Source organism: Streptomyces kryoterrae, from assembly GCF_054072135.1.
The window spans coordinates 4,126,641-4,241,983 of record NZ_CM133358.1 but is presented as its reverse complement, the minus strand read 5'-3'; the positions used below and the strand labels follow the sequence as shown (position 1 = coordinate 4,241,983).

Genomic DNA, 115,343 nt, shown 5'->3' with positions numbered 1-115,343 from the left:
GACGCGGTCGGACGGCCCGGCGCTGTGTCACCGGAGTCGCCGGAGCTGCCCGAGGTCCGGATACGGCGTCGGCTCCATGGCTGACGGTTCCCGCGGACCGCGGTTCGCGGTTTGTTCGGCTTATTCGCTTTGTTCGGCTTCGGCCTCTCCCGGAGCACCGTGCTGTCAGCCATATTCGTCGACCGGGTAGTGGCCGCACGTCCCATGGGGAAGAGTGCAACGGGGTGCGGTGCGCCGGAGCCGTGGGCTGATGATGGGGGGCAGTGGGCTTGATCAAGCTTTTCGACCCGGCCGAGGAGACCTACCGGTCCGCGAGGACCGGCCGTACGCCGGCGCGCGGCACGGCCCGCCTCGACGACCAGGTCTATCTCTTCGACGACCGGACCGTCCTCGCCGTCAACGTCGCTCTGGCGTCCGGCCGTCCACTGCTCGTGCTCGGCCCGCCCGGCTCGGGGAAGTCGGCGCTCGCGCCGAACGTGGCCCGGCTGATGCGCTTCCGCTACTACGCCGAGGTGGTCACCGCCCGCACCGAACCGCACGACCTGCTGTGGCGCGAGGAGGCGTTCCGCCAGCTCAACGACGCCACCCAGGGCACGCTCCAGGACCCCGGTTCGCGGGCCTACTTCCGGCCCGGCCCCCTGTGGCAGGCGCTCGATCCGGCCGTGGACGAGGAGGGCCCGCCCGCGTTGCGCGACCGTCCCGCGGTGGTCCTCATCGACGAGATGGACAAGGCCGACCCCGATGTCCCGGACGCCCTTCTCGATCCGCTCAACAACCTCCGTTTCGTCGGCCCCGACCGCCGCACGGTGACGGCGGCCGAGGGCACGGGCGCACCCCTGGTGGTGATCACGAGCAACGAGGAACGGGAACTGTCCGCCGCCTTCCTGCGGCGCTGCATCCTGCTGAGGCTGGAGTCGCCGGACCGCGAACACCTGCTGAAGGTCGCCCGGTTGCACATGGGGGACGACTACGACGAGGCGCTCACCCTGGAGTTGGCCGACATGTTCGAGAACGAGTCGGTGGCGACCCGGCCGGCAGCGAGCACCGCCGAGTTCCTGGACACCCTGCGGGCCTGCCGTCAGATGGGCCTGACGGCCGCGTCGCCGGAGTGGCGGGCGGTCGCCGGCCTGGCCATGACGAAGGGCTCCGCCGACCCCTTCTCCTACACGTGAACCGAGGCCCGGCCCGGCTGGCGGATCTACTGCGGACCGCCCGTGCCCTGGGGGTGTCCGACCCGGACGGCCTGGCCACGCTGGCCGCGGCCCTGGGACTGGCGCTGCCCTCCGACGGTCACACCCCGTCCGCACGCGCCGACGCCCCGTCCGACGGCCCCGCCCGCCGTGGTGCGGACCCGGTGCGGCCGTCCCGGGGCGAGGGTACGGCGGCCCGCCCGAGCCGCTCGCGGACCGGCGCCGGATCCCCCGACCGGGTCCACGGCGGGAGCGCACCGCCCGGACCCGCCGAGAGGGACGCCGCCGCCTCGGCCCCGCTCGTGAGCCCGCCCGAGCAGGTCCCCGGCCCGGACACCCGGTCGGCCACCGGCGGTTCGCTGCTGCTGGTCCGCGCCGCGCGCCCGGCACCGGGCCGGGAGGCGGAACGGTGGTGGCGCGAGACCGATCCGCCCGGTCCCCCGGACGACGGCACCGAGGAACTCCTCGGCCACACCGAGGCGTTCGACGTGCCCTGGCCGACGGCTCTGCCACGGCCGGCCCCGCCGTGGAACCCGCGGACCGAACGGGCCGTCTTCCTCGCGCTGGCCGGCACGCTGACGACCGGCCGGGCGGTCGATCTCCCCCGGCTGGTGGACCTGTTCGTGCGCGGTCTCGCCGGCGGCAGGCTCGTCCGACCGCGGGTCCCCTACCGGCAGCGGACCACCACCCGGGCCGGAGCGCTGCTGTTGATCGACCGAGGCGAGTCGATGCGGCCGTTCCGGCACGACCAGGAGTGGATCACCCGGCTCGCTGCCCGCATCCTGCCGCCGGGCGGCCTGCGGGTGCTTGACCTGCGTATCGCCCAGGGCGTCAGCCGCGACCGGGGGCGCACCTGGGAGCCCCACCCGGTGCCGTCGTACGGACAACCGGTGCTCCTGCTCACCGACCTCGGGCATCTGCAACCGCCGTCTCCGGGCCGCCATCACTCCTCGCCGGCGAGCTGGCTGCCGTATCTGCGGCGGCTGCGGGAGTCGGGCAGCCCCGTCGTCTGTCTCACGCCCTATCCCGCCGAGGAGTATCCGGAGGCCGTGCGGCAGGCGGTCGTGCTGGTTCCGCTGGACCGCCGGGTGTCCGTACGGCTGGCGCAGACCGCGGCCCGCCAGGACCCGCGCCGGGCGGGACGGCGGCGGTGACGGCGGCACCCGAGCGCGGCAGTGCGTTCCGGCTGATCGCGGACGAGCGACGGCACCGGCCCGCCGTCGTACGGCTGGCGCGGTCGCTGTGCCTGGCCGCGCAGGCGGAGCCGTACTTCCTCAGAAGCGCCCGGCTCCGCTTCGCCCCTGACAGCAGCGCCGGGCTGGAGGCCAGACTGCACTTCTCACCGCTGGTGGAGGCCGCCGACAGCCGCGCTCTGGTGCTGTACCCGGAGGTCAGCGCGGAGCTTCGGCGGGAGCTGTACGACCACGACCCGGACCTGCTCGGCTCGGTCCGCGACTTCACCCTCACCGCCCACCGCTGCGCACCGCCCCTGGTCCGCGGTTTCGAGGAACTGCTGTGGTCGGCGACCATCGGGCCGCCGCCCGCCGAGGCCGAGGTCGAACGGGCCCTGACCCCGCTCTTCCGGCAGGTGCTCGCCGAGGGCGCCTCGGCGGCCGAGGCCAGCCGCTGGGTCCTGCGCTTCCTTCCCCGCCTGCCGGAGGCCGTACGGGAGTCGCTGCCGGCCTGGCGGCTCCAGGTGATGGCGGCGGAGCGGCTGGGCATGGAGCCGCCGCGCGGTCTGCTGATCCGGGCCGACGCCGACGAGGTACGGACGGTGCGGGCGTTGGTCCACACCGAGGTGGACATCGGCGTCCGGGCCTCGGCGGACGGCCTGGTCCTGAGCCGGCCCCCGGAGCGCGGCGCCCTGGTCTGCGGGGCGAGCGGGGCGGGCCGCGTCCAGCTGCGGCTGCGCGCCGCGCTGCCCGGCGCCCAGTGGCACGAACTGGACCTGTACGACGGCGAGCACACCGCCCTGAGCCTCGGCGTGGCCGCCGAAGCCGGCGTGGACGGCACGCTCCTGGCCGCGCAGGCGGAGCTGGGCGGCACGCTGCTGTGCGCACGGGCGGGCCACCGGGCGGCGGCCGCGACGACCGCGGACGGCCGGACCGTACTGCGCGTCGACGACGGCGAGTCCGTGCTCTCGGTCGAGCTGCCCGAGCAGCCGAGGCTGCTCGCGGTCGCCGACGCCGGGCCCGCCGCCACGGCGGTGGTGAGCGGCGGGCAACTGCACGTGGTGACGACGGCCGTGGACGGCACGGCCGACGCCGTGGCGCACTCGCTGCCGGTGCGGCCGACGGCCGTGGGCTGGTCCCGGACACGAGAACGCGGCGTGCTGTGCCTGGCCACCGCGAACGACGTCCTCCTCGTCGACGACGCAGACCCCGGCCGGACGCTGGGCGTCCTGTCGCATCCCGCGCCGGTGGTGCGCCTGTGGTCCTCGGTCCGGGCCGCTCTCGTGGCCGTGGCGGACGCGGACGGCGGCGTGACGGTGCACGACCTGGCCGGGGGCCCGGCCGCCGGCCTCGCACGGTGGCGGCGGGGTCCGGGGAGCGGGGTCACGGCTCTGGGCGGGGACCCATGGTCGGGAGCGGTGGTCTGGGGCTCGACGGAGGGCCGGGTGTACGGGGTGAGGGTGCCAAGGGGGTCGGCCGGGGCGGCCGGGGGAGCGGCGGATTCCTCTTCCTCGCTCGGCGGATTCGGCGAGTCAGGCGAGTCAGGCGAGTCAGGCGAGTCAGGCGGGTCGGGCAGGCCGGGCGAGTCGGGCAGGCCGGGCGAGTCGGGCAGGCCGGGTGGGTCAGGCGGGTCGGACGGGCTGGGTGGGTCAGGCGAGTCGGGTGGGTCGGACGAGTCAGATGGATTCGATGGGTCCGCCGGATCAGGCGGACCCGGCGAGGCGGCCGGGGTCGCGGCTGGTGCCTCCGGTGGGGCGGCCGGGGCCGCGTCCGGTGTCTCCGCCGGGGTGGGGGATCCCACGGCAGCTGTGCAGAGCGGGGTGGCGGAAGCCGCGGTGGGTGACTCCGGGGGCGTCGGTGGAGCGGACGGTGTTGTCGCCCTGCTGGGTGCGTTGCCGGCGCCCGCTTCCTCACTCGCGGTGCTCTCCGATGCCGGGCTGGTCGTGGCCGCGGACGGTGGGGACCGGTTGTTGCGGCTGTCCTGGCCGGAGGGCGGGCCGGTCACGGCGGTGCCGATGCCCTTCCGGGTACGGGAGGTCCATCCGGCGACGGACGGGCTGCTGCTGGTGTCGGGGCACGGCGGCGAGGTGGAGATCCGGGCGGAGGACGGCCGGACCCATCTGCTCACCCCGGGTCCCGTGCCCTCCCCGCCCGACGAGGCGGGACCGGGCTGGCTCCGGGACAGTGTCGGGGTGGTGCTGCCGGCGCGCGACGCCGTGCTGCCGGCCGGCATCCGGCGCTGGGGCATCGGGCACGTCTGTCTGCCCGCCGCCCTGGCACCCGACTCGGAGGAGTTCGCCGCGCTGCTGGCAGGGGCCCGCGATCAGGGACTGCGCGTACTGGCGGAACTGGCGCCCCCGGGCGCGGACTCCCCCCAGGGCGAACCGCTCAGGCGGGCCCACGAGCTCCTGGAGGAAACGGTCGACGGACTCCGGCTCAGCGACGCGGCCCGGTGGCCGGCGTCCCTGCTCACCCGACTGCGTCATCTGCTGGACGCCTACCCGCAGGCGGCGGTCGTCACCACAGGCACCCCCCTCACCGCACTCGGCACCGGCCACCTCGTCCTGAACGCGGCCCCCGATCCCGCGACCACCCTGGGCCCGCCTCACGAACCCGCGGGCGCCGACGACGAGGACACCGACGGGAACACCGGAGCCGCGGCCCGGATCCCCGGCCCTGCCACCTTCCTGCCGTACGGCACGTGGTTTCTCCCGGAGGGGCTCCCCCACCCGCGGGCCTGCCTGCTCCTGGCCCTGCCGGGCTGCCACGAGGTCCCCGTCTCGGCCCTGGCTCCGGCAGGGCACGCATCCTCGGAGCTACGCCCCTTGCTCGCGGCGCGCGCCGCACAGCTGGCCCTGCGCCATGGCGGGGTGGAGCGACTGCCCACCGGCCGCGCACGGCTGACCGCCGTCCGTCGGGACCACGCCGGACAGACCGTCCTGTGCCTGACCAGCACGGACGACGTACCGGCCACCGCCCGGGTGCACCTGCGGGAGGCGACCGCCGGGACCGAGCTGATCGAGATCGCCCACGACGCCCCGGAGTACCCGCCCGACGCACCGCCGCGGATCCTGCGGCCGGCTCCCGACGGCCTGGTCACGGTCGAGCTCGACGCCGGCCGCACCCGCTGGTTCCGGATCCGCACGGACGCACACCCGCCCCCGGACGGGGCCATGGACCCCTTCGCCCCGCCCGCCCGCTGACACACCACGGTCCAGTACCCGGTTCAGTACGAGGAGTCCCATGCCCGGTCCGCACGTCTTCCTCAGCCGCAGCGAACCCCTGGGCTGCACCTGTAACTGCTGGCCGGCCCGCCGCGCCATGGAGGAACTGCTGCACCAGGAGGGCTGCGAGCCGGTCGTCGTGGACCGGGAGTCCCTGGTGCCGGGACAGGACTGGATGGAGGCCATCTCCGACGGCATGGGCAGCGCCCACGGCATGCTCCTGATCGTGTCGAGCCATGCGCTGAGGTCCGAGCATGTGCAGAACGAGCTGGCCATGGCGGAACTGCGCAACCGGCACGACGGTTTCCCGGTGATCCTGCTGATGCTGCCGGAAGTGACCCTGGACGCCGTGGAGAGGAGCGGGCTCGGGTCGCTCAGCCCGAGCAGACGGCAGACCGTGGTGTGGTCGGGAAAGGACGACATCGAAGCCGTACGGCGCGGCATAAGCCCCCAACTTGATCTGATGCACGCCGAGTTGAGCGGAGCCAAGGTGCACCACCGGGTGGTTCACCATCTGCGGGAGGTGGATGCGCAGAGCCTGAGCCGGGCCGGCGCGACGCTGGGGGTACCGGTCGAGACACTGTCCCCGCTGATGCGCCACCGGCTCGCCTCGGGGCTCCTGGCCGAACGGCCGAGCGAGCTCGAGACCGACCCGCTGCGCGCGGCCCTCACCGAACTGCTGCCCCTGTCCGGCCCGGACGCCTCGCGGGAACTCATCCAGCTGAGCGTGACCCATGCCCGGGTGCCCGCGGCCGAGGCGGACCGGATGCGCGGGGTGCTCGACACCGGTTTCCCCAGGGTCGCGGTGCTGCCCGCGCTCTCCACGGACACGGCACGCCGGTACATCCACCGGGCGAGTGAACAGCCGCTGCCCTGGGACCACTTCGTCGTCACGCTCACCGCGGGCGCCGGCGTCCTGGGCGATCTGGTGCGGCGCATCGGAGAAGAGCTGCTGGAGGAGTTCGACATCCACGACGAGGAGACGCTGCGCGAGCACGAGCACGACTTCGGCCCGGTGGTCGTGATCGTTCCGCACCCCCCGGACGCCGACCTGGTCAGGGCGCTCGACACGGCGTACCCGGTCGGGCTGCTGTTCCTGTTCGTGGTCGACGGGGAACTGCTCGGCGCCACCGGGGCGCACACCCGCCTGGAGGGCCTGCCGGCCTGGCGGGAGGAGGAGATGAACCGCACGGTGCGCCGGTTCGTACGCAGATACGGGACGACTCTGAGCAACTGACCCGGTGCGCCGTGACCGCCCCGGCACCGGCCTCGGGCGGTCACGCGCACGGCCGGCTCAGGTCGGAGGCATCTCCAGGTCGAAGTCGATCCGCTTCCGGTCGCTCATCGCCCCGACCGTGGGATGGTCCGGCCCGAACTCCCGCTCGGCGGCCAGCACCGCCCGGCTGACGCCCTGGAGGGTGTTGTCGTCACCCAGGAGGCTGCGGTCCAGGGCGACGTTGTACTCCGCGCAGAGCACCCGTGGGTGATGGTTGCGGTAGAGGTCGCGATAGGCCTCGCAGGCCGCCTCGTCCTCGGCCAGCGCCTCGTCGTACCGGCCCAGCGCGGCCAGCACGCCGGCCCGGTTGGAGCGGCAGCCGAGGGTGGCGGGGTGGGAGTCGCCCAGTCGGTCGGCGAGGAGCGGGAGCGTCTCGTCGGCGAGCTCCATCGCGCGCTCGGTCTCGCCGCGGCTCCTGAGGATGGCCACCAGGTTGGTCGCGGCCGCCAGGGTGAACGGGTGGTCGGCGTCGAGGCGCTCGCGGTAGCGCTCGAAGTTCTGCTCTCCGAGGTCCACCGCCTCCGCTCCGCGGACCGGATCCACCAGCGACAGGGCGAGCAGGTCGCAGGCGAGATTGGCCGTGCACGACATGGTGTCGGGGTGCCCCTCGCCGTAGCGCTCCCGGTACACGTTCAGGGTGGAGCGCGTCAGGGCCTCCGCCTCGGCGTAGTGGCCGAGACGGCGCTGGGTCACCGCGAGGGACGTGTCCGTGCGCAGGACGTCGTTGGACTTCTCGTCCTGGAGGTTGACGAACCGCTTGCGGATCTCGATGAGCAGATCGAGGGAACCCTGGTAGTCGCCCGTCTCACGACGGTCCAGCGCGACACTTCCGGCGAAGGCCCAGGTGAGCACGTGCCGAAGTCCCAGTGACTGCCGGGACCTCTGATAGGTCTCGGTCGCACGTTCCAGGGCCTCCGAGGCCCGGCCGGCCATAAGGAGCGAAACACCGAGGTTGTTCGCGGCCCGGAGGGTGTCCTCGTGGTCGGGGCCGAAGTGCGGGCTGCTCATGTAGAGCTCGTAAGTCTGGCGGTCCTCGTCGTGCGCTTCCCGATAACGGCCCAGGCCACGCAGATCGGCACCGTAGTTGCGGGCGGTGACCAGGCTGTAGCCGTCGTCGAGGCCGAGCTGCGAGCGCTGACGCTGCAGCGTGTCCGCATCCAGCGCATGGGCATCCCGGTAACGTCCCAGGGACCGCAGCGGGTTGGCCACCTGGGCGGCCAGCCGCAGCCGGAGGTGGTGGTCCGCGCCGAGAGACTCAGTCCAGATGGCGAGTGCCTTCTGCCCCAGCGCGGCGGCGGCCCGGTGGTCGTCGATCCGCCACTGGTTGCGGACCTGGCGGATGACCCACTCGCACACCCGCGCATCGGTGTTGGCCAGTGCGTCGGAGGGTTCCAGATGGGGCAGCAGCTCCGCGAACCGCTGCCGGGTCGGCGCGCTGTCCTCCGGGAAGGCGGCCGAGGGCAGAGCGCCGGCCAGTACGAGTTGAGCCTGGTGCCGCGTGCGTTCCTCGCGCTCGGGGTCCTCACCCAGCCATTCGCGCACCGCGGCCTGCACCAGTCGATGGACCTGGATGGAGCCGCTCTGCTGGTCCACCGTGGCCAGCGCGTACCGCCCGAGGTCACGGATCAGATATCCCATCACCATGGGGTCGAGCACGGATTCGTCGTTGGTCTCCTTCGCGAGCCGGTTGCGCATGGCGTCGCTGTAGAGGAGGGAGTGCGCGATCGGCTCGGGGGAGAGGAAGGCGCAGAGTTCGAGGAGCCGGACCGCCGCGGGCCGCTCGTTGCCGAGCCGGTCGACGGTCAGCCGCCAGACCGCCAGGAGGGACTCCTGCTGGCTGTCCCCGCTGTCGTTGGTCCCGCTCAGAAGCGCGCTGACCCGGCTCTTGACCTGTTGGAGGTAGGTGTCCAGGGGCATGGCCGTCTGCCGCAGCCAGGCTGCCGCGAGTTCCATGGCCATCGGGAAGTCGCCGAGCGTCTCGGCGATCCGGTCGGCGTCGTGGACGGAGAGTCCGTCGACCCTGCGGCGCAGCAGGGCGATGCTCTCGGACCTGTTGAAGGCGTCGACCTCCACGGCGATCCGGTTCTCCTCGTGAGGTGAACGCCGGGCGGTGAGGATGACGTGCCCTGGGCCCTCGGCGGGAAGATACCGCTCCACCGTCGTGTCTCCCTCGTCCCTGTTCCGGTTCTCGTCGTTCGTGCCCTGGCTTTCGGTGATGTTGTCGAAAACCAGCAGCCAGCGACCATGATCGCCGTTTTCCAGCGCCGTGATGGTCGCCTGGGCACGTTCGTCTACCGTGTCGCCCGGAATTCCCAGCTCCGTCCCGAGTTCCGCGAGGAGCTGCGGAATCCGGTTGGGCTGTTCGGCGGGGATCCAGTGCACGAGGTCGTACTGGGAACCGTACCGGTGGACGTACTCCTGCGCGATCTGGGTCTTGCCGATCCCGCCGAGGCCGTACAGGAAGACCCTGCCCGCCGAGGTGTCCGAACGCAGCGATTCGGAGCTCAGTTCGGACCGCAGCCGGTCCAGTTGTACGTCGCGGCCCGTGAAGGCGCTGTTGCGGCGCGGCGCGTTGAAGACCTGGGGGGCCAGGCCCGGATAGGTGACCTCGCTGACGGCGGAGGCCGGTGCGTCGAGTTCGAGCAGGCCGAAGACCTTGCTGAGCACCTGCGCGGCGGACACGTCCACCAGGGTGAATCCCGGCAGCCCGCGCAGCGCCGGCTCCGGCTGGTGCTCCCGCGTGCGCAGCCCGATGATCCTGGGCCCTTCGGGGGCGGCCACCAGGGCGCGCACCTCGTCGGCGACCGGTGTGGTGGCGAAGTCGGGCGAGAGGAGCGCGACGACCACGTCGGCTCCGTCCGCCGGGCGGCTGGACAGCGGTACGGAGGGGCTGCTTCCGCGCAGCGCCACGGCGATCCCCGAGGCCTGCAGCTGGGCCGCGATCCACTCCGCCCAGGCACCGTCGCGCAGCGCGTAGTCGACCCGCACCCTGGGCACGAGGCGACCGCCGGGTACCGGTACCCGCTGGAAACGGGCGAGCAGTTGCCTGCGCACCGGCTCCTCGACCGGCCGCAGGGCCGTCACCTGACCGTCCGTGATCACCGAGGTGAGGCGTTCGTAGGCGCCGAGCAGGGAGGCGGGCTGGCGAGGCGTGTCCGCGACGGTGGCCAGCACCTCCTCGTAGGCGAAGAACGGCTTGTAGGGGATCTCCACCGAGCCCCAGTAGCCATCGGGGTCGGCGGCCCGCGGGGTGTCCTTCAGGAACTCCTGGAAGCGCTGGCGGGCATGGCCCCGGCTGACCGCGAGCTTCTCCTGCTCGGCGTCCTCCACCCGCATGGGCACGGGGAGGATCCTGACGTGCGGGACGCTGCGCCGTACGTCCGCGGCCACGCTGGCACTGCCGTCCACCGACTGGGTGTTCAGCGTGAAGCAGTCGACCAGCACGTCCGGCATGGCGATCGTGGTGATGCCGGAGGTGTCGCTCCAGCCGGTCCGGCTGTCGATCAGGGCGTAGTCGTAGTTGCGCCGCATGTCCTCGCGCAGGGCCTGCAGGAAGGCGGCGCCGTCCCGGCGGTCGTAGAAACCCTTCCAGTCGTAGGTGTTGATCGTCTCCGAGTATTCGGGGGTCTTGCGTCCCGGGGACACGAAGTCGATGTAGCCGCCGCCGTCGAAGTTCAGCGCCAGGGTGGAGGCGAAGCGCTCCACTCGGGCGTACTGGCTGTAGTCGCCGTCGGCCGGCCTCGGCCTCGCCAGGTCGAACCCGCGGACGAGTTCGATGACACCGGGAGTGGAGTCGAGCTCCGGGTCGCCGAGGAAGGGGGCGAAGTAGCGGTGCAGACCCGGCGCCTCCAGGTCCCAGTCCATGGCCAGTACACGTTTTCCGTTGCTGGCCAGGATCCAGGCCACGTTCGCCAGGGCCATGGTGCGACCGGTGCCGCCCTTGAACGAGTAGAACGTGACGATCGTGCCGGACTCGCGGGTGCCGGCGTCACCCGAGTCGAACGTCATGAGGAATACCTTCCGAGCAGGGGAAACGTATGGAGGCCTTCGGCCGGGGTTGCCGGGGACCGAACGGCTTCCACCGACTTGAGCGCCTCGTTCTGGAGGCGGATGAGGACCTTGCGCAGGGAAGAGGTGAAACTCTCCGCGTCCGGCAGCCCCCAGCGCTCGTCCTCGCTGTGCTGACCGCGCATCAGAGGGAGCGTGTGGTCCAGGAGTTCGTCGAGGGTGACCGTCTGCGCGACCGACTCGGTGTCGTCGCGGGCCCTGGGTTCGAGCGCCGTGGTCGCCTCGGGACTCCGCTCGTCCACAGCCGCCAGAAGCCGGCGTTCCTCCCGCCGCATGGCCACCCAGGCGTCCACCAGGAGCACGACGAGCTGCTCAGGGTCCTGTTCCTGGGTGATCCGGTCGACGGTCTCCTCGTTCAACGGCAGCACGGTGGCGGTGAAATCGAGGGCGGTGGCGGTGTTCTTCACCAGTGAGACCAGGGCCTCGTGTTCCCCCGGAGCGTAGGGAGACCAGTGCAGGGCCGTCTTTCCGTAGTACTGGCTGGAGTGCCGTTCCTCGGGCAGGTCGTCCTGGGCGGTGGACGCCACGACGAAACTGACCGTCTGGCCGCCGACGGGAGTGGGCGCGCCGAGGGGGGAATGGCTGCCGGCCGCGTCGAATCCGTGCACCTCGGGAAGCCGTTCCGCGGCTACGACGATGCGGTCGGCGGTGGCCCTCAGCACCTCCTCGTACTCGGACCGGTAGCGGGCCTTCAGCCGCAGCAGGTGCAGCAGCCCGTCGCGCCGGTAGGCCGCCGACCGCACGCTCAGGGGCGTGGCCGGGGCGACGGCGTCCAGCGTGTGCGCGGGGTCGGGCTCCCACATGACGGGGACCACCGCGTCGGCGCTGCGGCCGGTCCTGGACCACTGCATGTTGAGCCGCCGCTGGAAGTAGGACAACTCGGCCCGGCAGTACGACTGGCTGAAATAGCGTGGTGAGTGCAGCACCACCAGGACGGTCGACCGGCCCAGCAGATCCACCGACACGTCCGGCGAGTGAGGCTTCCCGCGGACACCCACAACCTCCGGGGAGCGCCCGGTGCGCTCGCCGACGACCTGGCAGAGGTCATGAAAGAACGACGCGACCCACTCCTCGTCGACGGTGCGAACGTGACTCAGATAGAAGTGGCTCAAGGTGACTCCATTGGCGCGACGCGGTCCCGGCCCGAGCCGGACTGGTCGATGGACCGGGCACTCGCGCAGCACACTTCGCGCGACTCCTCACCACCGGCACCACCACGTCGATGTTTGTTGCGGACATGATAAAAATCTGGTGGTGTGCCCCTGGCGCGCGATCTCGTCGTTCCCCGCGCGCTCGCGACCTTCCGCCGCGCCGTCGCGTCTCCGCCGTGCCACCGCATCCTCATACTGAGCCCGCCCCCGGGGTCGTCTCGTCGGACGTTTTCCCACCGCAGCCGCCAGCGCCAAGAGCCAGCCCTGCCACAGCCTGCACATATGAGGAGGCTCCGCGCCTTCGCGTCAGGTTCGGCGCCTCGCGCGATGCCACTCGAACGTGTGAAGGGCTGTTGCGGCGAGCGGAGGGCGGCGGGCGCATGGGAAAGCCGCAGCGTGCCGCCTCCTTGGCCATGGCTGCGACAAAGTGCGCCCCCAAGGGCGTGAGCGCGGGATGGACCTGCAGGATCCGCAGGGCGTCCACGACCTGCCGGCCGTAGTGGTGCAACCGTGCCCGCGCGGCACCGGCCTGCCTGCCGCCCAGTTCCCGATGGCGGCGGCGCCAGAACTCCAGGAGCGCCAGATGGGCATATGTTCCCGTGAGCACGGACCCGACGGGGCGGGCGTCCTCCCGCCAGCCGACCTGTTGCAGTGTGCGGTCCTCGGGATCCGAGAGATCGGTCAGATCGGCGAGGGCTCCGAAAGCGATGTGCGCGGTCTCGTGCACCACCGTCTCGGCCAGCCGTACCGGATCCGTGGTGAAGGAGGTCGCGATCGCCGTGTACGCCTCCCGCGCCGAGGAACTCACGCCCTGCCCGGTCCACGGTGGCCGCAGCGGCACCAGTGCCGTCCACAGCGCGGCGCAGGCGGCGGCACGTTCCGGGAGCAGGCGGGTCACCACGTCCCAGGCCGATGCCACCGACGCCTGCCAGGCGTCCAGTTCCGCGGCCGTCTGGCGGGGCAGCACCGGATGGCCGTGCGCGTCCCGGTAGGGGTCGGTGTCCTCCAGCACCACCGACAGGGCCGGTGCGTCTCCCGGAGGCCTGGCGGTCATCCGCCGCGGCGCGCAGCGGATCGTGCCGTGGACGGCCGGTTCGTGCCGCTCGCCCAGGGCCAGCGACCGCCCGCCCAGATCCAGGACGTCACCCCGCAGGCGGGCTTCCCGCACGCCCCCGGTCAACCGGACGCCCCCCAGCGTGGGCAGCCAGACCAGGGCGCCGGGTGCCGGAAGGATGAGGTGGGGGCGGAGTCCGGCGCGTAACGCGGCGGCGGCGGCCAGACCGGCCAGCCGGGCGCACTCGGCGTCCGCGCGGACGGCGGGGCGCGGGTCGTTCAGGTCCCGCAGGCAACGGCCGAGCCACACACCGACATGGGGATGGAGCAGCACGTCCTCGAAGGCCCGGACGTCCGCTCCACGGGCCTGGACGCACAACTCCCAGGCTGCCGCTCCCCAGGACTCCCAGAACTCGGGCGTACTGCGACGGGCCGTGTCGGCCACGCTCATCAGCATCAGCAGGCGCCGGGAGACCTGGCCGTCCCGCAGAACCCGCAGGGCGGCCGGGGACGGGCGACAGCCCGCCAGGCTCGCGAAGTCCTCGGCGGTCATCCGCAGGGTCGCCGGGGCCGTCACGACGCGCTCCCCAGCAGTACGGCGGCATCGGCCACGACGCGGTCCCGGATCCGGGTGGTGAGCACGCGCAGGTCCGCGCAGTACACGCTCGCGTTGGCGAAGCCGGTGCTCGGGTGGAAGCGGTGGGCGCGCAGCCCGCCACCGCACAGGCGTACGACCTCACAGCCGCGGCAGACGTCCGCGAGCGCCGCCAGGCCCCCGCGGCGGGCATCGGCCACGACCGGGTGCCGTGCCGCGGTGTCGAAGTCGTGAGCGAAGATGTCGAGCCCGGTGGCCGCCCCGCCGTCCGCGGTGGCCTTCAACGAGTCGGACAACTCGATCGTCCCGTCGCTCTCTATCACCAGGAAGTCCGTGTCGGCCAGTCCCGTGCTCTCCGATCGCACGTCACCGCCGAGCGCGAGGTCCATGAGGTCCTCGAACAGGCGGATGCCGGTCTCCTGGCGCGGTGCCGTGTACCACCTTTCGAACACCGCCAAGAGCCAGTGCGCGTAGGGCGTGCGATGCGGGTCGTGGCCGGGCGGTGGGTGTTCCCAGGTGGCGTGCGGCAGCAGGAAGTTGATGGCCGGCGGCTCGTGCGCGAGCAGGGATTCGAACACCTGGAGGGGCGGATTTTCGAGGTTGACCGTGCACAGCAGGCCCGCGAACAGCGCCTTGTTCTCGGGCCTTCTCAAGAGTTCCAATCCCCTCTGGACGGAGGCATGACTGCCTCGCCCGTTCCTGGCACGCCTGTGGCGGTCGTTGGCCTCGCGATCGCCATCAAGACTGACGCCTACCGACACGTCGTGTCGGCGGAACAGCTCCATCCATAAGGCATTGAGAAGTGTCGCATTGCTCTGAACGGAAATCTCGCACTCGGCCGTTCCGCGCAACTCCCGCTTCAGGGCCTCGAAAAGATGTTCGATTCTGGCCGGGCCGGCGAGTAGAGGTTCACCCCCGTGCAGAGTCACCCGGACCCGGGGCAGGGAGTGACGCCTGGCGTGCTCGGCGATGCGACGGGCCAGCCGCTCCGCGGTCACGGCCGCCATGACGGGTGGTTTCTGCCGCCACGTGCGATCGCGCAGCTCGTACACATAGCAGTAGTCACAGGCCAGATTGCATGGCTGGGCGACCTTGACCACCCACTCGACGAAGGGGTTCGCATCACGCACGTGCCACCTCCTGCTATGCGGTCCCCTGCTGCCTGCGCACCCGTCAGAGCGCCGACTGGAACATGGACACGTCCACCGCGCGAAGCTCCAGAGTGTCCCGTCGAACCCTTCGTATGGACCGGCCCAGAGCGTCTTCGGGCAGCTCGTCCAGATCTACGTTCGCTGAACCGCTGAGGTTCACCACGTCAAAGTCGAACTCCACGTCAGTCGCTGACGTTTCCATGAACCCCCCGTGCTCCTCGCCCCGCGGACCCCGGCCGTTGTCTCGAACCCCGCGGATGTCAACCTGCGTCGGGCCGCAACCGGGCCCACGGGGCGCTGAGTTGCGGAAGAGGTGGCGCTGTTCAGTTCTCGTTTCAGGGAAGCACACCGATCAACCGAGGGCCAGCACGCAGGGGTCCGTCGGCTCGGGTGCGGCTTGATCTCGTCGGCACTGGGCTCAAGTCCTCTCGGGTGACGCGGTGTTGGCACTGGTTCGACTCCAGGTCACCATGAGTCCTTCCCCCTTCACGGCAAGGTGACCCCTGAGCGGAGGCGGCAGTCGAAGCGTGACGACGGCGAAGCGGGCACCGAGCCGGGCCGCACGGCTTCGGTATGGCCGGGACTGTCATTCCCGGTTTCCCGCCAGGTCCACCGGCCTCCGGCGGACGGGACGCGTCGCCGGGTGCCGGCGGTGCTCACATTGCTGCGGGCGTGAGCAACCGAATCACCGTCGGGATACCGGGGCCTTACAGGCTCTTGGCGAAGCAGAGGCTCGCCTCGTGGTGGCGGTAGTAGCCGAACTTCGCGGAGGGTTCGTAGCCGCTGGAGGTGTACAGGGCGATGGCCTCCGGCTGTCTGTCGCCCGTCTCCAGGACCATGCGGGTGCGGCCGGCGGTGCGGGCGTCCTCCTCCAGGGCGGCGAGTATGCGGCGGGCCAGGCCCAGTCCGCGCGCCTCCTCGACGACGTACATCCGCTTCAGCTCGGCGTCGCCGGGCAGATACCCTTCGGCGTTCGCGTTGTCGTCGTCGCGGCCGCGCCAGCCGCCGGTGGCGACGGGGCGGTCCTGCTCGTCGTACGCGATCAGGTAGAGGCCGGACGGCGGGTCGAACATCGCAGGGTCGAGGTGGGTGGCGTCACCCTCGTCGTCGTAGCGGACGGCGTACTCGGCCTGGACCTGGTCGTTGAGCTTCACGGCGTCGGGGTGGTCGAAGGCGACCCGGCGGATATTCATTCCATACACGGTACATGTATGCATGTCGCTGTCGCCAGGTGATTTCGCGCTCCGGGTATCGTGCCCGCGTGCTGACTGTGACCTCTGTGAATGTGAACGGACTCCGCGCCGCCACCAAGAAGGGCTTCGTGGAGTGGCTCGCCGGAACCTCCGCCGACGTGCTGTGCCTCCAGGAGGTGCGCGCCGAACCGCAGCAGCTGCCGGAGGAGGTCGGCGCGCCCGAGGGCTGGTACGTCACGCACGCGCCCGCCGCCGCCAAGGGCCGCGCCGGTGTCTCCCTCTACTCCCGCCGCGAGCCGGACCGCGTCCAGGTCGGCTTCGGCTCCGCCGAGTTCGACGGCAGCGGCCGGTACGTCGAGGCCGACCTGCCCGGCGTCACCGTCGCCAGCCTGTATCTGCCGTCCGGCGAGGTCGGCACCGCACGCCAGGACGAGAAGATCCGCTTCATGGACGAGTTCCTGGCCTATCTCAAGGGCCTGCGCGAACGGGCCGCCGCCGACGGGCGCGAGGTCGTCGTCTGCGGTGACTGGAACATCGCCCACCAGCCCGCCGACCTCAAGAACTGGCGCGCCAACCAGAAGAGTTCAGGGTTCCTGCCGGAGGAGCGGGAGTGGCTCGGGCGGGTGCTCAACACGGCGGACGGCGGGTTCGTGGACGTGGTGCGGGCGCTGCATCCGGAGGTCGAGGGGCCGTACTCGTGGTGGTCGTACCGGGGGCGGGCGTTCGACAACGATTCAGGTTGGAGGATCGACTACGAGATCTCGACGCCGGGGCTCGCCGCCAAGGCGGTCAAGGGCTACGTCGAGCGCGCGGCGACGCATGAGGAGCGCTGGTCGGACCACGCGCCCGTCACGGTCGTCTACGACCTCTGAGCCGCACCGCGTCAGGAGCCTTCGGGGTCCTGGCGCATCCGGCGGTCCAGCGCCAGCGACAGTTCCGCCTCCACCACCCGTTGCGCCAGTGGGCGCAGGCGTGCCGGGTCCGATTGTGGGGCGTGGGTGAGGATCACGTTCGTGAAGATCTCGGCCAGGGCGTCCGCGTGGTCGCGTACCCGTTTGCCCGCCGCCAGGACGGCTGAGAGCGGGATGCCCTCCTGGACCAGTGCCGACGACGCGTCCAGGAGGCTGCGGCTGATGTGGACGATTTGTTCGCCGTCGGTGCCCAGGTAGCCGAGGTCCATCGAGGCCGCGAGGTTCTCGGGGGTGGCGTCCGGGCCGAAGCGGTCGGCGAGATCCTCGGGGGTGAGACGGACCGGGGTCTCCTCGGTGGGGGCGCCGAGGCCGAGCAGGTCGGCGACGTCGCGGCCGTGGTCGAAGGCCTCGGCCAGTTCCGCGATGCCGTTGAGGGTGTGCCCGCGTTCCAGCAGCGCCGAGATCGTGCGCAGGCGGGCCAGGTGGTGGTCGTCGTACCAGGCGATGCGGCCCTCGCGGCGGGGTGGTGGGATCAGTTTGCGTTCGCGATAGAAGCGCAGGGTGCGGACGGTGATGCCGGCCAGCCCGGCCAGTTCCTCCATCCGGTACTCGCGCTGTTCGGCGTTCTCTGCTTCTGCCACGTCGGAACCCTACGGCGTACCAGCGGTACCCGCGGCGGAGCCGCTGATGTAAACGTCCTTCTTCCGGCCCCTACCCATCAGTACGGGCGTCCTCTACTGTCCCCATTGCGCCAGTGTTCACTGGCGGAGTCGTGGGTGAGGGTCGGAGGCATCGGCATGGCCGGACAGGAAGCCGAACACGAGCATGTGCGGGTGGCGGTGATCGGGTCCGGGTTCGGGGGGCTCGGGGCAGCCGTGCGGCTGCGCCGCGAAGGTGTCACCGACTTCGTCGTGCTGGAGCGGGCGGGCAGCGTCGGCGGTACCTGGCGCGACAACAGCTATCCGGGATGCGCCTGTGACGTGCCGTCCCACCTCTACTCGTTCTCCTTCGCGCCGAATCCCGACTGGCCGCGTGCCTTCTCCGGGCAGGAGCACATCCGCGCCTATCTGGAGCACGTCACCGACGTCTTCGGGCTGCGGCCCCACCTCCGCCTCGACTCCGAGGTGAAGAAGATGACCTGGGACGGTGGCCGGCTGGCGTGGGTCATCGAGACCAGCAGCGGGACCCTGCTCGCCGATCTCGTCGTCTCCGCCACCGGACCCCTCTCCGATCCCAGGGTGCCGGACGTCCCGGGGCTCGACACCTTCCCCGGCAAGGTCTTCCACTCCGCCCGCTGGGACCACGACTACGACCTGCGCGGCAAGCGGGTCGCGATGGTCGGGACCGGGGCCTCCGCCATCCAGATCGTGCCCGCGATCCAGCCCGACGTCTCCCGCCTCACCCTCTTCCAGCGCACCCCGCCGTGGGTGATGCCCCGCGTCGACCGGGCCATCGGCGACGCCGAGCGCGCCGTGCACCGCGCGCTGCCCTTCACCATCCGGCTGCGGCGCGGACTCTCGTGGGGCGTACGGGAGTTGCAGGTGCAGGCGTTCACCAGGCATCCGGGCGAGCTCGGGGCCGTGGAGGCGCTGGCCAAGCGCAATATGCGTCGCGCCGTCAGGGATCCCGCCCTGCGCGCCAGACTCACCCCCGACTACCGCATCGGCTGCAAGCGCATCCTGCTGTCGAGTACGTACTATCCGGCGCTCGTCCGGCCCAACGTGGACGTCGTGGCGAGCGGGCTGAGCGAGGTGCGGGGCTCGACCGTCGTCGGCGCCGACGGGAGTACGGCCGAGGTCGACGCCATCGTCTTCGGTACGGGGTTCCACGTCACCGACATGCCCATCGCCGACCGGGTCGTCGGGGCCGACGGGCGTACGCTCGCCGAGGCCTGGGCGGGCAGTGGGATGCGGGCGCTGCGCGGTGCCTCCGCCGCCGGGTTCCCCAACTGGATGACGATCATCGGACCCAACACCGGCCTCGGGAACTCCTCCATGATCCTGATGATCGAGTCCCAGCTGAACTATATGGCCGACTACGTACGGCAGTTGGGCGTGCTCGGGGGTCGGGTGGCGCTCGACGCCCGGCCCGCCGCCGTCGACGCCTGGAACGACCGGGTCCAGCAGCGGATGCGGCGCACGGTGTGGAGCACGGGCGGGTGCAGCAGCTGGTACCTCGACGCGAACGGGCGCAACACCACCGTCTGGCCCGGTACGACGTCCGAGTTCCGGCGGGCGACCCGGCGCGTGGATCTCGCCGAGTACGAGGTCCTGCGGGCGACCGGCGGTAACAGCAACACCACCACCGGCACGACCACTGGCACCGGTACCAGCACCGGTGACATCAACTCGCCCGTAGAGGTGGACGCGTGAGCCGGCTGACGTCCGTGGCGGACGGTTCGTGCACTCCGCCCGTCCCCGCCCGTGAACTCACCGCCGTTTCGGCCGACGGGGCCCGGCTGCATGTCGAGGTGCACGGTGCGGCCGACGGGCCCGTGGTCGTCCTGGTGCACGGCTGGACCTGTTCCACCGCCTTCTGGGCCGCCCAGATCCGCGAACTCGCCCCCGATCACCGGGTCGTCGCCTACGACCTGCGCGGCCACGGACGCAGTCAGGCGGGCCCCGTCTGCAGTACCGACGTACTCGCCGACGATCTGGAGGCCGTGCTCGCGGCCACCCTCGCGCCCGGTGAGAAAGCCGTGGTCGTGGGGCACTCCATGGGCGGGATGACGGTGCTTGCCGCGTCCGCGCGGCCCGGGTTCCGGGAGCACGCGGCGGCCGTACTGCTGTGCAGTACCGGCAGTTCGCGGCTTGTCGCCGAATCGCTGGTCCTCCCGATGCGTGCCGGGCGGCTGCGCACCTGGCTCACCCGGCGGATCCTCAGCTCACGCGCCCCGATGGGGCCGGTCACGCCGGTCTCCCGGCGCATCCTCAAGTACGCGACGATGGGCGCCCGTTCGTCGCCCGCGATGGTCGAGGCGTGCGCCCGGATCGTGCACGCGTGCCCGCGCAAGGTGCGGTACGCGTGGGCGCGGGTACTGGACGGGGTACAACTCGACGCTCAGGCGCGGGAGTTGACGGTTCCGGCCGTTGTCGTCGTCGGTACGGCCGATCGGCTCACCCCGCCCGTTCACGCGCGGGCACTGGCCGCCATACTGCCCCGGTGTCACGGTGTGACCGAGCTGGCCGGGGCCGGGCACATGGCGCCGGTCGAGGCGCCGGGGGCGTTCACCGGGGCGATCCGTGAACTCGTCTCCGTATGCGGGAAGTTGGGGTCTGAGGGCACTCAGGTCGACAGCGGTGTCCGTGTCGACGGCGGCGTACCTATCGAGGAGAGCGCATGAGCAAGGTCGGTCTGGACGGACAGGTAGCTGTCGTCACAGGGGCGGCTCGGGGGGTCGGTGAGCTGCTCGCGCGCAAGCTCTCCGCTCGCGGGGCCAGGGTCGCGCTGGTGGGGCTGGAGGCCGGCGAGCTCAAGCAGGTCTCGGAACGGCTGCACACCGACAGCGCGTACTGGTACGCCGACGTCACCGATCACGGGGCGATGTCCCGGGTGGCGGAGGAGGTCAAGGAGCGGTTCGGGAAGGTCGACATCGTCGTGGCCAACGCCGGGGTCGCGAGCGGCGGGCCCTTCGTGGACTCCGATCCGGAGTCGTGGCGGCGGGTCATCGAGGTCAACCTGATCGGGTCGGCGGTGACCGCGCGGGCGTTTCTGCCGGTGCTGACGGAGAGCCGGGGGTATCTCCTGCAGATCGCGTCCCTGGCCGCCCTCACCCCGGCGCCGATGATGACGGCGTACTGCGCGTCCAAGGCCGGCGTCGAGGCGTACGCGCACTGTCTGCGGGCCGAGGTCGGGTACAAGGGCGTCCGGGTGGGGGTCGCGTATCTGTCGTGGACCGACACCGACATGGTGCGCGGGGCCGACCAGGACGACGTCATGCGGGAGTTGCGGCAGCGGCTGCCGTGGCCGGCCGGCAAGACGTATCCGCTGGGGCCCGCCGTCGACCGGCTCGTGGCGGGGATCGAGCGACGGTCCAGCCATGTGTACGGGCAGGGGTGGCTGCGCGGGATGCAGGGGGTACGGGGGTATCTGCCGGGGCTGATCGGTGCGGTGGGGCAGCGGGAGGTCGGGCGGTACTCGGGGCGGTTGCAGGGGATGGGCACCGGGCTCGTGGGCGCGGGTGGCGTGGCCGACGAGGAGGCCCGGGGCGCGGGGGCCGGGCGGGGGTCGGACGCGGTCGGTGACTGAACGTGACTGATCGAAATGCGTGCGTTGTCCTGGCGTGCAAATCTGGTCGAGCCCCCATCCCCTCACCCACTTACGGGAGTGAACCCACATGGGCATGAAGGACGAGATGCAGGACAAGGCCCGCCAGGCCAAGGAGAAGATGGAGCAGACCCGGAAGGGTCAGCAGGGTCAGCAGGACCGGCAGGGCCAGCGCCAGGAGGGCCGGCCGGGCAAGCAGGGCCAGGAGACTCCGGAGCGGGGGCGTCCTCGTGACGAGGACACGGAGCGGGCGATGCGCGAGGAAGCGGAGCGGCTCAGCAGGGACCACGAGGCGTAGTCCTGCTTGAGCGAAGCGGTTGACGTGGGGTGCCCTCTGTTTTCGAGGGCACCCTGCGTTTTTTTGAGGGCACCCTGCGTTTTGTTGTGGCGGTTCCCCGTGCTTCCTAGGTATGTGAACGCGGGGGGAGTTGGGGTCTCGCCCTGTTGGGGACCTCGTCGTAGGTCGGCGGGGTTGCCGCGGGGTGGGTCTCCAGCAGGGCCAGGGCCAGTCTGATGGCGTCGTCCGTTTCGACGTGGCGGCCCTCTGCCCAGTCGAGGGGGGTGCGCAGGACCTCCAGGTCCGGGGCGACGCCCTGGTTCTCCACTGTCCAGCCGTAGGTGTCGAACCAGGCCGCGTTCATCGGGACCGTGATCACCGTGCCGTCGCCCAGGAGGTGGCGGCCGGTCATGCCGACCACTCCGCCCCAGGTCCGTTGACCCACCACCGGGCCGAGTCTCAGCAGTTTGAAGGCGGCCGTGATCATGTCGCCGTCGGAGGACGTCGCCTCGTCGGCGAGGGCGACCACCGGCCCCCGGGGGGCGTTCGAGGCGTACGAGACCGGCTGGGCGTTGCGTGTCAGGTCCCAGCCCAGGATCGTGCGCGTCAGCTTCTCCACCACCAGCTCGCTGATGTGGCCGCCCGCGTTGCCGCGCACGTCGACGATGAGGGCGGGCCTCGACACCTCCATGCGCAGGTCGCGGTTGAACTGGGCCCAGCCCGAGCCGCCCATGTCGGGGATGTGCAGGTAACCGCACCGCCCGCCGCTCAACTCCCGTACCACTTCACGGCGTTTGGCCACCCAGTCCTGATACCGCAACGGACGTTCGTCGACGAGGGGGACCACCGCGACCCTCCGCGCCCGGCCCGCGCCCTCGGCCGGACCATCCTCCGCCGCGGTGAACGTCAGCTCCACCGTCGTACCGCCCGCTCCCGCGAGCAACGGGAACGGGCCCGTCACCGGGTCCACCGGGCGGCCGTCCACATGGGTGAGCAGCGCGCCCTCCCGGATGCCCGAACCAGCCAGCGGGGAGCGCGCCTTGGAGTCGGAGGAGTCGCCGGGGAGGATCCGGTCAAGCATCCAACCACCTTCCCTGCGAACGAAGTTTGCGCCCAGCAAACCCTGCCTGCGCTGGTAGTGGGGCGGGCCCTCGTTGCGGCGGGCGGCTGTCACGTAGGCGTGGGACGTGCCCAGCTCGCCCAGGACCTCGCGCAGCAGGTCCGCGAACTCGTCGGGGGACGCGACCCGTTCGACCAGCGGGCGGTACTGCTCCAGCACCGCGTCCCAGTCGATGCCGCACATCCGGGGTTCCCAGAAGTAGGCGCGGATCAGACGGCCCGCCTCCTCGTACGACTGACGCCATTCCGCCGGGGGGTCGACCTCGTGGAGGACCCGGCGCAGGTCGATCCAGACGGTCGTGTCGCCGTCGCCCGGGTCGGTGGAGGGCACCGCGCGCAGCTCGTCCTCGTCCACGACGACCAGTCGTGAGGCGTCGCCGCTGACCGCGAACCAGTCGAGGTGGTCGACGAGTTCGGACTTCTTGCCCTTGCTGATGTTGAAGTGTTCGAGTGTCGGCCGGCCGCTCGTGTCGGCCGGGTTGGCGAACGTCTCGCCCAGTGCGCCCGAGATCGGCCAGCGCAGCCACACCAGGCCGCCGCCCGCGACCGGATACAGCGCCGAGTACTTGGAGGCGGCGACCGGGAAGGGCGTCACCCGGCTCTCCAGGCCCTCGGCCTCGACGGTCACCGTGCCGTCGGCGCCCTCGTCCTCGGCCGGGTCCAGGCCACCGGCGGCCGGGCGGCCGTCGGGGGAGAGGGCGAAGGGGGAGGGGGTGGCGGAGGAGAGCGGGACGAGATAGGGGCGGCAGCCGAGCGGGAAGGAGAGGTCGCCGGTGTGGACGTCGTACACCGGGTCGAAGCCGCGCCAGGAGAGGAAGGCGAGATAGCGGCCGTCCCTGGTGAAGACCGGGTTCTCGTCCTCGAAGCGGCCGTTGGTGACGTCGACGATCAGGCGGTCCTTTATGCGCGCCATCTTGATCTGGCGCAGGGAGCGGCCGATGCCGGGGTGCGACCAGGTCAGCCAGGCGCCGTCGGGGGAGAAGGCGAGGTCCGTGACCGGCCCGTTGAGGGAGCAGATCAGCTCGGTGACCTCCCCGTTCGACTCTTCGGCGGCATCGATCAGCAGGAGCCGGCCGTCGTGGGCGGCGATGGCGAGGCGTTCGCCCGCCGGGTCGGACACCAGTTCCCGTACCCGGCCCAGCTCGCCCGACGCCAGCCGCCTCGGCACCCGCTCTCCGCTGGCCCTGGGCAGGTAGGCGATCTCGATCGCGTCCTCGCCCTCGGCGTCCGTGACGTAGGCGACCTGCCCGCCCGAGCCGAGCATCTCGGGCAGCCGGACGCGTACGCCGGGAGTGTCGGTGATGGTCCGGGCCGGGCCGTCCCGGTGCGTCAGCCAGTACAGGCTGCCGCGTACGACGACGGCGCTCGCGCGGCCCGTCTCGTCGACCGAGATGCCGTCGACGTGCTGCGCGGCGGGCACCTGGTACGTACGACGGCCGGCGCGCGGCCCGCCGAGCCGTACGTCGAGGCGCCGGGGGACGGAGTCGGCGGCGAGGTCGTCGACGATCCACAGGTCGCCCGCGCACTGGTACACGACCCGGGTGCCGTCGCTGGAGGCGTGCCGGGCGTAGAAGGCGTCGTGGTCGGTGTGGCGGCGCAGGCCGGAACCGTCGTACGCGCACGAGTACAGGTTGCCGACGCCCTCGTGGTCGGAGAGGAAGGCGATGCGGTCGCCGACGAACATGGGGGAGTGCAGATGGCCGTCGAGATCGGGGAGCAGCCGCTCGCCGTGCAGCCAGAGGCGGCCGGTCGCGCCGCCCCGGTAGCGTTTCCAGGCGGCCGGTTCATGGGGCGGGGTGCCCGTGAGGAGGAGGGTCTTGCGTTCCCCGGCGATGTCCGCCACCTGGATGTCGGAGACGGGACCCCAGGGGAGCCGGCCGCCGGGGCCGCCGCCCGCCGGGACGCTGTAGGCCCAGGTGAAGTAGGAGAAGGGCTGGCCGTGGGAGGCGACGGCGAGGATGTCGCCGTCCGGCGACCAGCCGCAGACCTGGGTGTCGGCGCTGCCCCAGTAGGTGAGCCGCCGCGCGGGGCCGCCGTCCACCGGCACCCGGTTGATCTCGGGCACGAGACTGCGCCAGCTCGTGTACGCGATGTGCCGGCCGTCGGGCGAGAAACGAGGGTGCCCGACCTTCGTACGGTCGACGGTGAGCCGCCAGGCACGGCCGTCGGTCCCTGACGACCCCGGCCCTCCGTCCCCGTCGAGGCGGGCGAGCCAGAGATCGTCCTCGGCGACGAAGCACAGCAGGTCACCGCTGAGGTGGGGCAGACGCAGATAGCTCACCTCCCCATGCTTTTCCGGGAATCGGGACCGGGCAACTTGTGAAATATCGGGAACATGGATACGAGTGAACGCGGCCCGTGAGCGAGGACACGTACGAAACGGTTTCGTTTCTATGGTTCTCGGGGTATGTTCATTGACGTAGGGCGGAGCCGTACGAAACGGTGTCGTCCGAAACCGGAACAGGAAAGGGTGAGTGACATGACCGAGGTCGCAACGGCGCGTCGTAGTCGGATCACGCCCGAGCGCGAGGCCGAGCTGTACGGCGCCACGCTCGACCTGCTCCGGGAAGTCGGTTACGAGGCCCTCACCATGGACGCCGTCGCCGCCCGTACGAAGTCCAGCAAGGCCACGCTCTACCGCCAGTGGGGCGGCAAGGCCGAACTGGTGGTCAGAGCGCTGCGGCACTTCAAGCCGGGTGGCGGCGCCATCGCTGATGTCGACACCGGGTCCCTGCGCGGCGACTTCCACACCCTGCTGCTCCGCGAGGACGACTGCGCCATGGAACAGACCTCCGCGCTGATGCGGGCTCTGGGCATGGCGGTCCACGGAAACCCCGATCTCCTCAAAGCACTTCGGGAACTGCTCATCGAGCCCGAGATGGCCGAGTTCCGCAAGGTGCTGGAGCGGGCTGTCGACCGGGGTGAGGTCAGCGCGGACAACCCGGCGATGGGTTATGTGCTGCACATGATGATCGGCGGCTTCATCGCGCGCTCGCTCATCGACGAACGGCCCCCGACCCAGGCCTACTTGCGTGACTACATCGACGCCGTGGTGCTCCCCGCCCTCGGCGTACCGGTCACGTAGGGCAGCCCGTCTCCGAACCAGCCCTTGAACAACCCCACTTGTTACCCCACCTTGCACCTGACTCGTACGTGACTTGCACCTGACGCGTCCGCTCACGTCGTCGGGCTGATCACTCCTGCGCCCCAACAGGCCGATCAACCCTGCCCTGTTGCTGTTCAACGACCTGACCGGGAGTACGCCCCTCGTGGCCACGTTCCTCTACAAACTCGGCCGGCTCGCCTTCAGGCGACGGCATTTCGTCGCCCTGATATGGGTGGCGCTGCTGACGCTCGCGGGAGTCGGCGCGGCCAGCGCGCCCGCCGCGGGCACCACCTCCTTCTCCATTCCGGGTACGGAGGCCCAGAAGGCCTTCGACCTGCTGGAACAGCGTTTCCCCGGCGCCAGCGCCGACGGAGCGACCGGGCGCATGGTCTTCAAGGCGCCCGAGGGCCAGAAGATGACGGACGCCGCCAACAGGGCGACCGTGACGAAGACCGTCAAGCAGCTGGGCGACGGCTCCGAAGTCGTCTCCGTCACCGACCCGTTCACGACGAACGCCGTGAGCAAGGACGGGACGGTCGCCTACACGTCGGTGAAGTACAAGCTCCCCGGCATGGAACTCGCGGACTCGACCAAGGACGCCCTGGAGAAGGCCGGCGACCAGGCCCGGGTCACCGGGCTGACCGTCGACGTCGGGGGTGACGCGCTGCAGGCGGCGTCCGAGCCGGGGGCGATCGGTGAGGCCGTCGGCATCGCCATCGCCGCGATCGTCCTCGTCATCACCCTGGGCTCGCTGGTCGCGGCCGGACTGCCGCTGCTGACGGCGATCATCGGCGTCGGTATCGCCGGCGCCACCATCTCCGCCCTCGCCAACGCGCTCGACCTCGGCGACACCACCTCCACGCTCGCGCTGATGATCGGCCTCGCGGTCGGTATCGACTACGCGCTGTTCATCGTCTCCCGCTACCGCGGCGAGCTGGCCGACGGCCGCGACCGCGAGGAGGCGGCCGGCCGCGCCACCGGCACCGCCGGCTCGGCGGTGGTCTTCGCGGGCCTCACCGTCGTGATCGCCTTGGCGGGCCTCGCGGTCGTCAACGTCCCGATGCTGACCAAGATGGGCCTCGCGGCGTCCGGCACGGTCGTGGTCGCCGTACTCATCGCGCTGACCCTGATCCCGGCACTGCTCGGATACGCCGGCCGCAAGGTCCAGCCGGCGGGCCAGAAGAAGAGCAAGAAGGCGAAGAAGGAGAAGAAGGGCGAGACGGGGGATACGGGCAAGAGCGAGACGAACGGCCAGGTCAAGCCGGTCGGACCCAACATGGGTACCCGGTGGGCGCGCTTCGTCATCCGCCGGCCGGTCGCCGTACTGATGTTCAGTGTGCTCGGTCTGGGAGCGATCGCGCTCCCGGTCACCCAGCTGGAGCTGGGCCTGCCCGACGACGGCTCGCAGCCGACGTCCACGACCCAGCGCAGGGCGTACGACCTGCTGTCGGAGGGCTTCGGCCCCGGCTTCAACGGTCCCCTGATGGTCGTCTACGACGCCCGGGGCACCACCGACCCCCAGGCCGGCGTCGACAAGCTGGCCGACCGGATCAAGGGCCTCAAGGACGTCGTCACGGTCGCCCCGGCCGCCTTCAACAAGGCCGGCGACACCGCGACGATCACCGTGATCCCGAACTCCAAGCCGTCCTCGGTCCAGACCGAGGACCTGGTGCACGCGATCCGCGACCAGAGCGCCGACGTCAGGGCCGAGACCGGCGCGACGGTACTGGTCACGGGCACCACCGCGATGAACATCGACTTCTCGCAGAAGCTCAACGACGCGCTGATCCCCTACCTGGGCCTGGTGGTCGGCCTCGCCTTCCTCCTCCTGATCCTGGTCTTCCGCTCCATCCTGGTCCCGCTCAAGGCGGCCCTGGGGTTCCTGCTCAGCGTCCTCGCCGCGCTCGGCGCGGTGGTCGCCGTCTTCCAGTGGGGCTGGCTGAGCGGCCTGCTCGGCGTCGACGAGACCGGCCCGATCATGTCCATGGTGCCGATCTTCATGGTCGGCGTGGTCTTCGGTCTCGCGATGGACTACGAGGTGTTCCTCGTGACCCGCATGCGGGAGGCGTACGTCCACGGCGAGTCGCCGTCGGATGCCGTGGTGACCGGCTTCAGGCACAGCGCCCGGGTCGTGGTCGCCGCCGCGATCATCATGATGGCCGTCTTCGGCGGCTTCATCAGCTCCAGCGAGTCGATGATCAAGCTCTTCGGCTTCGGCCTGGCGATCGCGGTCTTCTTCGACGCGTTCGTGGTCCGCATGGCGATCGTCCCGGCGGTACTGGCCCTGCTGGGCAAGCGGGCCTGGTGGCTCCCGAAGTGGCTGGACCGCGTACTCCCCAACGTCGACGTGGAGGGCGAGAGCCTGCGCACCCTGGACGACGACAGCCGCCCGAAGGACGAGGACCGGGAGCTCGTACGAGTCTGACGTACCGCGTCTGAAGAAAGCCGGCCGGTGAGGGCCCCGTGGGGACGGGGAGCCCTCACCGGCTTCTTTCTTTCCTGCCGCCCAGACCGACGAACGGATCCGGCCTGTCGAGGACGTGTACTCGGCACCGACTGGTACTCAGGCGAACACCTCGGCGGTGGAGGCTGCGGTGATGGCGCGACGGAACCAGCGACCAAGGGTGTCGAGGTCGTCGCACGAGGTGATCTGCTCGCGGTCGGCGTCGGAGACGGGAATGCCACGGCCTTCGAGGAGCTCAAGGAGGTTGGTGGTAGCCCTGCGGACCTCCCCTTCGGCGCGGAGTTCCTGCGACAGTGACGACGTGAAGAACGAGGTTTCGGTGGTCAAGAGTTGCCTCCAGATCTCGAAGGCCTTGGTCTTGTCCAGGCCCTGGTTGGTGAATTCCTCGAAGAGTCCCGCCCTGTCCGGGTCGCGGGCCTCCATGGCCTTCAAGGCCGCTGCCAGTACCTTCAGTGTGCCATCGACCGACCGTTCCTCGGAGTGCAGAATGGCGGACAGTACGGCCATGGGGACATCGCGGGTGGCTTCGTCCAGTGATTCGACGGCGGGGATGTCCCGTGGCCCGACGACCAGAGGTTGCAGCGCTAGACCTTGCCATTGCGGCGGGCCGAACTTCACGGGGCGGGCGGCCCAGTCGGCGGTCCGCTGGTTCTTGCAGATGACGAGGAGCAGCGGCGGGAGCTTGTACTTCTCCTGAGCGAAGGTCATGTAGTACGCCCACGTGGCGTGCTTGGAATCATTGGGTTTCCCCTGTGCCTCGACGGCCAGGATGTAGCTGCCGTCCGCTTCGTCGATCTGTAACAGTGTGTCCACCCGCCGCTCCACGGGGTGGTTCTCGGTGAGGTCGGTCGGGAGTTCGGTGACGGAGATCGGTGTTCCGAACGCCGGGATGTCGAGCTTGCGGGCGACGCGGGCGAAGAGCCCGGGTTCCTGCCGGAAGATCCGGTGCATCGCCTCGTGCGAGGAACTGACCATAGTGGTGACATCGGTCCTTTCGTGACGAACGGCGGCGAGCATATGACTCAGGCATGTTCCGAAACGCGGCCGTTCGGGTGAAGATCACCCTTGTGGGTGATGCCCCACCGTCTGTCCTGTCTGTCCCGGCTGTCCGCGGTGCCGTTCGGGTACGGGTCGCCGTTGGAGGTGGGTATGAGCGAAGACGTGGACGAGGTGGGCTGGGCGATCGAGCCCGGCGACGAGATGGCGCCGATGATCGAGGTCGTGGGCGGCGTGATCAAGTTCCACAGGGAGGCCGCCGGAATGTCGGTGGCCGACTTCGGGGCGGCCATGCGGTACGGCGAGGACCTGATCCGGAAGGTCGAACGCGGGGCACGGATTCCCCGGGTCGAATTCCTCTACAGCGCCGACGAGTTGGTGAACGCGCGGGGCGCGATTACCGCCATGCGGAAGTACGTGGAGGACGCGCAGTACCCGAAGAAGGTGCGGGCGCTGAAGGAGTTGGAGGCGCGGGCGGTGGAGATGTTGCTGTACAGCAACCACAACATCCACGGTCTGTTGCAGACGCCGGAGTTCGCCAAGGCGCTGTTCGGGACACACCAACCCCTGCTCTCTCCCGGCGAGGTGGAACGGGAAGTCGCCGCGCGCATGACCCGGAAGTCGGTCTTCGAGCGGGAGCCCACACCTACGTTCAGCTTCATCCAGGAACAGGTGACGCTCGAGCGGCCGATCGGAGGGAGGATGGTTCTACGGCGGCAACTCGAACACCTGCTGGAAGTGGGGCAATTGCGGAACGTCTTGCTCCAGGTGATGCCGAGTCCGGGACTCCAAGACCCCCACCCCCGCCCACACTCCGCACCTCACCCTCGCCCCCGCCACCTGGAATTCGTTCGTCACGCATCTGTCCGCCAGCTAGCGTGCCGGGCATGACCACGTCCTCCCGTTTCGCCGAGGCCCTCGATGAGCTGGGTCTCAGCGAACTCCGCTCCCGTATCCGCCGGTTCCCGGACGAGACCCGTACCGCCGCCGAGGCCGCCGCCGCGATCGGGTGTGAGCTGAGCCAGATCTGCAAGTCGCTGATCTTCTCCGCCGACGGAGTCCCCGTGCTCGTCCTCATGGACGGCGCCTCCCGCGTCGACGTCGAGCTCGTCCGGCGCGAACTCATGGCCGCGAAGGTCACCCGCGCCAAGGTGGACGTCGTACGGGAGACCACCGGGTACGCCATCGGGGGCGTGCCGCCCTTCGGGCACCGGACCAGGACCCGGGTGCTCGCGGACCGTTCGCTGCTGGAGCACGACGTCGTCTGGGCCGCCGCCGGTACCCCGTACACCGTGTTCCCCATGGAGCCGAAGGCCCTGATCACCCACGCCGGCGCGACTCTCGTGGACGTACGCGAGTCGGCGGCTTCGTGACCCCGACGGTCACCGCCGCCGTACTGCTCGCCGCCGTCACGCACGCCTGCTGGAACGCGCTCGCGCACCGCATCACCGACAAGCTGGTCGGGTTCACGCTCATCGCGGGCGGCGGAATGCTGATCGGGCTGGTCGTGGCTCCGTTTCTGCCGCTTCCCGCTGCCGGGGCGTGGCCGTATCTCGTCGCGTCGGCCCTCATCCACATCGCGTACTACGTGCTGCTCATGCGGTCGTTCCGGCTCGGCGACTTCGGGCAGGCGTATCCGATCGCGCGCGGCACCGCGCCCCTCGTCGTCACCGTGCTCGCCGCCGTGTTCGCCCATGAGGTGCCGAACGGGTGGGCGGCGGCCGGAATCGCCGTGTCCTGTGCGGGACTTACCGGCGTCGCGCTGTGGGGCCTGCGCGGACGGCGGCCCAACTGGGCGGCGATCGGGGCCGCGTTGGCGACCGGGCTGACCATCGCCGCGTACACCGTCGTCGACGGGCTGGGCGTACGGGCCTCGGGCTCCTCGCTCGCCTACATCGCCTGGCTGATGGCCCTGGAGGGCATCGCCATCCCCGCCTTCGCGTTGTACCGGTGGCGGGGCCAATTCCTCGCGATCGTACGGCCGTTCGCCGCCGTCGGGCTCCTCGGCGGCGCGCTGTCCGTCGCGGCGTACGGCCTGGTTCTGTGGGCGCAGACCCGGGCGGAACTCGCCCCCGTCGCGGCGCTCAGGGAATCGTCGATCATCGTGGGCGCGGCGATCGGCGCCGTGTTCTTCAAGGAGCGGTTCGGGGTGCCCAGGGTCGCCGCGGCCGGGCTGCTCGTCGTCGGGATCGGGCTGATGCTGCACGCCGGGTAGGGGAAACCTCCACCGCGGCCATGTTGATCCACCAGACTCGCTCTTGTTTCCCGTCGGGAATTCCCATCGGAATTCCCGACGGAGAAGGGACGGCAAGCATGGCGAACAGCGCGCTTCTGGTGATGGACGTCCAACGGGACGTCGTGGCCATCGCCGACGACGGTTCCGGATATCTGCCCCGCCTGCGCAGAGCGATCGACGGAGCCCGGGCGGCCGGCATCCCCGTGATCTACGTGCGGATGGGATTACGGCCGGGTGATCCGGAGGTCAGCCCTCGCAACAGGGCGATGGTGAACGCCGTGCGGGCCGGCCTGTTCACCGAGGGGGCCCCTGGCGCCGAGATCCACGACGACATCGCGCCCCAGCAGGGCGACGTGGTGGTCACCAAGAGGCGGGGGAGCGCCTTCTCGGGCAGCGACCTCGACCTGGTACTCAGGGCTCGCGACATCGACAGCCTCGTGCTCACCGGCATCGCCACCAGCGCCGTGGTGCTGTCCACCCTGTGGCACGCCGTCGATCTGGACTTCGGTCTCACCGTCCTGGCCGACGCCTGCCTCGACACCGACCCCGAGGTGCACACGATGCTCACCGAGAGGCTGTTCCCGCAGTGGGCGGATGTCGTCGCCGTCGAGGACTGGCTCAAAGCCATCGCACCGCGATAGTCCCGGCGGGACAGGGATGTGTCCCGCCGGGACTGTCGCGGCTGCCGGGCCGGCCGCCGGAACGGGGCCCGGTGCGGTCGGTCCGCTCGGCGGCTTACTTGGTGACGGGCTGGAGGGCGGTCATGAGCAGATACATCGCGTAGGAGACCGCGGTGTTGAAGACGTAGTCCTCCAACTCCCGACGCCCCGTGTCGGCACTCCGCAGCCACACGTACTGCCGCAGCGGCTGCGGGTCCTGGTAGTGCGGGTTCTTCTTGGTCTCCTTCTGGATCTGGTTGAAGCGCCTGCTGAACTCGCTCCAACGGTTCTCCATCGAGACGTAGTAGCCCGGCATGGCGCTGGCAGCCACGTGGTCCCGCTGGGCGGCGGTCATGTACTCGGAGATGGGCCGGAAGCGGGCGGCCTCCGAGACGGCCTGGGTCATCCTCAGGAAGGCGCCGGCCTGGTCCCGGGTGCTCCTGCGGTCCGCGCGGATCAGCGTCTCCACCGTCTCGTTGAGGATCCCGTGGCTGTACTGGATGTGGCCGCGGTCGCTGTTCACTCCGGTCTCCCGCTCGATCGCCGTGTAGCTCTCACCGAACGGCGCGGACACCCCGGGCCGCTCCTCGTGCGCACCGTTGACCGGCGGCTGCGTCTGCGTCCTGTCCACCGAGACGTACTGGTCACGCTCGTGGGAGTTGCGCCACCAGCCCACGAGGTACAGGTTGCTGGCGCGCAGTCGCAGCCGCACGGACCGGTTGCTGTCCGACCGCTCGACCCTGACGGTGATGTACGTCTCGCGGTTCGGGTTGCCCGAGGTGTGGAACACCTGGCGTCCGGTGCCCGTGACACTGGACTCTCCGACGTTCACCGTCCTGCGGATCTGGTTGATGAAGGCGGCGTAACTGTTGACGTCGCCGATCTTCCATGTGGCGATGGGGTCGCCGTCCTGCGCCGCGTTCGCGCTCGACACCATGCCGAGCGGGCCGAGCAGGGTGGCGAAGACCGACAGCACGACCGTGGCCACGATCGATCCGACGGTGCGTCTGCCTGTTCGGCGCCGCAGTGTCTCTGCCGTCGGCCGCTGCGCTTCCTCTACGGGGAGCGTCATCACGTCTGAGTGGGACATGCGCTGTCCTCCAGTTGCTCGGCGTGCCGGAATCCGGCCTTGTCGTCACCGACGTTCGCAACCGCGACATTGATTGGCACGCCCCTTTTGTCAGGTCGGTCAATCCCGCGGGCGAAAGGGAATTGATCGATGTCACACACCGCAACGCCTGCCTGTCACGCGTGGGCAACCGGGGCGTTACCGGACGGCTTGTATCTTCATCGCTCCCGATGTCACTTTCGTCAGCTGTGTGGAGGTACGCGCGTGGGCCGTCCGGAGAGACCGCTGGACCCGATCGCCGGTCCTGTGCCGCGCCTCGCGCACGAGCTGCGGAAGCTGCGCAGGAACGCGGGAACCCCCTCATATCGGGCGATGGCCGAGACCGCGGGCTTCTCCGGCACCACGTTGTCCCAGGCCGCCGCCGGCGAACGGCTGCCGTCCCTCGCCGTCGTCCAGGGGTATGTACGGGCCTGCGGCGGCGACCCGGCCGAGTGGGAGCTCAAGTGGAAGGAGGCCGAGGCGGAGGCGGCGGGGACGGCCCGCGAGGACGATGCGAACGCGACACCGCCGTACCGGGGTCTCGCCCGGTTCGAGCCGGCCGACCAGGGGCTGTTCTTCGGCCGGGACCGGCTGGCGCAGGAGCTGCTCCAGCTGGTGTGCGCGCACCGGTTCGCCGCGGTGATCGGCGCCTCCGGCAGCGGGAAGTCCTCGCTGCTGCGGGCCGGGCTGATCCCCCGGCTCCAGCGGGAGATCGCGGACCGGGGCCGCCCCGCAGCGCTGCGGGTGCTGACTCCCGGGGACCGGCCCGCCACCACGTACGCCCATCTGCTGGCCCCGGCGGCGGACGAGCCGGAGAGCTGGGTGGTGGTCGACCAGTTCGAGGAGGTCTTCACCCTGTGCCGGGACCGGACCGAACGGGCCCGGTTCATCGAGCTGCTGCTCGCCACCCGCGACCCCGGCAGCCGACTGCGGGTCCTCATCGCCGTACGGGCCGACTTCTACCCCCGCTGCGGCGAGCACCGGGAGCTGGCCGACGCGCTGAACGGCACCGGACTGCTGGTCGGCCCCATGACGGCGGACGAGCTGCGGGAGGCGGTCGTCAAGCCGGCGCAGGAGGCCGGGCTCCTGGTGGAACGTGAGCTGACCGCGCGGATCGTGGAGGAGGTCCTCGACGAGCCCGGCGGGCTGCCGATGCTCTCGCACGCGCTCCTCGAAACGTGGCGGCGCCGCAAGGGCCGGATGCTGACTCTGGGCGCGTACCAGGCGGCGGGCGGCGTGCACGGCGCCATCGCGGCGAGCGCCGAGGAGGCGTACGGGCAGCTGACCGCACCCCAGGCGGCGGCCGCCCGGCGGTTGCTGCTGCGGATGGTCGAGCCAGGTCAGGGCACCCCCGACACCCGGCGCCCACTGACCCGGACCGAGCGGGAGGAGTGGGCGTCCCCCGACGTGACGTCGGTGGTGGAGCGGCTGGCCCGCGCCCGGCTGCTGACCGTCGACGAGGAGGGCGCCCAGCTCGCCCACGAGGCGCTGATCAGATGCTGGCCGCGACTGCACGGCTGGATCGAGGAGGACCGCGAGCGGCTGCGCCACCACCGGCGGCTGACCGAGGCGGCCCGCGTCTGGCTGGAGCACGACCGCGACCCCGGCGCCCTGTACCGGGGCACCCGCCTGGCCCGCGCGGCGGAGCTGTTCGCCGATCACGAGGACGACCCTTCCCTGACCGTGCCGGAACGCGAGTTCCTCACCGCCGCGCTGGCGGCCCACGAGGCCGAATGCCGGGCCGCCGCCCGCTCGACGCGCCGGGCGCGGGCCGCGGTGGGCGTGCTGTCGGCCGTCCTCGCGGTGGCGCTGGTCGCGGGCCTGGTCGCCTGGACGCAGAGCCGGGACAACGAGCGTCGCCGCACCGAGGACGCGGCCCGCCGCATCGCCACCGTCGCCGACTCCCTGCGGACGACCGACCCGCGCACCGCGCAGTTGCTGGGCGTCGCCGCCTGGCGGGTGGCCGAGCTGCCGGAGACCCGGCGGGCCCTGCTGGGCTCCCTCGGCCAGCAGGAGCTGGACGCCTTCGGCGACCCGGCACCGGGCGACGGCCCCTCTCGCCACCTGATCGACTCCGGCCGTACGCTGCTCAGCGTCGAGGGCCGGGTGTGGCGGACCTGGGACGTGGCCCGGCACCGGCGGATCGCCGAGGGGCGGCTGCCGGAGCACGGCACCGTGCTCGAGGCGAGCCCGGACGGGCGGCTGCTGGCGTTCGCCGGGGACGACGGGGTACGGCTGTGGGACATGGTGGCCGAACGGTGGTTCGGTGACCGGCTGCCCGCGTTGGCCTACATCCGCTTCGCCGCACGCACGTACGTGGTGAGCAGCATGGACAACGCCCGGGTGGAGGTGCGTTCGGCCGCGGACGGGAAGCTGCTGTGGGAGACGGAGTCGGACGACACGGAGGCGGCGCCGAGCGCGGACGGCCGGATGGTCGCGGTCTGTCCCCGCGGAGGCGGCCCGGTACGGGTGCGGGACCTGCCGAAGGCGCGCACGGTGCACGGGAGCTGGGAAGACGCGGGCGACCTCTGCGGCCGGGAGTGGTCATGGCTGATGCTCGGCGGTGGGCAGCGGCTCGCCGCCGTGACCGCGAGCGGGGTGCGCCTGTGGGACGTCCGGTCGGGGAAGCAGCTGGCGGACCTCTCCGACCCGGGGGTGCAGTACGCCGCTCTCAGTGAGGACGGGACCTTCCTGGCGACCGCCGACGGTCAGGAGATCAGGGTGTGGCGGGTGGGCGTCGACGCCCCGGTGCTGCGGCACTCCCTCGACAACCAGCACCTGTACCGCGGTCTTGCCTGGGACCCCGCACGTCCGGTGCTGCGCTATCTGGAGGCCGGCACCGTCCACTCCCTGGACGTCGCGACGGTCGTGACATCCGCCTGGCAGGACCGGCCGGTGGACGACGTGCTGATCGCCCCGGACGGCCGTACCTTCGCCACCGCGCGACGCACCGGCGACACCTACCGCTTCGAGCTGCGCGACACGACCCCCGCCGGGCGGCTGCTGCGGACACTGCCGCCCACGCCGCTTCCCGTCTCCTCCGATCCCACCCAGCCGGTCGTCCCGGAGGACGTCTCCCCGCGCCTCGCGTTCGATCCCGAGGGCAAGGCGCTCGCCTACGCGGTCTCGGCAGACGGCAGGACGGCGTCCCCGCAGCGCCTCACGGTCTGGGACGTCACCGAGGGCCGGGTCCGCACGACGCTCGACCTGGCCACCCGCACGTCGGACGGAGCCGTGATCACCATGGCTCTCGGCCCGGACGCGCGCACCCTGCAGCTCGCCCGCGCATCGGCTGTCGGCGAGCTGACCAACGAGACCTGGGACCTCGTACACCACCGCCGGACCGCGGTGCTCCCGGCCCTGGCCAGCGGCCACCTGGCCGTCCGCCCCGACGACGGGCTCCTGGTCGGCGACAACCGAACGGTGGCCCTGCCCGGCGGCAGGGCCACCGCACGGAACCTGGTCCAGGGCGACGAGATCGGCGCTCTCGCCTTCGCTCCGGACGGTTCGCGGTTCGCGGCCGGGGACCAGACGGGCCGGGTGGCGCTGTGGGACGGAAAGTTCCGGCAACAGGAGGCAATCCTGCCGAACCGTTTCCCGGCGCTCGCGGAGGACCTGTCCGACGCGCTCACCGGCGACACCTCCGAGGCCGTCAGCGCCCTCGCCGTCAGCCCCGACGGCCGCACCCTGGCGGTGGGCGGCGAGGCGGGAAGCCTCCAGCTGTGGGACCTCGCCACCCAGCAGCCGCTCGGCGGCCCGCTGACGACGCGGGGCGAGGCGATCGACTCGGTGGCGTTCGCCGCGGACAGCGGCACGGTGTACGCGGGAAGCGTGCACGTACCCCTCCAGCGCTACACCATCGAGCCGTCGAAGGCGGTCGCGTCGGTGTGCGCGCGAGCGGGCGGCGCCGAGCTGACGCGGGCGCAGTGGCGGACGTACGTGCGTGACGTGCCGTATCGCCGGGTGTGCGGCGATTGATTGACCTGGTGGAAAGGGTGGCCGATCAACTCCCGGCCCCATGACGATCGACCCGTTGCCGCCCCGGCCCGACTCCCCCCTCGGCCGGGGCGGCGGCCCGGCCCGATCAACGGGCCGGGGAATCCGACGGGAGAACGACCCATGAAGATCCGGAAGACCGGCCGCCGCCGGATGGCCGTACTGACATCGGCCCTCGCCCTCGCGCTGATCCCCCTCTCCACGGGGACGGCCAACGCCAACAGCAGCCCCGGCTGGGGCGACGACAGGCCCGACGTGATCTGGGACTGCAACCACGGCAAAACCAGCCTGTGCCAGTACCACGAGGTCAACGCATGGACCCAGCTGGGCAAGCGGCGCCAGGTCGGCAACGCGGTCTACAACTGCGCGGGCACCAGAGACCTGGGCTTCGACATCGCCTTCCGGACCGACCGCAGCACCTCGTACTCCTTCCAGCAGGAGACGAAGGTGGAGGTCTCGGTCGGTTTCGAGGACAAACTCGAAGCGGGTATGTCCGTCAGTCAGTCGCAGACCGAGAAGTGGGAGGTCGGCAGGACGACCAGCGCGAGCACCACGCTCCGGGCCGCCATCCCGCCCCACATGGCGGGCGGGTACTGGTTCGCACCGTACTGGCGGAAGTCCGAGGGCTGGCTCGAGGTCCACTACGGCAAGCGCAAGCACGGCCACTACTTCTGGTACTACCCCGGCCAGGGCAGCACGGGCGTCCAGATCGCCACACCGGTGACGAACTCGGACGGTTCGATGAAGGGCAAGTGGTACTGGGCGACATGGAACTGCTGATCTCCGGCGCCTGAAAGGAGTCGGGCAACCACGTTCGGCACATGGTGTACATCCGCGAGCTGAACGCCTGTGCCTCTCCGTCGTACCGGCCGAGCCGGTCCCGGTGCTCCACCACCACCGTGGTGACATCGGGATCGGCCGATCGGGACCTAAGGGCGTACCGCCACCGCGTCCACCTCGAAGAGCATCCCCGGCAGGGCCAGCGAGGCGACACCGCTGAGTGTCTGCGCCGGGAGCCGCGTGCCGAAGCGGGCGTGCAGCGCCTTGCCGAGGGTTTCCAGCTTGTCCAGGTCGTGGCCGACGATGAACGTGCCGAGCCGCACGACGTGTTCGTAGCCGAGGCCGACTCCTTCGAGGGCCGAGCGCAGCCGGTCGAAGGCGAGGTCCACCTGGGCCGCGAAGTCGCCGGGGACGGGAGCGCCGGTGGCGTCGGAGGCGTACTGGCCGCCGATGTACACGGTTTCGCCGGGCGCCGACACCGCGTGGCTGTACCCGAAGGGTGTCGGGTCGTGCAGGGCGGGCGGATTGGTGATCGTGCGCTGGTCGGAGGTCATGTCGGGGCCAACGCCGGACGGGCACCCGCGATTCCGGCAGGCGCTCGCTCAGGGCGTCGGGGTCACGCCCGCAGGTAAGCACGTACGCCCGACAGGTCGTGGAGGCGCATGCTGTTGCGGTCGGTCACCGAGCGGCCGAGGGCGTGGTGGGGCCAGAGGCCGCCTGCCGTGAGGCGGCTGCGTTCGACCCAGGCGCGGGCCGGGACGCTGCTGTTCTTGTAGTAGTTGAGGGCGTAGCCGCCGGTGTGGACGCGCAGCAGGCAGAAGCCGCCCGGGTAGTCCTTGACCGCGCTGACCTCCTGCTGGGTGACGTGCGGCGCGCCCGTCAGGACCGTGCGCTTGTTGCGGTGGGTGTGGCCCGCGTGGTGGAGGAAGACGCCGGGGGAGGAGGCGTAGGCGTCGACGATCGAGCGGGCCTGGCCGCGGTCGAGGCGCTGACCTCGGCCCATGGGGAAGACCGAGTCCCTTGTGGTGAGCGGGTGATGGCCGAAGACGACCGTCGGCTGGTCCCGGTCACGCCTCAAGTCGGCCTGAAGCCAGGCAAGTTGCTCGGCGCTCAGCCCGCCCGCGTCGCCGCCGTTGCCGTCCTTCTCGTAGGTGTCCAGGCCGATCAGGCGCAGGCCGCCCAGGTCGCGCGCGAAGTAACCGAGGCCGTCGGGGCCGCCCAGGAATCCGTCGCGGAAGGAGTCGTCGGGGTGGCGGGGGCGGTCGTGGTTGCCCCGTACGACGAAGTAGTCCCGTCCGTGGGTGCCGAAACCGTCCAGGATGCGGCGGGCCTCGGCCAGGTCCCGGGGTGCGCCGGCCGCCGAGATGTCCCCGGCGGCCAGCAGGACGTCCGCCCCGCGCCGGTGGGCCTCCTCGACCATCGCCCGGCTCATGATCTCCGGGTACGGGTCGAGGCCGGGCCGCTGCGAGACCCCGCGCAGCATCGGCACGCCGGCCACCCGGCCCGCCGTGGTCTCGCCGAGGTGCAGATCGTTGCAGAGGGCGATGGAGAGGAGGTGGCGGCCGGGAGGCGGCTCTGGGGTCGTGAAGGAGTACGGGCCGCCGTGCGAGCCCAGGCCGTGCAGCGAGGTGCCGACCGCGTTGCCGCGCACCAGGTGCAGGGGGGTCGGTGTGGCCGCCCGGCCGCGCGAACGGGCCTGGTAGTAGTACGTCTGGCCCGGCTCCAGGTCCGTCAGCTCGACGTGGTGGTGGGCGGTCGGGTGGTCCTCCGACGCCGTGCGGTCGAGGTGGGCGGGGTGGGTGCCGTACACGACCTCGCCCTCGGTGACCGCGGGGACCAGGTGCCCGAAACCGTCGTCGGTGCCGGGCACGGCCGTGTACCAGGTGATGACGGCGCGGTCCTCGGTGAGCGTGACCAGCTCCAGGTGGAGGGCCGTCACGACGTCCGTGCGCGTGACGCGTTCCCGGCGCGCGGCGAGCGCGGACCGGAGTACGGCGGGCGTGAGCAGCGCGCCGGATCGGACGAGGTCGCGGGGGGCGGGGAACGCCGCCAGGGCGGCGAGGGGAGCGGAGAGACAGCAGCGCATGATCGGAACGTGCCCGTGGCCCGTTAACGGCTGCCGTGGGGGCGGAGGCGGCCGGAGGTATGGGGCACGACAACTCCTTGGCGTCGGTGCGGTCGGTGCGGGGGTTCTTGAAGCGTACGACTGGGGGCGGGCGCGCATCCCTCACCCGGGGCGATCGCGACGAACGTCACACAACGGACGCCGCGCCCTACAGCCCCGGCCCCATCACTCCCGGCACCGACCGCACCGCCCGTACCAACGCCTGCGCCCGTGCGTCCGCCGTCACGCTCTTGCGGAAGCCGTTCGTCACGTACCCGAACGCGATGCCCGAGTCGGGGTCGGCGAAGCCGAGCGCGCCGCCTCTGCCCGGGTGGCCGAAGGATCCGGGGGTCAGGAGCGGCGAGGCGCTGCCGTGGAGCATGTAGCCGAGGCCGAAGCGGGTGCCGATGACCAGGACGCGGTCCGGGCCCGCCGACTGTTCGCGCCGGGCCAGTTCGACCGTCGCCGGGGTGAACAGGCGGGTTCCGCCGTCGACCTGGCCGATCAGGGAGGCGTAGAAGCGGGCGAGTCCGTCGGCCGTGGCGATGCCGTTGGAGGCGGGGAGGGCGGCGGCCCGGTACGCGGGGTCGTTCTCGTCGGGCAGCGGGGTGATCGCGGCGAAGGCCCGGCTGGTGAGGGAGTCCGGGTCGGCGTAGGCGTCGGCGACGGACCGTTTGGGGCGTGTCCTGAGGCCCGGGCCCGCCGTCTCCGGGGTCTGGACCCGGCCCACCCGGCCCACGCGCCCCGCCTGGGCCTCCGGCAGCCCGATCCACAGGTCGAGGCCGGCCGGCCCGGCGATCTCCGTGGCGACCCAGTCACCGATCGGGCGCCCGCTGACCCGGCGTACCAGCTCGCCCGTCAGCCAGCTGTACGTCTGGGCGTGGTACCCGTGGTCCGTCCCCGGCTCCCAGGCCGGCGCCTGGGCGGCGACCGCCGCGGCGCCGAGTGCGGGGTCGGCCGCCTGCACCGGCGTGAGGGGCCGGTCGAGCACCGGGACGCCCGCACGGTGCGAGAGCAGGTGCCGTACGAGGGTGCGTTCCTTGCCCGCCGCCTTGAACTCCGGCCAGTACTCGCCCACGGGAGCGTCCAGGTCCAGCTCGCCGCGCTCGGCCAGCATCAGGAGTACGGCGGCGGCGACGCCCTTCGTCGCCGAGCGCACGATCTGCGCGGTGCCGTGTTCCCAGGGCGCCGACCCGGATCCGGCGTCCGCGTCCCCGTCGAAGTCCCGTACCCCGGCCCACAGGTCGACGACCCGGCGCCCGTCCCGGTACACGGTGACGGCGGCGCCGCGCTCGCCGCCGGTCGCGAAGTTCGCCGCGAACGCGTCCCGGACCGGCTCGAAGCCCTCCGCCACAGTGCCGTTCACGTCTACGTTCAAGTCCGCCATGTCCACGCGGGTGTAACGCGCCCCTACCCGCCTTCGATTCCTCGGCCCGGGAGGAACCGGAGGCTCAGCCCAGGATGATCGTCACATCGATGTTGTCGCGGGTGGCGTTGGAGTACGGGCAGACCATGTGCGCCGCGTCCACCAGTTTGGCCGCGATGTCCTGGTCGAGGATCGGCAGCGAGACGCTCAGGGCGACCGCGAGGCCGTAGCCGCGCTGCTTGTTGGGGCCGATGCCGACCTTCGCGGCGACCGTGGAACCGGTCAGGTCGTAGCCCTCGCGGCGGCCGACCAGGACCAGCGCGTTGTGGAAGCAGGAGCTGTAACCGGCCGCGAACAGCTGCTCCGGGTTGGTGCCGTTGCCGTCGCCGCCCAGCTGTGGCGGCATCGCCACCTTCAGTGCGAGCTGGCCGTCCTGGCTGGTGACATCGCCGTCCCGGCCGCCGTGGGCGGTGGCCTCGGCGACGTACATGATCTTCGTCGGGCGAGTGTCCGGACGAGTCTCGGTAAGGGCCTCGGTACCGGCCTCGGTACGGGCCTCGACGTCGATACCGGCGTCAGTCACGGCAGAACCTCCACCAAAGCGGACAACAGGAACATGTGTAGATACTGCGAATACCGCAACTACATCGTGCACAAGGTACCGGCTGGTAGGGATGTATTCGCCACCCGGGGGTGGGAACCCTGGGTAACCTCAGGTCAGTGGCTCACCCCAGCTCGAACGGGACCGTTCCGCCGCCCCCTGTGCCCGGTGCGCCAGCGCCCACAGCTCGCCCCGCAGCCGTGCGACCTCGCCCCCGCTCAGCTCCGTCGCCGCGAGCAGCGCGCCCGGTACGCGCGCCGCGCGCTCCCGGAGTTCCGCGCCCCGCCCGGTGACGCCGACGGACACCGACCGCTCGTCCAGCACCGACCGCTCCCGGCGGACGAGTCCCGCCGCCTCCAGCCGCTTGAGCAGCGGCGACACCGTGCCGTAGTCGAGGCACAGGGCGGTGCCCAGCTCCTTCACGGTCATCTCGCCGCGCTCCCAGAGGACCAGCAGCACGAGGTACTGCGGGTAGGTGAGGCCCAGCTCCTCCAGGAGCGGGCGGTAGGCGGCGGTCACCGCGCGCTGGGCCGCGTACAGCGCGAAGCACAACTGGTCGTCGAGGCGCGGCGACCCGGGATCGTATGCGTCGTTGTGCGCGTCCTCTTGTTCGATCACGCGCCCATTGTCCACGCGCCCGCCGTCAGGTGGTGCGGGTGGTGGAGACGGAGCGCGGGTCGAACCCGTAGGGCAGCTCCAGGCGGTGGGCGCGCATCAGGTCGTCGTCGGCCAGGAGGCCGCCGGTGCGTCCGTCGGCGGCGATGACGCCCTCGCTGAGGATCAGCGCACGCGGGCACAGCTCCAGGGCGTACGGCAGGTCGTGCGTGACCATGAGGACGGTGACGTCCAACGACCGCAGGATGTCGGCCAGTTCGCGGCGCGAGGCGGGGTCGAGGTTGGAGGACGGCTCGTCGAGGACGAGGATCTCGGGCTCCATGGCGAGCACTGTCGCCACCGCCACCCGGCGCCGCTGCCCGAAGGAGAGATGGTGCGGCGGGCGGCCGGCGAAGTCCGCCATGCCGACCAGGTCGAGGGCGGTGCGGACGCGCCGCTCCAGCTCCTCGCCCTTCATCCCCGCGGCTGCGGGCCCGAACGCGACGTCCTCGCGGACGGTCGGCATGAAGAGCTGGTCGTCGGGGTCCTGGAAGACGATTCCGACCTTGCGTCGGATCTCGGCCATGTGCCGCTTGCCGACGGGCATCCCGGCCACGGTGACCGTCCCCGCGCCGCCGGTGAGGATGCCGTTGAGGTGCAGCACGAGCGTCGTCTTGCCGGCCCCGTTGGGCCCGAGCAGCGCGACCCGCTCACCGCGCCCGACGGAGAAGTCGACGCCGAAGAGCGCCTGGTGGCCGTCGGGGTAGGCGTAGGCCAGCCCGGCCACTTCAAGTGAGGGTGAGAGTGCGGGTGTGGTTGTCACAGGGTCCATCCCAGCAGACAGACGGCGAGCGCGGCGACGGGCAGGGCGAAGGCGTACGACCACTGCGCCCGGGACGCGGTCACCTCGTCGATGACGGGCATGGAACCGGTGTACCCCCGGCTCACCATGGCCAGATGTACGCGTTCCCCCCGTTCGTACGACCGGATGAACAGCGCCCCGGCGGACTTCGCCAGCACCCCCCAGTGCCGGACTCCGCTCGCCTCGAAGCCTCGTGACTCCCGGGCGATCCGCATCCGCCTCATCTCGTCGGCGATGACATCGCCGTACCGGATCATGAACGAGGCGATCTGCACGAGCAGCGGCGGGAGCTTGAGGCGTTGCAGCCCGAGGAGGAGTTCGCGCAGTTCGGTGGTGGAGGCGAGGAGTACGGAGGTGGCGACGCCGAGGGTGCCCTTGGCGAGCACGTTCCAGGCGCCCCAGAGGCCGTTGATGCTGAGCGACATGCCCAGCACGTCCACCCGCTCGCCCTGTGCCACGAACGGCATGAGCACGGCGAAGGCGACGAAGGGGATCTCGATCAGCAACCGCTTGAGCAGGAACGCGGCGGGCACCTGGGCCGCTCGGGCCACCCCCGCCAGTAGTACGGCGTACACCGCGAAGGCCCACACCGCCTCCCGGGGCGTGGAGACGACCACGATCACGAAGGCGAAGGCGGCGGCGAGCTTGGTGTGCGGCGGCAGCGCGTGCACGGGGGAGTGCGCGTGCCGGTAGAGCCGGTGGGCGTGCCCGGCGCCCATGTCAGACGCTCACGTGGGGGGTGACGGCCGGGGTGTCCTCGTCGGTACGGCGCCTGCGTACCGCCCAGAAGACGCCGGTCCCGGCGACGATCGTGGCCCCGACGCCGATCACGCCGGCGAGGCCGCCGGAGAGCCGGCCGTCGGTGATGCCCTCGACGGAGTAGTCGGCGAGCGGGGAGTCGGCCACGGCGTGGCCCTCGGCCTTGGCGTCGATGCCCTTGTCGGCGGCGACCTTCTCCAGGCCGTCGGGGCTGGCGGAGGCGTAGAAGCTGACGCCGCCGGCGAGGACGAGGGAGGCGGCGAGGCTGGTGAGCCAGACGTTGCGCGTGCGGTGGGAGGGGGCGGGTTCCGGTTCGGGGTCGGGTGTCGCGTCCACCAGCTCGCCGCCGACCCGCAGCCGGAGCTTCTGGCGCAGGCCGCGGGCGCCGTACACGAGATCCGGCCGTACGGCGATGACGGCGCCGACCGTGAACGCGGTGATCGCGGCCTCGCCGAGTCCGATCAGCACGTGCACGCCGACCATGGCGGTGAGGACCCGGCCGATCGGGACGTCCGTCGTGCCGCCGACGGCGTAGACGAGCGTGAAGACGAGGGCGGCGGCCGGCACGGAGAGCGCGGCGGCGACGAAGGCGGCGACGGTGACCGAACGGCGCTTCCTGGGGAGCACCTTCACCAGTCCGCGGAAGACGGCGTAGGCGACGACGGTCGTCGTCACGGCCATGACCGTGATGTTCACGCCGAGCGCGGTGAGGCCGCCGTCCGCGAAGAGGATGCCCTGCATGAGCAGGACGACGGACACGCACAGCACCCCTGTGTAGGGGCCCACGAGTATCGCGGCCAGCGCGCCGCCGAGCAGATGTCCGCTGGTCCCGGCGGCGACCGGGAAGTTCAGCATCTGCACGGCGAAGATGAACGCGGCCACGAGACCGGCGAGTGGCGCGATCCGTTCGTCCAGTTCGCGCCGGGCGCCGCGCAGGCTCACGGCGACGGCGCCGGCGGCGACGACTCCGGCCGCTACGGAGACGGGGGCGTTGATGAATCCATCAGGCACATGCACCGTTCGATGATAGTGGCTTGTTGCGAATGTCTTGCAAGAGCGAGAAGAAAGCGAGTTGCTGCATATTTGGGAAAATATGCGACATTGGAGAGGAAGCGGAAGCGGATTCATAGCTTCTGCACAGGTCACGCAGCGTAAGGGGCCGTCCGATGTCCGTAGTCGAGCAGTACGCGCGAGCCCATATCGTCACGGGCACCCCGGACAACCACGACGACGACCGGGACGCGGTCCCCGTGGTCCTGCGCTACGACCCGGACGCCGATCCGCGCGCCGTCCGCATCGGTCTGCCCGGCCCGCACGAGTGGACGTTCTCGCGGTCCCTCCTGGAGGAGGGGCTGCGGGCACCGGTGGGGTCGGGGGAGGTGCGGGTGTGGCCGTGCGGGCGGGTGCAGGCGGTGGTCGAGTTCCACTCGGCGGGGGGTGTGTCGGTGGTGCAGTTCGAGACGAAGACGCTGACGAGGTTTTTGCGGCGTACGTATTCGGCGGGGGCGCGGGTGTCCAGCTGACGTAGGGCGCCCCGTCCCTGGGGGCTGCGCCCCCAGACCCCCCAACGGCCCTGAACGGGCCTCGTCCTCAAACGCCGGACGGGCTGAAATGCCCAGGCCTGCGCTGAACACATGCGGTGAACGGGCGGGTGGGAACTACCCCCCAGCCTTCAGCAGTGCCGCGACGATCGGGCCCGCCGTGCTTCCTCCGTGGCCGCCGGACACGACCACGCCCGCGCCCGCCAGGTCGCCCCGGTAGGCCGTGAACCAGCCGTTCGGCTTGTCCTGGCCGTCCACCTCGGCCGAGCCCGTCTTCGCTCCGTAGTCCGGGCCCAGGCCGGCCATCGCCTCCGCCGCCGTGCCGTACGCCGCCGTGTACTGCAGCAGTTCCCGCAGTTGTGACAGCGTCGACGACGACATCGTCCGGGACGCGGTGGCCAACGTACGGCCGTCCACGTCCGCCGAGACCAGATACGGCTGCCGGAACACCCCCGACTCCACCGTCGCGGCCACCGACGCCATGTTCAGCGGGTTCATCCGCACCCCGCCCTGTCCGATCAGCGACGCCGCCATCTGTGCCTGCGACTGCACCGGCACCGACCCGTCGAAGGTCGAGACGCCGATCGCCCAGTTGTTCATGCCGAGGCCGAACACCTGCTGCGCCTGCTTGGTCAGGCTGTCGTCGTCGAGTTCCTTCGCCTGGCTGATGAAGGCCGTGTTGCAGGACCGCGCGAAGCTCGCCTTGAACGTGCCGCCCTTGATCTCGAACTTGTCGTCGTTCTGGAACTTCCAGCCGCCGTACGTGGAGAACTTGGGGCACGGGTGCGGCTTGTCCGGCGACGCCAGCCCCTTCTCGATCAGCAGCGACGACGTGATGACCTTCATCGTCGAACCCGGCGCCAACGAGCCCTGGAACGCGGTGTTGAAGCCGTGCGACTGGTTCGCCACCGCCAGGATCTCGCCCGTCGACGGGCGCATCAGCACCACCGACGACTTCGCCTTCTTCGCGACCTGTGCCTCCGCCGCCGCCTGCAGGGCCGGGCTCAGCGTCGTCCTCACCGTGCCCGGCGTGCCCTTGCTCAGCTCCAGCAGCGTCTTGTCCGCCGACTTCGCCGCCTTGGACGCCTTGCCGCGCACGACCCGGAGCTCGATGCCCGCCTTGCCGCCGGCCTTCTTGCCGTACTTCTCCCTGAGGCTGTCCAGGACCGTGCCCAGCGACGGGTACCTGGCGACGGTCAGCTCACCGCCGTCCCGGTCGACGGCCTTGATCGGCGGGGTGCCGGACTCTCCGGTGAGGAGTTTGTCGCCGTCCGCCAGGTCGGGGTGGACGACCGCCGCGTGCCAGTCGACCAGCGGCTTTCCGTCGGACGTACGGCGGACCACGGTCAGGGCGCTCTCGTACGTCAGCGGCTTGCTCGTGCCGCCGTACGTCACCGTGCCCTTGACCGTGAAGGGGACCTTGGCGCCCGTCGCCGTGCCCGGTGTGATCGTCACGCCGGTGATGTGGGCGTCCTTGGTGTAGCCGGTGAGGAGGGTGGTGGCCGCTGACGTGGTGTCGTTCGTCGACGCCGCCGCGGCAGCGACCCCGCCCTTCTGCCAGGCCGTCAGGAACTGTGTGGCGACCGCCTTGACCTGGGTCGCGGACACCGGGCCGGTCGGTACCGACGGCTTACGGTCGGCCGAGGTCGCCGTCGAGGAGCCCTCCTCGGCCGCCGCTCCGCCGCCGTACAGCGCGTAGACGCCGAAACCGGCGCCGCCGACGACCAAGGCGATCATCCCGCCGATCACGGCGGGCCTGGCCTTGGGTGCACTCTGTCGCTCGGCGACGCGCCTTCTCTTGCCCACAGCTCTCGAACCTCCGCGAAATCCTCAGGGTCCCCGTTGCCCTCGTCCACCTCAACGACAACGACCACCCTAGAGGCCCGTGCTGTGCGGGTGAGTTCAGCCAGCTGTCCGTAGCACGGCTGCGACAATCGGCCCGGCCGCGTCGCCGCCGTGGCCGCCCTCCTGGGTCATGGCCGCCGCCGCGATGTCGCCCCGGAATCCGGTGAACCAGCTGTTGGACTTTGTCTGGCCGTCCACCTCGGCGGACCCCGTCTTCGCCCCGATGTCCCCGCTCAGCCCTGCCATGGCCTGCGTCGCGGTGCCCTGCGTCGCCGTCATCCGCATCATCTCCTTGAGCTGCGCGGACGTGCTCGACGGCAGGCCCTTCGCCTTCGCCAGCTCGCGGTTGTCCAGCTTCGGCGACACGAGGTACGGCTGCCGGAACTCGCCGGTGATCGCCGTCGCCGTCACCGACGCCATGTTCAGCGGGCTCATCTGGACCTGGCCCTGGCCGATCGCGTTGGCCGCGCGGTCCGGGCCGGGGGAGGCCGGGACGCTGCCGTCGAACGAGGCGATCCCGGTCTTCCAGTTGTCCTGCCCGAGCCCGAACCGCTCCTGGGCCTCGGTCGTCAGCGACTCGTCCGTGAGCGGGTTCGCCTTGGTGCCGTCGATCAGCTTGATGAAACCGGTGTTGCAGGAGCGCAGGAAGTCGTTGGCGAGGGTGGCGTTCTCGTTCGGTGCCATGCCCTTGAGGTTGCTGAAGGTCTGGCTCATCCAGACGGCGGTCTGCGTGCAGGGCGCCGGGCCGTTCATCGACGTGACGCCGTTGTCTATCAGCATCGCCGCCGTGACGATCTTCATCGTGGAGCCCGGCGCCAGCGTGCCCTCGAAGGCCGCGTTGAACTGGTCCCCGCGGTGGTTGGCGACCGCCAGCACCTCACCGGTGCTCGGCTGTACGGCGACCACGGACGACTCGGAGAACTTCAGCACCGCCTTCTCGGCGGCGTCCTGCGCGCTCGCGCTCAACGTCGTCTTCAGCTTGCCCGGGGTGCCCTCGGAGAGGGTCAGCAGAGAGGTGTCGGCCGTCTCGGCGTCGGCGTGCTGGATCATCAGTTCGATGCCGGGCGTGCCGCCCGCCTTGTCGCCGTAGCGGGCGCGCAGGGTGTCGAGGATCGGCCCGAGGGACGGGTACTTGTCCTTCGTCAGGACCTTGCCGTCCCGGTCCGTGGCCTCGATCGGCGCGCTCGTGGCCTGCTCGGTGATCAGGCGGTCCCCGGACACCTTGAGGCCGGGGTGCAGCACCGACGGCTTCCAGTCGACCAGCGCCCGCCCGGTCGTGGTACCCCGGACGATCGTCAGGCTGCTGGTGTAGGCGAGCGGCTTGCTCTTGCCCTGGTAGGACACCGTGGCCTTCACCGAGAACGGCACGGTGGCGCCGCTGGCTCCGGTGGCCGTCCCGGGAGTGATCTTCACGCCGGTGATGTGCGCTTTCGCGCTGTAGTCGCCGATCAGATTGGCCGCCGGTATGGCGTTGTCGGTGAGATCGGCGGCGGCCTGCGCCTGCCCCTTCTCCCAGGCCGCGAAGAACTTCTCGCTCGCCTCCGTGATCTCGTCCTTCGACGGCGGCCCGGTCTTCACGCTCTCCGCGCCGCTGTCCTCACTGAGCGCGGACACGATGTTGAACGCGCCGTACCCGGCCCCGCCGACCATCACCGTGAACACGGTCCCGATGATGGCGGCCTTCGCTCCCTTACGCATGGGTGTTCCCTCCCCGTTGGCCCATGCACTGTAAGTGGCCTGAGGGGCAGCTGTGGGGAGAGTTTCCTTCTCTGTCTTAACTCTTGTCCGAAGAGTGACTACACCCAGGTATCCAGCCACATCCGTGAACGCCAGGAATCGATGGGAATCGCCGTCCCCGTGTACAGCGGCCAGAAATAAATGAAGTTCCAGGCGATCAGCAGCACCAGTACGCCCGCGCCCGCCGCGCCCGCGACCCGGCGGCGTTCGCTCGACCCCGGTGGGCCGACGATCGCGCCGATCATCATCGCCAGGGCCAGGCAGAGGAAGGGCAGGAAGACGATCGCGTAGAAGTAGAAGATCGTGCGCTCCTGGTACAGGAACCAGGGGGCGTAGCCCGCCGCGATCCCGCAGGCGATGGCGCCCGCCCGCCAGTCGCGCCGCAGCAGCCAGCGGTACAGGACGTACGCGACCGCGAAGCAGGCCGCCCACCACAGGAGGGGCGTGCCGAGGGCCAGGACCTCGCGGGCGCACTGCTCGCCCGAGTCGGTGGGGCAGCCGCCCTTGCCGGGTTGGGGGGACTCGTAGAAGAACGAGACCGGGCGGCCCAGGACCAGCCAACTCCACGGGTTCGACTGGTAGTTGTGCGGGGTGTGCAGGCCCACGTGGAACTCGTACACCGCGTGTTCGTAGTGCCAGAGGCTGCGCCACCAGTCGGGGAACAGCCAGGACCAGCTGCTGCCCTTGCCCTCGGTGGCCGCCCAGTTGCGGTAGTAGCCGCCGGTGCCGTCCGAGGGGGAGAGGATCCAGGCCGTCCAGGAGAGCACGTACGTGAGGACGGCGACCGGGATCGTGGCCAGGAACGCCCAGCCCAGGTCGCGCTTGAGGACCGCCTCGTACGGGTGACGGGCGCCGGCGACCTTGCGGGTGCCGACGTCCCACAGCACCGCCATCACACAGAACGCGGCCAGGATGTACAGGCCGTTCCACTTCGTGCCGATGGCCAGGCCCAGCATCAGGCCGGCGAGCCAGCGCCAGGGGCGGACGCCGAAGCGGGTCGTCTCGGCGATGTGCGCGTCCGGTCGTACGACGCCGTCCGCGTCCGGTGGGAGCGCCGCCGCCAGCCGTTCGCGGGCCCTGTCCCGGTCGACGACCAGGCAGCCGAAGGCGGCGAGGACGAAGAACTGCAGGACGCCGTCGAGGAGTGAGGTGCGGCTCATCACGAAGGCCAGGCCGTCCACCGCCATCAGCGCGCCCGCCAGGCAGCCCAGGAAGGTGGAGCGGAAGACGCGGCGGCCGACGCGGCACAGGATCAGGATCGACAACGTGCCCAGCAGCGCCGTCATGAAGCGCCAGCCGAACGGATTGAACCCGAACATCCATTCGCCGAGCCCGATGACGTACTTGCCGACGGGCGGATGCACGACATAGGCCGGATCCGTCGGGATCGCCACATGCCCGTCGGTCTTCAGGATCAGGTCGTTGACGTCCTTGTCCCAGTTGACCTCGAAGCCGCGGTGGATGATGCCCCACGCGTCCTTCGCGTAGTACGTCTCGTCGAACATCACCCGCTTCGGACTGCCCAGGTCCCAGAAGCGCAGCACGCCCGCCAGCAGCGTCACCAGCAGCGGGCCGCCCCAGCCGGACCAGCGCGTGATCCGGTCGGAGAGGGCCGGCGGCAGCCCGAGGGTCGCCCACAGACGGGGGTTCGGCTCGGTGTACGGCGGCACCAGCCGGCCGCGGACATCGCTTCTCGGCTTCGCCGTGTATCCGTATCGGCGCAGCCGCTGCTGCCACGCCGGCCGTTGCTCTGGCGAGGGGTCGCTTGGCCGGATGTCCGTGGAGGGCGCGGTACTGGTCACCGCGCCATCGTAGGGAACAGCTCTGTGTGAGTCCCGCGGAAGGGCCCTGCGAGGATGGAAACGTGACAGGAACCTTGGTTTTGGCAGGCACCCCCATCGGCGACATCACGGACGCGCCGCCCCGGCTCGCGGCGGAACTGGCGGGCGCCGACGTCATCGCCGCCGAGGACACCCGGCGGCTGCGCCGGCTCACCCAGGGGCTCGGCGTGCAGCCCAAGGGCCGGGTGGTGTCGTACTTCGAGGGCAACGAGGCCGCGCGCACCCCCGAACTGGTCGAGGCGCTGCTCGGCGGCTCGCGGGTGCTGCTGGTGACGGACGCGGGCATGCCGTCGGTGTCCGACCCCGGGTACCGGCTGGTCGCCGCCGCCGTGGAGAAGGACATCAGGGTGACGGCCGTACCCGGCCCGTCCGCCGTGCTCACCGCGCTCGCGCTGTCCGGGCTGCCCGTCGACCGCTTCTGCTTCGAGGGCTTCCTGCCGCGGAAGGCGGGCGAACGCCTCTCCCGGCTTCGGGAGGTGGCGGAGGAACGCCGCACCCTCGTCTACTTCGAGGCCCCGCACCGCCTCGACGACACCCTCGCCGCCATGTCCGAGGTGTTCGGCACCGGCCGACGGGCCGCCGTCTGCCGGGAGTTGACGAAGACGTACGAGGAGGTCAAACGCGGTCCGCTGGCCGAGCTGGCCCAGTGGGCGGCCCAGGGCGTACGGGGTGAGATCACCGTCGTCGTCGAGGGCGCCCCCGAGCGGGACGGCGGTGAGCTCGGCGCGGAAGAACTGGTGCGGCGGGTGCGGGTGCGCGAGGAGGCGGGGGAGCGGCGCAAGGAGGCCATCGCGGCGGTCGCGGCCGAGGTGGGGCTGCCCAAGCGGGAGGTGTTCGACGCGGTCGTGGCGGCGAAGAACGCGGAGGGCGCGGAGAGGTCCGCGGGCGCTACGGGAAGTGCGACGCCGGTCACGCCATAAGGGGGCAAAGGGGAAGGGCGGAAGGCAAAGCCCCGACCTCGGATCCGGGCCGTTCCCACAAGGAATGGCCAAGACGACTTCAACAGTCGACAGGTCTGATGCCTTCACGTCGGCGGAGGCGTCCACTGGTTCACAGGACGCACCCGTCCTTTGTCCAGCGGACAAGAGGAGCTGGCATGAGCGAGATCACCGGCCACCGCAGCACGGCCACCGCAGTCGTTCACGAGTCGTATTCCTTCGCCTGCATGCGCTGCGGGCACGGCTGGGAACAGTCGTACGAGATCGAGCACCACATCGACGCCGAGGGCGGCGAGATGGTCATGTACGTGACGGAGGGCCGCGTCGTACCGTCCCCGCTGACCCGTCCCACCTGCCAGAACTGCGACGGCCATGTCGTACGCATCATGCGGGCCGGGCAGGTGTCGTCGGTGCAGAACTCGATGCACCGGCAGCGCTCGGCCCCCAAGGCGGTACCGGTGACGGACACGGCCGCCGCCGAGCCCGGGGCGCCGAAGGAAGACCACCACTGGCACCTCTCGGATCTCCTGCACCCGTTCCACCGCAAGGCGAGTTAGCTCCGCCTGGCTCCCCCGGACAGGCGGGCATGCCCCTTTCGTAGGATCGGGGCATGTCTGCCAAGTCCGATGCCGCCTCCGCGCCGCCGTTGCCCGAACCCCTACGGGTGGCGGTCGCCGATTCCCACACCCACCTCGACATGCAGTCCGGCACCGTCGCGGAAGGCCTCGCGAAGGCCGCGTCGGTCGGGGTGACGACGGTCGTCCAGGTCGGCTGCGACATCAAGGGCTCCCGGTGGGCGGCCGAGACGGCGGCCACGCACGACAGCGTGCACGCGACCGTCGCCCTGCACCCGAACGAGGCCCCCCGCATCGTCCACGGCGACCCCGACGGCTGGTCCCGGCAGGGCGCGCGGGTGCCCGGCGGAGACGCCGCCCTGGACGAGGCGCTGGCCGAGATCGACCGGCTGGCCGGGCTCCCGCAGGTCAAGGGTGTCGGGGAAACGGGACTGGACTACTTCCGCACCGGGCCCGAGGGCAAGGCGGCCCAGGAGCGGTCCTTCCGGGCGCACATCGAGATCGCCAAACGGCACGGCAAGGCGCTGGTCATCCACGACCGGGACGCGCACGCCGACGTCCTGCGGGTCCTGAAGGAAGAGGGCGCCCCCGAGCGGACCGTCTTCCACTGCTACTCCGGCGACGCGGAGATGGCCGAAGTCTGCGCCGCGAACGGCTACTTCATGTCCTTCGCCGGCAACATGACCTTCAAGAACGCCCAGCCCCTGCGCGACGCGCTCGCCGTGGCCCCCCTTGAGCTGGTCCTCGTCGAGACGGACGCGCCCTTCCTCACCCCGGCGCCGTACCGGGGTCGCCCCAACGCTCCCTACCTCATCCCGGTCACCCTGCGGGCGATGGCCGAGGTGCGGGGCACCGACGAGGACAGCCTGGCGACGGCCATCTCGGCGAACACCGCACGCGCCTTCGATTACTGACAGCACTGACATGCGTTGACGCTCGGTAGTCGCGTCGCTTTGGAGAGTGACGGCCGCTCCGCTAGGTTCTGGTGCTCGTCCGTCGCCGGAACCTGGAGCGTGTCGTCGTGAGCAGTTCGCCGTACGAGACGTACAGCCCCGTCAGCGGGCCGCCGCCGCCCTACGAGGAGTTGTACGGGGCGTACGACCCGCACACCGCCGAGACGGTGGCGTACGGGGTGCCGCACGGCGTGCCGTACGAGGACACGTACAGGCCCGCCTACGAGCCCCCGGCGCCCCCGGAGCCGATGACGCCCACGCTGCCCCAGCAGCAGCGGCAGGCGCCCCGTGGACGGGCCCGGGAGGGGCGGGCGGCCAGGCGCCGCAAGGGCTCCGAGCGGCCCGACGCCATCCGGCGGTTGCTGCCGCAGGCGCTTGTCGTGGCGTTCCTCGCGGGCGGTACGACGGCCTTCGTCGCCAAGGACAAGGCGATCGAACTGAACGTCGACGGCAAGCCGCGCACCCTGCACACCTTCGCCGACGACGTGACCGAACTGCTGGCCGACGAGGGGGTCGCGGTCGGCGCCCACGACGTCGTCGCCCCCGCGCCGGGCACCGCACTGGCCAGCGGCGACGAGGTCCGCGTCCACTACGGGCGACCCGTACGGATCACTCTGGACGGTGAACGGCGCGAGGTGTGGACGACGGCACACACGGTGGAGGAAGCGCTCGCGGAGTTCGGGGTGCGCGCGGAGGGCGCGTACCTGTCGCTCGCGCGCTCCCAGAAAATCGGACGCCAGGGACTGACCATTGACGTCCGCACCGAGCGCACGGTGACGATCATGGCGGACGGGCAGGCCCGCACGATCCGCACGAACGCGGCGACGGTCGGCGAGGCGGTGGAGGAGGCCGGGATCACGCTCCGCGGCGAGGACATGATCTCGGTGGCAGCCGGGAGCTTCCCGCGCGACGGCCAGACGGTGACGGTGCTGCGGGTGACGGGCTGGAAGGAGCTGCACGAGGAGGCGATTCCGTTCGACATCCGGCGTACCAGGGACGCGACCCTGTTCAAGGGCACCGAAGTCGTCGACCAGGCGGGCCGCCCCGGCCTGCGCCGGGTCACCTTCGCCGTGCGCGCGGTCAACGGCGTGAAGCAGAAGCCACGCCGGGTGCGTACGGAGGTGGTGCGCGAGCCACGGGCCCAGCTGGTGCGGGTCGGCTCGAAGCCCATGCCGACCTCGGTGCAGGGAGCGGACCATCTGGACTGGGGTTCGCTGGCGGCCTGCGAGTCCGGGGGGCGCCCGAACGCGGTGGACCCGTCGGGGACCTACGGGGGGCTGTACCAGTTCGACACGCAGACGTGGCAGAGCCTGGGGGGCTCCGGGCGGCCTCAGGACGCGACGGCCACGGAGCAGACGCTCCGCGCGAAGAGGCTGTATGTGAAGCGGGGGGCGGGGCCTTGGCCGCACTGTGGGGGGCGGTTGCACGGGTGAGGGCCTCGAAGAGAGCTCCGGTGTCACATCGTCGATGTCCGGGACGAGGTAGGAGTGCTTCCGGCCCAAGGGGCTTCCACGCTCACCTGAAGAGAGTGGGGAGGTCGCTGCTCGGCCTCGGACGAGTCGTCGGTCAGCACCCAGATCGCGACCATGGCGAAGAAGCCGATGACGAGAAGTGCCGGCAGACCCAGGATGAGGGCGACCACCCACCACCTGGTCCGTCCCGAGGGGGCCTGGATGTCCTCGTGCCCCACCGGCGAGCCCTGTGTCGTTCCCATGAGATCCATCCTTCGTCCGCCTGTACCTGTCGCCAGCCCATCCAACCAGGAGCTTCACCTCGTCGTACGCTCAGCCTCCCCCAACTCGACCTGTACTCAATCAGGTTGGCAACACCACGGAGGTTCGTCCGCAGACAGGCCCCACTGCGGCGCCTCCTGCGCCGACGCGTCACCAGCCTGCTCGCGCAGCGTCGGCCACTTCCGCACCCTGAACTCGGGTGACTCTCGGGCACACCTACACTCGCGCCCATGATCTCCCTGGACGACCCGCGCTGGCCCGCCCTCGACCACCGAGGTTGGTCCGACGGGCAGGGCACGGAGGGCGCCCCTTTCGTCCCCGACGAGTTGCGGTACCTGGCGGCCCACCCCACCACCTCCGGTAGGCGGTTCAACGACCTGTGGCCGTACCTGTGCTCCGAGGGCACCGCCTGGCCGGCGGCCTACGCCTCGGTGCCTCACATCGTCACCATCGCGCGTGGGCTTCCCGCTGCCCAGCGCGATGACTACCTCTACGTCATCGGCCTCGTGGCCATCTGCTCCGGCGAACTCGGGGAAGTCCCGACAGACCTCCCCGAGGACATCGCGGATGCCTACCGACACGCCCTCCCCGAGGCGCTGACCCTCCTCGCGGAAACGCTGGCCACGGCGGAGCACGACCAGATCACGACCCGCTACCTCCTTGCCGCGACGGCGGCGCTCAAAGGGCACCCCGAATACGCCGAGATACTCAACGACCTCGATGTCCACGCCGAATGCCAGTCCTGCGGCGAACCCATGCTCGAACTCCCGGAGTAACCGCGTCCCCTGACCGGATCCGTCCGCATCGGGACCCGATGGGGCCTGTCGCCGTGCCCTCCGCGTGGCTGAGGCTGGACGCATGACCCGAGCGCTGATCGTCATCGATGTCCAGGAGTCCTTCCGCGCCCGCCCGCTGTGGGAGACCATCTCCGACCCGAAGATCGCCGACAAGGTCAACCGGCTGGTCCGGTCGGCCCGCCGCGCCGGGGACCTGGTGGTGTGGGTACTGCACTCCGAGCCCGGGAGTGGCGGCGTCTTCGATCCGGCGCTCGGCCATGTGCGGCTGCTGGAGGAACTGGAGCGGCCGGAGGACGGCGAACCGCTGATCCACAAGACCTCGCACAACGCCTTCACCACCACCAACCTGCAGCAACGCCTCACCGAGCACGGCATCCACGAAGTCGCCGTCTGCGGCATCCGCACCGAGCAGTGCGTGGAGACCACCGCCCGAGTGGCGAGCGACCTCGGTTACCAGGTCACCTTCGTCGTCGACGCGACCGCCACCAACCCCATCCCGCACCGCGACGCCCCCGCCGACCGGAGCGTCGCGGAACTGCTCGCCGACCCCCGTACCCTGTCCGCCGACGAGATCATCCGGCGCACCGAGTACGCTCTCGCCGGCCGCTTCGCCACCATCGCGACGGTCGACGAGCTGGAAACCGCGGCCGGTCTTCCGGCATGATGACCGAATCGTGAGCCACGTCGTCTTCTTCCTGGTGCCCGGAGTCCATCTGCTCGACCTGGCCGGCCCCGCGCAGGTCTTCTCCACCGCAGCCGACCTCGGGCACCCGTACACCCTCGCCTATGTCGCCGAGCAGCCGCAGATCCCCACAGCCCAGGGGCTGCCCCTGGTGGCCGGGCTGGGCTGGCCCGAACTCGGGCCCGAGGACCTGGTCGTGGTCCCCGGCTGGCGGACCGTCACCCTGGCCGACTCGCCCGCCATCGCCGACGCCTCCCTGCAGGTCCTGCGGGACCACCACACCCGGGGCGGAACGGTGGCCAGCGTCTGCGCCGGCGCGGAGGCACTCGGGCGGGCCGGCCTGCTCAGGGGCCGCCGCTGCACCACCCATCACGACGTGCAGGACGAGCTGGCCCTGCGCCACCCCGGGGCGGTCGTCGTCCGCGACGTCCTGTTCACCGCCGACGACCGGGTGATCACCTCCGCCGGTATCGCCAGCGGCATCGACCTGGCCCTCCACCTCGTCGCCGGCCGGCACGGGCCCGCCGTCGCCGCCCAGGTCGCCCGGGACATGGTCGTCTACGCCCGCCGCAACGGCCACGAGCCGCAGGCCAGCGCGATGTTCCGGCACCGGTCCCACCTCGACGACACCGTGCACCGCGCCCAGGACCTCATCGACACCCGCTTCGACCAGCCGCTCCCGCTGCCCCACCTGGCCTCGGCCGTCGGCGTCAGCGAACGCACCCTCACCCGCCTCTTCACCCGCGCCACCGGCCTCACCCCGCTGCGCTACCAGCAGACCCTGCGCCTGGAACGCGCCGAGCACCTCATCAGCCACGGCGCCACGGTCGACGCCGCCGCCCACTCGGTCGGCTTCGAGGACGCCCGCATGCTGCGCCGCCTGCGCACCCGCGCCGCCTGACGGGGCATGGTGAGGGAGAGCACGAGGTCACTCGGCTCCGGGGGGAAGCCGTAGATGCCGTCGCCCGCCGGTGGCGCGTCCGGGATCTCTTCCGTCCCCGTCTCCCGGTCCAGCGCCACCCGCGTGAGCAGCCCGAGCGCGTCGGCGACCTGCCTGTTGTCACCGTCGGGCACGGCCAGCCAGGACATCTTGCAGCCGATTCCCACAGCACTCCCCCCTCCCACACGCGTACGCGGGCATCGCGAGGCCCCCACCACCCCCGACAGGTCGGCCGACCCGGGGCATGCCCACGCCGAGCACCCTGGGCGCACCCACCGACAACGGCACTGAGCCCACACCGCCCTCCAGCCCCACCCAGCCCATCTGCACACCCCCGCCCCCCCACCCCCCGTACCCTGGACCCGTGAGTACCAGCCCCGTCCCCGATGCCCTGTTCGGCGCCGCCGACATCCGTGAGCTGGCCGACGTCCTCGGCGTCAGGCCCACCAAGCAGCGCGGGCAGAACTTCGTGATCGACGCCAACACCGTCCGCCGTATCGTGCGCACCGCAGGTGTGCGGCCCGACGACGTGGTCGTCGAGGTCGGGCCGGGGCTCGGGTCCCTCACCCTCGCGCTGCTGGAGGCCGCCGACCGGGTCGTCGCCGTCGAGATCGACGACGTGCTCGCGGGCGCGCTGCCCGCCACCGTCGCCGCCCGGATGCCCGGCTGCGTGGACCGGTTCGCGCTGGTGCACTCCGACGCGATGCGCGTCACCGAACTGCCGGGCCCCCCGCCCACCGCACTGGTCGCCAACCTCCCGTACAACGTCGCCGTGCCCGTGCTGCTGCACATGCTGGAGACGTTCCCGAGCATCGAGCGGACGCTGGTGATGGTGCAGGCCGAGGTCGCCGACCGGCTCGCCGCGCCGCCCGGGTCGAAGGTGTACGGCGTCCCGTCCGTGAAGGCCAACTGGTACGCAGAGGTCAAGCGGGCCGGTTCCATCGGGCGCAACGTCTTCTGGCCCGCGCCCAACGTCGACAGCGGGCTCGTCTCGCTCGTCCGGCGGGCCGAGCCGCTGAAGACGACCGCCGAGCGGCGCGAGGTGTTCGCCGTCGTCGACGCCGCCTTCGCTCAACGGCGCAAGACCCTGCGCGCCGCACTCGCCGGCTGGGCCGGGTCGGCCGCCGCCGCCGAGAGCGCCCTCGTCGCCGCCGGAGTCTCCCCGCAGGCCCGCGGCGAGTCCCTGAGCGTCGAGGAGTTCGTCCGCATCGCGGAGAACAAGGTCCAGGAGAACAAGGTCCAGCAGCACACTGACGACGAGGAGTCCGGGCAGCTGTGAGCGTTACCGTTCAGGTTCCCGCCAAGGTCAACGTCCAGCTCGCGGTGGGTGCCGCGCGCCCCGACGGCTTCCACGACCTCGCCAACGTCTTCCTCGCCGTCGGCCTCTTCGACGAGGTGACCGTCACCCCGGCAGCGGAACTCCGGATCACCTGTGAGGGGCCCGACGCCGCCCAAGTCCCCCTCGACGGTACGAATCTCGCCGCCCGTGCCGCCGTCGCGCTCGCCGAGCGGTACGGCCGTACGCCCGACGTGCACATCCACATCGCCAAGGACATCCCCGTCGCCGGCGGGATGGCGGGCGGCAGTGCCGACGGCGCCGGTGCGCTGCTCGCCTGCGACGCGCTGTGGGGGACCGGGGCCTCGCGTGTCGAACTCCTCGACATCTGCGCCGAGTTGGGCAGCGATGTGCCCTTCAGTCTGGTGGGCGGGGCCGCGCTCGGGATCGGGCGCGGGGAGAAGCTGACGGTCCTGGAGACCGGCGGCACCTTCCACTGGGTGTTCGCGATGGCGGAGCGCGGGCTGTCGACACCGGCCGTGTTCCGGGAGTTCGACCGGCTGGTCGCCGACAGTGACGTTCCGGTGCCCGTCGCCTCGCCGGAACTCCTCGACGCGCTCGCCGAGGGCGACCCGGACGCGCTCGCCGCCACCGTCTCCAACGACCTCCAGCCCGCCGCCCTGTCCCTGTTCCCGGCCCTCGCCGACACCCTCGCCGCAGGTCGCGCCGCCGGTGCGCTGACCGCGCTGGTCTCGGGTTCGGGTCCGACGACGGCGTTCCTCGCCCGGGACGCGGGGGCCGCGCAGCAGGTGGCGCGGGCACTGTCGGCGTCCGGTACCTGTCGTGCCGTACGGGTGACCGCGGGTCCCGTACCGGGCGCCAGGGTGTTGTAACAGCGCGTACACGACAGTCACCCCATTTGTCCGACGCCCACAGGGAATTCACCGACCTTTGGCCTGGACCTGTGTGGATGGGGCGGGTGTGGCGAGTAAGGTCTTCTCAACTTCAAGCACTCGCCGTTCGCCACAAGTCTTAGCTGAGGCCCAGGAGTTCACCGAGTTCCAGAGTGCGCGTGCGGCGTGGGGTCCCCCTTGGGTTGCCAACTCCCCCAGCACTTCGGAAGGCATCTCCGTGTCAGTACCTCCCCCCTCCTCTTCCTCCCCGGCTCCCTCCCATCGCCGGAAGGTCCCCCTCACCCGGCGCGGAGTGATCGGCGCCGCGGGCGCTGTCGCCGTCGGCGGCGCGCTGACCCCCGTGGTCTTCGCGGCCACCAACGGCGAGGACTCCGCCCCCGGGACGACGGACAGCACGCCCGACGCGTCCGGTGCTCCGGGTACGGAGCCGCAGAAGTTCCCGGCGACCCGTACCGAGGCCGCCACCGGCACCGCCGAGGCCAGTGCCGCCTTCGGTATCTCGTACGTCGGTGTGCGCTGGAGCGGCGCGGCGGACGGCGCCGGGATCAGGTTCACCGGCGGTGCCTCCGCGCCCGGCACGTGGCAGGAGCTGAGCGGCGGTTGCGCGACCGTCGAGGGCGGCGGCACGGCGTTGGTGGCGGCGGGGGACGCCACCGCGTACGAGCTGAGGCTGCCGGACGGGGCGAGCGTGAGCGGGGCGCGGTCGCTGGCGATCGACACGACCGGCGGGGCCGGCAAGACCTTCCGGGTGCCGACCGAGCCGACCCGGGTGCGCGGGGTGGAGTACCTGTCGCGGCCGGCGTGGGGTGCCGACGAGTCGAAGCGCTACAAGGACGGGAAGGTCAACTCGCCCGAGGTGTACTACCCGTTCCAGACGGTCACCGTCCACCACACGGACACCCCGAACAACGACCCCGACCCGGCGTCGACCGTGCGCGGCATCTACGAGTACCACGCGGTCACCCTCGACTGGGGCGACATCGGCTACCACTTCCTCATCGACGAGGCGGGCGACGTCTACGAGGGCCGCTACTCCGGCGACGACCTCGTCCCCGCCTTCGACAAGGACGGCAAGCTCGTCACCGCCTTCCACACCGGCGGCTTCAACTCCGGCAACCTCGGCATCGCCCTCATCGGCACGCTGGTCGACCAGCCGCCGACGGACGCCGCCAAGGCCTCACTGATCCGCCTGATCAAGGTGATCGCCCGCTTCAAGGGCCTGGACCCGCAGGCGAAGCTGACCTATGTGAACCCGGTCAACGGTGTGACGAAGGACGTCAACGCGATCAGCGGCCACCGCGACTGGCTGGCGACCGACTGCCCCGGCCAGACGATGTACGACCTCCTCGGCGAGGTCCGTACGGCGGTCGCCGCCCAGCCCGCGTGACCAACGGCCGTGCGCCCCGGACGAGTCGCATCCCGGGGCGCACGGCTTTCTGTTCTGTGCGGGCTCAGAAGGTGAGCTTCCAGCTGTTGATGTAACCGGTGTCGGCGCTGTAGGTGTCCTGGACCCTGAGCTGCCAGGTCCCGTTGACGGTGGTCTCGCAAAGTAGGAAGGTGACCCGCTGTGCAACGCTTCACCGAGTTCGACTTCGGCGTCTCGTGGGTGATGGGCTTCTTCCATCAGGACTGGACGTATGAGGCGGACACCGCCGCCGAGGTCGTCGCGCAACACCTCCCGGAAGGGGCAGGCGAGGAGGCTTTGGCGGTTCGCCGGGACGCCCGGACGCTTGTCGACAACCTTCCGTCGGAGACGCTGGAGGTGCTGTGGACGGCCGGATCGCAGTACTGCCCGGGCTTCGGGCGGACCACGGGAGCCGAGTGGACGCGGACAGTCGTCGGCGTGTGTGACACCTGGTTGTCCGAGCAGAGTGAGGTACGCCCGCTCACCGGCGCGGACACGGAGGACGGCCTCACCCACCGGGATGCGGTCGTCGCGGAGATCGAGGCGATGGGGTTCCTGGCCGCCGAGGTACGTCGGGCGCTCGTCGACTGCGCTCACCACTGCACCCCGGACCTGGCGTTGCGGGTACTGCTGAGGGTCGCCGTGGACACCCCTGGGGCGTCTTTGTCCGATGACCGTTACAAGAGGCTGGAGAGCATCGGATCGGCGCTCCACTACGGCGAGTTCCTGGTGGAGGACGTCAAATTCCTGGTGGCCGACGACTAGAAGTACGGCGCGAGGGCTCTCCCCGTACGGCCGCAGGGGAAGAGCCCTCGCACGGCGTTTCCCGATCTGGTCCCCACATCCGGAGGTGACGGTCAGTGCGAAGTGCCGACGAGTCCGACTTCGGTGTGACATGGCTGATGAGCATGTTCCACGAGGACTGGAGTCATCACGGGCCCACGGCCGCCGACGCGGTCGGTTACCACCTCTGGGACGAACTGGACCCGGAGAGCGTCCTCGCGGTCCGGAGGGACGCCCGGCTTCTGCTGCGCCTTCCCTCGGAGACGATCGAGGCGCTGTGGCTGGCCGGCACGGCGGTCGGTCCGCCTTTCTTCTCCGGAGGACGGACCGGTGTCACTTCGGGAACGCGGTGGATGGAGACGCTCACCGGCCTGTCCGACGCCTGGTTGTACCGGCATGCGCAGACCGCCGTCCCCGCCGCCGTCCCCGCCGAGTGGGACGGCGTGGAGCTGGCCGACGTGGTCCTCGCCGAGATCGGTGAGGACCGCGTCGTACCGGAGGGCGTCGGGCGGGCGCTGGCCGAATGTGTCCGTCACTGCACTCCGGACCTGGCGTTCCGGCTGCTGCTGCGGGCGATGGCCCAGATCGGCACCGCGTCCGGCGCGACGCTCTCGCCGGAGCACTACGCGCGGCTGGCGGCACTGGGCTCGGTGCTGCACTACGGCGAGTTCGTCGTGATGAACGTCGAGTACCTGGTGGCAGACGAGTAGAGGCACGGCGTGAGGGCCCTCACGCGTGGGACCCGCACGGGACCCCACTCGCGGTGCCGTTTCGCCGGCCCCGCTAATCCGCCCGCCGACGACACCCACCCCACCAACTACCCTGGAAGGTCGACCCACCCCACCTCAGGAGCGAAATGGCCGTCAACCTCGTCAATGTCGAGAACGTCAGCAAGGTGTACGGGACCCGTGCCCTGCTCGACGGGATCTCGCTCGGGGTGTCCGAGGGGGACCGGATCGGGGTCGTGGGTCGTAATGGCGACGGCAAGACCACCCTCATCCGGATGCTCGCCAAGCTGGAGGAGGCCGACACCGGGCGTGTCACCCACTCCGGCGGACTGCGTCTGGGCGTGCTCACCCAGCACGACTCCCTCGACCCCACCGCCACCGTCCGCCACGAGGTCATCCGGGACATGGCGGACCACGAGTGGGCCGGAAACTCCAAGATCAGGGACGTACTCACCGGGCTGTTCGGCGGACTCGACCTCCCCGGGTTCCCGCAGGGCCTCGACACCGTCATCGCGCCCCTCTCCGGTGGTGAGCGGCGCCGGATCGCGCTCGCCAAGCTGCTCATCGACGATCCCGACCTGATCGTGCTCGACGAGCCCACCAACCACCTCGACGTCGAGGGCATCTCCTGGCTCGCCCGGCATCTGCGCGAGCGTCGCTCCGCGCTCGTCTGCGTCACCCACGACCGGTGGTTCCTCGACCAGGTCTGCACCAGCATGTGGGACGTGCAGAAGGGCGATGTGTACGAGTACGAGGGCGGCTACACCGACTACGTCTTCGCCCGCGCCGAACGCGAGCGCATCGCCGCCACCGAGGAGGTCAAGCGGCAGAACCTCGTCCGCAAGGAGCTGGCCTGGCTGCGGCGCGGGGCGCCCGCCCGTACGTCGAAGCCGCGCTTCCGCGTCGAGGCCGCCAACGAGCTGATCGCCGACGTACCGCCGCCCCGGGACAGCAGCGAGCTGATGAAGTTCGCCTCGACCCGGCTCGGCAAGACCGTGTTCGATCTGGAAGACGTGACCGTGCAGGCCGGGCCCAAGGTGCTGCTGAAGCACCTCACCTGGCAGCTCGGCCCCGGTGACCGCATCGGGCTCGTCGGGGTGAACGGCGCAGGCAAGACCTCCCTCCTGCGTGCCATGGCCGAGGCCGCCCGCAGCGGGGGTGAGACGCAGCCCGTCGCCGGGCGGGTCGCCGTGGGGAAGACCGTCAAGCTGGCCTATCTCTCCCAGGAGGTCGCCGAGCTCGACCCGAACCTGCGGGTGCTGGAGGCCGTCCAGCAGATCCGGGACCGCGTCGACCTCGGCAAGGGGCGCGAGCTGACCGCCGGGCAGCTGTGCGAGACGTTCGGGTTCGGCAAGGAGAAGCAGTGGACCCCGGTCGGGGACCTCAGCGGTGGTGAGCGGCGGCGCCTGCAGATCCTGCGCCTCCTCATGGACGAGCCCAACGTCCTCTTCCTCGACGAGCCCACCAACGACCTCGACATCGAGACCCTCACCCAGCTCGAGGACCTGCTCGACGGCTGGCCCGGCTCCATGGTCGTCATCTCCCACGACCGGTTCTTCATCGAGCGGACCACCGACCGCGTCTTCGCCCTCCTCGGCGACGCCACCCTCCGTATGCTGCCGCGCGGCATCGACGAGTACCTGGAGCGCCGCAAGCGGATGGAGGAGGTCGCGGCGGCCGCCGTACCGGTTCCCGCCGCCAAGGCCGGCAGCGAGAAGAGCGCCGCCGACACCCGTGCCGCGAAGAAGGAACTCCAGAAGATCGAGCGGCAGTTGGGCAAGATGTCCGAGCGCGAGACCAAGCTGCACGCCCAGATCGCCGACAACGCCACCGACTTCGGGAAGGTCGCCGAACTCGACGCCGAACTGCGCGAACTCATCGGCGAACGCGACGAGTTGGAAATGCGGTGGCTGGAACTCGCGGACGAGGCATAGCCGAAGCCCGACGAAGCGCGGCCGAAGGCGGACGAACCGTGAAACTCGCAGACATGGCGTGAAGAGCGCGTGAACGCGCATAACGGCGGCATCACGGGCCGGTTCGCCCTTGGGAACAGAGGTGGGCAGGGGCGGATACAGTCCGGTGCGGGGCGGCCACGGAGTGGTAGAAAGAGCCCTCTGAGAACTCCCTGAGTACCTCTCCGCGTGCGTCCGCGCACCGTTCGCGTATCCCAGGGTGTGGCTAAAAATCAGCTGAAGGGGGAACGCGCTGATGACCCAGCCGCCCAGCCAACCGCCCCAGGGGCCGCCCCCGGGCGGCTTCGGCCCGCCTCCACAGACCCCGCAGGGAGTGCCGCAGGGATCGCCGTACGGGGCCCCGCCGCCCCTGCCGCCGGCCCCGCCCACGCCCCAGCCGGGGTACGGCTATCCGCAGCAGCCCGGCCCCTACGCCCAACCGGGCCCGTACGGCGCCCAGTCCGGCCCCTACGCCCAGCAACCCCCGGCCTACGGGGCGGCGCCCGTCCCCGGTTACGGCTACCCCGGCCAGCAGCCCCCTCAGTTCCCCGGCGCCCCCGTACCCCCACCGCAGCTCCCGCCCGGCGGCGGTTCCCGCAGCCCCTTCAAGGGGCGGCCCGCGATGCTGCTGGGGGCGGCCGTCGCCGCGCTGCTCGTCATCGGGGGCACGGTGTACGCCGTGACCAGCGGCGGTGGCGACGACGACAAGCCCGTGGCCGGCGGCAGCGAGGCGGCCCCGGACCTCTCCGCGCCCGCCTCCGGCCCCGCCGACACCGGTGAGGGCGCCGACGACGGGAGCGGTGGTGCCGCCGGCGCGGACCCCGACGACCTCAACGAGGGGCGCAAGGCCGGCGAGTCGAAGGTGCTCTGGTACAAGGACGCCCCGGACGCGCCCGCCTCCGGCGCCGACGCGAGCGGCATGTGGATCACCGACAAGGTGGCCGTGAAGACGGCGTACAAGGAGGTGTTCGCGTACCGCGTCGGGGACGGGAACGCGGCCTGGGGGCCGATCGCCTTCCCGCAGAAGATCTGCGCCGTCACTCCACAGAGGTCGGCCGACGACAAGATCGTGGTCGCCTACATGAGCGGCGCCAGCGAGCGCGCCAAGTGCAACAAGCTCCAGGTACTCGACCTGAACACGGGTGCGAAGGGCTGGAGCGGCGAGGTCGCCGACGGGGCGCTGTTCGACAGCGCGCTCAGCGTCGAGCTGACGCTCACCGGGACGACCCTGATGGTCGGGCGCTCGCAGTCCGGCACGGCGTACGACCTGAACACCGGCGCCAAGCTGTTCGACAAGGTGAAGTACGGGGCCGCCTGCTTCCCCGCCGCCTTCGCGGGCGGCGCCAGGCTGATCGTCGTGTCGTCGTGCGGGGCGTCCACCTCCACCGAGCACGACGAGGTGCAGGAGCTCGACCCGAAGACCGGTGCGGTCCGCTGGACCAGGCCGATCCCGAAGGGCTGGTCGGTCGGGCGTACGTACTCCGTCGATCCCGTCGTCCTCTATCTCACCAACGAGGACAAGAAGTCGTGGAACATCTCCACGCTCAAGGCCGACGGCAGCTTCCGTTCCGAGGTCTCCGTCGACGAGTCCTTCGCACCCGTGTGCGGCTGGGCGATCCTCGAACGCGACCTCCAGGGCTGCCAGGGCGTCGCCACCGACGCCGACACCCTCTATCTGCCGACCAAGGCGACGGGCGGCGCGGGCGAGATCGTGGCGATCGACCTGGCCACCGGCAAGGAGAAGTGGCGCGCCAAGTCCCCGGCCGACGAATCGATGCTGCCGCTGAAGGTCGAGAGCGGCGCGCTCATCGCCTACGTCGAGCCGTCGTACGACACCGGCGGCCAGGTCGTGTCGATCCCCGTCACCGGCAGCGGCCACACCCCGACGACCCTGCTGAAGAACCCGGCGGCAGCCGCCGACGTCGAGAACGGCTTCTATTCCAAGGCGTACGACTGGGTCGACGGCCGCTTCTATCTCTCCACCACCCGGCTGAGCGGCAGGGACGACCAGAAGGAGAAGCTGATGCTCGCCTTCGGCAGGTGAGCCGCCCTCTCCCACTCGCTCTCCCCCTTCCCCCTCTCCCCTTCTTTCCTCTAGCCGCTCCCGAGGTACCCACGTCATGACCCAGCCGCCGCCCCCGCCCAACCAGCCCCCTCAGCCTCCCCCCGGCTACGGCTATCCCCAGGGCGCCCCGAACCCGTACGCCCAGCAGCCCCCGTACGGTCCTCCCGGTTACGGCTATCCGCCTCCGCCTCAACCCCCCGCCCCCAAAAGGAAGGTGAACGCGCAGGCGGTCATCATCGTCTCCGCCGTCGCCGCGATCGCGCTGATCATCGGCGGCGGGGTCTGGTACTCCTCCACCAAGGACAGCCGGGCGGACGGGAAGAACGGCGACACGAACAGCACCGCCGGCACCACCGGGGGAACCAGCGGTGGCGGCGGTGGCGGCGGTACGGACAAGGCGCCCGCGAACACCGCCTCCAAGGTCCTCTTCCAGGTCCCCGAGCCCGCCGTCGGCGCCGACGGGAACAGCGCCACCGTCGTCGGGTCCTGGCTCACCGACACGGTGTACGCCAAGAGCGGCAACGCCGAGATCGTCGGATACGACCCCGCCAAGGGCACCAAGCTCTGGACGGTCCCGCTGCCCGGCCCGGTGTGCGCGGCGAGCCGCCACACCACCGCCGACCACAGCACGGCGATCGTGTACGAGCCCGCCATGCCGACCAAGGACAAGCCCTCGCACGGCTGCAGCCAGGTCGCGGCGATCGACCTCGACGCGGGCAAGAAGCTGTGGACGCGGACGGTCAAGTCCGGCGACCAGGCGATCAACCTCGACAACGTGACGATCAGCGCGAACACGGTCGCCGTCGGCAGCACCAGCGGCGGCGCCGCCTTCGACATCACCGGCAGGTCCTTGTGGGGCCCGAAGCCGACCGACTCCTGCTACGACGCGGGCTACGGCGGTGGCGAGAAGCTGGTCGCGGTGCGCAAGTGCGGCACGTACGACGCCCGGCAGCTGAACATCCAGACCATCGACCCGGTCTCCGGCAAGGTGCTCTCCGAGTACGCCATGGCCAAGGGCATCGAGGACGCCAGCATCGTGTCCACGAACCCGCTCGTCGTGGCCGCCGACATCAACCACTCCGCGGGCGACGGCAGCGGCATCTCGGACTTCTTCTCCATCGACAACAGGACGGGACAGCTGCGCACGAAGATCTCGGCGCCGGGCGACAGGTACGCCGCCGAGTGCGAGGGCATCACCAGGATCGAGTACTGCACGATGCTGGCCGTGGGCAACGACAGGCTCTACCTCCCGACCGAGGAGCACGACGGCACCGGCGAGTACGGCAAGACCAACGAGATCGTCGCCTTCGACCTCGCCACCGGCAAGCAGGACGGTCAGCGCGCCGACGCGGGCGAGGGCTACACCATCTCCCCGCTGACCATGGACGACGGCAACGTGATCGCGTACAAGCGCCCGCCCTACGACAAGGGCGGCCAGGTCGTCAGCATCGACGGCGGTTCCTTCGCGCAGACCAAGCTGATGGAGAACCCGGCGACGAAGGTGGTGCGGGAGGTCGAGGCCAGCATGCAGCCCGGCTACGCCGAGCTCATCTACGCCGACGGCTGCCTCTACATGTCCCAGGTGTATGCCCGGAAGCCCTCCACCACGGGGGAGACCAGGTACCTGGCGATCGCGTACGGCACGAAGTGAACACGATCGACTGATCGCCGACCGCTGTGTTGACGGCCCCGTCCCTGTTCAGGGGCGGGGCCGTGCACGTACTACTCATCACCCTCGAAAGAGAGGATTTTCCGCGATCCGGGGCACTTCTCTCCAGTAGGGGGAGCGCAACGTCGAACAAGCGTGTAGCTTCCGGGGTCATGAGAATCGGGGGGAGCCGGGGGGCTCCCGTCCGTGGGGACCAATGGACATCCAGAAGGGACAACCATTGGGGGGACTGGGGGGTGGCTCGATGGGAGTGCGGCTGATGGTGGTCGACGACCACCGACTGCTCGCCGAGGCGCTCGCCTCGGCGTTGAAGCTGCGCGGGCACCGCGTGCTCGCCGCGGCGGCGCCCGCCGCGGGCGCGGCGGAACTGGTGATCACGCGCGCTCCGGAGGTGTGCCTGCTGGGCACGGCGACCCCGGCCGAGCCGGGCATGTTCGACCCGGTGGTGCGGATCAAGCGTGAGCGTCCGCAGGTGGCGGTCGTGGTACTGGGCCCGGTGCCCAGCCCGCGCGGCATCGCCGCCGCCTTCGCGGCCGGTGCTTCCGGGTACGTGCGTCACGACGAGCGCATAGAGGGCGTCGAGCGAGCCATCATGAAGGCCAGGGCGGGCGAGGCGGCGGTCGCTCCGGCACTGCTCCAGGGCGCGTTCAGTGAACTGCTCAACCCCGCCGCCCAGCCCGACGACGAGGGCCAGCGCCTCCTCCAGATGCTCACGCCGAGAGAGGTCGAGGTCCTGGTCCGGGTCGCCGACGGCGAGGACACGCGGCTGATCGCGGCCGGCATGGGGATCGCGCCCAGTACGGCCCGTACGCATGTACAGCGGGTGCTGATGAAGCTGGGGGTGGGCTCCAGGCTGGAGGCGGCGGCGCTGGCGGCCCGGACAGGGCTGCTGGACCGGGCGGGCCCGGTGCATCTGCACTCGCCTCCTGGACCGGACTTCTGACGACGACGTACTTCCTCACTTCTCAGACCGCGGAGCCGGAGTTCCCGTGAACTCCGGCTCCGCTCGCGTCTCGCACCTCATCTCGTCTGGCCATACCGATGGTTGTGGATTTATGATTTAATGTGTTCGGTTCTGTTTGAAGCTTGACTTGACTTGGCTTGGCTTGTAATGGCTGGTTTGGGTACGGATGGAGAGTCCGGCGTGAAGAAGACCTCGACGAGGCTCGCCGACGGTCGTGAGCTCATCTACTACGACCTGCGCGACGACACAGTGCGCGACGCGGTGGACCGGCGCCCTCTGGAGCGCACGGTCACCACGTCGCAGGTACGCCGGGACCCGCTGCTCGGCGACGAGGTGGCGATCGCCTCCCATCGCCAGGGCCGCATCTACCACCCCCCGGCCGACGAGTGCCCCCTCTGCCCGACCGAGGGCGACCGGCTGAGCGAGATCCCGGACTCGTCGTACGACGTGGTCGTCTTCGAGAACCGCTTCCCCTCCCTGGCCGGCGACTCCGGGCGCTGCGAGGTGGTCTGCTTCACCTCCGACCACAACTCGTCCTTCGCCGACCTCACCGAGGACCAGACGCGGCTGGTCCTGGAGGCGTGGACCGACCGGACGTCGGAGCTGTCCCACCTCCCCGCCGTCCAGCAGGTGTTCTGCTTCGAGAACCGCGGCGCCGAGATCGGTGTCACCCTCGGCCATCCGCACGGCCAGATCTACGCGTACCCCTTCACCACCCCCCGCACGGCCCTGATGCTCCGCTCCGTGGCCGCGCACAAGGAGGCGACGGGCGGCGAGAACCTCTTCGACTCGATCGTGGAGAAGGAACTGGCGGGCGAGCGACTGGTTCTGGCCACCGACCACTGGGTCGCCTTCGTCCCGTACGCCGCCCACTGGCCGTACGAGGTGCACCTGTACCCGCGCCGCCGGGTGCCGGACCTGCTGGCGCTCGACGAGGCGGCCCGCACAGAGTTCCCCAAGGTCTACCTGGAACTCTTGAGGCGCTTCGACCGGATCTTCGGTGAAGGGGAACCGCCGACGCCGTACATCGCGGCCTGGCACCAGGCGCCGTTCGGCACCCTGGAGGAGTTCGAGGGCGTCAACCGCGACGACTTCGGGCTCCACCTCGAGCTTTTCACCATTCGACGCACTTCCGGCAAGCTGAAGTTCCTCGCGGGCTCCGAGTCGGGGATGAGCGTGTTCATCAACGACATCCAGCCGGAATCCGCGGCCCAGCGACTGCGAGAGGTAGCGAGTTCATGAGCGGTAAGTACCTGGTCACCGGTGGTGCGGGCTATGTCGGCGGGGTGGTCGCCCAGCATCTGCTGGAGGCCGGCCACGAGGTCGTCGTCCTCGACAACCTCTCGACGGGCTTCCGGGAGGGCGTCCCGGCAGGTGCCACGTTCGTGGAGGGCGACATCAAGGACGCCGCCAAGTGGCTGGACGCCTCCTTCGACGGGGTCCTCCACTTCGCGGCCTCCTCCCAGGTCGGCGAGTCGGTCGTCAAGCCCGAGAAGTACTGGGACAACAACGTCGGCGGCTCGATGGCGCTGCTCGCGGCCATGCGCGAGGCCGGCGTACGCAAGCTGGTCTTCTCCTCGACCGCGGCTACGTACGGCGAGCCGGAGACGACCCCGATCGTCGAGACGGCCCGCACCTCCCCGACGAACCCCTACGGCGCCTCCAAGCTGGCCGTCGACCACATGATCACGAGCGAGGCGACGGCCCACGGCCTCGCCGCGGTGTCGCTGCGCTACTTCAACGTGGCCGGCGCGTACGCCACCCAGGGCGAGCGCCACGACCCCGAGTCCCACCTGATCCCCCTCGTCCTCCAGGTCGCCCAGGGCAAGCGGGACGCGATCTCGGTCTACGGCGAGGACTACCCGACCCCCGACGGCACCTGCGTACGGGACTACATCCACGTCGCGGACCTGGCGGACGCCCACCTGCTGGCCCTCGCGTCCGCGACAGCGGGCGAACACCTGATCTGCAACCTCGGCAACGGCGAGGGCTTCTCGGTCCGCGAGGTCGTGGAGACGGTACGCCGGGTCACCGGGCACCCGATCCCGGAGGTCGTGGCCCCGCGCAGGGGAGGCGACCCGGCGGTCCTGGTCGCCTCCGCCGACCGGGCCCGGACCCGCCTCGGCTGGAACCCGACCCGGTCCGACCTGGCCGGAATCGTCGCGGACGCGTGGGAGTTCGCGCAGCGGCACAACAAGTAGCAGGTAGTGGCAGGTAGCAGCGGACGGTAAGGCCTGGCAGGCCTGGAACGTACGAAACGAAAGGTCAGAGGTAGAGGGCATGTCGACTGTGGATGTCGCCGAGGCGTTCGAGGGGCTGTACGGGTCTGCGCCGGAGGGAGTGTGGGCGGCGCCGGGCCGGGTCAACCTGATCGGCGAGCACACCGACTACAACGACGGCTTCGTCATGCCCTTCGCCCTCCCGCACACGGCGGTGGCAGCGGTCTCCCGCCGCACGGACGGCGTCGTACGCCTGCACTCGTCGGACGTGGAGGGTGGCGTCACCGAGCTGCGGGTGGGGGAGCTGACGCCCGAGTCGGACAAGAACTGGACGGCGTACCCGGCCGGCGTGATCTGGGCGCTCCAGGACGCGGGCCACACGGCGGTGTCGTCCGGCGCGGACATCCACCTCACCTCGACCGTACCGACGGGCGCGGGCCTGTCGTCCTCGGCGGCCCTGGAGGTCGTGGTCGCCCTGGCCCTGAACGACCTGTACGAACTGGGCCTGGAACGCTGGCAGTTGGCCCGCCTGTGCCAGCGTGCGGAGAACGTGTACGTAGGCGCTCCCACCGGCATCATGGACCAGACGGCGTCAGCGTGCTGCACGGCCGGGCACGCCCTCTTCCTCGACACGCGGGACCTCTCCCAGGAACAGATCCCCTTCGACCTGGCGGCCGAGGGCATGACCCTGCTGGTGGTGGACACCCAGGTCAAGCACTCCCACAGCGAGGGCGAGTACGGCAAGCGCCGGGCGGGCTGCGAACGGGGCGCCGAACTGCTGGACGTCAACGCGCTGCGGGACGTGCCGTACGAGGACCTGGACGCGGCCCTGGCCCGGCTGACCCACGCGGGCGCCGACGAGGAAGTACGCCGCCTGGTACGGCACGTCGTGACGGAGGACCACCGCGTCGAGCGTGTCGTGACGCTCCTGAAGTCGGGCGGCGACACCCGCGCGATCGGCCCGATCCTGACCGAGGGCCACGCCTCCCTCCGAGACGACTTCCGGGTCTCCTGCCCGGAGCTTGACCTCGTCGTCGAGTCCGCGGTCGCCTCCGGCGCACTGGGCGCCCGCATGACGGGCGGCGGCTTCGGCGGCTCGGCGATCGTCCTGGTCGAGGCGGAGGACGCGGAACGGGTGGGCAAGGCGGTGGAGGAGGCGTTCGGCACAGCCGGGTACACGGCACCCCGGGTGTTCGCGGCGGTGCCTTCGGCGGGGGCGCGCAAGGTGAAGTGAGGGTGGGTTGGCCGGGCTCCGGTTTCCCGGAGAGTCCCCTGCGAGCCGCAGGAGTAACTGGTCAGCGTGCGGGAGCGGCGAACTCCGGCTGGTCCAGCAGACGCAGCCAGCTTCCGTCGGGCTGGCGGCGGACGACCTGGGCCCGGGCGCCGGTTCCATCCTTCGGTGGGGTCGAGGTGAGGGCGATGTCCCCGCTGACCAGTGTCGGCAGCGGCTGTTCCGGCTCGAAACGGGGACGGTTGGCCAGCACCTTCTCCCACAGTGCGCGGATCGCCTCCCGGCCCACCGTCCGGTCGCCGGGCGGGTAGGCCATCACCGCGTCCTCTTCGTAGAGCGCGGCGACCCCGGCCGCGTCACCGGCGTTGGACCGTTCGACGAACAGACGGGTGATGTCCTCGGGCCGCATGGCCTTCTCGTACTCCGGCACGGTTACCTCCTGGCGGTTCGCAGGGCTTCGGTCTGCTTTCCAGCCCTGGTCATCCGCCCGCCAGAAGTCCAACAGATGGTTCCTCTGGAAACTAGAATCACCGGTTATGGAACTGAGGCAGTTGGAGTACTTCGTCGCGGTCGCCGAAGAGCAGAACTTCACCAGGGCCGCCGAGCGGGTGCACATCAGCCAGTCCGGCGTCAGCGCCCAGATCCGCCGACTGGAACATGAGCTCGGCGCCGAACTGTTCGACCGATCGGCGCGCATCGCCACGCTCACTGCCGCGGGAAAGGCCGCGCTCGGCCCCGCCCGCGCCGCCCTCGCCGCAGCCGGAGCGGTCGGACAGGCGGTGGGCGAGGTGACCGACCTGATCCGGGGCCGGCTCACGGTCGGGATGGTCATCGGGTGCACTGTCACGCCGCTGTTCGACGCCCTCGCCGCGTTTCACCGGGCGCATCCCGGTGTGGAGATCTCCCTGCTGGAGGAAAACTCCGACCGACTCGTCGAGGGAGTGCGCACCGGCGCCGTGGACCTGGCGCTCATCGGTACCGCGACCGCCACCCCCGACGGGCTGGACGCGCTGACGATCATCAGTGAGCGGCTCGTCGTGGCCGTTCCGGACGGGCATCCCCTGGCAAAACAAGGGCGGGTCTCCCTGCGCGACCTGACCGCCCACCCCATCGTCTGCATGCCGTCCGGCACCGGCCTGCGCGCGGTGTTCGACCGCGCCTGCGCCGCGCAAGGCATCCACCCCGTCATCGCGCTGCAGGCCGGCTCCGCGGATGCCATCGCCGACCTCGCAGCCCGCGGGCTCGGCGTCGCCGTCCTCAGCGAATCGATGGCCGCGGACCACCGCGACCGCCTCATCGCCCGCACCATCGACGACGTCGAGACACCGGCACTGCTCGCCCTGATCTGGAGGAGGACACCCGGCCCCGCCCTGCGCGAGCTGCTCGCGCACAGCCGGCGGGCCTTCGCCTGACCCCCGCCTCCCCGGTCCTCACCGCCCGCGGCGCCCTACACGTACCCCCACGCCCGACACATCCCCCGCAGCACCTCCGGTATCTCCGCAGCCGCCGGAGTCGGGCGGTCCGGCTGGACCCTTCCCGAGCGGATCTTGTCGTTCCAGTCGCCGAAGCCGCCGCCCAGGACCGCGCCCTCCAGGCTGCTGCCGTACTCCAGCATGCCGGGCTGCCAGTCCAGGTCCAGGAAGTCGCAGAGGGCGCGGAGTTCGGTGGCGGGGTCGGCGGTGAGGTCCTCGTACGTGAGGATGTGGCCGCCGAGTGTCGCGTGGGCCTCCTCCATCGCCTCCATGTACTGGAGGACCCGCGTCGCCGCCTCCTCGCGGGTACGGTCGGGGACCGCCTCGTGCCAGGAACGGGACACCGCGGCCGGGTGGCGGCGCAGGAAGACGAACCGGGCGTCGGGCCAGGTGTCGGCGATGCGCTGCCACTGGAAGGTGTTGCCGGGGGTCTTCTCCACGATGTACGGCTTGCCCGACTTGACCAGTTCCCGGTGCAGGGCGCGGTCCCAGAGCAGGCCCTCCAGGTCCTCGTAGCCGAGGCCGAGCGCCTCGAAGGAGCGCTCCGTGGGGCTGCCCGACTTGAAGTAGACCTCCAGGCCCGTCAGATGCAGCTCGTGCGAGGCGTGCAGCTCGGAGTGGGCGCCCAGCATCATGCGGAGCAGCGTCGAACCCGAGCGCACGGGGGCCAGCACGAAGACCGGACGGTCCAGGAGACGGTCCACCGCCGGGTCCACGGGATGCCGGGGCGCGGCCGGCAACCGGGCCGGCCGCGGCGAACGCGGCTTCGGTACGGCGTCCAGGGTGCCGGGCACAGCGGATGCTGCGACCTTGGGCGGGGGGACGCGGCGGACCTGGTAGCCCGTCGTCTCGGCAAGCTTGGAGTTCAGCTTCCGCAGGATGCTCATGGGGCGGCACGTTAGAACTCTTACCTGAGACTTACCTTTGTCTTGTCTGAGACCGGCGTAAAGGCCCGTGGTGGGTGCGAAGAGGTGGTTCCCGATCATCGCGTCACTCTTTGTGATGACGGTTCTGGATTCCGGCCGTTACTGTGAGGGGGCAGGCCGAGAATTCCGTTCATGGGAGGAATCATGACCGCCGAGCCCGTCGCCGAGCCGACCGCTGAGCCCGGCTGCCGTTGGCCGGTGCCGCCCCAGGACGGGTACACCGTGGAAGACCTGTTCACGCTGCCCGACCTCCCGCCGCACACAGAGCTGATCGACGGGAGCCTGGTTTTTGTGAGTCCGCAGCGGATTTTCCACAGCCGCATGATCGACCTTCTGGTGGCTGGCCTGCGCCGCACGGCTCCCAAGGGGATGAAGATCGTCCGTGAGATGACCGTCGTCCTGGACCGCCACAACGGTCCCGAACCCGACGTCAGCGTCGTCCGCGCAGAGGCTGTCACCGGCTTGGACCAGACCCGGTTCGATGTCAAGGACGTGGTGCTCGCCATCGAGGTCGTCTCCCCCGACTCCGAGGCCCGTGACCGTGACGCCAAGCCCCGCAAGTACGCCGCCGCAGGCATCCCGTACTTCTGGCTCGTCGAGATGGCCGACTCCAACCAGCACCCGGTCGTCCGCGCCTACGAGATCGACCCGGTGAACAAGACCTACGCCCTCACCGGCATCCACCACGACCGTCTCAAGCTCACCGCGCCGTACGACATCGACGTCGACATCACCCTGGACGCGCTCAAGGAACTCTGAGTCCCACCAGCCTGCCTTCAGGACCTTGGCAGCAACCGCTTCGTCAGCGTGTACTCCGTGACCCCCGGGGGATAATCCGGGATCACGCACACCACCTCGTACCCCTGTCCGCGGTAGAAGTCCGGTGCCTGGAAGTCCCAGGTCTCCAGGCGTGCGTTGGTGCACGCGCGCTCCTCGCGTGCCGTGCGCTCCGCTTCCGCGAGGAGGCGGGAACCCAGACCGCTGCCCCGGTGCGGGGTGTCGACCCAGAGGTACGTCACATGCAGCCAGGTCGTCCAGGTGTGGCCGACCAGGCCGCCGGCCAGGCTTCCTGCCTCGTCCAACGCCCATACGTGGAGCGGGAGTTCGCGCTCCGCAGGGGTGCCACGCAGGGCGCGCAGGACGGGCGAGGCCGCCGTGTTCGCCTCACGCAACCGCGTCCGGAGCACGGAGAGCCATTCCTTGTCGACTTCTGTCTCGATACGAAACATGCGGCACACCATAAACGCGCTGGCCAATCAGTTCTGTGAATTACCTTCCGCTCCTGCCTCCCGGCCGTACCCTGATGAACAGCACCGGTGGGGGCCGGTGCTGATCAGGGGGCGAGACAGTCGGGTACGACGCCCGGAGTGGGGGTAGCAGTCATCGCACGGCGGCAGTCGTGCGCAGGTGGCTGCGGCAGCCCCGTCCCAGGCCAGAAGCATCAGCCGGGGACTGCTCCGGGCGTCGCGTCCGCACGGGTTGTCCCCCCGACGATTGGGTCTCCCCAGCTCTTGAGGAGCTCGGGGAAGGGGGTTTCAGTGGTTCGCATCCGAGTCCTGGTCGTCGACGACCATCGCATCTTCGCCGAGTCGCTCGCCGCCGCACTGGCCGCGGAGCCCGACGTCGACGTCTCCGCCGCCGGCAGCGGTCCCGCCGCGCTGCGCAGTCTGGAGCGCGCGGTGGCCGAGGGCCGCCGGTTCGACGTTCTGCTCGTCGACTCCGACCTGGGCGGCAACGTGCCCGGGGCGCGTCCGGCGGTGCCCGTACAGGAGGGCAACGCGGAGGGGCTGGTCGACGGCATCTCGCTGGTCGCGGGCGTCCGTTCGGGACACCCGCACGTACGGATCGTCGTCCTCGCCGAGAAGGACGACCCCCGCAGGGCCGCGCTCGCTCTGCAGGCGGGCGCCTCCGGGTGGGTCGCCAAGGACTGCTCGCTGTCGCGGCTGCTCACCGTCATACGGGGTGTGCTGCGCGACGAGACGCACCTTCCGGCCGCCCTGCTCACCGGTGTGCTGCGTGAGCTGACCGCCGCCCGCAAGCACCGCACCGAGAGCGAGCGGCTGGTCGAGTCGCTGACGCCGCGCGAGCGGGAAGTGCTGCGGTGCATGGTCGCCGGGCTGGGCCGGAAGGCCGTCGCCGAACGGCTGTTCCTCTCCCCGCATACCGTGCGCACCCATATGCAGAACGTGCTGGGCAAACTCGGCGTCCACTCCACACTCGCCGCCGTCGCACTCGCCCGCCGGGCCGGGGTCGGCCCCGTCGACCTCGACCTGGGACCCGGCGGACGGATCACGGTGGAGGAGAGCAGCAGCGCCTGACCGGTCGGGCGACCCGGTCGAGGTCGCCCCGCTCGGTGTCAGCCGGGGATGTTGTCGAACGGCGCCGTCAACTGGCGCAGCAGCCCGGCGAGTTCGCCCCGCTGCGCCCGCGACAGCTCCGCCAGGATCGCGCGCTCCTGGTCCAGCAGGCCCGCGAGCGCCTGGTCCGCCCTGTCCTGGCCCTCCGGCGTGAGCCGGACCAGTACCCCGCGCCGGTCGCTGGGGTCGGGGAGGCGCTCCACCAGGCCCTTCTTCGTCAGCCGGTCGATACGGTTCGTCATCGTGCCGGACGTGACCAGGGTCTGGGTGAGGAGTTGCCCGGGGGAGAGCTGGTACGGGTTCCCGGCGCGCCTCAGCGCGGTCAGGACGTCGAACTCCCAGGGTTCCAGGGCGTGCTCGGCGAACGCCAGCCTGCGCGCGCGGTCCAGGTGCCGGGCCAGCCTGCTGACCCGGCTGAGCACTTCGAGTGGTTCCACGTCGAGGTCCGGGCGCTCCCGGCGCCACGCAGCGACCAGCCGATCGACCTCGTCCTCCATGGCGATCAGTGTAGTGGTTGTGTCGATGTGAAGTCTCTTGGCGTCAAGTCTCTTGACGTCGAGAGACTTTCTCGGTCAAGGTGGAGCCACAGACGGTGATCGTCACCCTGACTCACGGACTCACGGGAGAGCCCCACATGCCTGCCCCCACCTGGGACCCCGCCCAGTACCTCCGCCACGCCGGCCACCGCGCCCGCCCCTTCACCGACCTCCTCGCCCGCGTCCCCGACCTCCCAGGCACCCCGCCCCGCATCGCCGACCTCGGCTGCGGCCCCGGCAACGTCACCGCCGTACTCGCCGACCGCTGGCCCACCGCCCACATCACCGGGTACGACAACTCCGCGCCGATGCTGGAACGGGCGGCCCGGTACGCGGGCCCCACGGCGGGCGGCGGACGCCTCGACTTCGCCCACGCGGACGTCTCGGCGTGGGCGCCCTCCGAGACGTACGACCTGATCGTCTCCAACGCCGCCCTCCACTGGGTCGAGGGACACCTCGACGCGTTCCCGGCCTGGCTGGACGCCGTCGTGCCCGGCGGGACCTTCGCCTTCCAGGTGCCGAACAACCTCGACGCGCCCCTGCACACCCTCATGCGCCAACTGGGCACCGGCGCCCGCTGGAAGAGCCGCCTCGGCGAGGTGCTGCGCCACGACGACTCCGTCCACGCACCCCTCGTCTACCTCGACCGCCTCGCCCGGCTCGGCTGCGAGGCGGACGTGTGGGAGACGACGTACCTGCACGTCCTGCAGGGCGAGGACCCGGTGCTGGACTGGGTCAAGGGCACCGGTCTGCGCCCCGTCCTCACCGCCCTGGCGGACGACCCGGACGCCCGGGACGCGTTCGTCGCGGAGTACCGCGACCTGCTGCGCGCGGTGTACCCGACGGAGACGTACGGCACGGTGCTGCCCTTCCAGCGCCTGTTCGCCGTGGCGCGGAAGGGTGGAACACCTGAAGGGCGGGCTGAGCGGTGATCGCCGCCGTCGACCATGTGCAGTTGGCCGCGCCGGTCGACGCGGAGGATGCCCTGCGTGCGTACTACGTCGACATCCTCGGGATGACCGAGATCCCGAAACCGTTGGCTCTGGCCGCGCGGGGCGGCTGCTGGTTCCAGGCGGGGCCGGTGCAGCTGCATCTCGGGGTGGAGGAGGACTTCCGGGCGGCCAGGAAGGCTCACCCGGGCCTCCGGGTCGTCGACATCGACGCGTACGCCGAGCGGCTCGCCGCCCATGGCGCGGCGGTCATCTGGGACGGGGACCTGCCGGGGCACCGGCGCTTCTTCTCCTACGACCCGGTGGGGAACCGGCTGGAGTTCCTGGAACGCGATCACCCGTTCGGATGATCAGGCGAGATGGGGTCGCACGAGGCGTTTCACCTCCGTAGCATTCGGAGGCGCTTCCCGATGGCTGCTCCCATTCACACGAGGTGATCCTGGTGGTGACGACGAATGAGCCGGATGCGGTCGACGAGATCCTCTGGAAGACCTGGAGGGCCATGGAGCTCCCCGAGGGCTACCGAGCCGAGGTCATCGAGGGAGCCATCGAGGTGTCGCCAACAGGCCGCCGTCGCCATGCCGTACTCATCAGCCGCACGCGGCGGGCTCTGGAAGCTCACCTGTCCGGTGGAGAGTACGTTGCACACCAGGTGGTCCATGTGATCCACCAGCGTAGATCCTGGATCCCCGACCTCTTCCTCGGCCCCGAGGATCTTGACGAGACCCTTGACGAGGAGGGTCTGGGCGTCGATGCCGTCGTCGTTCCCATGGTCATCGAGGTCGTCTCGCCCGGGCGGCGCAACATCGAGGGCGACCGGGTCCGGAAGCGTCGTGAATACGCTCGCGCCGGGATCGCCGTCTACGTGATCATCGACGACTTCGACGAGGACGGCGCCGTTGTCGTCCTCAGCGCGCCCAACCCTGGCAAGGCCACCTACGAGGACGAGCACCGAGTCACCTACGGTACTGACGCCATCATCCCCAGCGGCCCCGCCAAGGGCTTCGTCATCGGCGGGGCGATCACCCGGGGCTGATGCCCGATGGGCACCCGCCCCCTGAACCCCGAAGGCGGGCTCAAGCCTTCCGCCGCCCTATGAGGCGCGGCTTCGCCTCCAGCCCGTCCAGGCCGTGCCACGCCAGGTTCACCAGATGCGCCGCCACCTCCGCCTTCTTCGGGCGGCGTACGTCCAGCCACCACTGGCCGGTGAGCGCGACCATGCCGACCAGGGCCTGGGCGTACAACGGGGCCAGCTTGGGGTCGAAGCCGCGGCGTTTGAACTCGCGGCCCAGGATGTCCTCCACCTGGGTGGCGATGTCCGAGATCAGGGACGCGAAGGAACCCGTCGACTGCGGGATGGGGGAGTCGCGGACGAGGATGCGGAAACCGTCCGTGTACTCCTCGATGTAGTCGAGGAGCGCGAAGGCGGCCTGCTCGCACAGTTCACGGGGGTGGCCTGCCGTCAACGAGCTCGTCACCATGTCCAGCAGGCGCCGCATCTCGCGGTCGACCACCACCGCGTACAGGCCCTCCTTGCCGCCGAAGTGCTCGTACACCACCGGCTTGGAGACGCCGGCCTTGGCCGCGATCTCCTCCACCGACGTGGCCTCGAACCCCTTCGTGGCGAACAGCGTGCGGCCGATCTCCAGCAACTGGGCCCGGCGCTCGGCACCCGTCATCCGGGTGCGGCGGGGGCGCCGCGGTTTCTCATTGCTGTCAGTGCTGCTGGAGTCGGTCGCCACGCCGTCAATCATGCCGCCTTCGCGGGCTCCTTCCGGCGCCGGGAGCCGTCCTGGTCCGTGTTTCGACGGGAATCGATACGCGAGCGTGACGGCCACCGCACGTCAGAGGCCCAGCCGAGCATCTCGAACCAGCGGATCAACCGCGCCGAGGAGTCGACCTGCCCGCGCATCACACCGTGCCGCGCCGACGTCGGGTCGGCATGGTGCAGGTTGTGCCAGGACTCGCCGCAGGAGAGGACGGCCAGCCACCACACGTTGCCCGAGCGGTCCCGCGACTTGAACGGGCGCTTGCCCACCGCGTGGCAGATCGAGTTGATCGACCAGGTGACGTGATGGAGCAGGCAGACGCGGACCAGCGAGCCCCAGAAGAAGCCGGTGAACGCGCCCCACCACGACATCGTCACCAGGCCGCCGATCAGCGCGGGCAGCGCCAGCGACAGCATCGCCCACCAGATGAACTGACGCGAGATCGCCCGGATGTCCGGATCCTTGATCAGGTCCGGCGCGTACTTGTCCTGCGGCGTCTGCTCCTCGTCGAACATCCACTCGATATGCGCCCACCACAGGCCCCGCAGCAGCGCCGGGACCGTCTCCCCGAACCGCCACGGCGAATGCGGGTCGCCCTCCGCGTCCGAGAACTTGTGGTGCTTGCGATGGTCGGCCACCCAGCGCACCAGCGGACCCTCCACCGCCATCGAACCGGCGATGGCGAGCGCGATCCGCAACGGCCGTTTGGCCTTGAAGGCACCGTGCGTGAAGTAGCGGTGGAAGCCGATGGTGATGCCGTGACAGCCCAGGTAGTAGAAGAAGACGAGCAGACCGAGGTCCAGCCAGCTCACTCCCCAGCCCCACGCCAGCGGCACCGCCGCCAGCACCGCGAGGAACGGGACGGTGATGAAGAGGAGAAGCGTGATCTGTTCGAGCGAACGCTTCTGTTCGCCACCCAGCGTGGCCGAGGGCGGTGAGGTGTCGTCGGGCGTCTTCCCGGCGTCTTCGATCGCACCGGAAGGTGAGGTGGTCATGCGCGTCCCCTGGGGGGTGGTGGGTCTGGGTAGATGCCGGGTTCGGAATCCGAGGGCGCCCTTCGGATCCAGGCTCCCTACGGTTGCGTAACCTACGGCGTCGTAAGTATGTCAGCGCGTTGCCCGGCGGCAAGAGCCCAAAATTCTGCGCGTCCCCCTCGACACCTATCCTTGAGTCGGTCGGACAGCGCGGTCCGCTCCCATTTCTTCCCGGATGCCCAGCCCCTATGCCGCCCGGCACCCGGTTCCGGGGCGGTCGAGCCGCCCGGACACCGGCCGGGTACCCACCCGCCGAGCCTCCACACTGCAAGGAGCCGCACCTGTGAGCAGTGCCGACGACCATGGCCAGGCCACCACGATGACGACCAGCAGCGAACTGCGCGCCGACATCCGGCGCCTGGGTGACCTGCTCGGAGAGACCCTCGTCCGCCAGGAGGGCCCTGAGCTGCTCGAACTCGTGGAGAAGGTCCGCCACCTGACCCGCGAGGACGGCGAGGCCGCCGCCGAGCTGCTGCGCGGCACCGAGCTGGAGACCGCCGCCAAGCTCGTCCGCGCCTTCTCCACCTACTTCCACCTCGCCAACGTCACCGAGCAGGTCCACCGAGGCCGCGAACTGCGCGCCAAGCGAGCCGCCGAGGGCAGCCTCCTCGCCCGCACCGCCGACCGCCTCAAGGACGCCGACCCCGACCACCTGCGCGCCACGGTCAGGAACCTCAACGTTCGCCCGGTCTTCACGGCCCACCCCACGGAAGCGGCCAGGCGCTCGGTCCTCAACAAGCTGCGCCGCATCGCCGCCCTGCTGGAGACCCCCGTCATCGAGGCGGACCGGCGCCGCTACGACACCCGTCTGGCCGAGAACATCGACCTCGTCTGGCAGACGGACGAACTGCGCGTCGTACGCCCCGAACCCGCCGACGAGGCCCGCAACGCCATCTACTACCTCGACGAACTGCACGCCGGCGCCGTCGGCGACGTACTCGAGGACCTCACCGCCGAACTGGCGCGCGTCGGGGTCAGAATCCCCGACGACACCCGCCCGCTCACCTTCGGCACCTGGATCGGCGGCGACCGCGACGGCAACCCCAACGTGACCCCCCAGGTCACCTGGGACGTCCTGATCCTCCAGCACGAGCACGGCATCAACGACGCCCTGGAACTGATCGACGAGCTGCGCGGCTTCCTCTCCAACTCCATCCGCTACACGGGCGCCACCGAGGAACTCCTGGAGTCCCTCCGGGCCGACATCGAACTCCTGCCCGAGATCAGCCCCCGCTACAAGCGCCTCAACGCCGAAGAGCCCTACCGACTCAAGGCCACCTGCATCCGCCAGAAGCTCGAGAACACCAAGCAGCGCCTGGCCAAGGACACCCCGCACCAACCCGGCCGCGACTACCTCGGCACCGGCCAGCTCCTCGCGGACCTCACCCTCATCCAGACCTCCCTGCGCGAACACCGCGGCGGCCTCTTCGCCGACGGCCGCATGGACCGCACGATCCGCACCCTCGCCGCCTTCGGCCTCCAGCTCGCCACCATGGACGTACGCGAACACGCCGACGCCCACCACCACACCCTCGGCCAGCTCTTCGACCGACTCGGCGAGGAGTCCTGGCGGTACGAGGACATGCCCCGCGAGTACCGCAACAAGCTCCTCGCCAAGGAACTGCGCTCCCGCAGACCGCTCGCCCCGACCCCGGCCCCCCTCGACGCGGCCGGCACCAAGACCCTCGGCGTGTTCGAGACCGTCAAGAAGGCCCTCGCCGTCTTCGGACCCGAGGTCATCGAGTCGTACATCATCTCGATGTGCCAGGGCTCCGACGACGTCTTCGCCGCCGCCGTACTCGCCCGCGAGGCCGGACTCATCGACCTGCACGCCGGCTGGGCCAAGATCGGCATCGTGCCGCTCCTGGAGACCACCGACGAGCTCAAGGCCGCCGACACGATCCTCGAAGACATGCTCTCCGACCCCTCCTACCGCCGCCTCGTGGCCCTGCGCGGCGACGTCCAGGAGGTCATGCTCGGCTACTCGGACTCCTCCAAGTTCGGCGGCATCACTACTTCCCAGTGGGAGATCCACCGCGCCCAGCGCCGCCTGCGCGACGTCGCCCACCGGTACGGCGTCCGGCTACGGCTCTTCCACGGCCGCGGCGGCACCGTCGGCCGCGGCGGCGGCCCCTCCCACGACGCGATCCTCGCCCAGCCCTGGGGCACCCTGGAGGGCGAGATCAAGGTGACCGAACAGGGCGAGGTGATCTCCGACAAGTACCTCGTCCCCTCGCTCGCCCGCGAGAACCTCGAACTGACGGTCGCCGCCACCCTCCAGGCCTCCGCCCTGCACACCTCCCCCCGCCAGTCCGACGAGTCCCTCGCCCGCTGGGACGCGGCCATGGACCTCGTCTCCGACTCGGCCCACGCCGCCTACCGCAGGCTGGTGGAAGACCCCGACCTCCCGTCGTACTTCTTCGCCGCCACCCCCGTCGACCAGCTCGCCGACCTCCACCTCGGCTCCCGGCCCTCCCGCCGCCCCGACTCCGGCGCCGGCCTCGACGGACTGCGCGCCATCCCGTGGGTCTTCGGCTGGACCCAGTCACGGCAGATCGTGCCCGGCTGGTTCGGCGTCGGCTCAGGCCTGAAGGCACTCAGGGAAGCCGGCCTGGACACGGTCCTCGACGAGATGCACGAGCAGTGGCACTTCTTCCGCAACTTCGTCTCCAACGTCGAGATGACCCTCGCGAAGACCGACCTGCGCATCGCCCAGCACTACGTCGACACCCTCGTCCCCGACGACCTCAAGCACGTCTTCGACACCATCCGCGCCGAACACGAACTGACGGTCCGCGAAGTCCTCCGCATCACCGGCGAGGACAAGCTCCTCGACGCCAACCCGGTCCTCCAGCAGACCTTCACCATCCGCGACGCCTACCTGGACCCCATCTCCTACCTCCAGGTCACCCTGCTCAAGCGCCAGCGCGACGACGCGGCAGCGGGCAAGGACCCCGACCCGCTCCTCGCCCGCGCCCTGCTCCTCACGGTCAACGGAGTCGCGGCGGGCCTGCGCAACACCGGCTGAGCCGGACGGAAACAGCCCGAAACAGCCGAGGGTGCCCTCGTACGCGGACCACGGTCCACGTGCACGAGGGCACCCTCACATCATCCGCGACGCCACCTACAGCGCCACCCAGGCCGCCGTCACCAGGGCCAGACCGCTCCCGGCCAGCGCCCAGCCGGTCCGCGTCAGCCCCAGCCCGCCCGCCACCACGACCGACGCGAGCAGCAGCGCCCCGCCCAACGGCACCCACGCGTACAGGAAACCGGCCGGCCCCGACCGCACCACATCACGGCTGCCGGGCTTCACGACCACGGTGTACGTCTCGCCCTCACTGACCCCGACCGACTGGTCCAGCACAACCCGGCTCCGCGCCTTCGACCCCACCGACACCGGCCGGTACGACCCCGTGCAGACACCGTCCTCGCACCCCGACACGGTCATCGTGCCCTTCTCGTGCCCCTTGCTGAGCATCACGTGCTGAGCCGACCCCCAGGACGCCCACACCCCCGCGATCAGGATCAGCGCGGCGACCGTACCCATCACCACGAACCGCCCCAGCCGCCCGACACGCCCGAGCCGCAGTGCGGCGGGGGCGGACTTGCGCCGGTGGGCGGTGGCTGGCATGGCCGGGATCATTGGCCATGGTCGGGCGATCGGTCAACTCCTGCCCGACAAAGTCAGGAGTTGTACGCACGTATCTCCCGTACACCCCCGGTGACTCTCCGTCCCTAGGAGTTGTACGCGGTCTGCGCCCGCTCCAGGCCCTCGGTCAGCAGGGACTCCACCGCGTCCGTCGCCCGGTCCACGAAGTAGTCCAGCTCCTTGCGCTCCGCCGACGAGAAGTCCTTCAGCACGAAATCGGCGACCTGCATACGGCCCGGCGGGCGCCCGATCCCGAACCGCACCCGGTGGTAGTCCGGGCCCATCGCCTTCGTCATCGACTTCAGACCGTTGTGCCCGTTGTCCCCGCCGCCCAGCTTCAGCCGCAGCACCCCGTAGTCGATGTCCAGCTCGTCGTGGACCGCCACGACACGGTCGAGCGGCACCTTGTAGAACTCGCGCAGCGCGTTCACCGGGCCACCCGACAGGTTCATGTACGACGTCGGCTTCGCCAGGATCACCCGACGGCTCGCCGGTCCCGGCGGGCCGACACGCCCCTCGACGACCTGCGCCTGCGCCTTCCCGGCCCGCTTGAACTTCCCGCCGATCCGCCCCGCCAGCAGGTCGGCCACCATGAACCCCACGTTGTGCCGGTTCATCGCGTACTCCGGGCCGGGGTTGCCGAGCCCCACGATCAGCCAGGGGCCGCCCGCGTCGGTCGTCACGTCCATCTCTCCTTGATACGTGCCCTGACACACGCCGACCGCCGCCCCTGGTGGGACGGCGGCCGGCGGATGAGGACTCCGGGAAAATCAGGCCTCGGTGGTCGCGGCCTCGCCCTCGGCGGGGGCTTCCTCCGCCTGCGCGGCCAGGACCTGGAGGACGACCGCGTCCTCGTCGATCGCCAGCGTGGTGCCCTTGGGCAGCGGGATGTCCTTGGCGAGGATGGCGGCACCGGCCTCCAGGCCCGCGATGGACACCGTGACGGACTCGGGGATGTGCGTGGCCTCGGCCTCGACGGTCAGCGTGCTCAGCACGTGCTCGAGCAGGTAGGCGCCGGGGGCCAGGTCGCCCTCGGTGTGGACGTAGACCTCGACGGTGACCTTCTCGCCGCTCTTCACGGTGAGCAGGTCGACGTGCTCCAGGTAACCCTTCAGCGGGTCGCGCTGCACGGCCTTCGGGATCGCCAGCGCGGTACGGCCCTCGATGTCCAGGGTGAGCAGGACGTTCGGGGTACGCAGGGCGAGCTGGAGCTCGTGGCCCGGCAGCGTGATGTGGACGGGCTCGGCACCGTGGCCGTAGACGACCGCGGGAACCTTGGCGTCGCGGCGGATGCGGCGGGCGGCGCCCTTGCCGAACTCGGTGCGGGTCTCGGCGGTGAGCTTTACGTCAGACATGCTGTTCACTCCTCGTACGGGTGAGAGACGGACAGGTCACCCGGCCACGAACGGCCTGCTACGAAGAGCGCGTCGATAACGGATCACCGGCCCGCGAACCACACGGGCACGGCCTCCCTCGCCGAGCAACTCCAACAGAGTACTCGGCAGGGGAGGCCGCAGAAAAGTTGATCATGCAGAAGCGATTCGGCAGATCTGACGGGTAAGAAACCCGCAGGTAGAAGACCTGGTCAGCCCTAGTGCTCGTCGAACAGGCTCGTCACAGAACCGTCCTCGAACACCTCACGCACCGCACTCGCGATCGTCGGCGCGATCGACAGCACCGTGATCTTGTCCAGGTCGGCACTCAGCTCACCCGGCGTCGGCAGCGTGTTCGTGAACACGAACTCACTCACCCGCGAGTTCTTCAACCGGTCCGCCGCCGGACCCGACAGCACACCGTGCGTCGCCGTCACGATGACGTCCTCCGCACCGTGCGCGAACAACGCGTCCGCAGCCGCCACGATCGTCCCACCGGTGTCGATCATGTCGTCGACGAGAACACACACCCGACCCTTGACCTCACCCACCACCTCGTGGACGGTCACCTGGTTCGCCACGTCCTTGTCACGCCGCTTGTGCACGATCGCCAGCGGCGCACCCAGCCGGTCGCACCAGCGGTCGGCCACCCGCACCCGGCCCGCGTCCGGCGAGACGACCGTCAGCTTGCCCTTGTCCACCTTGTCGCCCACATAGTCCGCGAGCAGCGGAAGCGCGAAGAGATGATCGACCGGACCGTCGAAGAAACCCTGGATCTGGTCCGTGTGCAGATCCACGGTCAGAATGCGGTCCGCACCCGCCGTCGCCATCAGGTCCGCGACCAGACGCGCCGAGATCGGTTCACGCCCACGGTGCTTCTTGTCCTGCCGCGCGTAACCGTAGAACGGCACGATCACGGTGATGGAGCGGGCCGACGCACGCTTCAGCGCGTCGATCATGATCAACTGCTCCATGATCCACTGGTTGATCGGAGCCGTGTGGCTCTGGATCACAAAGCAGTCCGCGCCACGCGCCGACTCCTCGTAACGGACGTAGATCTCGCCGTTCGCGAAGTCGAAGGCCTTCGTCGGCACCACCCCGACCCCCAACTGCTGGGCGACCTCCTGGGCCAGCTCGGGGTGGGCGCGGCCGGAGAAGAACATCATCTTCTTCTTGGGGCCGGACGTCTTGGTCCCGGTCACAGCACTGTCTCCTCGGAGGTGTCTCAGCCGTGATCAGCCCTGAGAGGCCTGCTCAGCTGGGGGTGTGCGGGTGTGCATCTATCACGGTAGCCCGAGTCGGACCGGACTGTTTCCGGTCAGCTTTCGTCGCCCTGCTCCCGGACAGCCGCCTCGGCCGCCCTCGCCGCCGCACTACCCGGACGCTTACGAGCCACCCAGCCCTCGATATTCCGCTGCTGGCCACGGGCCACAGCCAGCGAACCGGCCGGCACATCCTTCGTGATCACCGAGCCGGCCGCCGTGTAAGCACCGTCCCCGACCGTGACAGGCGCCACAAACATGTTGTCCGAACCCGTCTTGCAGTGCGACCCCACGACGGTGTGATGCTTGTCCTGCCCGTCATAGTTCACGAACACACTCGCGGCACCGATGTTCGTGTACTCACCGATCGTCGCGTCCCCGACATACGACAGATGCGGCACCTTCGTCCCGTCACCGATCGACGTGTTCTTGGTCTCGACATACGTACCGATCTTCGACTTCACCCCGAGCCGCGTCCCGGGACGGAGATACGCGTACGGCCCCACGAGCGCCTGCGCCCCCACCACCGCACCATCGGCCACCGTGTTGTCCACCCGAGCCCCCGCACCCACCCGAGTGTCCTTGAGCCGCGAGTTGGGCCCGACCTCCGCACCCTCCGCGAGATGCGTCGCACCCTGGAGCTGCGTGTTCGGATGGACGATCGCGTCCTGCTCGAACGTGACCGTCACATCGACCCACGTACTCGCCGGATCGATCACACTCACCCCCGCGAGCATGGCCTCGGTCAACAGCCGCTCGTTCAGGATCCGCCGCGCCTCGGCCAACTGCACACGGTTGTTGATCCCGGCGATCTCCCGATGATCGGCGGCCACGGACGCCCCCACCCGATGCCCGGCCCCACGCAGAATCCCGAGGACGTCGGTGAGGTACTCCTCACCCTGACTGTTGTCCGTCCGCACCTTCCCCAACGCGTCGGCCAGGAGCCGCCCGTCAAAGGCGAAGACACCCGAGTTGATCTCCCGGATCGCCCGCTGCGCATCGGTCGCGTCCTTGTGCTCCACGATCGCCGTCACGGCCCCCGACGCCCCGTCCCGCACGATCCGCCCGTACCCGGTCGCGTCCGGCACCTCGGCGGTCAGCACGGTCACGGCGTTGCCGTCACCGGAGTGGGTGGCGGTGAGGGCGTGGAGCGTGGCTCCGGTGAGCAGCGGGGTGTCACCGCAGACGACCACCACAGTCCCGTCGACGGCCCCGCCCAGCTCCTCCAGCCCCATCCGCACGGCGTGACCGGTGCCGTTCTGCTGCGCCTGGAAGGCGGTACGGATGCCGGTGCCGGCCTCCGTCAGATGGGCGGTGACCTTCTCGCGGGCGTGCCCCACGACGACGACCAGGTTCTCGGGGTCCAACTCGCCTGCGGCGGCGAGCACATGACCCACCAGGGAACGGCCACAGAGCTCGTGCAGGACCTTGGGTGTGGCCGACTTCATACGGGTGCCCTCACCCGCTGCGAGTACGACTACGGCGGCGGGGCGATTGGCGCTCACGGGTGGTGCCCTTCGGCTGCGGAGGGGGTGGGGTGGACATCCGCAGGATACCGGGGCGTTTCGTGGGGGACATGAGTAAGGGCCCTGACTGGACTGTCAGGGCCCCACGTTGGTCAGGCTCCCGGGGAAGGAATCGAACCCTCATTCAATGGACCAAAACCATTTGTCCTGCCTTTAGACGACCCGGGATGGTTCGTCCCTTATGACCGATTCTCTGAATCGAGATTGGCTGCGGCACCTACTATGCCGCACCATGAGCCTTCGATGCGACGGTACAAGTCGGCTCCCTTGAGGACTTTGATCACTAGGCAGCCCCGGTAGGAGTCGCCGACGTTCTCGCGGACTGTTTTCGGATTGTGCTTCTTGATGGTCGTCTTGTTGAACGCGGAGCGGTCGGTGCCGACAAGGTCGGCCCAGTACTGCTCGGCGCCTGGCACGTCTGCAGTCTCGTGGATCATGACTGTGTAGCGAAGGCGCTCACGCTCGACTTCGAGGAGTGTGAGCCAGGCCAGGAAGACCTTGATCATGCCCGGGTCGCTGTTGACGAAGGCGACGTTCTCTCGGCGGTCGTACGACTTGTCCTTGCCGCCCTCGGCCCAATAGAGCCCCACGCCGACCAGGAACAGTTCCCGGGCCGTCATCTGTCCGACTGCTTCCGCAGCCGCTTGCTTGGTCTGCTGCCGTTCCTCTTCGCGCAGCCGCAGCGTGGCCTCCCAGCCTCGCTTGGCGATCGCCGACGCCTCTTCACGCGTCCGCTTTCGCCGCTCCGGTGCTGGCAGATCCCGTACCCACAGTGAGATCGAGCTCTTCGAACACCCCAGTTCCATCTGGATCCGGTCGTACGTCCAGCCCTGGAGTCGGAGTTCCCTCGCCCGGTGCCGCAGGTCGTCCTTCGCGTTCGGGCGCTTCGTCCATTCCGGGGGTGGCTCGCCCTCCAGGAGGCGGTTGAGGATGTCGTTGTTGTGGACGCGAAGCTGGTCGCGGATCTGGCGGCGGCTGAGGCCCTCCCGCCGCAACGCCAGCGCCCGTTCCCGCAACCCCTCGAAATCCGCGTACTTGCCACATGCATGTTCCATGGGCAAAGCCTCAGGGCGGAATCATCGCTTCCGGGGTCGAACGGTGCGCGATTCAGCAGTTCGAGGGATTCTGGTGGGTTTCGCTTCTGTTCGATTGTGGTCACGGCAGCCCGTGTGGTGTAGGCCGGTCGTCGAAACTCGCCGGAAATGCGGGGGGTGGCGCCCGTAGGCTGGGCGCATGACCACTACGGGGGAAGACCACGCCGGGGCCCTGACCGGGCCGTTGTGGTGGGCCCGGTGGCGGAGCGCGGCGTTTGACGTGGGTCTCGCGGTGCTGTCCGCCGGGGAGTGTGCGGCGGAGGGGGTCCGGTTCGCGAGGGACTCGGGGATCCCGTTGGCGGCGGGGATCGTGTTCGGGCTTGTCTCCGGGTCCGTGCTGGTGTTGCGGCGGCGGTGGCCGATCGCTGTCGTGCTGGTGTCCATCGCTGTCGCGCCGGCCCAGATGGGCTATCTGATGGGCATCGTCGGGCTGTACACGCTCGCCGCCTCCGAGCTGCCCCGGCGGATCATCGGGGCGTTGGCGGGGATGGCGATGGTGGGGACGCTCATCGTGACGTTCGTCCGGTCGCATCAGCACATGGCGGACGGGAGCCTGAAGATCGGGGACTGGCTGGTTCCTGTCGTCGCGATCACCACGTCGCTCGGGGTCACCGCGCCGCCGTTGCTGCTCGGGTTGTACGTGGGGGCTCGGCGGCGACTGATGGAGAGTCTCCGGGAGCGGGCCGACAGTCTGGAGCGGGAGCTTCAGTTGCTGGCCGAGCGGGCCGAGGAGCGGGCGGAGTGGGCGCGGAACGAGGAGCGGACGCGTATCGCCCGTGAGATGCATGACGTGGTGGCCCATCGGGTGAGCCTGATGGTGGTGCATGCGGCGGCTCTGCAGGCGGTTGCGCGCAAGGATCCTGAGAAGGCTGTGCGGAATGCCGCTCTGGTGGGGGACATGGGGCGGCAGGCGTTGACCGAGTTGCGGGAGATGCTCGGGGTGCTGCGGTCGGGGGACGGGCTGGAGCGGCGGGTGCAGGGTGTGCCGTTGGCGGCGGTGGGTGTGGCCGCGGCTGTGGCTGCCTCTCGTGCTGCTCGGGGTGAGGGTGGTGATGGTGCGGGGGACGGGCCTTGTCTGGCTGAGCTGGAGGAGTTGATCGGGCAGTCGGCGGCGGCGGGGATGGTTGTGGCGCTGTCGGTGGAGGGGGATGTGCGGTTGTACGGGGCGGTGGTGGAGCGGACCGCGTACCGGGTGGTGCAGGAGGCGTTGACGAACGTCCACAAGCATGCGGCGGGTGCGAAGACGCACGTGCGGCTGGCTCATCGGGGTGATGAGATCGCGATGCAGGTGGAGAACGAGCCGCCGCCCGAGCCGTCGTCGGCCTCCGCGGTGCGGTTTCCGTCCGGGGGCAACGGTCTGCTCGGGATGAAGGAGCGGGTTGCCGCGCTGGGCGGGGTTTTTGTGTCCGGGCCGACGGAGGCCGGGGGGTTTCGGGTGTCGGCGGTTATTCCGATTCAGGGTCTGCTCGACAGGTCCTAGGGCGGTCCTAGGGCGTCCTAGGGCGGTGTCAGGCGTATGGGTTCCAGGCCGGTGACCAGTGTGGCGAGGGCTTGGTCGACGTCGGCGCCGAGGTACCAGTCGCCGGTGTGGTCGAGGGCGTAGACGTGGCCCGCTGTGTCGATGGCCAGCAGGGACTGGGTCTCGGGTTCCTCGCCGAGGGGGCAGACCTCGGTGTCGAGGGCGCGGCCGAGGTCGGCGAGGGTGCGGGCCATGTGGAGGCCGTGGAGGGGGTCGAGGTGCAGGGCGGTGGGGGCGACCTGGCGGCCGGTGCCGGGGGGTGTGAGGTGCAGGCCGCCGAATTCCGCCCAGGCTTCCACGGCGGCCGGGAAGACCGCGTGGCGGTGTCCGGCGGGGGAGGTGTGGCCGCGCAGGGTGTCGGCCCAGATCTCGGCCTGTTTTATGTCCCAGCGGCCGGGTTGCCAGCCGGCGGCGCGCAGTGCGGCGTCGACGGCTACGGGGAAGCGGGTGGTGGAGGTGCGGTCGGTGTGCATCTGCGCTTCGATCGTCGAGGTCATGGACCGGCGCGGGTGTGTGTCTGGTGCGGCGCCGTTGCGCGGTGGGGCTTGGGGTGGGGTGGGGCGTCAGTCGGTGGTGGCCGACGAGTCGACTATGCGGACGCCGAAGTGGGCGCTGAGCGCTGTGCAGGAGCGGCAGGGGGTGGCGAAGGTGCCGTGGAGGGGGTCGCCGTCCTCGCGGATGCGGCGGGTGGTGAGTTTGGCTTGTTTGAGTGTTCTGCGGGCTTCGCCGTTGGTCATGGGTTTGCGGGCGGCGCGTCGGCTGCGGGCCTCGTCGGCGAGGGTGATGTGCCGGGATATGAGGAGTGCTTCGGCGCAGCGGCCGGTTGACCGGTCGCGCTGGGTGCTGGTGAGGGTGTCGAGGAAGTCCTGGACGAGTGGGTGGAGGGCGGGTGGCTGGTCGCCGCGGGCGGCTGTGCCGGTGAGGGTCGCGCCGCGTACGGAGAGGGCGGCGGCGACGGTCGGGAGTATGCCGTCGCGGCGGTGGCGGAGGGTGGGGACGCGGGGCGTCTCGTTGGCGCTCCAGCCGACTCGTGGGTCGCCGCCGGGTCTGCCGGACGTGCCGGGTGTTTCGGGCGCGGGTGTTCCCGCGGAGCCGTCCGTCGGCCTTCCTGGCGCTGTCCCCGTCTGTGTCGCGTTCATGATCGTCATCCCCTCGGTGCCTCCCCCGTGCATGCCCTCGGCGGACACAGAGTGCCAAATGGCGTGCCTGGTGCGGTAGCTGGGGCGGTGTGACACGCCCGGGCTTCGTCGTACCGTCACGGCGGGGTGACGGCAGGTCACGGAAGCGGGGGGCCGGTGGCTGGTGCCGGTGACCGGTGTCGGCGTACCGCATAGGCTGTCGGGCAGCCGCGATCCGCAGCGCCGTCCGGGTTGCTGTCCGCACTGATGTGCTGACAGGTGGACGGGGTGATGTGTCGTGACGTGATGTGACAGACGTACTGGTCGTACTGATGTACAGGCCTTACAGGACGCCGCAGGGGGCAACCGCCATGACGACAGGTCGGCTCGGGCAGCGAGCCGTGCCGCCGAACGCGGCTTATGCCGGGCAGGTGGTGCACTTCCCGGATCCGGTACGGGCCACTCGGCATCCGCGAGGGGTGCGGATCGACGAACACGGCTATCCGGACTTCTCGCTCTACGCGCGTGCGGTGGCGGAGATCGCCGAGCCGCCCGAGGGCTTCGGTGTCGACGAGCTTCGGCTGACGGACTACGTGTCGGCGAACGCGGCGCTCGCCGCGTCCGGGCACGAGCTGTGGGACACGGTCCCCTCGGTGGCGACCCCGCACGGCTGGACGTGGCACCACGTTCCCGGCGGGCGGCGGCTGGAGCTCGTCCCGGTCGAGGTGAAGGCGCTGCTGCGGCATCACGGCGGGATCGCGACGTCGGCCGTCGACCAGCACAAGCGCGGTACGCGGCCGCTGCAGGAGACGCGGCCCGCGCACTTCGCGCTGCCGAAGTCGGCGGTGGCGGTGACCGAGCCGCAGGTGCAGGGTGTCGAGGAGGATCTCGGCTACCGGCTGCCGGGGGCGTACCGGTCGTTTTTGAAGGCGGCGGGCGGGTGCGCGCCGGTGGGTACGGCGCTCGACGCCGAGCTGGGGCTGCTGCTGGACCAGCCGTTCTTCACGGTGCGGGACGAGGCTGCGGTCAACGACCTCGTGTACGTCAACAAGTGCCTGCGGGACCATCTGACGAAGGACTACCTGTGCGTCGGTTTCGTGCAGGGCGGTCTGCTGGCCGTGAAGGTGAAGGGGGAGCGGCTCGGTTCGGTGTGGTTCAGCGCGTACGACGACGCGCGGGACGTGGATCCGACGTGGCCGCCGGCCGACCGGGTGCAGCGGCTGCTGCTGCCGTGCGGCGACGACTTCGACCAGTTCCTGTCCCGGCTCGCGGGCAGTCCGCCGGAGCTGGAGACGGTGGCGAACCTGATGGTGGACGGCGGCTTCGCGCGTGCGGTGCCGGTGCCGTCCCAGGTGTCTTCGGTGGGGGAGTGACTGACCGATGGTGACCTTCGCGCAGGCGCAGGAGCGCGCCGAGGAATGGGTCAACGGGGACGTGCCGTCGTACCAGCACCGGGAGGTGCTGGTGCGGGAGTTCGAGCTCGGGTTCGTGGTCTGGGCGGAGGACCGCGCCGAGGGTCCGCGTTCGGACGGCGGCGCGCAGCGGCTGGTCCTCGCCCGGGACAGCGGCGAGGCCACGTTGTGGCCCGCTCTGCCGGTCGGTGAGGTGATCCGCCGGTACGAGGAGCAGTACGGCCGTGCTGCCTCCGTCGAGGACGCGGTACCTGCGCCTCCGGCGCGGGTCGACCTGAACCAGACGTCGTTCCTGCTGACTCCGCCGGAGTGGTTGCAGGAGGCGGCGGACAAGCTGGGGATTCCTGACCGGCAAGCGGGTGCGGGTGCCTCCGGCGGTGGGGCGGGCTCGGTTTCCGTGGCCTCTTCGGGGGGCGGGCCGGTGGACTCGGTGCCGCCGGGGGCCACGCCCTGGACCGGGACCGACACGACCGGTGTGGACGCGGGCGAGGACCGTTCCGTGCCGCTGCCGGCGACCGTGTTCGCGCCGCCGCTGGGCGACGAGGACCAAGATGACGTTCCACGTACCCGGGACGCCTACAACGGGGGTCCGGGGGGTCCGGGATACGGATATCCGCAGGGGGCGGGTGGGTCCTCGTACGGGTACCCGCAGGGTGTGCCCGGTGTGCCCGGTCCGCCGGGGCGTGCGCTCGCGGCCAACGCCGGCGAGATCGCCGACGCGGCGACCAGCAAGGCGCCGCCGCCGCGCGGGGCCCGGGGAGCGAGTGCTCCGCCTCCACCGGGTGCGCCGGGAACTCCGGGCGCCCGTCCGGGAGTTGGGTCACCTCCTCCGCCGCCGGGACCTGGTCCCGTGGGCGGGTATGTGCCTACGCAGTTCGTGTCGGCGCTCGGGGCCGAAGGGGCCGACGGGTCGGCGGGGGCGGGTGCTCCGGGCTCTGGTGCTGCTGCCGGTGGGTCTGGCGGTGCGTATCCGGTTGGCGGTCCGCGTCCGCCCGGTGGTCCCAACTCGCCTGCGGGTGGGCCTCCTGGGGGCGTTCATCAGGCCGCGACGATGTTCTCCGGGCCCGGTGGCCCGGGTGCCCCCGGCGGGTCCGACGCGTTTCAGCCTCCGGTGGCTGCCGGGGGTCCGGGTACGGGCCGGGCTCCGGGTACGCCCGGTGTTCCGGGTGGGTCTGGTCGGCTTGGCGTGTCCGGTGCTCCTCAGCCTCCCGGCGCGCCGTTGCCTCCGGGTCCGCCCGGTGCGCCGGGTACCGCTGGCGGGCCGAACCGGCCCGGCGTTCCCCACTCGCCCGGGGATGCCCCTCCGGGCGGTGTCCACCAGGCCGCGACCATGTTCGCCGACCCTCATCAGGGTGGCGCCCCCAACGCGCCTCGGCCGCCGGGTGCTCCGGGTAGTCCCCAGCCCCCGGGTGCTCCCGGCGTGCTCGGTGCGCATGGCGTGCCCGGCGGGCCGGGCGTACCGTCCGCTCCCGGTGCTCCCGGTGCTCCCGGTGCTCCCGGTGTCCCTGGGGCCGCCGATGCCGTGCACCGAGCCGAGACCATGCTGGCCGGTCCTCCGGTCGGCGGTCCCGGCATGCCCCCGCCGCCTCCGGCCGCCGGTGTACCCGGGGCTCCTGGCGCCCCGGGCTTCCCCGGCGCTCCGGGCCGTGCCGGTGGTTCTGGCGCTCCCGGTTTCCCGGGTGCTCCCGGTACCCCGGGCGTTCCGGGTGGGCACGGCGGCGCCGGCTCGCAGGGTGCCTCCGGTGCATTGATGGCTCCCGGCGCTCAGGGCGTTCCGGGTGCGCTGGGCGGCCCTGGCTCGCAAGGTGCCCCCGGTACATCGGGTGCTCCCGGTTACGGTTTCCCCGGCGCTCCCGGTACCCAGGGCGCTCCAGGCGCTCCAGGCGCTCCAGGCGCTCCTGGTGTCCCGGGCACGCCCCCCAACAGCCCCCAGCCCTCCATGCCCCACGGCGCGATGCCCCCGCCCTCCGGCAGTCGGCCGGCACCCGGCATGCCCGCACCGGCTGGTCCGCCCGCCCCCGGTCTGGCGGCCCCCGGCCTCGCGGCGCATGCCCAGTCGGCGCACGCCCCCGGCTTTCCGCCTCCGCCCGCCCCCAGCCTCTCCGCGCCGCCGCCTCCGCCCCCCTCCTACGGCTACCCTCCGCCCGGTCAGCCCACGGTCGGGCCCGGTTATCAGGCCGTTCTTCGCTACCGGGCGCCCGACGGGTCGGAGCAGCAGGTGATCCGGCGGTCCGCGCCGGGGACGCCGCATCCGGAGTGGCAGATCTTCCATGAGCTGCGGGCGATGAACATCCCGCCGGATCAGGTCCTCGAACTCCACACCGAGTTGGAGAGCTGTGAACTGCCGGGCGCCTACTGCGCCCGCATGATCCGCGAGCAGTGGCCGAACGCCCGGATCACCAGCATCGCGCCCTACGGCACCGATCACGCGAGCCGCCAGCAGGGCATGGCTCAACTCCTCGCGCATCAGGGTGAGTTGCACCAGGTGGCGGATGGTCCGGCGCGCCCGGGGCCGGTGCGTACGCCGCTGCCGCCCGTGCAGACCGCGCCGCCGATCCCCCCGGAGGGGGTCGCGCAGGAGATGGCCGCCGCGTTCGGGCCCGGGGTGTTCCGGTTCGACCAGGCGGCGGTGTCGCGGCAGGGGGTGCCGCCGATCGTGGCGCACACCCTGGTCGTGGCCGGGCTGCCCGCCGACATGGGACCGTTCTTCTGGGCGCAGGCCCAGCCGGGGCGGCCGGTGCCGACGCTCGCCGAGCTGGCGCAGGAACGCGGGGTGCGGCCGGCGGCGGACGCCGGGTCGTACCTCGTGATGGGCAGTGACTTCGGCAAGGCGGTCTGCGTGCAGTACGGGACGGCGAACATCGTCGCGGTGCCCGTGGAGGCGGGGCCGGGCGGGGCACCCGTAGCGCCGCAGTTCGTGAACACGGGGCTGCCCGAGTTCGCGCGCTGCCTCGCGCTGCTCGGCCGTATGTGGCGGCTGCGGTACGGCCTCAACCAGGAGCAGGCGGGCCGCTGGACGGTCGATTTCCAGGCCCAGCTCGCCTCCCTCGACCCGGCGGCGCTCGGCTCGCCGGAGAGCTGGTGGTCGGTGCTGCTGGAGGAGATGTGGGACGGGTTGCTGTGACCCGCTGAGCGCATGCGGAAGGGGGTGGGTGGCCGTGCGGCCGCCCACCCCTTCGTCGTACCGAGTCCTCGTACTGAATCCTCGTACTGAATCCTCGTACCGGCCGTGACCCGGCCCGGAGTGTCGCGTTAGGGACATTTCACCCCAATCCATCAAGATGTGCGCGAAATCATTACTTCGTACGCGGAGAGGGGTTGCAGAATGAGCAGCGCAGCGATGTCGCACGGTTTCGTGGCCGGTTTCGGGGCCGGACGGGGGCGTGGTTACCGGCCCGATCAGGTCGACGCGTACGCCGCCGCGCTGTCCGTGGAGCGGGACTCCGCCTGGGAACGGGCCGCGCGGCTGACCGTGCTCGCCAGGGACATGGAGGCGGAGTCCGGGCGGCTGCGGGAGGCCGTCGCGCGGCTCGCCCCGCAGACGTACGAGAGCCTTGGTGAACGCGCCCGGCGGCTCTGGGAGTTGGGCGTCGAGGAGGCCGCCGCCGTGCGGGAGCGGGGGCGCGGCGAGGTGCGGCAGCTGATCGCGGCCGCCGAGGCCCGCGCGGACGCCCTGCGGGAGGCCGCGGAGGCCGCCGCCGAGACGGTACGCGGCGAGGCCGAGGAACGTGCCCGGCATCGGCTGCTCGCCGCCCGCGCCGAGGCCGACGAGATCCGGATCGGCGCCCGGCGGGAGGTCAAGGAGGGGCGGGGGGAGGCGCTGGCCGCGCTGCGCGAGATGCGGCTGCGGACCTCCGGGCTGCTCGCCGAGCAGGAGAAGGAGTACGCCGAGCGGTGGGCCGAGCAGGAACGCCTCATCGCCGAGCGTGAAGTCGCCCTGGAGACACGGCATATGGAGCGGGTGACGGCTGCCGAGGCCGCGCTGTCCGAGGCGAAGCGGTCCTTCGGGGAGGCCGAGGAGTCGGTCCGGCGGAGCGACGACGACGCCCGGATCCGCGCCGCCGAGCTTCTCGCCGAGGCCCGCGCCCAGGAGGACCGCATCGCCCGTGAGACGGAGCGGATCCTGCGGGAGCACGGGGAGGAGTGGGACGACGTCCAGGCCCATATGGACCACGTACGCAGCAGTCTGACCACGCTCACGGGGCGGGCGGCGGCCGAATGAGCGCCGGCACCGCGAAGGCCGCCCGCCAGGCCCGCTAGGGGCTGTCGAGGACCGGGAAGCGGCGCGGCGCCAGTACCAGCAGTGCCACGAACGCCAGCGCCGCAGCCCCCGCCGCCCCGAAGTACACCGCGTGCACCGCCTCCGCGATCGCCCGCCGGGTCGCCTCCGGTGCGGCGCCCGTGCCGAGTGCCCGGGTCACCGAGTCCAGGTCGTTCGCGCCGCCCAGCCGGGACGCGAGTACGCCGTTGGCCACCGCGCCGAACAGGGCGGCGCCGATCGTCTGGCCGGTCTGGCGGCAGAAGAGCACCGACGCCGTGGCCGTGCCGCGTTCCGACCAGCCGACCGTCGACTGGACGCCCACGATCAGGGGGAGTTGGAAGAGGCCCAGGGCGCCGCCGAGCAGCAGCATCAGGAGCGTGGGCTGCCAGGGGGAGCCGGGGTAGGGGAGGAAGGGGAACGCCAGCAGGATCAGGGCCGCCGCGCCGATGCCGAGCATCGCGGTGTCGCGGAAACCGATCCTGCGGTACACGTGCTGGCTGAGCGCCGCCGACACCGGCCAGCTCAACGTCCATACGGACAGCACGAATCCGGCGGCGACCGGGGCCAGGCCCAGCACCGACTGGGCGTACGTCGGCAGGAACACCGTCGGGGCCACCATCAGCAAACCCAGCGCGCCCAGTGCCAGGTTGACCGCCGCGATCGTGGGGCGCCGCCACACCCACCCGGGGATGATCGGCTCCGCCGCCCGGCGTTCGATCACGACCACGAGGAGCACCAGCACAAGTCCCGTACCGAAGAAGGCAGTTGAGGGCCAGGACAGCCAGGGCCAGGCCACGCCGCCCTGGACGAGGGCCGTCAGGAGTACGCCGCCGCACGCGAACACCGCCAGCGCGCCCGCCCAGTCGATGCGGGGGCGCGGGCCGGAGGTGTCGCGCTGCGGTTCGTGGAGGTGGCGGGCCAGGAGCCACATCGCCACCACGCCGACGGGGAGGTTGACGAGGAAGATCCAGCGCCAGCCGGCGTAGGCCGCCAGAACTCCGCCCACGGCGGGGCCCGCTATCGCCGCGGTCGCCCACACGGTCGACAACTTGGCCTGGATTTTCGGGCGTTGCTCCAGCGGATAGAGGTCGGCGGCCAGTGTCTGGACCGTGCCCTGAAGGGCGCCGCCGCCCAGGCCCTGGACGATCCGGAACGCGATCAGCGCGCCCATGTTCCAGGCCAGCGCGCAGAGAAGGGATCCGAGGAGGAACAGGGCCGCGCCCGCAATGAGCACCGGCTTGCGGCCGAAGGTGTCGGAGAGCTTGCCGTACACCGGGAGGGTGACCGTGACGGCCAGCAGATAGCCGGAGAACAGCCAGGAGAAGACGGAGAAGCCGCCGAGGTCGCCGACGATCTGCGGTACGGCGGTCGACACGATGGTGGAGTCGAGTGCGGCCAGTGCCATCGCGAGCATCAGGGCCGCGACGACGGCCCCTCGCTTCTCGGTTCCCGAGTGCCGCGCCGCGCCGGGTATCGCGGGTCTCGTACGGCGGCTGCTGCTGCCCACCGGGTTCCTTTCCCCCTGCATCTATCTGCCGGCGACCACTCTGCCACTTGCCCCTCACGCGGCGGGAGGGTGGAGCGTGGTCGGGGCCGAGGGTGGAGTGACCCCGAGACCCGCTCCACCGAGGGGTGGACAGCCCCTAGGGGTACCTCCTTACTACGGCTCGGGGAGGGTTCGTACCGACGGAGGACGAGACGGGGGCCGGGCGGTCCTTAACCTGGCTTTATGCCGCTGGGGGCGGCGTTCCTGAACTTCGGGGGTGGGGTTTTCCCCCGCACAAGACTGCGCTGGGCACCAGAGACCCGGACCCCCTCCCACCAGCAGACTCATGGACATACCGCAGAGCAGGGCACCGGCGGCATCGCCCGGTGTCAGTGCGCTTTCACACTGACCGACTTAGGAGACATACCGTGACATCGGCTGTGACCATCACCAGGCACGGGGGCACTGGAGGGCGTACGGCCGTTGCCGCACGGGCGCGGCAGGTCGTGAAGGCGTACGGGTCCGGTGAGACCCGCGTCGTCGCCCTGGACACCGTGGACGTGGACATCGCGCGGGGACAGTTCACCGCGATCATGGGCCCCTCCGGGTCCGGCAAGTCCACCCTCATGCACTGCCTCGCCGGCCTCGACACCGTGACCAGCGGTCAGATCTACCTCGACGACACCGAGATCACCGGGCTCAAGGACAAGAAGCTGACGCAACTGCGCCGGGACCGGATCGGGTTCATCTTCCAGGCGTTCAACCTGTTGCCGACGCTCAGCGCGCTGGAGAACATCACGCTTCCCATGGACATCGCGGGCCGCAAGCCGGACAAGGGCTGGCTGGCGCAGGTCGTCGAGACCGTCGGGCTGGCGGACCGCCTCAAGCACCGGCCCAACCAGCTCTCCGGCGGTCAGCAGCAACGCGTCGCCGTGGCAAGGGCGTTGGCCGCGCGGCCCGAGATCATCTTCGGTGACGAGCCGACCGGAAACCTCGACTCCCGTGCGGGTGCTGAGGTGTTGGGCTTCCTGCGCCGCTCGGTGGACGAGCTGGGCCAGACCATCGTGATGGTCACGCACGACCCGGTGGCCGCCTCGTACGCGGACCGGGTGCTGTATCTGGCCGACGGACGGATCGTCGACGAGATGCTCCGGCCGACCGCCGACAGTGTCCTCGACCGCATGAAGGACTTCGACGCGCGGGGGCGTACGTCATGACTGTGCTCAAGACCTCGATGCGCAACTTCTTCGCGCACAAGGGCCGGATGGCCCTGTCGGCGGTGGCCGTGCTGCTGTCGGTGGCGTTCGTGTGCGGGACCCTCGTCTTCACCGACACCATGAACACGACGTTCGACAAGCTCTTCTCGGTCACCTCCCCCGACGTCACGGTGTCGCCGAAGGCGGCCAAGAGCGACGACACCCCGCAGAACGGGGTGCCGGAGTCGCTGCCGGCCTCCGTACTGGCGAAGGCCCAGCAGGCCCAGGGCGTCAAGTCGGTTGAGGGCGCGGTCAGTTCGATGAACGTGACCGTCGTCGACAGCGAGAACGAGAACATGGGGTCCAGTACCGGGGCGCCGACCTTCGCGGGCAACTGGACGCGCAACGACCTGCGTTCGATGGAGATCACCAACGGTCACGCACCACGCGGGCCCACCGAGGTGATGGTCGACGCCGACACCGCCGACAAGCACCACCTGAAAATGGGCGACGAGCTTCGTACCATCACGCAGACCGGTGACATCACCGCGCGGATCGTCGGCATCGCCGCCTTCAAGGTGACCAACCCCGGTGCGGCCATCGTCTACTTCGACACCGCCACCGCACAGCGTGAACTCCTGGGCGCCACCGGTCGGTTCACCCAGCTCAACGTCACGGCGGCCGGCGGGGTCACCGACACGCAGCTCAAGCAGAACGTCACCCAGGCCCTCACGGCCAGTGGCGCGTTCAAGGTGCAGACGCAGAAGGAGTTCTCCGACGAGAGCCGTGAAGGCATCGGCGAGTTCATGAACGTCATCAAGTACGCCATGCTCGGCTTCGCCGGGATCGCGTTCCTGGTCGGCATCTTCCTGATCATCAACACCTTCTCGATGCTGGTCGCCCAGCGCACCCGCGAGATCGGCCTGATGCGGGCGATCGGCTCCTCCCGCAAGCAGGTCAACCGGTCCGTGCTCGTCGAGGCGCTGCTGCTCGGCTTCGTCGGATCGGTCCTCGGTGTCGGCGCGGGGGTCGGCATCGCGATCAGCCTGATGAAGCTGATGTCGATGGCCGGCATGAACCTTTCCACCGACGACCTCACCGTCAAGGCGACCACCCCGGTGATCGGCCTGGTCCTCGGCGTCGTCGTCACCGTCGTCGCCGCCTACTTCCCCGCCCGCCGCGCGGGCAAGGTCTCCCCGATGGCCGCACTCCGCGACGCCGGCACCCCGGCGGACGGCAGGGCGGGCCTCGTACGGGGTCTCATCGGCCTCGTCCTGACGGGCGCCGGTACCTACGCCCTCTACCTGGCCGCCACCGCCGACAAGGCGAGCGACGGTTCCCTGGTCCTCGGCGCGGGCGTCGTGCTCACGCTCCTCGGGTTCGTCATCATCGGCCCGCTCCTCGCGGGCGGTGTCGTACGGGTGCTCAGCGCCGTACTGCTGCGGGGCTTCGGGCCCGTCGGCCGGCTCGCCGAGCGCAACGCCCTGCGCAACCCGCGCCGGACCGGTGCTACCGGCGCCGCCCTGATGATCGGTCTGGCCCTGGTCGCCTGCCTCTCGGTGGTCGGCTCGTCGATGGTCGCCTCGGCGACGAGCGAGCTGGACGCGTCGGTCGGCGCGGACTTCATCGTCCAGGGCAACCAGCGGATCGTGCCGCAGGCGGAACAGGCGATGCAGCGCACGCCCGGCCTGACCCACGTCACCCGCTACAAGGAGGTCGACGTCACCCTGACAGCGCCCGACGGCAGGGCCGAGAAGACCCAGCTGACGGCCGCCGACCCGACGTACGCCTCCGACCTGCGCCGCACCACCACCGCGGGCACGCTGAGTGACGCGTACGGCAAGGACGCCATGTCGGTGGGCTCCGCCTACGCCAAGGACCACGCGGTGAAGGTCGGCGAGACGATGACCGTCGCCTTCAAGGGCGGCTCGACGGCGAAGCTCAGGGTCGCCGCGATCACGGACGACGACGTGGCGATCGACAAGGGCTCGCGGTACCTGTCCATCGCGACGATGGAGAAGTACCTGCCGGCCGACAAGGTCCCGCCGAACAGCCTGATGTTCGCCTCGGCGAAGAAGGGCGAGGAGAAGGCGGCGTACGCGGCGCTGAAGAAGGCCTTCGACCCCTACCCGCAGTACCAGGTCCGCGACCAGACCGACTACAAGCAGGAACTGAAGGACCAGATCGGCCAGCTCCTGAACATGGTCTACGGTCTGCTCGCCCTGGCGATCGTGGTAGCGGTCCTGGGTGTGGTCAACACGCTGGCCCTGTCGGTGGTGGAGCGGACGCGGGAGATCGGCCTGATGCGGGCGATCGGCCTGTCGCGACGCCAGCTGCGCCGGATGATCCGCATGGAGTCGGTGGTGATCGCCCTCTTCGGCGCCCTGCTCGGCCTCGGCCTGGGAATGGGCTGGGGCGCGACGGCCCAGCGACTGCTGGCGCTGGAGGGCCTGAAGGTCCTGGAGATCCCGTGGGTGACGATCGGCGGGGTGTTCGTCGGGTCGGCGTTCGTGGGCCTGATCGCGGCACTGGTGCCGGCGTTCAGGGCGGGGCGGATGAACGTGCTGAACGCCATCGCGACCGATTAGCCGACCCGGGCGGGGGCCACGGGGAACGGGGAACGGGGAACGGGGAGGGCCCGGCGTCGGGGAGTCTGCGACTCCTTGGCGCCGGGCTTCGTGCTGAGGTGCGTTCGGCGGCCTGTCCATGTGGCGCCGGGACGCGTCCAAGGGCCACGTCGTGGAGCGGTGCCGTTTCCGCTAGTCGGCGGTCACTCCCCAGTAGCCGATCTGCGTGGGCCGGCCGTCGCGGTAGAGCACTGTGCAGTTTCCCTGGGCACGGTCAGGAAAGGCCAACCGCTCGCTGTCGAGTGCGTCGTCCCAATCCGCGTAGGTGGGGCGGGCGTCGGGAGCCCACGCACGTACCTCACCGTCAGTCAGCGGCCGCATGAACGGGCCGTCATCGGTGTCCGTGGCGTCGATCATGACGGGGAAATCCAGTACGGTGCCCGTGCCGCCGGTGAAGATGTACTCGTGCCAGTTGGGATCGCGCCACAGCTCCTCGACGGATTGGCCTTCGAAGCCGTGGTTGTCCTGTGCCAGGGTCTCTTCCTGAGCCTGCCGGAATGCTGCCGCCAGGTCACGCTGATACGGGCCCGTGTGGCTCCATGCGTTACCGCCCATCCTTGATGCCTCCCCAACTGAACTGTTCGACCGGTACCGCAGCGTAGGAGATGGCACTGACAGTGCCCGGCGCCTGATCACTCGTACTCGCGCAACGGTGCGTCGAAGCCGCGGTCGGCACCCCGGATGGCACTCATCTCTCGCTGGAAGAGGACAACGGACTCGAAGAGGACTCCGCAAGCCATGGTCCTGAAGCGGTGCGATGACGAATGACTCGTGCCGGACGCGTGGCAGATGGCGCGGGGGACCACAGGGAACAGCGGGGACCCCATCGACCGTCCACCGCAGGAAGAGCCTGGTCAGCGGTGGCCTTCGGGGCGGCTGTGGCTGGGGTCCTGGTGCGGCAGGGCAAGGCCGGCGGAGCCGGGCAGAACCGTGTGCCGGCTCTGCGGGACCGTCTCCGGCAGGACGCGGCACGGGCGGCGAAGGCTCGTCACAGGAGAAAGATCGCGGTGAACAGCGGCCACATCGGCCAGACATATTCAGCAACGGTGGCCTGGACCGCACCGGCCTCGCCTCCCGCGGCGGGTGAGATGGGCAGGCCGGGCCTGTGCTGCCGAAGCTGCGGAGGCGGCTGCGCGGGAAACAGGGTTGCGGGGTCCGGGCCGTTTCAGGGGGCCGGTGCGGTGCACGTTGTCCACAGGCGCCGCGTCCGTCGGTGCGGCGTCGTACCCTGGACACCCCCCGGCCCGTCACACGTGTCGGGCGGCTCGCGTTGCCCATCCCTCACGCCCTTCACGTTCCTCACGAAAGCCTCTTCATGAGCCTGCACGGTCTGCTCGACGTCGTAGTCAAGGACGCCGCCCTCTCGGAAGCGGTCAAGGCCGCCGGCGACGGCAACCGTATGCACGTCGACCTGGTCGGACCACCCGCCGCCCGCCCCTTCGCCGTGGCCGCGCTGGCCCGCGAGGCCGGGCGCACGGTGCTGGCCGTGACCGCGACCGGACGTGAGGCCGAGGATCTCGCCGCCGCCCTCAGAACGCTGCTGCCACCGGACACGGTCGCCGAGTACCCGGCCTGGGAGACCCTCCCGCACGAACGCCTCTCGCCCCGCAGCGACACCGTCGGCCGCCGCCTCGCCGTACTGCGCCGCCTGACGCACCCCCGCCTCGACGACCCGGAGACCGGCCCGGTGTCGGTCGTCGTGGCCCCCGTGCGTTCCGTACTCCAGCCGCAGGTCAAGGGGCTCGGCGAGCTGGAGCCGGTCGCGCTGCGCACCGGTCGGACCGCCGATCTGGGCGCGGTCGTCGAGGCACTGGCCGCCGCCGCGTACTCCCGCGTCGAGCTGGTCGAGAAGCGGGGCGAGTTCGCCGTACGCGGCGGGATCCTCGACGTGTTCCCGCCCACCGAGGAGCACCCCCTCCGGGTGGAGTTCTGGGGCGACGACATCGAGGAGATCCGCTACTTCAAGGTCGCCGACCAGCGCTCCCTCGAAGTCGCCGCGCACGGACTGTGGGCGCCGCCCTGCCGCGAGCTGCTGCTCACCGACCAGGTGCGGGAGCGGGCCGCCGCGCTTGCCGAGGCCCACCCGGAGCTCGGCGAGCTGCTCGGCAAGATTGCCGAGGGGATCGCCGTAGAGGGCATGGAGTCCCTCGCTCCCGTGCTCGTCGACGACATGGAGCTGCTGCTCGACGTCCTGCCCAAGGGGTCCATGGCCGTCGTCTGCGACCCGGAGCGGGTGCGGACGCGGGCCGCCGACCTGGTGGCGACCAGTCACGAGTTCCTGCAGGCCTCCTGGGCGGCCACCGCGGGCGGCGGCGAGGCGCCCATCGACGTCGGCGCGGCCTCCCTGTGGTCCATCGCCGACGTGCGGGACCGGGCGCGCGAGCTGGACATGATGTGGTGGTCGGTGTCGCCCTTCGCCGCCGACGAGGAGCTGACGGATTCATTCGCCGCCGACGCGGCGGGGGACACGCTCAAGCTGGGCATGCACGCGCCCGAGACCTACCGCGGGGACACCGCGAAGGCACTCGCCGACACCAAGGGCTGGCTCGCGGACGGCTGGCGCACGGTATTCGTCACCGAGGCGCACGGCCCGGCCGCCCGTACGGTCGAGGTGCTCGGCGGGGAAGGCATCGCGGCCCGCCTGGAGGCCGATCTGACCTCCCTGACGCCCTCCGTCGTACAGGTGGCGTGCGGCTCGATCGACTTCGGGTTCGTCGACACGAAGCTGAAGCTCGCCGTGCTGACCGAGACCGACCTCACCGGGCAGAAGGCCGCCGGCAAGGACGGCGCCCGTATGCCCGCCCGGCGCCGCAAGACCATCGACCCGCTCACCCTCGAAACCGGCGACTACATCGTGCACGAGCAGCACGGTGTGGGCCGGTACGTCGAGATGGTCCAGCGGACCGTGCAGGGCGCGACCCGCGAGTACCTGGTCGTCGAGTACGCGCCCGCCAAGCGCGGCCAGCCCGGCGACCGCCTCTACATCCCCACCGACCAGCTCGAACAGATCACCAAGTACGTCGGCGGCGAGTCACCCACCCTCCACCGGCTCGGCGGCGCCGACTGGACGAAGACCAAGGCACGCGCGAAGAAGGCAGTCAAGGAGATCGCCGCCGACCTGATCAAGCTGTACAGCGCGCGGATGGCGGCCCCCGGGCACGCCTTCGGGCCCGACACGCCCTGGCAGCGCGAGCTGGAGGACGCCTTCCCGTACGTGGAGACGCCCGACCAGCTGACCACGATCGCCGAGGTCAAGGACGACATGGAGAAGACGGTCCCGATGGACCGCCTGATCTGCGGCGACGTCGGCTACGGCAAGACGGAGATCGCCGTCCGCGCCGCCTTCAAGGCCGTCCAGGACGGCAAGCAGGTTGCCGTCCTCGTCCCCACGACTCTCCTCGTACAGCAGCACTTTGGCACCTTCGGTGAGCGCTACTCCCAATTCCCGGTCAACGTACGGGCGTTGAGCCGCTTCCAGACGGAGACCGAGGCGAAGGCCACTCTGGAGGGCCTGCGCGAGGGCTCGGTGGACGTCGTCATCGGCACCCACCGGCTCTTCTCCGCCGAGACCAGGTTCAAGGACCTCGGGCTCGTCATCGTCGACGAGGAACAGCGGTTCGGCGTCGAGCACAAGGAACAGCTGAAGAAGCTGCGCGCCAACGTCGACGTGCTGACCATGTCCGCGACGCCCATCCCCCGTACGCTCGAAATGGCGGTCACCGGCATCCGCGAGATGTCGACGATCACCACCCCGCCGGAGGAACGCCACCCGGTGCTCACCTTCGTCGGCCCGTACGAGGAGAAGCAGATCGGCGCCGCGATCCGCCGCGAACTCCTGCGCGAGGGCCAGGTCTTCTACATCCACAACCGTGTCGAGTCCATCGACCGCGCGGCGGCCCGGCTGAGGGAGATCGTCCCCGAGGCACGGATCGCGACCGCCCACGGCCAGATGTCCGAACAGGCGCTGGAGCAGGTCGTCGTCGACTTCTGGGAGAAGCGGTACGACGTCCTCGTGTCGACGACCATCGTCGAGTCCGGCATCGACATCTCCAACGCCAACACCCTCATCGTGGAGCGCGGAGACAACTTCGGTCTCTCCCAACTGCACCAGCTGCGGGGGCGAGTCGGGCGTGGGAGGGAGCGCGGTTACGCGTACTTCCTCTATCCGCCGGAGAAGCCCCTGACCGAGACCGCCCACGAGCGGCTCGCGACCATCGCCCAGCACACCGAGATGGGCGCGGGCATGTACGTCGCCATGAAGGACCTCGAAATCCGCGGCGCCGGAAACCTGCTCGGCGGCGAACAGTCCGGCCACATCGCGGGAGTCGGCTTCGACCTCTACGTACGGATGGTCGGCGAGGCCGTCGCGGACTACCGGGCCTCCCTGGAGGGCGGGGTGGAGGAGGAGCCGCCGCTGGAGGTCAAGATCGAGCTCCCGGTCGACGCCCACGTCCCGCACGACTACGCCCCCGGCGAGCGTCTGCGTCTCGCGGCCTACCGCGCCATCGCCTCCGCGAACACCGAGGCCGACATCAAGGCCGTACGGGAGGAACTCGTCGACCGCTACGGCAAGTTGCCCGAGCCGGTCGAGAACCTGCTGCTCGTGGCGGGCCTGCGGATGCTCGCGCGGGCCTGCGGGGTCGGTGACATCGTGCTCCAGGGCGCCAACATCCGTTTCACGCCGGTGGAGTTGAGGGAGTCGCAGGAGCTGCGGCTCAAGCGCCTCTACCCGGGGACGGTCATCAAGGCGACCGCACACCAGATCCTCGTACCGCGCCCCAAGACGGCGAAGGTGGGCGGAAAGCCGGTGGTCGGGCGGGAGTTGCTCGGCTGGACCGGGGAGTTCCTGACTTCGATCCTGGGGTCGTGAGCGCGTAGGAAGTGACAAGAGGAAGCCGCCCGTGGCCCGTTGGGGCCGGGGGCGGCTTCTCTTTTTTGTCCCAGGTTGTTGTCCCGGGCTTCACGGACCTCCGGGGCTACGGCTGTTCGGGCCTGTCGCGATCACGGGCCATGCCCATCGAGCCCTCGATCCGCTGTTGCGCGTCGTCGACCTGGCTCGTGTACTTGTCGCCCGTCTTCTCGTTGACCTTCTTTTCCGCGGTGTCGGAGACCTTCTGTCCCGACCTGCCGCGCATCTGGTCCTTGAACTTGTCGAGGATGCCCATCCAGAGCTCCTTCCGGAGGTGAGTCAGCAACGACGATACGCCCGGTATGCGGAATACGCCCCTTGAGTGCCGGTGGGCGCCCCTGTGGTGGGGAGGAGCCGCCCGATAGCCTGTCAACCGGCGGGATACTGCGGGTCAACCGGCGGAATACTGCGGGCGGGCGCGGGAACTGGCAGTAGCGGGCGGGGACCGGAACGGGCAGTAGGGGAGGGGCGCAACGTGGTGTGTCTGAGGGGTGGGGGCGTCGCCGCCGTCGTACTCGTGGTGGCGTTCGGCATCGGCGGGTGCAAAGGCGAGACCCTGGGGTCCGCCGGGCCCGAGGAGAGCGCGAGCGGCGCGGCCGGCGGGGGAGGCGGTGGCGGGGGTGCGGCGCTCGCGGCTGTCGACTCGCTGACCGTGAAGGGGCGGGCGCCCAAGACGGGATACGCCCGGGACCGGTTCGGCACCGCGTGGGCGGACACCGACTCCAACAAGTGCGACACCCGCGACGACATCCTCAAACGGGATCTGGTCGACGTGCGGTTCCGCAGCGGCGGCTGCAAGGTGTCGGCGGGGAAACTGGATCCGGACCCCTACAGCGGCAAGGACGTGACGTTCACCCGGGGCCGCAGCGAGGTCGACATAGACCACATCGTCGCGCTGTCGGACGCCTGGCAGAAGGGCGCCAAGTACTGGGACGCCAGCAAGCGCATAGCGCTGGCCAACGACCCGCTCAACCTCCGCGCCGTCGATGCGAGTACCAACCGCAGCAAGGGTGACGGCGACACGGCGAGCTGGCTGCCGCCGAACAAGGCGTACCGCTGCACGTATGTCGCCAACCAGGTCGCCGTGAAGAAGAAGTACGAGCTGTGGGTCACGGAGGCGGAGAAGGCCGCGATGAAGAAGGTGCTGTCCGGGTGTGGCGGGGAGAAGCTGCCGGCCGGCGGCAACCCGACGGAGGCGCCCGCGCGGTTCCACGCGGGGTGAGTGGGGCGGGGGCGGGGTGGGCCGGGGTTGGTGTGGTGAACCGGCGTTGGTGTGGGCGTCTGCTGGGGGCTGCGGCCCCCAGGCCCCCGCTCCGGCCCTGAACGGGCCTTGTCCTCAATCGCCGGACGGGCTGAATGGTGCCGGCCGGGGCTGAATTGCGCCGCTCCGGCCTGCATGGTGCCGCTCGAGGCCGGATGGCGCCGCCCGTGGCTGGGACCAGGTCCTGGTGTGGGCGTTGCAGGACCTGCGCGCCGGTACCCGTCCGGACACGGTGAGCGCGATCTCGATCGTCGTCTCCCCGCACGCATGCTCGCGGCGATGCGGGACAACGCCGCCGCGCACGGCTTCCACGAGGTCGTCGCCCGGTCCGGCCCAGCGCCAAGCACCTGGAGCCGCGAACGCCGATCACCGAGTACGGCAGAAACCCCTCAACACGACCACTCGCGATACCACTCGTCACGATGCTGCTGCTGTGGCGATCGGAAGGCGCGCCCAGGGACACGCGATCCGGCGACGGACGGCACCGCCCCCACGGCACCGGAGTGATGCGGTGGGGCATCGGACCATCCAGGCCAGAGCGGGTGTCCCTGGGCGTGAGGGAACCCGCCCCCGCGTTCCCGGACCACGGACACGATCCGTAGGCGCCGGACGCGGAGCGAACGCGGGCAACCAGAACGCCCAACACCGTCCGGGGCGTTCGGCCGAGCATGAGACCTGGCAACAGGACTCACTCCCGCTCGGTCCCTAGGGGCGGTCTACGTGGAGCCCAACGTGCGGCGGCACACCTTGTGACCGGCGCTACGGCGGCCGGGCTCAGCCGCCCAGCGCGTCCAGGTCGAGGATCTCGCCGCTGGGCTTCCGGGCCGAGACGGGCTTGTCGTAGTCGCTGAAGACGATGGTCCCCGGGTCCTTCGCGGACTTGCTGTCGACCCGCAGCAGATAGGGCTTGCCCTTACTGGCGACGTACATCGTGTACGTGTCCTTGCCGTCCTTCTCCGTGACGACGACGGCAGGCGCACCGCCCACGGTGGTCGTGGCACCGCGCGTCACGTTGGAGCCGGCCCCCGACCCGGTGTCCTTGACGTCGGCGAGTGCGCTGTCCAGGTCGCAGAAGCCCGCGATGTCCTTGGCGTCGGAGCCGGTCGCGGACATCTTGGTCCACTTTCCGGCCAGCATCGCCACGACCCCGTCGGTCTCCTCCTTCGACGAACCCTCGCTCTGCGCCCGCAGGAACTTCTCGTCGTATTTCATGTAGAGGGTGGGGCCGGACTTCACGAGTTCGGCCTTGCCCGCACCGTTCATGCTCATCGTCCCGGCGCAGTCGCCCCGCTTGTCGAGGGCCATGTCGATCCGGATCGTCCCGCTGCCCTCGTCGTCCGGGACATCGCCCGTCATACGGAGCGACGAGGCACCCGAGGTCGCTGTCAGCGCCCGGTCGGCTATCCCGCCGCCGGTCAGCCCGGCGAACGGGTCCTTCGGTTCGGCGGCCGAGTTGTCCGCCGTCCTGTCCGCGGTTTTGCCGCCCGCCTTGTCGGAGGCCTTGTTCTCGCCGGTCTGGCAGCCGGCGACCCCGGCGACGGTGACGGCGGTGAGGCAGAGAGCGGCAAGTGTGCTTCGACGCATGGGAGTTCCCCCGAGTTTTCGTGGTGGTGGTGGGGACGAGCTGAGTGGAACTGAACGGAACTGGGCTGAGCTGGGAAGGGTGGGCGGCGGTGGCGCGGTCCCCGGCGCTGCGCCACCGCCGCCCGGCTGGGGCAGCGGGAGCGAAGGGGGCGACCGCATCCTTCGTCCTTCCGGCGGGCCGCTTGTTCGCTGGGTCAATAACAACAGAGCGTGTGAACCGAGTCAACACGATTCACGCAACGTCTTGTGTACACGCCGTGAATGGGTAGATCTTGCGCACGTCGGTATGCTCGGCGTCACAGTGAAGCGAGGGCTGCACGACCAGGGCTGTGTACGGGGATCAGAGCCGTACGCGAGAACGCCGGGGCCGTGCACCGACGAGGGGAGCGCGGCGCGTGCAGGACAACGCCACGGAAGTGACCGCCGCCGGCATCGCACGGCTCGCGGGCGTCGGCCGCGCCGCCGTCAGCAACTGGCGCCGCCGTCACGCCGACTTCCCCAAACCGGTCGGCGGCACCGAGACCAGCCCCGCCTTCGCCCTCGCGGAGGTCGAGTCCTGGCTCCGCCACCAGGGGAAACTCGCCGAAGTCCCCCTCCGTGAACGCGTCTGGCAGCAACTCGTCGGCCACCCCGAGGGCCCGGCCACCGCCCTCGTCCACGCGGGCTGCGTCCTGCTGCTCATCCATGACCGCCCCACCGTCTGGCTGGAACTCGGCGCGGTCTCCGACGAACGCCTCGCCGCTCGCCTCCCCGCCACGCTGGAGCAGGTGATCGCCCCGCGATTCGGCCTCGCGGGGAAGCGGGGTGTTCACACGTCGCCGGCCGTGCTGGGAGTTCACGCGGTACCGACCGCACAAGGTGTTCACAGTCCGACTGGTGTTCGGGGGGTTCACACTCCGCCGGGTGGGCGTGGGGTGTCGGCTGTGAACGAGCCGGGAGGCGTGAACACCCGAGGTGCTGTGAACACCGCGCCCGGAGTGCACGACTCTCCGCCCACATCCGGCGTTCACGCCTACCCTCCCGCACCTGGCGTTCACACCACCCCCGCCCGGCCCCGCGTACACAGCTCGCCCGTCGTACACAGCGACAGCGCCCCCTCCGCCGTACACGCCGCCCCCGCCGTACACACACCCACCGGCCCCGAACTCCTCCCCTCCGTCCCCCTCCTGCGCGGTGTCGCCGAGCTCGCCGCCGAGATGGGGGCGCGGCAGGCGTACGAGTTCCTGGTCGGGCGGCATCTCGACGCCAACCCGCGGCAGTACACGCTCACCCCGGCCGAGCTCGCCCGGCTCATGGGGGACCTCGCCGGCCCGGCGCGCACCGTTCTCGACCCGGCCTGCGGCACCGGCGCGCTGCTGCGCTCCGTCCCCGTGCGAGGTGCGCGGGAGGTCGAACGGGACGATTCCGAGCGGGAGTTGTACGGGCAGGACAGTGCCCCGGAGCTGGCCGCGCTCACCGCCCTCCGGCTCGCGCTCCTGGGCCGGAACGTGGTGCGTACGGCCGCCGGGGACACGCTTCGCGCGGACGCGTTTCCCGGGCTCAGGGCAGACGCCGTCCTCTGTCATCCGCCGTTCAACGAGCGCAACTGGGGGCACGACGAACTCGCGTACGACGCCCGCTGGGAGTACGGGTTCCCGGCCCGCAACGAGTCCGAGCTGGCCTGGGTGCAGCATGCGCTCGCCCGGCTCAGGGACGGCGGCACCGCCGTGCTGCTGATGCCGCCGGCCGCCGCGTCCCGGCGTTCGGGGCGCCGTATCCGCGCCGATCTGCTGCGGCGCGGGGCGCTGCGCGCGGTGATCGCGCTGCCGGTCGGCGCGGCACCCCCGTACAACATCCCGCTGCACCTGTGGGTGCTGCGGCGGCCCGACAAGGCGCCCGCGCAGCCCGAGGTGCTGCTCGCCGACACCGGGAGCGTCGCCGAGCACACCGGGCGCGGCGGGCTCGACTGGGAGGCGGTGCGCACCGCCGTTCTCGACGCCTGGCGGCCCTTCGAGCGGGCCGGTACGGCGGTCGAGCGGCCGGGGGTGGCGCGGTCCGTGCCCGTCATCGAACTCCTCGACGACGACGTCGACCTGGCCCCGGCCCGACACCTCCCGCCCGCCGCCACGGGCGACGGCGAACACCTGAGCGACGTACGGGAACGCCTCGGCGAGACCCTGCGGCTGACCGCCGACCTCACTCCGCCCGCCCCCGCCGGACCCACCGACGAGCAGTCCGGGCGCTGGCCGCTCATCACCATCGGTGACCTCGCGCGCGGGGGCGCCCTGGTGATGCGTACCGGCGGAAACGGCGGCCACGCGCGCGTGCCCGTGCTCACCGACCACGACGTCCTCGCCGGAACCGCTCCCTCTGGCACGCTGCCCGAGAGCGACGAGGCGGCCGTGCGGGTGGCGGCGGGCGACGTAGTCGTGCCGGTACTGGGCGGCGGGTCCGTCGCGCGCGTGGTCGACGACGCGACCGCGGGGGCCGTTCTCGGCCGCAGCCTCGTCCTCCTGCGGCCCGATCCGGCCGCCCTCGACCCGTGGTTCCTCGCCGGCTTCCTGCGCGGCACCGCCAACAACCGGCAGGCCAGCAGCTACGCGTCCACCGCGACCCGGCTCGACGTACGCCGACTGCAACTGCCCCGGCTGTCGCTGGACGAACAGCGGCGCTACGGCGCGCGGTTCAGGGCGCTCGCCGAGTTCGAGGAGGCCCTGCGGCACGCGGGCCGGCTCGGCGGACAGCTCGTGCGGGGCATGTACGACGGCCTGACGGACGGGACCGTCGCGCCCGACTGACGTGCTGATGGCGTGCCGATGAGGTTCCGACGACAACGGTTCGGTACAACCCGGACCCGTTGTCGGTGTCGGCCTATACGCTCGGACCCCGACACCGAACCTGTCACTCGTATGTCCGTCCCCGTCGGCATCACCCGGTCCAGGAGCAGTCATGTACGGCCCCGGCGCGCCGCCGCCCAC

At 70.7% G+C, this 115,343-nt stretch carries 95 protein-coding genes, 1 tRNA gene and 3 pseudogenes (2 of these 99 cut by a window edge); 57 read left to right on the top strand and 42 right to left on the bottom strand.

What is annotated here, in order from left to right; all coding sequences use genetic code 11:
- From ACW4TU_RS18015 to ACW4TU_RS17995, 5 genes are all read left to right on the top strand, one after another.
- Positions 1–84, top strand: partial view of a large ATP-binding protein gene (locus tag ACW4TU_RS18015; RefSeq protein ID WP_457428837.1) — the end only. It extends 2,310 nt beyond the left edge of the window; the window shows 84 of its 2,394 coding nt (coding positions 2,311–2,394); its start codon lies off the left edge, out of view; the stop codon is at positions 82–84.
- Between the two features lie 179 nt (positions 85–263).
- Entirely contained in the window at positions 264–1,172 is a 909-nt protein-coding gene (locus tag ACW4TU_RS18010; RefSeq protein WP_457428836.1) for an AAA family ATPase, read from the top strand.
- Positions 1,169–2,344, top strand: coding sequence for a hypothetical protein (locus ACW4TU_RS18005; RefSeq protein WP_457428835.1), 1,176 nt, complete (start codon positions 1,169–1,171; stop codon positions 2,342–2,344). The genes ACW4TU_RS18010 and ACW4TU_RS18005 overlap by 4 nt, the downstream gene beginning before the upstream one ends.
- Complete coding sequence (locus ACW4TU_RS18000; protein ID WP_457428834.1) at positions 2,341–5,565, top strand: hypothetical protein; 3,225 nt, start codon at positions 2,341–2,343, stop codon at positions 5,563–5,565. Before ACW4TU_RS18005 ends, ACW4TU_RS18000 begins: the two co-directional genes overlap by 4 nt.
- A 40-nt stretch (positions 5,566–5,605) precedes the next feature.
- A complete protein-coding gene (locus ACW4TU_RS17995) occupies positions 5,606–6,823 on the top strand; it encodes a toll/interleukin-1 receptor domain-containing protein (RefSeq protein ID WP_457428833.1) in 1,218 nt (405 codons plus the stop codon).
- A gap of 57 nt (positions 6,824–6,880) precedes the next feature.
- Here ACW4TU_RS17995 and fxsT read toward each other — a convergent pair whose 3' ends face one another.
- The 6 genes from fxsT to ACW4TU_RS17965 form a co-directional block, all read right to left on the bottom strand.
- Positions 6,881–10,870, bottom strand: a complete 3,990-nt coding sequence (fxsT, locus tag ACW4TU_RS17990) for an FxSxx-COOH system tetratricopeptide repeat protein (protein WP_457428832.1) — start codon at positions 10,868–10,870, stop codon at positions 6,881–6,883.
- Entirely contained in the window at positions 10,867–12,042 is a 1,176-nt protein-coding gene (gene fsxC, locus ACW4TU_RS17985; RefSeq protein ID WP_457428831.1) for an FxsC protein, read from the bottom strand. The genes fxsT and fsxC overlap by 4 nt, the downstream gene beginning before the upstream one ends.
- Positions 12,043–12,271: 229 nt before the next feature.
- Positions 12,272–13,711 carry an aKG-HExxH-type peptide beta-hydroxylase gene (locus ACW4TU_RS17980; protein ID WP_457428830.1) on the bottom strand — a complete coding sequence of 480 codons (1,440 nt, stop codon included), beginning with the start codon at positions 13,709–13,711 and terminating at the stop codon, positions 12,272–12,274.
- On the bottom strand, positions 13,708–14,859 hold the full coding sequence (locus ACW4TU_RS17975) for an FxsB family cyclophane-forming radical SAM/SPASM peptide maturase (RefSeq protein WP_457428829.1): 1,152 nt from the start codon (positions 14,857–14,859) through the stop codon (positions 13,708–13,710). Before ACW4TU_RS17975 ends, ACW4TU_RS17980 begins: the two co-directional genes overlap by 4 nt.
- Before the next feature lie 43 nt (positions 14,860–14,902).
- Complete coding sequence (fxsA, locus tag ACW4TU_RS17970) at positions 14,903–15,082, bottom strand: FxSxx-COOH cyclophane-containing RiPP peptide (RefSeq protein ID WP_457428828.1); 180 nt, start codon at positions 15,080–15,082, stop codon at positions 14,903–14,905.
- 505 nt (positions 15,083–15,587) lie between these two features.
- Complete coding sequence (locus ACW4TU_RS17965) at positions 15,588–16,073, bottom strand: GNAT family N-acetyltransferase (protein WP_457428827.1); 486 nt, start codon at positions 16,071–16,073, stop codon at positions 15,588–15,590.
- Positions 16,074–16,141: 68 nt separating this feature from the next.
- Between ACW4TU_RS17965 and ACW4TU_RS17960 the strand changes: the two genes are divergently transcribed.
- Positions 16,142–16,945 (top strand): exodeoxyribonuclease III, encoded by an 804-nt coding sequence (locus ACW4TU_RS17960; protein WP_457428826.1) that lies wholly within the window; start codon positions 16,142–16,144, stop codon positions 16,943–16,945.
- A gap of 11 nt (positions 16,946–16,956) precedes the next feature.
- Here ACW4TU_RS17960 and ACW4TU_RS17955 read toward each other — a convergent pair whose 3' ends face one another.
- Entirely contained in the window at positions 16,957–17,586 is a 630-nt protein-coding gene (locus tag ACW4TU_RS17955) for a MerR family transcriptional regulator (RefSeq protein ID WP_457430184.1), read from the bottom strand.
- A 195-nt stretch (positions 17,587–17,781) separates the two neighbouring features.
- Here ACW4TU_RS17955 and ACW4TU_RS17950 point away from each other — a divergent pair, with 195 nt between their 5' ends.
- The 4 genes from ACW4TU_RS17950 (at position 17,782) to ACW4TU_RS17935 (ending at position 21,548) form a co-directional block, all read left to right on the top strand.
- Complete coding sequence (locus ACW4TU_RS17950) at positions 17,782–19,356, top strand: flavin-containing monooxygenase (protein ID WP_457428825.1); 1,575 nt, start codon at positions 17,782–17,784, stop codon at positions 19,354–19,356.
- Entirely contained in the window at positions 19,353–20,327 is a 975-nt protein-coding gene (locus tag ACW4TU_RS17945; RefSeq protein ID WP_457428824.1) for an alpha/beta fold hydrolase, read from the top strand. The genes ACW4TU_RS17950 and ACW4TU_RS17945 overlap by 4 nt, the downstream gene beginning before the upstream one ends.
- The gene (locus ACW4TU_RS17940; protein WP_457428823.1) at positions 20,324–21,232 is read left to right on the top strand and encodes an SDR family oxidoreductase; all 909 of its coding nucleotides are present in this window, start codon (positions 20,324–20,326) and stop codon (positions 21,230–21,232) included. The genes ACW4TU_RS17945 and ACW4TU_RS17940 overlap by 4 nt, the downstream gene beginning before the upstream one ends.
- 88 nt (positions 21,233–21,320) lie before the next feature.
- A complete protein-coding gene (locus ACW4TU_RS17935) occupies positions 21,321–21,548 on the top strand; it encodes a hypothetical protein (RefSeq protein WP_457428822.1) in 228 nt (75 codons plus the stop codon).
- A 106-nt stretch (positions 21,549–21,654) separates the two neighbouring features.
- On the opposite strand, the gene ACW4TU_RS17930 is transcribed toward ACW4TU_RS17935, so the two are convergent.
- Positions 21,655–24,927 (bottom strand): S41 family peptidase, encoded by a 3,273-nt coding sequence (locus ACW4TU_RS17930; RefSeq protein ID WP_457428821.1) that lies wholly within the window; start codon positions 24,925–24,927, stop codon positions 21,655–21,657.
- 198 nt (positions 24,928–25,125) lie between these two features.
- Between ACW4TU_RS17930 and ACW4TU_RS17925 the strand changes: the two genes are divergently transcribed.
- Positions 25,126–25,731, top strand: a complete 606-nt coding sequence (locus ACW4TU_RS17925; protein ID WP_457428820.1) for a TetR/AcrR family transcriptional regulator — start codon at positions 25,126–25,128, stop codon at positions 25,729–25,731.
- Between the two features lie 184 nt (positions 25,732–25,915).
- Complete coding sequence (locus tag ACW4TU_RS17920; protein WP_457430182.1) at positions 25,916–28,177, top strand: MMPL family transporter; 2,262 nt, start codon at positions 25,916–25,918, stop codon at positions 28,175–28,177.
- A gap of 138 nt (positions 28,178–28,315) precedes the next feature.
- On the opposite strand, the gene ACW4TU_RS17915 is transcribed toward ACW4TU_RS17920, so the two are convergent.
- Complete coding sequence (locus tag ACW4TU_RS17915; protein WP_457428819.1) at positions 28,316–29,191, bottom strand: hypothetical protein; 876 nt, start codon at positions 29,189–29,191, stop codon at positions 28,316–28,318.
- Positions 29,192–29,377: 186 nt separating this feature from the next.
- Between ACW4TU_RS17915 and ACW4TU_RS17910 the strand changes: the two genes are divergently transcribed.
- The 4 genes from ACW4TU_RS17910 (at position 29,378) to ACW4TU_RS17895 (ending at position 32,089) form a co-directional block, all read left to right on the top strand.
- Positions 29,378–30,103, top strand: a complete 726-nt coding sequence (locus tag ACW4TU_RS17910; protein WP_457428818.1) for a helix-turn-helix domain-containing protein — start codon at positions 29,378–29,380, stop codon at positions 30,101–30,103.
- Complete coding sequence (locus ACW4TU_RS17905) at positions 30,100–30,585, top strand: YbaK/EbsC family protein (RefSeq protein ID WP_457428817.1); 486 nt, start codon at positions 30,100–30,102, stop codon at positions 30,583–30,585. Before ACW4TU_RS17910 ends, ACW4TU_RS17905 begins: the two co-directional genes overlap by 4 nt.
- On the top strand, positions 30,582–31,427 hold the full coding sequence (locus ACW4TU_RS17900) for an EamA family transporter (protein WP_457428816.1): 846 nt from the start codon (positions 30,582–30,584) through the stop codon (positions 31,425–31,427). The genes ACW4TU_RS17905 and ACW4TU_RS17900 overlap by 4 nt, the downstream gene beginning before the upstream one ends.
- Positions 31,428–31,525: 98 nt before the next feature.
- On the top strand, positions 31,526–32,089 hold the full coding sequence (locus tag ACW4TU_RS17895; RefSeq protein ID WP_457428815.1) for a cysteine hydrolase family protein: 564 nt from the start codon (positions 31,526–31,528) through the stop codon (positions 32,087–32,089).
- 94 nt (positions 32,090–32,183) lie between these two features.
- On the opposite strand, the gene ACW4TU_RS17890 is transcribed toward ACW4TU_RS17895, so the two are convergent.
- Positions 32,184–33,197, bottom strand: coding sequence for a ribosome-inactivating family protein (locus ACW4TU_RS17890; RefSeq protein ID WP_457428814.1), 1,014 nt, complete (start codon positions 33,195–33,197; stop codon positions 32,184–32,186).
- A 243-nt stretch (positions 33,198–33,440) separates the two neighbouring features.
- Here ACW4TU_RS17890 and ACW4TU_RS17885 point away from each other — a divergent pair, with 243 nt between their 5' ends.
- Positions 33,441–37,193, top strand: coding sequence for an nSTAND1 domain-containing NTPase (locus tag ACW4TU_RS17885; RefSeq protein WP_457428813.1), 3,753 nt, complete (start codon positions 33,441–33,443; stop codon positions 37,191–37,193).
- A 141-nt stretch (positions 37,194–37,334) separates the two neighbouring features.
- Positions 37,335–37,991, top strand: coding sequence for a hypothetical protein (locus tag ACW4TU_RS17880; RefSeq protein WP_457428812.1), 657 nt, complete (start codon positions 37,335–37,337; stop codon positions 37,989–37,991).
- Between the two features lie 149 nt (positions 37,992–38,140).
- Here ACW4TU_RS17880 and ACW4TU_RS17875 read toward each other — a convergent pair whose 3' ends face one another.
- From ACW4TU_RS17875 to ACW4TU_RS17840, 8 genes are all read right to left on the bottom strand, one after another.
- On the bottom strand, positions 38,141–38,545 hold the full coding sequence (locus ACW4TU_RS17875; protein WP_457428811.1) for a RidA family protein: 405 nt from the start codon (positions 38,543–38,545) through the stop codon (positions 38,141–38,143).
- A gap of 62 nt (positions 38,546–38,607) precedes the next feature.
- On the bottom strand, positions 38,608–40,077 hold the full coding sequence (locus tag ACW4TU_RS17870; RefSeq protein WP_457428810.1) for a purple acid phosphatase family protein: 1,470 nt from the start codon (positions 40,075–40,077) through the stop codon (positions 38,608–38,610).
- 187 nt (positions 40,078–40,264) lie between these two features.
- Positions 40,265–41,482: a serine hydrolase domain-containing protein gene (locus tag ACW4TU_RS17865; RefSeq protein WP_457428809.1), complete on the bottom strand. Its 1,218-nt coding sequence runs from the start codon at positions 41,480–41,482 to the stop codon at positions 40,265–40,267.
- Positions 41,483–41,546: 64 nt separating this feature from the next.
- On the bottom strand, positions 41,547–41,951 hold the full coding sequence (locus tag ACW4TU_RS17860; protein ID WP_189145691.1) for an organic hydroperoxide resistance protein: 405 nt from the start codon (positions 41,949–41,951) through the stop codon (positions 41,547–41,549).
- A 222-nt stretch (positions 41,952–42,173) separates the two neighbouring features.
- A complete protein-coding gene (locus ACW4TU_RS17855) occupies positions 42,174–42,680 on the bottom strand; it encodes a MarR family winged helix-turn-helix transcriptional regulator (protein ID WP_457428808.1) in 507 nt (168 codons plus the stop codon).
- A 25-nt stretch (positions 42,681–42,705) separates the two neighbouring features.
- Positions 42,706–43,488 (bottom strand): energy-coupling factor ABC transporter ATP-binding protein, encoded by a 783-nt coding sequence (locus ACW4TU_RS17850; RefSeq protein ID WP_457428807.1) that lies wholly within the window; start codon positions 43,486–43,488, stop codon positions 42,706–42,708.
- Complete coding sequence (gene cbiQ / locus ACW4TU_RS17845) at positions 43,476–44,237, bottom strand: cobalt ECF transporter T component CbiQ (RefSeq protein WP_457428806.1); 762 nt, start codon at positions 44,235–44,237, stop codon at positions 43,476–43,478. The genes ACW4TU_RS17850 and cbiQ overlap by 13 nt, the downstream gene beginning before the upstream one ends.
- 1 nt (position 44,238) lies before the next feature.
- Complete coding sequence (locus tag ACW4TU_RS17840; protein ID WP_457428805.1) at positions 44,239–45,294, bottom strand: energy-coupling factor ABC transporter permease; 1,056 nt, start codon at positions 45,292–45,294, stop codon at positions 44,239–44,241.
- Positions 45,295–45,443: 149 nt separating this feature from the next.
- Here ACW4TU_RS17840 and ACW4TU_RS17835 point away from each other — a divergent pair, with 149 nt between their 5' ends.
- Positions 45,444–45,800, top strand: a complete 357-nt coding sequence (locus tag ACW4TU_RS17835) for an SsgA family sporulation/cell division regulator (protein WP_457428804.1) — start codon at positions 45,444–45,446, stop codon at positions 45,798–45,800.
- Between the two features lie 135 nt (positions 45,801–45,935).
- Here ACW4TU_RS17835 and ACW4TU_RS17830 read toward each other — a convergent pair whose 3' ends face one another.
- The 3 genes from ACW4TU_RS17830 to ACW4TU_RS17820 all read right to left on the bottom strand — a co-directional run bounded on the left by ACW4TU_RS17830 (position 45,936) and on the right by ACW4TU_RS17820 (position 51,202).
- On the bottom strand, positions 45,936–47,624 hold the full coding sequence (locus tag ACW4TU_RS17830; protein ID WP_457428803.1) for a penicillin-binding transpeptidase domain-containing protein: 1,689 nt from the start codon (positions 47,622–47,624) through the stop codon (positions 45,936–45,938).
- A 96-nt stretch (positions 47,625–47,720) separates the two neighbouring features.
- The gene (locus tag ACW4TU_RS17825) at positions 47,721–49,361 is read right to left on the bottom strand and encodes a penicillin-binding transpeptidase domain-containing protein (protein ID WP_457428802.1); all 1,641 of its coding nucleotides are present in this window, start codon (positions 49,359–49,361) and stop codon (positions 47,721–47,723) included.
- A 98-nt stretch (positions 49,362–49,459) separates the two neighbouring features.
- A complete protein-coding gene (locus ACW4TU_RS17820; RefSeq protein ID WP_457428801.1) occupies positions 49,460–51,202 on the bottom strand; it encodes a dolichyl-phosphate-mannose--protein mannosyltransferase in 1,743 nt (580 codons plus the stop codon).
- Positions 51,203–51,264: 62 nt separating this feature from the next.
- On the opposite strand from ACW4TU_RS17820, the gene rsmI reads away from it, so the two are divergent.
- From rsmI to ACW4TU_RS17800, 4 genes are all read left to right on the top strand, one after another.
- On the top strand, positions 51,265–52,161 hold the full coding sequence (gene rsmI / locus ACW4TU_RS17815; RefSeq protein ID WP_457428800.1) for a 16S rRNA (cytidine(1402)-2'-O)-methyltransferase: 897 nt from the start codon (positions 51,265–51,267) through the stop codon (positions 52,159–52,161).
- Between the two features lie 176 nt (positions 52,162–52,337).
- Positions 52,338–52,736: a hypothetical protein gene (locus ACW4TU_RS17810; protein ID WP_457428799.1), complete on the top strand. Its 399-nt coding sequence runs from the start codon at positions 52,338–52,340 to the stop codon at positions 52,734–52,736.
- A 53-nt stretch (positions 52,737–52,789) separates the two neighbouring features.
- A complete protein-coding gene (locus ACW4TU_RS17805; RefSeq protein ID WP_457428798.1) occupies positions 52,790–53,668 on the top strand; it encodes a TatD family hydrolase in 879 nt (292 codons plus the stop codon).
- A gap of 107 nt (positions 53,669–53,775) precedes the next feature.
- Positions 53,776–55,140, top strand: coding sequence for a ubiquitin-like domain-containing protein (locus ACW4TU_RS17800; protein WP_457428797.1), 1,365 nt, complete (start codon positions 53,776–53,778; stop codon positions 55,138–55,140).
- A 23-nt stretch (positions 55,141–55,163) separates the two neighbouring features.
- Here ACW4TU_RS17800 and ACW4TU_RS17795 read toward each other — a convergent pair whose 3' ends face one another.
- Complete coding sequence (locus tag ACW4TU_RS17795; RefSeq protein WP_457428796.1) at positions 55,164–55,421, bottom strand: hypothetical protein; 258 nt, start codon at positions 55,419–55,421, stop codon at positions 55,164–55,166.
- Between the two features lie 249 nt (positions 55,422–55,670).
- Here ACW4TU_RS17795 and ACW4TU_RS17790 point away from each other — a divergent pair, with 249 nt between their 5' ends.
- The 6 genes from ACW4TU_RS17790 to ACW4TU_RS17765 all read left to right on the top strand — a co-directional run bounded on the left by ACW4TU_RS17790 (position 55,671) and on the right by ACW4TU_RS17765 (position 61,436).
- Positions 55,671–56,216: a hypothetical protein gene (locus tag ACW4TU_RS17790; RefSeq protein ID WP_457428795.1), complete on the top strand. Its 546-nt coding sequence runs from the start codon at positions 55,671–55,673 to the stop codon at positions 56,214–56,216.
- 82 nt (positions 56,217–56,298) lie between these two features.
- Positions 56,299–56,901 carry an isochorismatase family protein gene (locus tag ACW4TU_RS17785; RefSeq protein ID WP_457428794.1) on the top strand — a complete coding sequence of 201 codons (603 nt, stop codon included), beginning with the start codon at positions 56,299–56,301 and terminating at the stop codon, positions 56,899–56,901.
- A gap of 10 nt (positions 56,902–56,911) precedes the next feature.
- The gene (locus ACW4TU_RS17780; protein ID WP_457428793.1) at positions 56,912–57,820 is read left to right on the top strand and encodes a GlxA family transcriptional regulator; all 909 of its coding nucleotides are present in this window, start codon (positions 56,912–56,914) and stop codon (positions 57,818–57,820) included.
- A 403-nt stretch (positions 57,821–58,223) separates the two neighbouring features.
- The gene (rsmA, locus tag ACW4TU_RS17775) at positions 58,224–59,138 is read left to right on the top strand and encodes a 16S rRNA (adenine(1518)-N(6)/adenine(1519)-N(6))-dimethyltransferase RsmA (RefSeq protein ID WP_457428792.1); all 915 of its coding nucleotides are present in this window, start codon (positions 58,224–58,226) and stop codon (positions 59,136–59,138) included.
- A complete protein-coding gene (locus ACW4TU_RS17770) occupies positions 59,135–60,028 on the top strand; it encodes a 4-(cytidine 5'-diphospho)-2-C-methyl-D-erythritol kinase (RefSeq protein WP_457428791.1) in 894 nt (297 codons plus the stop codon). Before rsmA ends, ACW4TU_RS17770 begins: the two co-directional genes overlap by 4 nt.
- Positions 60,029–60,266: 238 nt before the next feature.
- Positions 60,267–61,436, top strand: a complete 1,170-nt coding sequence (locus ACW4TU_RS17765; RefSeq protein ID WP_457428790.1) for a peptidoglycan recognition protein family protein — start codon at positions 60,267–60,269, stop codon at positions 61,434–61,436.
- Positions 61,437–61,500: 64 nt separating this feature from the next.
- On the opposite strand, the pseudogene ACW4TU_RS17760 reads toward ACW4TU_RS17765, so the two are convergent.
- Positions 61,501–61,587 (bottom strand): annotated as a pseudogene (locus ACW4TU_RS17760) (proprotein convertase P-domain-containing protein); the annotation flags it as partial.
- Between the two features lie 29 nt (positions 61,588–61,616).
- On the opposite strand from ACW4TU_RS17760, the gene ACW4TU_RS17755 reads away from it, so the two are divergent.
- The 9 genes from ACW4TU_RS17755 (at position 61,617) to galK (ending at position 73,068) form a co-directional block, all read left to right on the top strand.
- Complete coding sequence (locus ACW4TU_RS17755; RefSeq protein ID WP_457428789.1) at positions 61,617–62,219, top strand: contact-dependent growth inhibition system immunity protein; 603 nt, start codon at positions 61,617–61,619, stop codon at positions 62,217–62,219.
- A gap of 95 nt (positions 62,220–62,314) precedes the next feature.
- Positions 62,315–62,947, top strand: coding sequence for a hypothetical protein (locus ACW4TU_RS17750; protein ID WP_457428788.1), 633 nt, complete (start codon positions 62,315–62,317; stop codon positions 62,945–62,947).
- Positions 62,948–63,093: 146 nt separating this feature from the next.
- Positions 63,094–64,899: an ABC-F family ATP-binding cassette domain-containing protein gene (locus tag ACW4TU_RS17745; protein WP_457428787.1), complete on the top strand. Its 1,806-nt coding sequence runs from the start codon at positions 63,094–63,096 to the stop codon at positions 64,897–64,899.
- Positions 64,900–65,173: 274 nt separating this feature from the next.
- On the top strand, positions 65,174–66,961 hold the full coding sequence (locus ACW4TU_RS17740) for an outer membrane protein assembly factor BamB family protein (protein WP_457428786.1): 1,788 nt from the start codon (positions 65,174–65,176) through the stop codon (positions 66,959–66,961).
- A 76-nt stretch (positions 66,962–67,037) separates the two neighbouring features.
- Complete coding sequence (locus ACW4TU_RS17735) at positions 67,038–68,633, top strand: outer membrane protein assembly factor BamB family protein (protein ID WP_457428785.1); 1,596 nt, start codon at positions 67,038–67,040, stop codon at positions 68,631–68,633.
- Between the two features lie 262 nt (positions 68,634–68,895).
- A complete protein-coding gene (locus ACW4TU_RS17730) occupies positions 68,896–69,594 on the top strand; it encodes a helix-turn-helix transcriptional regulator (protein WP_457428784.1) in 699 nt (232 codons plus the stop codon).
- A 201-nt stretch (positions 69,595–69,795) separates the two neighbouring features.
- Positions 69,796–70,857 (top strand): galactose-1-phosphate uridylyltransferase, encoded by a 1,062-nt coding sequence (galT, locus tag ACW4TU_RS17725; RefSeq protein ID WP_457428783.1) that lies wholly within the window; start codon positions 69,796–69,798, stop codon positions 70,855–70,857.
- The gene (gene galE, locus ACW4TU_RS17720) at positions 70,854–71,816 is read left to right on the top strand and encodes a UDP-glucose 4-epimerase GalE (RefSeq protein ID WP_457428782.1); all 963 of its coding nucleotides are present in this window, start codon (positions 70,854–70,856) and stop codon (positions 71,814–71,816) included. The genes galT and galE overlap by 4 nt, the downstream gene beginning before the upstream one ends.
- A 79-nt stretch (positions 71,817–71,895) precedes the next feature.
- Entirely contained in the window at positions 71,896–73,068 is a 1,173-nt protein-coding gene (gene galK / locus ACW4TU_RS17715) for a galactokinase (protein WP_457428781.1), read from the top strand.
- 61 nt (positions 73,069–73,129) lie between these two features.
- Here the strand turns inward: galK and ACW4TU_RS17710 are convergent, their stop codons facing one another.
- Positions 73,130–73,495, bottom strand: coding sequence for a YybH family protein (locus ACW4TU_RS17710; RefSeq protein WP_457428780.1), 366 nt, complete (start codon positions 73,493–73,495; stop codon positions 73,130–73,132).
- Positions 73,496–73,601: 106 nt separating this feature from the next.
- Between ACW4TU_RS17710 and ACW4TU_RS17705 the strand changes: the two genes are divergently transcribed.
- Positions 73,602–74,477 (top strand): LysR family transcriptional regulator, encoded by an 876-nt coding sequence (locus ACW4TU_RS17705; protein WP_457428779.1) that lies wholly within the window; start codon positions 73,602–73,604, stop codon positions 74,475–74,477.
- 35 nt (positions 74,478–74,512) lie between these two features.
- Here the strand turns inward: ACW4TU_RS17705 and ACW4TU_RS17700 are convergent, their stop codons facing one another.
- Positions 74,513–75,424, bottom strand: a complete 912-nt coding sequence (locus ACW4TU_RS17700; protein WP_457428778.1) for a sulfotransferase family protein — start codon at positions 75,422–75,424, stop codon at positions 74,513–74,515.
- A 183-nt stretch (positions 75,425–75,607) separates the two neighbouring features.
- On the opposite strand from ACW4TU_RS17700, the gene ACW4TU_RS17695 reads away from it, so the two are divergent.
- A complete protein-coding gene (locus ACW4TU_RS17695) occupies positions 75,608–76,222 on the top strand; it encodes a Uma2 family endonuclease (RefSeq protein ID WP_457428777.1) in 615 nt (204 codons plus the stop codon).
- 17 nt (positions 76,223–76,239) lie between these two features.
- Here the strand turns inward: ACW4TU_RS17695 and ACW4TU_RS17690 are convergent, their stop codons facing one another.
- Entirely contained in the window at positions 76,240–76,704 is a 465-nt protein-coding gene (locus ACW4TU_RS17690) for a GNAT family N-acetyltransferase (RefSeq protein ID WP_457430180.1), read from the bottom strand.
- Positions 76,705–77,001: 297 nt separating this feature from the next.
- Here ACW4TU_RS17690 and ACW4TU_RS17685 point away from each other — a divergent pair, with 297 nt between their 5' ends.
- Positions 77,002–77,781: a LuxR C-terminal-related transcriptional regulator gene (locus tag ACW4TU_RS17685; RefSeq protein WP_457428776.1), complete on the top strand. Its 780-nt coding sequence runs from the start codon at positions 77,002–77,004 to the stop codon at positions 77,779–77,781.
- 38 nt (positions 77,782–77,819) lie between these two features.
- Here the strand turns inward: ACW4TU_RS17685 and ACW4TU_RS17680 are convergent, their stop codons facing one another.
- Positions 77,820–78,317, bottom strand: a complete 498-nt coding sequence (locus tag ACW4TU_RS17680) for a MarR family winged helix-turn-helix transcriptional regulator (protein WP_164318744.1) — start codon at positions 78,315–78,317, stop codon at positions 77,820–77,822.
- A gap of 137 nt (positions 78,318–78,454) precedes the next feature.
- Between ACW4TU_RS17680 and ACW4TU_RS17675 the strand changes: the two genes are divergently transcribed.
- The 3 genes from ACW4TU_RS17675 to ACW4TU_RS17665 all read left to right on the top strand — a co-directional run bounded on the left by ACW4TU_RS17675 (position 78,455) and on the right by ACW4TU_RS17665 (position 80,342).
- Positions 78,455–79,288 carry a trans-aconitate 2-methyltransferase gene (locus tag ACW4TU_RS17675; protein WP_457428775.1) on the top strand — a complete coding sequence of 278 codons (834 nt, stop codon included), beginning with the start codon at positions 78,455–78,457 and terminating at the stop codon, positions 79,286–79,288.
- A complete protein-coding gene (locus ACW4TU_RS17670) occupies positions 79,285–79,656 on the top strand; it encodes a VOC family protein (protein ID WP_457428774.1) in 372 nt (123 codons plus the stop codon). The genes ACW4TU_RS17675 and ACW4TU_RS17670 overlap by 4 nt, the downstream gene beginning before the upstream one ends.
- A gap of 83 nt (positions 79,657–79,739) precedes the next feature.
- The gene (locus ACW4TU_RS17665; RefSeq protein ID WP_457428773.1) at positions 79,740–80,342 is read left to right on the top strand and encodes a Uma2 family endonuclease; all 603 of its coding nucleotides are present in this window, start codon (positions 79,740–79,742) and stop codon (positions 80,340–80,342) included.
- Positions 80,343–80,382: 40 nt separating this feature from the next.
- Here ACW4TU_RS17665 and ACW4TU_RS17660 read toward each other — a convergent pair whose 3' ends face one another.
- Positions 80,383–81,060 carry a TetR/AcrR family transcriptional regulator gene (locus ACW4TU_RS17660; protein ID WP_164409799.1) on the bottom strand — a complete coding sequence of 226 codons (678 nt, stop codon included), beginning with the start codon at positions 81,058–81,060 and terminating at the stop codon, positions 80,383–80,385.
- Positions 81,057–82,070, bottom strand: a complete 1,014-nt coding sequence (locus tag ACW4TU_RS17655; RefSeq protein WP_457428772.1) for an acyl-CoA desaturase — start codon at positions 82,068–82,070, stop codon at positions 81,057–81,059. Before ACW4TU_RS17655 ends, ACW4TU_RS17660 begins: the two co-directional genes overlap by 4 nt.
- A 322-nt stretch (positions 82,071–82,392) precedes the next feature.
- Between ACW4TU_RS17655 and ppc the strand changes: the two genes are divergently transcribed.
- On the top strand, positions 82,393–85,137 hold the full coding sequence (gene ppc, locus ACW4TU_RS17650; RefSeq protein WP_457428771.1) for a phosphoenolpyruvate carboxylase: 2,745 nt from the start codon (positions 82,393–82,395) through the stop codon (positions 85,135–85,137).
- Between the two features lie 96 nt (positions 85,138–85,233).
- Here ppc and ACW4TU_RS17645 read toward each other — a convergent pair whose 3' ends face one another.
- The 7 genes from ACW4TU_RS17645 to ACW4TU_RS17615 all read right to left on the bottom strand — a co-directional run bounded on the left by ACW4TU_RS17645 (position 85,234) and on the right by ACW4TU_RS17615 (position 90,974).
- Positions 85,234–85,740, bottom strand: coding sequence for a hypothetical protein (locus ACW4TU_RS17645; RefSeq protein WP_457428770.1), 507 nt, complete (start codon positions 85,738–85,740; stop codon positions 85,234–85,236).
- A 104-nt stretch (positions 85,741–85,844) separates the two neighbouring features.
- Positions 85,845–86,447: an aminoacyl-tRNA hydrolase gene (pth, locus tag ACW4TU_RS17640; protein WP_164409795.1), complete on the bottom strand. Its 603-nt coding sequence runs from the start codon at positions 86,445–86,447 to the stop codon at positions 85,845–85,847.
- An 81-nt stretch (positions 86,448–86,528) separates the two neighbouring features.
- A complete protein-coding gene (locus tag ACW4TU_RS17635) occupies positions 86,529–87,113 on the bottom strand; it encodes a 50S ribosomal protein L25/general stress protein Ctc (RefSeq protein WP_457428769.1) in 585 nt (194 codons plus the stop codon).
- Positions 87,114–87,349: 236 nt separating this feature from the next.
- The gene (locus tag ACW4TU_RS17630; RefSeq protein WP_457428768.1) at positions 87,350–88,333 is read right to left on the bottom strand and encodes a ribose-phosphate diphosphokinase; all 984 of its coding nucleotides are present in this window, start codon (positions 88,331–88,333) and stop codon (positions 87,350–87,352) included.
- Positions 88,334–88,449: 116 nt separating this feature from the next.
- A complete protein-coding gene (gene glmU / locus ACW4TU_RS17625) occupies positions 88,450–89,898 on the bottom strand; it encodes a bifunctional UDP-N-acetylglucosamine diphosphorylase/glucosamine-1-phosphate N-acetyltransferase GlmU (protein WP_457428767.1) in 1,449 nt (482 codons plus the stop codon).
- A gap of 118 nt (positions 89,899–90,016) precedes the next feature.
- Positions 90,017–90,087: transfer RNA gene (locus tag ACW4TU_RS17620), tRNA-Gln, on the bottom strand.
- Positions 90,088–90,098: 11 nt separating this feature from the next.
- Positions 90,099–90,974: a hypothetical protein gene (locus ACW4TU_RS17615; RefSeq protein WP_457428766.1), complete on the bottom strand. Its 876-nt coding sequence runs from the start codon at positions 90,972–90,974 to the stop codon at positions 90,099–90,101.
- Between the two features lie 178 nt (positions 90,975–91,152).
- On the opposite strand from ACW4TU_RS17615, the gene ACW4TU_RS17610 reads away from it, so the two are divergent.
- Entirely contained in the window at positions 91,153–92,493 is a 1,341-nt protein-coding gene (locus ACW4TU_RS17610) for a sensor histidine kinase (protein WP_457428765.1), read from the top strand.
- Between the two features lie 17 nt (positions 92,494–92,510).
- Here the strand turns inward: ACW4TU_RS17610 and ACW4TU_RS17605 are convergent, their stop codons facing one another.
- Together ACW4TU_RS17605 and ACW4TU_RS17600 are read right to left on the bottom strand one after the other, a co-directional pair.
- Positions 92,511–93,005 (bottom strand): SUKH-3 domain-containing protein, encoded by a 495-nt coding sequence (locus tag ACW4TU_RS17605; RefSeq protein ID WP_457430178.1) that lies wholly within the window; start codon positions 93,003–93,005, stop codon positions 92,511–92,513.
- 90 nt (positions 93,006–93,095) lie between these two features.
- Positions 93,096–93,671 carry a YwqJ-related putative deaminase gene (locus tag ACW4TU_RS17600; protein WP_457428764.1) on the bottom strand — a complete coding sequence of 192 codons (576 nt, stop codon included), beginning with the start codon at positions 93,669–93,671 and terminating at the stop codon, positions 93,096–93,098.
- A 350-nt stretch (positions 93,672–94,021) separates the two neighbouring features.
- Here ACW4TU_RS17600 and ACW4TU_RS17595 point away from each other — a divergent pair, with 350 nt between their 5' ends.
- The 3 genes from ACW4TU_RS17595 (at position 94,022) to ACW4TU_RS17585 (ending at position 99,284) form a co-directional block, all read left to right on the top strand.
- A complete protein-coding gene (locus tag ACW4TU_RS17595; RefSeq protein ID WP_457428763.1) occupies positions 94,022–95,023 on the top strand; it encodes an SMI1/KNR4 family protein in 1,002 nt (333 codons plus the stop codon).
- A gap of 7 nt (positions 95,024–95,030) precedes the next feature.
- A complete protein-coding gene (locus ACW4TU_RS17590) occupies positions 95,031–98,186 on the top strand; it encodes an SUKH-4 family immunity protein (RefSeq protein ID WP_457428762.1) in 3,156 nt (1,051 codons plus the stop codon).
- Positions 98,187–98,387: 201 nt separating this feature from the next.
- Positions 98,388–99,284 (top strand): coiled-coil domain-containing protein, encoded by an 897-nt coding sequence (locus ACW4TU_RS17585; protein ID WP_457428761.1) that lies wholly within the window; start codon positions 98,388–98,390, stop codon positions 99,282–99,284.
- A gap of 34 nt (positions 99,285–99,318) precedes the next feature.
- Here the strand turns inward: ACW4TU_RS17585 and ACW4TU_RS17580 are convergent, their stop codons facing one another.
- Complete coding sequence (locus ACW4TU_RS17580) at positions 99,319–100,851, bottom strand: MFS transporter (RefSeq protein WP_457428760.1); 1,533 nt, start codon at positions 100,849–100,851, stop codon at positions 99,319–99,321.
- Positions 100,852–101,237: 386 nt separating this feature from the next.
- Between ACW4TU_RS17580 and ACW4TU_RS17575 the strand changes: the two genes are divergently transcribed.
- Positions 101,238–102,026: an ABC transporter ATP-binding protein gene (locus ACW4TU_RS17575; protein ID WP_457428759.1), complete on the top strand. Its 789-nt coding sequence runs from the start codon at positions 101,238–101,240 to the stop codon at positions 102,024–102,026.
- Positions 102,023–104,593: an ABC transporter permease gene (locus tag ACW4TU_RS17570; RefSeq protein ID WP_457428758.1), complete on the top strand. Its 2,571-nt coding sequence runs from the start codon at positions 102,023–102,025 to the stop codon at positions 104,591–104,593. The genes ACW4TU_RS17575 and ACW4TU_RS17570 overlap by 4 nt, the downstream gene beginning before the upstream one ends.
- A gap of 171 nt (positions 104,594–104,764) precedes the next feature.
- Here the strand turns inward: ACW4TU_RS17570 and ACW4TU_RS17565 are convergent, their stop codons facing one another.
- A complete protein-coding gene (locus ACW4TU_RS17565; protein WP_457428757.1) occupies positions 104,765–105,187 on the bottom strand; it encodes a hypothetical protein in 423 nt (140 codons plus the stop codon).
- A gap of 760 nt (positions 105,188–105,947) precedes the next feature.
- On the opposite strand from ACW4TU_RS17565, the gene mfd reads away from it, so the two are divergent.
- A complete protein-coding gene (gene mfd, locus ACW4TU_RS17560; protein ID WP_457428756.1) occupies positions 105,948–109,502 on the top strand; it encodes a transcription-repair coupling factor in 3,555 nt (1,184 codons plus the stop codon).
- 106 nt (positions 109,503–109,608) lie between these two features.
- Here the strand turns inward: mfd and ACW4TU_RS17555 are convergent, their stop codons facing one another.
- Positions 109,609–109,797, bottom strand: coding sequence for an Rv0909 family putative TA system antitoxin (locus ACW4TU_RS17555; RefSeq protein WP_457428755.1), 189 nt, complete (start codon positions 109,795–109,797; stop codon positions 109,609–109,611).
- Between the two features lie 219 nt (positions 109,798–110,016).
- Between ACW4TU_RS17555 and ACW4TU_RS17550 the strand changes: the two genes are divergently transcribed.
- The 3 genes and pseudogenes from ACW4TU_RS17550 to ACW4TU_RS17540 all read left to right on the top strand — a co-directional run.
- On the top strand, positions 110,017–110,763 hold the full coding sequence (locus ACW4TU_RS17550; RefSeq protein WP_457428754.1) for an HNH endonuclease family protein: 747 nt from the start codon (positions 110,017–110,019) through the stop codon (positions 110,761–110,763).
- A 202-nt stretch (positions 110,764–110,965) separates the two neighbouring features.
- Positions 110,966–111,179: pseudogene (locus ACW4TU_RS17545) on the top strand (N-acetyltransferase); the annotation flags it as partial.
- Between the two features lie 2 nt (positions 111,180–111,181).
- Positions 111,182–111,511: pseudogene (locus ACW4TU_RS17540) on the top strand (IS200/IS605 family accessory protein TnpB-related protein); the annotation flags it as partial.
- 65 nt (positions 111,512–111,576) lie between these two features.
- Here ACW4TU_RS17540 and ACW4TU_RS17535 read toward each other — a convergent pair.
- Positions 111,577–112,386 (bottom strand): hypothetical protein, encoded by an 810-nt coding sequence (locus ACW4TU_RS17535; protein ID WP_457428753.1) that lies wholly within the window; start codon positions 112,384–112,386, stop codon positions 111,577–111,579.
- A gap of 395 nt (positions 112,387–112,781) precedes the next feature.
- On the opposite strand from ACW4TU_RS17535, the gene ACW4TU_RS17530 reads away from it, so the two are divergent.
- Both ACW4TU_RS17530 and ACW4TU_RS17525 read left to right on the top strand, forming a co-directional pair.
- Positions 112,782–115,163, top strand: coding sequence for an N-6 DNA methylase (locus ACW4TU_RS17530; protein WP_457428752.1), 2,382 nt, complete (start codon positions 112,782–112,784; stop codon positions 115,161–115,163).
- A 151-nt stretch (positions 115,164–115,314) separates the two neighbouring features.
- Positions 115,315–115,343 carry the start of a hypothetical protein gene (locus ACW4TU_RS17525; RefSeq protein WP_457428751.1) on the top strand. The gene runs 646 nt beyond the window's last position, so only the first 29 of its 675 coding nucleotides appear in the window; the start codon lies at positions 115,315–115,317; its stop codon lies off the right edge, out of view.

What these genes read in the sequence shown, in the direction of transcription:
- ACW4TU_RS17995 (WP_457428833.1), top strand. Translation starts at nt 5,606, where the DNA reads ATGCCCGGTCCGCACGTCTTCCTCAGCCGCAGCGAACCCCTGGGCTGC.
- fxsT (WP_457428832.1), bottom strand. Translation starts at nt 10,870, where the DNA reads ATGACGTTCGACTCGGGTGACGCCGGCACCCGCGAGTCCGGCACGATC.
- fxsA (WP_457428828.1), bottom strand. Translation starts at nt 15,082, where the DNA reads ATGGAAACGTCAGCGACTGACGTGGAGTTCGACTTTGACGTGGTGAAC.
- ACW4TU_RS17965 (WP_457428827.1), bottom strand. Translation starts at nt 16,073, where the DNA reads ATGAATATCCGCCGGGTCGCCTTCGACCACCCCGACGCCGTGAAGCTC.
- ACW4TU_RS17955 (WP_457430184.1), bottom strand. Translation starts at nt 17,586, where the DNA reads ATGGAGGAACTGGCCGGGCTGGCCGGCATCACCGTCCGCACCCTGCGC.
- ACW4TU_RS17950 (WP_457428825.1), top strand. Translation starts at nt 17,782, where the DNA reads ATGGCCGGACAGGAAGCCGAACACGAGCATGTGCGGGTGGCGGTGATC.
- ACW4TU_RS17940 (WP_457428823.1), top strand. Translation starts at nt 20,324, where the DNA reads ATGAGCAAGGTCGGTCTGGACGGACAGGTAGCTGTCGTCACAGGGGCG.
- ACW4TU_RS17935 (WP_457428822.1), top strand. Translation starts at nt 21,321, where the DNA reads ATGGGCATGAAGGACGAGATGCAGGACAAGGCCCGCCAGGCCAAGGAG.
- ACW4TU_RS17925 (WP_457428820.1), top strand. Translation starts at nt 25,126, where the DNA reads ATGACCGAGGTCGCAACGGCGCGTCGTAGTCGGATCACGCCCGAGCGC.
- ACW4TU_RS17915 (WP_457428819.1), bottom strand. Translation starts at nt 29,191, where the DNA reads ATGGTCAGTTCCTCGCACGAGGCGATGCACCGGATCTTCCGGCAGGAA.
- ACW4TU_RS17905 (WP_457428817.1), top strand. Translation starts at nt 30,100, where the DNA reads ATGACCACGTCCTCCCGTTTCGCCGAGGCCCTCGATGAGCTGGGTCTC.
- ACW4TU_RS17895 (WP_457428815.1), top strand. Translation starts at nt 31,526, where the DNA reads ATGGCGAACAGCGCGCTTCTGGTGATGGACGTCCAACGGGACGTCGTG.
- ACW4TU_RS17890 (WP_457428814.1), bottom strand. Translation starts at nt 33,197, where the DNA reads ATGTCCCACTCAGACGTGATGACGCTCCCCGTAGAGGAAGCGCAGCGG.
- ACW4TU_RS17880 (WP_457428812.1), top strand. Translation starts at nt 37,335, where the DNA reads ATGAAGATCCGGAAGACCGGCCGCCGCCGGATGGCCGTACTGACATCG.
- ACW4TU_RS17875 (WP_457428811.1), bottom strand. Translation starts at nt 38,545, where the DNA reads ATGACCTCCGACCAGCGCACGATCACCAATCCGCCCGCCCTGCACGAC.
- ACW4TU_RS17870 (WP_457428810.1), bottom strand. Translation starts at nt 40,077, where the DNA reads ATGCGCTGCTGTCTCTCCGCTCCCCTCGCCGCCCTGGCGGCGTTCCCC.
- ACW4TU_RS17865 (WP_457428809.1), bottom strand. Translation starts at nt 41,482, where the DNA reads ATGGCGGACTTGAACGTAGACGTGAACGGCACTGTGGCGGAGGGCTTC.
- ACW4TU_RS17860 (WP_189145691.1), bottom strand. Translation starts at nt 41,951, where the DNA reads ATGTACGTCGCCGAGGCCACCGCCCACGGCGGCCGGGACGGCGATGTC.
- ACW4TU_RS17850 (WP_457428807.1), bottom strand. Translation starts at nt 43,488, where the DNA reads ATGGACCCTGTGACAACCACACCCGCACTCTCACCCTCACTTGAAGTG.
- cbiQ (WP_457428806.1), bottom strand. Translation starts at nt 44,237, where the DNA reads ATGGGCGCCGGGCACGCCCACCGGCTCTACCGGCACGCGCACTCCCCC.
- ACW4TU_RS17835 (WP_457428804.1), top strand. Translation starts at nt 45,444, where the DNA reads ATGTCCGTAGTCGAGCAGTACGCGCGAGCCCATATCGTCACGGGCACC.
- ACW4TU_RS17825 (WP_457428802.1), bottom strand. Translation starts at nt 49,361, where the DNA reads ATGCGTAAGGGAGCGAAGGCCGCCATCATCGGGACCGTGTTCACGGTG.
- ACW4TU_RS17810 (WP_457428799.1), top strand. Translation starts at nt 52,338, where the DNA reads ATGAGCGAGATCACCGGCCACCGCAGCACGGCCACCGCAGTCGTTCAC.
- ACW4TU_RS17805 (WP_457428798.1), top strand. Translation starts at nt 52,790, where the DNA reads ATGTCTGCCAAGTCCGATGCCGCCTCCGCGCCGCCGTTGCCCGAACCC.
- ACW4TU_RS17795 (WP_457428796.1), bottom strand. Translation starts at nt 55,421, where the DNA reads ATGGGAACGACACAGGGCTCGCCGGTGGGGCACGAGGACATCCAGGCC.
- ACW4TU_RS17790 (WP_457428795.1), top strand. Translation starts at nt 55,671, where the DNA reads ATGATCTCCCTGGACGACCCGCGCTGGCCCGCCCTCGACCACCGAGGT.
- ACW4TU_RS17785 (WP_457428794.1), top strand. Translation starts at nt 56,299, where the DNA reads ATGACCCGAGCGCTGATCGTCATCGATGTCCAGGAGTCCTTCCGCGCC.
- ACW4TU_RS17745 (WP_457428787.1), top strand. Translation starts at nt 63,094, where the DNA reads ATGGCCGTCAACCTCGTCAATGTCGAGAACGTCAGCAAGGTGTACGGG.
- ACW4TU_RS17740 (WP_457428786.1), top strand. Translation starts at nt 65,174, where the DNA reads ATGACCCAGCCGCCCAGCCAACCGCCCCAGGGGCCGCCCCCGGGCGGC.
- ACW4TU_RS17735 (WP_457428785.1), top strand. Translation starts at nt 67,038, where the DNA reads ATGACCCAGCCGCCGCCCCCGCCCAACCAGCCCCCTCAGCCTCCCCCC.
- ACW4TU_RS17730 (WP_457428784.1), top strand. Translation starts at nt 68,896, where the DNA reads ATGGGAGTGCGGCTGATGGTGGTCGACGACCACCGACTGCTCGCCGAG.
- galE (WP_457428782.1), top strand. Translation starts at nt 70,854, where the DNA reads ATGAGCGGTAAGTACCTGGTCACCGGTGGTGCGGGCTATGTCGGCGGG.
- galK (WP_457428781.1), top strand. Translation starts at nt 71,896, where the DNA reads ATGTCGACTGTGGATGTCGCCGAGGCGTTCGAGGGGCTGTACGGGTCT.
- ACW4TU_RS17705 (WP_457428779.1), top strand. Translation starts at nt 73,602, where the DNA reads ATGGAACTGAGGCAGTTGGAGTACTTCGTCGCGGTCGCCGAAGAGCAG.
- ACW4TU_RS17700 (WP_457428778.1), bottom strand. Translation starts at nt 75,424, where the DNA reads ATGAGCATCCTGCGGAAGCTGAACTCCAAGCTTGCCGAGACGACGGGC.
- ACW4TU_RS17695 (WP_457428777.1), top strand. Translation starts at nt 75,608, where the DNA reads ATGACCGCCGAGCCCGTCGCCGAGCCGACCGCTGAGCCCGGCTGCCGT.
- ACW4TU_RS17690 (WP_457430180.1), bottom strand. Translation starts at nt 76,704, where the DNA reads ATGGTGTGCCGCATGTTTCGTATCGAGACAGAAGTCGACAAGGAATGG.
- ACW4TU_RS17680 (WP_164318744.1), bottom strand. Translation starts at nt 78,317, where the DNA reads ATGGAGGACGAGGTCGATCGGCTGGTCGCTGCGTGGCGCCGGGAGCGC.
- ACW4TU_RS17675 (WP_457428775.1), top strand. Translation starts at nt 78,455, where the DNA reads ATGCCTGCCCCCACCTGGGACCCCGCCCAGTACCTCCGCCACGCCGGC.
- ACW4TU_RS17660 (WP_164409799.1), bottom strand. Translation starts at nt 81,060, where the DNA reads ATGATTGACGGCGTGGCGACCGACTCCAGCAGCACTGACAGCAATGAG.
- ACW4TU_RS17655 (WP_457428772.1), bottom strand. Translation starts at nt 82,070, where the DNA reads ATGACCACCTCACCTTCCGGTGCGATCGAAGACGCCGGGAAGACGCCC.
- ACW4TU_RS17645 (WP_457428770.1), bottom strand. Translation starts at nt 85,740, where the DNA reads ATGCCAGCCACCGCCCACCGGCGCAAGTCCGCCCCCGCCGCACTGCGG.
- pth (WP_164409795.1), bottom strand. Translation starts at nt 86,447, where the DNA reads ATGGACGTGACGACCGACGCGGGCGGCCCCTGGCTGATCGTGGGGCTC.
- ACW4TU_RS17635 (WP_457428769.1), bottom strand. Translation starts at nt 87,113, where the DNA reads ATGTCTGACGTAAAGCTCACCGCCGAGACCCGCACCGAGTTCGGCAAG.
- ACW4TU_RS17615 (WP_457428766.1), bottom strand. Translation starts at nt 90,974, where the DNA reads ATGGAACATGCATGTGGCAAGTACGCGGATTTCGAGGGGTTGCGGGAA.
- ACW4TU_RS17610 (WP_457428765.1), top strand. Translation starts at nt 91,153, where the DNA reads ATGACCACTACGGGGGAAGACCACGCCGGGGCCCTGACCGGGCCGTTG.
- ACW4TU_RS17605 (WP_457430178.1), bottom strand. Translation starts at nt 93,005, where the DNA reads ATGCACACCGACCGCACCTCCACCACCCGCTTCCCCGTAGCCGTCGAC.
- ACW4TU_RS17600 (WP_457428764.1), bottom strand. Translation starts at nt 93,671, where the DNA reads ATGAACGCGACACAGACGGGGACAGCGCCAGGAAGGCCGACGGACGGC.
- ACW4TU_RS17595 (WP_457428763.1), top strand. Translation starts at nt 94,022, where the DNA reads ATGACGACAGGTCGGCTCGGGCAGCGAGCCGTGCCGCCGAACGCGGCT.
- ACW4TU_RS17590 (WP_457428762.1), top strand. Translation starts at nt 95,031, where the DNA reads ATGGTGACCTTCGCGCAGGCGCAGGAGCGCGCCGAGGAATGGGTCAAC.
- ACW4TU_RS17585 (WP_457428761.1), top strand. Translation starts at nt 98,388, where the DNA reads ATGAGCAGCGCAGCGATGTCGCACGGTTTCGTGGCCGGTTTCGGGGCC.
- ACW4TU_RS17580 (WP_457428760.1), bottom strand. Translation starts at nt 100,851, where the DNA reads ATGCAGGGGGAAAGGAACCCGGTGGGCAGCAGCAGCCGCCGTACGAGA.
- ACW4TU_RS17570 (WP_457428758.1), top strand. Translation starts at nt 102,023, where the DNA reads ATGACTGTGCTCAAGACCTCGATGCGCAACTTCTTCGCGCACAAGGGC.
- ACW4TU_RS17565 (WP_457428757.1), bottom strand. Translation starts at nt 105,187, where the DNA reads ATGGGCGGTAACGCATGGAGCCACACGGGCCCGTATCAGCGTGACCTG.
- mfd (WP_457428756.1), top strand. Translation starts at nt 105,948, where the DNA reads ATGAGCCTGCACGGTCTGCTCGACGTCGTAGTCAAGGACGCCGCCCTC.
- ACW4TU_RS17555 (WP_457428755.1), bottom strand. Translation starts at nt 109,797, where the DNA reads ATGGGCATCCTCGACAAGTTCAAGGACCAGATGCGCGGCAGGTCGGGA.
- ACW4TU_RS17535 (WP_457428753.1), bottom strand. Translation starts at nt 112,386, where the DNA reads ATGCGTCGAAGCACACTTGCCGCTCTCTGCCTCACCGCCGTCACCGTC.